The sequence below is a fragment of the Rhodococcus sp. DN22 genome, from assembly GCF_036669995.1.
Taxonomy (GTDB): Bacteria; Actinomycetota; Actinomycetes; order Mycobacteriales; family Mycobacteriaceae; genus Rhodococcus_F; species Rhodococcus_F erythropolis.
In genome coordinates this window covers 1,186,715-1,299,016 of sequence record NZ_CP133326.1, presented here as the reverse complement: position 1 = coordinate 1,299,016, position 112,302 = coordinate 1,186,715, and the positions used below count along the sequence as shown (strand labels likewise).

Below are 112,302 nucleotides of genomic sequence, written 5' to 3'. Positions count from 1 at the left end.
GGACGCCGAACTCGAGCAATTGCTTACCGATATCGGGCCGAGACTGCGCACACTTCGTCGGGATCGCGATTTGACCCTCGAGGCCCTGTCCGACGCCACCGGCATCTCCGTCAGCGCACTGTCGCGACTCGAATCGGGTAAGCGTCGTCCCACCCTCGATCTGCTGTTACCGCTCGCGCGTGCTCACCGGGTCGCGCTGGACCAACTCGTCGGCGCTCCCGCCACGGGCGATCCTCGGGTCCATCTCACCCCGAGCCGACGCAAGAACGGCAGTGCCGTCGTTCCGTTGACGCGCTATCCGGGCCGGGTGCAGGTGTTCAAACAGGTGATCGGTCCACGTCCACCGAAGCTCGTCACCCACGCCGGCTACGAATGGCTCTACGTGCTCGCTGGGGATCTGCGTCTCATTCTGGGTACGAACGAGGTTGTCCTGCACCCCGGTGAAGTCGCGGAGTTCGACACCGCCGAGCCCCATTGGTTCGGGCCCGCCGATGAACAGGTCGTGGAGATCTTGCATCTGTTCGGCCCGCAGGGCGAAAAGGCGCACGTACGCACGAAGGCAAAAACTACTACTGCGCACGAACCGGTACCCGAAAGTTAGATCACTGCATGCGTTTTCAGTCGGTTCGACAGCGTATGAGCGTACTCGAGAAGTAGCGTTCCCAACTCGGCATGACGCGCGGGCCGAAAGCGGGTTTCCACTCCGGTCAGGCTCAGCGCCCAGTCCGGGCGCCCGTTGCGGTCGAACACCGCGGCACCCATCCCCCAGCTTCCCTCGACGATGAGGGCTGGATTGACGGCATAGCCGGTGACACGCGTCGACTCGATTCGCTCGCGGATTGATGCCTCACTGTGGATCTCACCCCATTCCGACTCCAGATTCACTCGGGCGAAATAGTCGTCGACGTCCCGCGTCGGTAGGTGGCTCAAGATGGCAAGCCCCGCCGACGCGACCCCCAACGGGAATCGCTTCCCCTCGTGCAGCACGTGAGATCGCAGCGGAAAACTGCCTTCCTGACTCAAGATGCAGACGGTCTCGTCGCCGCGACGTGCCGAGAGGAATGCACTCTCCCCCGTGACCCGGGCGAGGTCGTCGACGATGTCGCGAGCGCGGTCGGTGATGTCGTACCGATTTCCTGCCGCGGCGCCCAGGAGGTACAACTCCGGGCCGAGAGACCACCTACCGGTTCGTGCGTCACGGTCGACCAGTCCTTCGGCAGCCAAAGACGTGAGCAGTCGGTGCGCGGTGGGCCGAGCGAGGCCGGTGACCTTGCCCAATTCCGTGGTGGAAATGCCCGTTGGCTCAGAGGCGCCGAGGGCTCGCAGAAGTGCCGCCACCCGCGCGACCATGGCCGGTGATGGCTCGTGAGTAGGCATGAGTTCATCCTAGCGTCCATTCAGTGAACGAATTTCCTTCAGATGGTCAGCAGTCGATCAGTTCTGTCTTGATATTCAAGATCCCTTGAACCTGTGAACTGGAGATAGTTCACTGGATAGCGAAGTGAGTGAGTGTCTACTCAATGAACGCTTGGCAGGGAGAAAACATGACAGCAAAGGTGTACGAGTCCGCGGCGGACGCGGTCGCCGACATCGTCGACGGAGCAACGCTGGCCGTCGGCGGATTCGGTTTGTGCGGCATCCCCGACGTATTGATCGACGCGATCGCAGCAACGAGTGCAACCGACCTCGAGGTGTTCTCCAACAACTGCGGCGTCGACGATCATGGTCTCGGAATCTTGCTGAGCGCCGGACGTATCCGACGGGTGACCGCGTCGTACGTCGGTGAGAACAAGGAGTTCGCCCGGCAGTACCTGGCCGGCGAACTCGAAGTGGAACTGACGCCGCAGGGCACGCTCGCCGAGCGTCTGCGCGCCGGCGGAACCGGAATCCCCGCATTCTTCACACCGGCCGGAGTGGGTAGCCCCATCTCCGACGGCGGAATGCCCTGGCGCTACGACGCCGACGGCTCGATCGCTATTGCATCGCCTCCGAAGGAGACTCGCGTCTTCGGAACCAAGCGTTACGTGATGGAAGAGGCGATCAACGCCGACTACGCACTCGTGCACGCTGTTCTCGGTGACACCGACGGCAACCTCGTGTTCGACAAGACCGCGATGAACTTCAACCCGCTCGCCGCGATGGCGGGACGGGTCACCATTGCTCAGGTGGAACGTCTGGTCGAGCCCGGTGAAATCGACCCGGCATCGGTGCACCTGCCCGGAGTCTTCGTGCAGAGAATTGTGCACACCGGCCCTCAGAACAAGCGAATCGAAAAGCGAACCGTCAGCGCTTCGGAAGGAACCTCACGATGACCGCACCAGTGACAGTGACGGGTTGGACGCGCCAGCAGATGGCAGCGCGGGCGGCTGCAGAGATGATCGACGGCGAGTACGTCAATCTCGGAATCGGTCTTCCCACACTGATTCCCGGATACCTGGGCTCGGACGTTCGTGTGGTCCTGCACTCGGAGAACGGAATTCTCGGCACCGGACCGTATCCCACCGAGGACAACGTCGATCCTGACCTCATCAACGCCGGCAAGGAGACCGTGACCGTCAATCCCGGTGCGGCATATTTTGATTCGGCCCTCTCGTTCGGGATGATCCGCGGCGGCCACATCGACACCGCCGTTCTCGGCGGCATGCAGGTGTCGAAGACGGGTGACCTCGCAAACTGGATGGTCCCCGGCAAGATGGTCAAGGGAATGGGCGGCGCAATGGACCTCGTCCACGGTGCCCGGCGTGTCATCGTCGTCATGGAGCACAACGACCGCGACGGCAACCCCAAGATCGTCGACGCATGCACCCTGCCCCTGACCGGCCAGGGCGTGGTGAATCGGATCATCACCAACCTCGCCGTCATCGATGTGAGCGACGAAGGCCCACTCGTCCTGCGTGAACTCGCCCCCGATGTCAGCGTCGAAGACGTTGTCGCCGCGACCGGCACCGAACTGAAAGTTGAACTGGCATGACCGACACGACCACTGTGATTGTTGCGGGAGCTCGTACCCCGATGGGTCGACTCCTCGGATCGTTGAAAGACCTCTCCGGGTCCGACCTCGGCGGCATCGCCATCAAAGGCGCCCTCGACAAGTCCGGAGTCGCCCCCGAACAAGTCGACTACGTCATCATGGGACAGGTCCTCACCGCCGGCGCCGGCCAGATGCCCGCCCGCCAAGCCGCCGTCGCCGCCGGCATCCCCATGAACGTCCCCGCCCTGAGCATCAACAAAGTGTGCCTCTCCGGCATCGACGCCATCGCCCTCGCCGACCAACTCATCCGCGCCGGCGAATTCGACATCGTCGTCGCCGGCGGGCAGGAATCGATGTCCCGCGCACCCCACATGCTCGAAAAAAGCCGCGAAGGCTTCAAATACGGCGACGTCACCCTCCGCGACCACATGGCCTACGACGGCCTCCACGACATCTTCACCGACCAGGCCATGGGCCTGCTCACCGAACAAGTCAACCAACAAGAAACCGCCCACATCACCCGCGCCGAGCAGGACGCCTTCGCCGCCGCCTCACACCAGAACGCGGCCCGCGCCTGGAAAGACGGCTACTTCGACAACGAAGTAGTCCCCGTCTCCATCCCCCAACGCAAGGGCGAGCCGATCGTCTTCGCGCAGGACGAAGGCATCCGCGCCGACACCACCACCGAATCCCTCGGCAAACTGCGTCCCGCGTTCAGCAAGGACGGCACCATCACCGCCGGCTCCGCCTCCCCGATCTCCGACGGCGCCGCCGCCGTGATCGTGATGAGCAAAACCAAAGCCGAAGAACTCGGCCTGACCTGGATCGCGGAAATCGGCGCCCACGGCGTCGTCGCCGGACCCGACTCCACCCTCCAGTCCCAACCCGCCCGCGCCATCGCCAAGGCCTGCGCCAAGGAAGGCATCGACCCCACCGACCTCGACCTCGTCGAAATCAACGAAGCGTTCGCCGCCGTCGGGATCGCCTCCACCCGCGAACTCGGCCTCGACCCCGCCAAGGTCAACGTCAACGGCGGCGCCATCGCCGTCGGACACCCCCTCGGCATGTCCGGTGCCCGCATCGCCCTGCACCTCGCCCTCGAACTGCAACGCCGCGGCGGCGGCATCGGCGCAGCCGCACTCTGCGGCGGCGGCGGACAAGGCGACGCACTCATCATCCGCGTCCCCAAGGCGTAATACTTCCTGCTGACCAGACAGGTCGCCGAGCCCTCATCGTGCTCGGCGACCTGTCTGTTTCATGTCGGAGGCTAGTTCGGATCAAGCGTCGTCGAGCGGTTGCGCAACAATGTCTCGATCTCCGAACGTCGGTATCTCCGATGTCCGCCAAGCGTTCTCAGAGTGCCGACCTTGCCCTCCCTCGCCCACCTGGACACCGTGGTCCTGTCGACATGGAACAGTGCGGCAACCTGTTTGGTTGTCAGCCATTCGTCGACAGATGCTGCGTGCTCTTCTTCTCGGCTCATTGACAGTGATTCGTAGCCGTAGCGCGGATGGATGGGTCCGACAATGAATTGGCAACCCCTGGCGCGCCGTGAAAGACTCGCTGCAAAACTTTACTATTCCTTGGGGAAAATATGTCGAAGTCGGTAACTCTGATCCGTTCCACATCACTCTCATCGGTCGCTGAATACGCCTATGCAGCAACGGCTCCCGCCGAGGCTCGACTGATCTTCCTGGCCGGATCCTGCCCGTTGAACGAGGACGGCTCCACTGCCGCCATCGGCGACTACGCAGGACAGGCAGCCAAGGCCGTCGACAACCTGAGAACAGCTCTCTCGGACGCGGGCGCGTCCATCACCGACGTGATCAACACCCGCGTCCTGGTGGCGTCGAGCAATCAAGCCGACCTCGTTGCTGCGTGGGAGGTAGTCCGCGACGCGTTCGGTGATCACGACGCCCCAAGCACTCTGATGGGTGTGACCGTTCTCGGTTACGACGATCAACTGGTCGAGATCGAGGCAATCGCGGCCGTCGTCGACTGAACTCGAACCGAACCGGGCGTTCCTACCGGGGATCTTCGTGAGCAAGGGCCTGGTAGCCCTTTGCCCCCGCACGATCCACAGCGGCTCGCACAACAGCGAAGATGGCTCCCTGCAGGGCTGCGGCGATCAGGACTTCCTTACTCGACCTGCTCAAATCTTTTGGCTCGGGCGCATTCTTGTCGTCACCGATGCGCTTCCACACCTGTTGGAAGACGGCGCCGGCCAGAATGCCGCCGAGGACGCTCGTCGCCAGTGAGAGTGGCTTGTACATCGCTTTCGATACTGCGCTCATTGCGCGGATCCTCCATGGTTCGATTCGTACCGCCTGAGCGGGCTGACCGACTCTCACTACCCCGCAGGTGAACTGTCGAAACATTGCACCGGCGCGGCGCGAAGTTGACTGTCGCACGTTATGTTCCACGGTTTGCCATTTCGCGGGCCGGGTAGGATCGTCTTAGCGAAAGAAGGTTGTGTAAGTCATGGAAAACTACAGAATCGAACTACCGGACGGTACTACGGTGATGGAAGATTTCGTCTCGGATCGCGCTGCCATCGCATACGCGGTCGATCTGAATCACGGGTGTAGCGAGAAAGTATCGGTATTCCGTATCACCGACGAAGGGGAAACCATCCCGACTCGGATGTGCCCCAAGCCGAATCCTGGTTCGCGGCGTCGCGCGCGAAGCGTCCGATAGAAACCGGTCAAGAAGCGTCGAGGCGAGGGAAGAGCGTTTCTCTTGCGAGCAACAGCAAGGCCGCAGCGACCGGAATCGCCAGCAACGCACCGACAATACCGAGCAACGCTCCGCCCAACAGGACCGCGACTACAGTCACCAACGCCGGGACCGCTACCGTCTTCCCGATGATCTTCGGAACGAGCAGGTAGTCCTCGAGCAGACGTAACGCGATGAAGAATGCAACTGTCGCCAATGCCGTTGGGACAGAGACTGTCAGGGAGACCAGAGCGACGATAACCCCTGCGATCGTGGAACCGACTATCGGGATCAGATCGAGCAGAGCGACCAGCAGCGCCAGGATCAATGGGTACGGCACGTCGAAGATCAACAACCACGCGAAGGTGCACACTGCGGTGATCACGGAGATCAGAACATTGCCGAGGACGTACCCACCCACACCTGCCAGTATCTGATCACCGATGGCGATGGCTCGGGGCCGCCGCGAATGTGGCACCAGCCGATACAGATTCGTGCGGATTCGTGGATAGTCGATCAAGAAGTACGTCGTCAGAACAGCAACGATTCCGGCGTCGGCGACTGCGCTGAACACCGCCCGCCCCGCACCGAGCAAACCCGTCGCGAGCGCAGAACCCGAACCATCCAGTTGTGTGGTGAGGTGCTGCTCGAGGTGATACTTCTCGTCGAGGTCGTTGACGATCGGGTACCGGTCACGAATGTGTGTCAGGAGTTCGGGAGCGTGCGATGCAAACTGACGTCCCTGCTCGACCAGCGGGGTGATCGCAGCAACGAGAAACAGCGCCAACATCACTGCAATTCCGAGGAGTACCACGGTGACTGCGATCCAGCGCCGGAAATGTCTCCGCTCCAGCCAGACGATCATCGGTTCGATGCCCACCGCGAGAAACAGCGCGACCACGATCAGGATCAGCATGCCTCGCGCCGCAAGCAGCACTTCGATCACCGCATAAGTCACGGCAACTCCGGCCGCGGCGCTCAGACCGATGAAGAACGGTGACCGACGGTCGAATCTCGGTCCGGGCTCACCCAGCGGCCGGACAGGCGTCGCCAATGCTGCGGCTTCGCGTTCCGCTTCCGCCATCGGATCTACGGCTTGGACTTCACTTTCGGAGTCCGGTGAACGGTCTGCGGAACTGGGATCCATTCAAGCCACCTCACGATCCGCGCGACTTCCCGGCATGGGAGTGAGTACCCGTGCCGTAGTCGGATCAACCTCGAGGCCTCTCCGCTCCGCTTCGGGTCAGTGCGAGCCCGGTTCCCACAACTCCGATGATCGACACTGCGATGGCGATACTGGGCCAGCCGTCGCTCTGCCAGTAGACGTCGTCGAGAGTGATCAGCAACGCGGCCTCGTCGACGATGAGCCCGAGTGCAATACCCAACGCGATGCCCATCCATGTTCGTGCGCGAGGGCTTCGGTCTACGAGTCCGAAGATCGCCACCCCGGCCAACAGGAGAATTCCCCACAGGTAATGGTGAAGGTGCGTCCCACCGGCACTGATGTCGCCGACGTCCCTGGTGTCGATCTGGATCAACCAGGTCACCAGACGTGCTCCACCGAACGTCAGTGTGAAGGCCACCCACGCCAACACCAAACCGCGGCGTGACTCGTCAACTTGATTCCATCTGCGAGGAAACCTGAATCTCTCCACAGGTTTCTCTTCCGCATGATCTCGAGAAAGCATCCTTCATGTTTACCCGACGCAGCTCAGAGCGATACTTTCGGGTAGAGACACCGAAAATCAATTGGAGAACGAAAAAGCGGTACTCGATCTCCGAAGAGATCAGGTACCGCCTTCTCAGCTACTCGCGCAGTATCGATCAATACCAGACTTTTCGTCCGCCCACTGCACGCCCGGTAGCACCGAGGATGGACAAAACTGCACCTACGACGACCAAAATGATGCCGACGGTGGTCAGAATGCTCAACCCCGTGAAAAAGCCGATCAACGCCAGAATAATGCCGAGAACAATCATGTGAGAACCTCATCCGGTATGCGTATAGAAATGATCTACTCAACTGACGCTACTACAAAAACTTCACAATCAAGAAATCCGATAATCGACATCATCAATACGAAACTCGTATTACTACCCAATAATGTCGGCGTTAAAACATTGGCCTTTCTTTTTCTTATCCCTCACGGTTCGATGCCTTCGATCTTGGCCTCGACGGCCGGCGTGATGTGGCTCAACACGCAGCGCCAACGACCGTCTCGCCGGGCGAACACGTCGGTGGTCCACTCCTCGGCGTCGTACTGCCTTCCGTCGTAGTGCGCAGTATTGGTGATCCGCGTGGTGAAAAGCGCAACGTCACCGAAGAAACGCACGCGAGCGCGCCCGACGCGATCCATCGCCGAATGAGTCAGGTCGCCAGAGGCCACGAAACCCAGAAACTCCGCCTTGGTGGATACCCCGGATTCCGAGACGATCACCCAGTCGTCGGCCATGAAGTCGCCGATCCGTTCGGCGTCGTTCGAGCACATCGCGACGTTCCGCTCGTCTGCAGTTGCAGTCAGCACCGCTGTTTCCTGATCCGACATGGCCTCTCCCTCTACCGTCGTCACCCTCGGCGGGTGATGCCTCGACGGCAGGGTTCCCGCAAGGTGGACGTCGAACCGACGAACTACGAGAGGGCAGAGATGACAGACACCAGTCGCACCGAGCTTGCAGCTCAGGCGTACATCTACGGATTTCCCCTCGTTTTCAATCTCGACCAGGTCCATCGGTACGTTCACGACGGTGTCGGAGCGAACCCCGCCGCACCTTTCAACACCTTCAGTCACGCCCGCACACTCGCCGGCCCGGCAGATACTTTTGTCACGATCAACAACGACACCGTGTATTCCATGGCGCAGATCGACCTTTCTGTCGGCCCCGTTGCGCTGCACGTCCCCGATACCGATGGCCGTTACTACGTCCTCCAGTTCGTCGACGCCTGGACAAACAATTTCGCTTACGTCGGGCACCGTGCCACCGGCACCAAGAGCGGAGACTTCCTTCTCGTCCCACCCACCTGGACCGGAACCCCGACCACCCAGACCACAGTGATCAGATTTCCCACGACCGTTGCATCGATCGTCGGTCGGTGGGCGTGCGGCGGCGACGACGACCTCCCCGCCGTGCACGCCTTGCAGGACGCCACCACCCTGACCGTCGTCGACTCCGCCCGGGCTCCGGCCGGTCTACCGGTCCCCGACTCCGAGGTCAGCCAGGACCTCCTCTTCCTCGAGAAACTCCGCATCTGGTCGCAGGCCTTTCCGCCGGCCCCGCGCGATCGAGAACTCCAGGATTCGTTCTCACCGATCGGAGTCACCGAGCACGGGGCCTCTCCCTATGTATCGCTGTCTGCCGACGACGCTGCGGCGCTCGCAGACGGGTTGACCGCCGGAGAGAAGAATCTGCACGAAGCACTCACGCACGGCTCCAGCCCCGAGGCCAACGGCTGGAAGCTGACTTTCCACGCCTTCGACTACAACCTCGAGTACTTCGAGGTCGGCGCAATCGACGATCCACAATTCAAGATCGCCGATCCCAGGTTGCGAATCATCGAACGAGCGGCGGCGGCCAAGGGCGGGCTGTGGGGCAACCACCCCTACGAAGCGGCGTACATCATGACCTACGTCGACGATCAGGGAACGCAATTGAACGGAAACCGCACCTACACGATCAGACTCGACCCCACTCCGCCGGTGAGCGCCTTCTGGTCGCTGACGATGTACTCGGTGCCGGACTTCTTCCTCGTGGCGAACCCCATCGACCGATACTCGATCGGCGACCGCACTCCCGGCATCGTCCACGACGCCGACGGTGCGTTGACGATCACAATCAGTCACGAGGAGCCGAAAGATGCCACGGCGAAGGCGAACTGGCTCCCCTGCCCGCGCGGAGACTTCCGACCGGTCCTGAGAATGTACGAACCTTCGCCCGCCGTACTCGATCAGTCCTACGTCGTCCCCGCTATCACTCGCTCGCGAGAATGACGGCTCACGTCTGACGGCCTGCCCCAGGCCAGGCCGTCAGACGGACACAGAATCAGGCGTGCGTGCCGCCGTCGACACGGATCTCCGTGCCGGTGATGAAGGCACCATCGTCGGATGCCAGCATCGCGATAACTCCCGCAACACTTTCCGGCCCGGCCATGGGAGCACCACCGGACTCCAGATCAGTGCTCAGAATTGGCGACAGCTTGCCGAAGAGCGACCAGTCGGTGTCTTCCGGCAGGTACGACGCCGTGGTGTCGGTGATCCCGCTCTTCACACTGCCCGGAGCTACCGCGACGGCGCGCAGACCCTGCTTGCCGTATTCGAGAGCCAGTGCGTGAGTGAAGGACTGGATTCCTCCCTTACTCGCCGCATATGCGGCCATGTACGGGTGCGCAAAGGCTGCGGAGGTGGAGCTGAAATTCACCACCACTGCGTTGCCGGTGGACAGGAGAGCTGGCAGTGCCTGACGAGTGACGAGGAAGGTGCCGGTCAAGTTCACGGAGATCACCTGATTCCACAAGTCCAGTGAGGTCTCGTGGGTGTGCCCGCCTCGCAATATCCCGGCGGCGTTGACCAGTACGTCCAATCCCCCGAGAGCCGAAATTGCCTGACCCACAACCGTGATGACGGAACTCTCGTCACCGATATCGACGACGACGGTGTCGAGACGACCCTCCGTCGAGGCATGTTCAGCCGACTTCCGGGTGTCTGCCAGACCCTTCTCGGAGATGTCGGCAGCGACCACGCGGCCACCTTCGGCGAGCAACCGCAGCGCGGTGGCCTGCCCGATTCCAGATCCTGCGCCGGTGACGAGAATACGACGACCTTCGAAACGATTCATTGCTGTGTACCTTTCACGAAAACGAGTTGGCTGGTAATCCAGGCTCGGCGGCGCCGACACTCACAACTCACCCGCGAGAAACTTCAGGTACGGGAAATACGCAGCACTGCAACAGGTGTGGCACTGCGAAATCTCAGCGAGGTAATGCTCGCCGAAGTGGCGAATGTCAGACGGATCCGGCCGGTGCGGCCAAGGCTCTTTCGATCCAGACAAGACCAGAGGGGCGGCGGTCGATCGCCTTACGCCCCCGGCGGAATGTCGCTACGCCGAATCGGGCCGTGCGCAGTGCACGGCCGGAATCGAGAGTACAGCGGCGTATGGACATCACAGGCACCGTAGCAGCGCGAGTACAAGTCGCTCAAACGCGTTGTCCGCGACGCAGGTTTGATTCAGGTAATCAGATGTCACTTCTGGACAACTTTGCCGACTTAGGCAGCACTAACCTGATGGCATCTCGAAAACCCGATCCAGGAGCACAGTCCATGACACATACAGACGCCACGAGCACAACAACTCCCCGGGCGAGCGTCCTACGAACCGCTGACCACAATCGCGGACTCAACGACGTTCTCGCCGTCGTCGAAGCAATGGAGCGACCGAGCGACCACCTGCTGCGGATCACGGCTCATTTGACGGAGTCGACCGACGATCCGACCTGGTCACGCCCGAACGTCACCGTACGTATGAATCTCGGGCCCAATTTCGACGACGCTTCGCGTGTGTACACGGTGCGTTCCTACGATTCTGTAGCCGGATCGATCGTCATCGACGTGGTCCTGCACGGACAGACCAGCCCGATGATGAGGTGGGCAGCGGCGTTGGCCATCGGTGACACCTTCGGTCTCACCGGTCCGCGACCACACTTCTTGGTCCCCGACGTTCCCGGTCGACGGATCGCACTTTTTCTGGACGGCACCGCAATACCTGCGCTGTACTCGATCATCGAGCAGCTACCTACCGACGTGGTCGGAATCGGCTGGGTCACAACAGATGACGAGGTCGCTTTCGCCGAACTGCCCGCCCTCCCCGGCCTGGAGCTTCACCGCGTGAGCGCAGATCTCGCCGAGCCCGACGGCCCACTGGCGGTACGAGCACGCGAGCTCGCCGATCCCGCGAGCTACGTCGTGTGGGGAGCCGGTGAACGCAACGAGATGCGCGCAATCCGTAAGCACTTTCGGTCGACCGTCGGACTCGACAAAGACGACGTCGCGATATTCGGTTACTGGAAGCGCGGCATCAGCAACACCGAAATCGACCTCCGTCGGCGCGAGAACTACGAGCGAATCCTCGCCGGCGGTGGAACCCTGACCGACATCGACGACCTGGCCATCGAGATCTGATCGCGTACACCGGCCGACCTGACCGGCCGTGCACTGCGGTGATAAGTTCCTCTGTGCCAGCGGACCTCCACACAGGGGGTCAGGGAATCCGGTGTGAATCCGGAACTGACGCGCAGCGGTGAGGGTGACCGCCCGGGCTTACGCCACTGGATGAAAATCTGGGAAGGCGCTCGGGTGGGGCGATCTCGAGTCCGAATACCGGCTGGCAGCAGGGGTCAACAGGCGCCTGTTCACACGGTAACGGGCTCCGCGAACGAGCCCCTGCGAGAACGAGATTCCATGCGCCTGTCCAGACTTCGCCTACCCGCCGCTGCCGTCGCGGCCTTGTTGAGCACGTCGTTGGTTGCCTGCTCCTCCGACGACAGTGCTGCCCGACAATCCAACTCTTCCGAACAATCGCGCGTGACAGTCCAGAACTGTGGCCGAGACGTCACGGTGGAGCGACCGATCGAACGGGCGATCGCGGTAAATCAGCCTGCGGCCGAAATGCTGTTCGCACTGGGAGTGCAGGACCGGATGGCCGGCTACGCCATGAGCGACGACGACGTACTCCCCGAGTTACGTGAGGCACGCGGTCAGGTTCAAGCTTTCGACACCGAGTTCCCGTCCTTCGAGAGTGTCCTCGAACGCGAACCGGACATGGTCTACACGACCTTCAATTACACGTTCACCTCGGAAGGCATCGCCGACCGGACCAAGTTCACCGACCTCGGGGTCGCGACGTACCAGTCGCCCAGCGAGTGCACCGGTCAGGATGCCGAGCAGAGCAAGGCCCTCACACTCGACGACTTGTACGCCGAAATCGGCGACGTGGCAACACTGTTCGACGTCAAGGACAAAGGTGTCGAGCTGACCGAGAGTTTGAAGGATCGCGCGGCCACCGCCACGGCGTCGCTGGGAGCCGAAAACGTGACGCTGGCGTGGTGGTACGCAGCCACGAAGACTCCGTACTTCGCCGGGTGCTGCGGTGCACCGGGAATCATGACCGACGCGGTGGGCGCGAAGAACGCCTTCGACGACAACAAACAGTACTGGCCCGAAATCGGTTGGGAGAGTGTGCTCGATCGAGACCCGACCGTGCTGGTGCTCGCAGATCTCGACCGCGGCGGAGACGGCGACAGTGCCGCAGACAAGATCGCGTTCCTCGAATCGGACCCGGTCGCCAGCAAGCTCACCGCAGTGAAGAACAAGCGTTACATCATCCTCGAGGGAACGACGATGGATCCCTCGATCCGCAATGTCGGTGGCATCGAACAGCTCTCCGACGGGCTGCGCCAGTTGGGTGTGGTCTAGATGTCCGCGGAGATCAGTGAACTGGTGCGTCAGTGGGACGACCAGCAGGCGGCATACATCGCCGACCGCGAAAAGCGATTCGACGCGATTCTCGACGTTCTCGAATTGCAGTACGCGCACACCCCGTTCACGGTTGTCGACCTGGCCTGCGGACCGGGCTCACTGAGCGCCCGGATCCTCGAGAAGTTCAAGCACGCGAGCGTTGTGGGGATCGATTACGACCCGATGCTGCTGGAAGTCGCCCGTCAGTCGTCGACTCGTTTCGGTGACCGACTGCAGCTGGTCGACGCAGACCTGCTGAGCACCGATTGGCCGACTTCGGTGACTGCACCGGTGCAGGCGATAGTGTCGACAACTGCGCTGCACTGGTTACAACCGCAACAGCTCGTCGAGGTGTACCGGCAGTGCCGCGAACTGCTGAGTCCTGACGGAGTCCTGCTCAACGGTGATCACTTTCGCTTCGACAGCCGCTCCCCCGTCATCGGTCGATGGGCGAAGGCTCACGACGAGCAGACGCAACGCTCCGCCTTTGCTGCCGGCGCTCCCGAGTGGGACAGCTGGTGGGAGGAGTTGCGGGCAACTCCCGGCATCGGACCACTGACCGACGAGCGTGAGCGCAGATTCGCCGGACGCGACGCTATCGCGCCCACTGCCGTCGACTTCCAGTTGGCGGCGCTCGCGCAAGCAGGTTTTCGAGAGTCGGGAACGGTCTGGCAACTGTTCGACGACTACGTGGTCTACGGCGTGAGATGACGACAAGAGTTCGCCTGCGTGACAACCCGACGACCGTCACCCTGCTGTGGGTGATCGGTGTTGTCACGCTGGCCGGGTCGGCCGCCGTGGCGATCACGTTGGGGCCGGCCGGTCTGTCGGTCGGTGAGGTGGCCTCGATCATCGTCGGCCATCTCGGCGGTACCGCGGCGGACGTCACCCCTATCCGCGACGGCATCGTGTGGGATCTTCGTCTGCCCCGTACTCTGCTCGCCGCGCTCTGCGGTGCGGGCCTCGGGCTGTGCGGGGCGATCATGCAGTCTCTGCTTCGCAATCCACTGGCTGATCCATTTGTCCTCGGTATCTCGTCCGGCGCCTCGACCGGTGCCGTACTGATCGTGATCCTCGGAGTCGGGTCGGGGGTGATCGGCTTGTCGAGCGGCGCCTTCATCGGCGCGGTGATCTCCTTCGCCCTTGTGTTGCTGCTCGCCCATGCGGCCGGCGGCACGCCGGATCGGGTGATCCTGGCCGGAGTCGCCGCGACCCAACTGTTCTCGGCGCTCACCTCGTTCATCGTGATCACCTCGGCCGATCCCGAGCAGACTCGCGGCGTGATGTTCTGGCTCCTGGGCTCACTCGGCGGCGCCGACTGGCTCGACGTCGCGCTCTGCGCTGCGGTGGTCGCCGTCGGCCTCGTGGTCTGTCTGACTCACTCCCGCGCACTCGACGCCTTTGCCTTCGGCGAGGACGCGGCGTCGTCGCTGGGGGTGAACGTGTGGCGAGTGCGCGTGACCCTGTTGTTGGCAACAGCTTTGATGACGGCGGTGATCGTGAGCGTCGCAGGCGCCATCGGCTTTGTGGGCCTCGTCCTCCCGCATGCGGCACGGGCTCTCGTCGGTCCGAGCCATCGGCGACTGCTGCCCGCGTCCGCACTGATCGGCTCGATCTTCCTGGTCTGGGTCGACGCTGTGGCACGTACAGCCATTGCGCCGCAGGAACTCCCGGCCGGTGTGGTAACCGCGTTGGTCGGCGTGCCTGCGTTTGCCGTCATCCTCTGGAGACGAAAGGCCAGGCCATGACACTCGAAGCGGCCGGCGTCAGCTGGCGGGTCGGCGGGGCGCTCATAGTCGACGCCCTCGACGTGTCCCCCACCGTCGGAAGTACGGTGGGGCTTCTCGGCCCCAACGGTTCGGGAAAATCGACACTGCTGAAACTGCTTGCCGGGCAGAACCGTCCGACAATCGGGGAGGTGACTCTGGACCGAACTCCGTTGCCTGACTGGAAACGCCGAGATGTCGCGCGTCGGATTGCCACCGTCGATCAGCACAGCAACACGGAGATCGACCTGACGGTAGCCGAGGTCGTCGAATTGGGACGCACCCCGCACCGCGGATTGTGGGGCGGGCATTCAGGTTCCGACCGCGACGCCGTCCGCGCGGCGATCGAACACACCAACCTCTCCGGGATGCTCGACCGGTCGTGGCACACCCTGTCCGGCGGGGAGCGCCAACGCGTGCAGATCGCGCGCGCCCTCGCTCAGGAACCTCACGAGTTGCTGCTCGACGAACCGACCAATCACCTGGACATCAACCATCAACTCGAATTGCTCGCGCTCGTGCGTCGCCTGCCCACCACCACGATCATGGCATTGCACGATCTGAATCTGGCCGCCATGTTCTGCGATTCGATAGTGATGCTGAACCGTGGCTCCATCGTTGCCCACGGAAGCCCGACCGAGGTCCTCACCGCCGACCTGATAGCCGAGGTCTACCAGGTCGATGCCGAAGTCCGCCTGGACGGTCCCGGCGGAGCACCCACCGTGAGATACCTTCCACCCAGCTCGGATTAGACGCACGCAGATCTGTCATTCACGCGAGAGCATCGCCACTGCTTCGCGTTCGAGGTCGACGTACGGTTCCCCACTGACGTCGATCGCCACCCGGCTGAGCGTTCCACCGGTAAACGCCCATGGTGAGGTACCCGGGTAGTCGTCGGTCACCGGCTCCCCGCTGTCACGGCCTGCATTGAGCCCTTCGCCGCCGCCGATGCTGAACTTGCCTGGCTGAGTGCGGATTCTGCCCTCACCGACTTTCCGATCGCCGTAGTAGAGGCCGAGCACCCCGTGCGCAGTGCCCGGCGGATCCTCACCTTCCTTGTCGAAAGTTGCTGCCAAGATCACATTTTCGCCGATGGGAAGGTCTTCGGTGGCATCGATCTTCTGCTGTTCACTGCCGAGGAAGTTGTACACGTAATGCAGTCGGTTGTCCTTGACGTACAGCGAGTGACCACCGAACCTGCCGCCATGCGAGAACAGCACACCGGCCGCACCCGGTTCGGCCAAGTCGACAACTGCCCCGATCGAGTATGAACGATTACGAAGGTTGACAGCGACGGCTTCCGGTACCTCGGCTCCCCCTGGACGGTAGACGTACCGGTTGCGCGGCGGAGCCAGCTGGGGGCGAGGTGTGGTGAGGAGTTCGACGCCGGACCGATCATCCAGTGGCAGAGCTTGATTGGCGCCGGCCTCGTGGAACCACAACCCCACGAGCTCGGCGAGCCTGCCGGGTTCTTCGCCGGCAAGGTTCCGGAGCTCGGCTCGGTCCACCTCCGTGTGGTAGAGCTCCCAGGTGTCTTCCGAGAAATGACCCCACCCGCTCAGAGTCGGGTGCGTGGTGACGGCCTTCCACCCGTCATGCCAAATCCCTCGTCCTCCGAGCATCGAATAGAACTGGGTGTGCTTGGCGGTGGGGATGTTGCCTGCGTCGAAGCTGTACCGCATGCTCACGCCTTGGATCGGGTGCTGGGTGTATCCCTTCACCGTGTCGGGCAAGTCGACACCGACGCAGTCGAGCAGAGTCGGGACGACGTCGATGGCATGGTGGTACTGATCTCGAATCTCACCTCGGGCGTCGATGCCCTCCGGCCACGAGATGATGCAGGGGTCGCAGGTTCCGCCGTTGAACGAGTACCGCTTCCACATCTTGAAGGGCGTGTTGAACGCCATCGCCCACCCGTTGGGATAGTGGTTGTACGTCTCGGTGCTGCCCAACTCGTCCAGCTTTGCCAGGTTCTCGGCGAGGTCGTCGGGTACCCCGTTCGCGATTTTGTTCTCGTTGACAGAACCGTCGGGTCCGCCCTCACCACTGGCACCGTTGTCGGAAACCACCACGATGATCGTGTTGTCCAGCTGCTCGATTTCTTCGAGGTATTCGAGCAGGCGTCCGATCTGATCGTCGCAGTGCGAGAGGAAGCCCGCGTACACCTCCGCCATCCGTGAGAACAGTCGCTGCTCGTCAGCGGAGAGGGTGTCCCAGGGGCGGGTGAAATCCAGCGGCGGGAACGGTTCGCCGTCAGGTCCGGTGCGGGTGTCAGGAGTGCCTATCGGGTTGAGTGAGGGCAGAGTCGTGTCGTTCGGGACAAGTCCCATGTCCTTCTGCCTCGCCAGAATCTCATCCCGCATGGCTTCGTACCCTGCGTCGAACCTGCCCGCGTAGCGATCGGCCCATTCGCGGGGCGCGTGATGTGGAGCGTGTGCGCACCCGGGTGCGTAGTAGAGAAATACAGGCCGGTCCGGAGCTATCGACTTCACGTCGCCGATGTATTCGAGCGCTCTGTCGGTGATGTCGACGCTGAAGTGATACCCCTCTTCCGGCGTCGACGGCTGTTCGACGGGGTGGTTGTCGTGGACGAGGTCGGGATACCACTGATTGGTCTCGGCACCGAGAAAGCCGTAGAACCGCTCGAATCCGCGACCGACCGGCCAATTCCGTTTCGTGGAAGCAAGATTCATCTCGTCTTCGGCGCAGAGGTGCCATTTCCCGACCATCGCGGTACTGAACCCCTGCTCGACCAGAACCTCGGCGAGCGTGGCACATTCGGGAGGGATGTGACCGTTCCCGCCGGGAAACCCGACCGCGCACTCACTGATGCAAGCCATTCCGTTGGTCGTGTGGTTCCGGCCGGTGAGCAGACACGATCGCGTCGGTGAGCACAGCGCTGTGGTGTGCCACTGCCCGTACCGCAATCCGTTGCCCGCGATGCGGTCGATGTTCGGCGTCTCGATCGGTCCCCCGTAGCAACCCAAGGCGCCGAATCCGACGTCGTCGAGAACGATGTAGAGAATGTTCGGCGTGCCGGCGGCAGCCTTCGGCTGCTCGTACGGGCTCCAGTCGGGAATCGAATCGCGAATATCGAGGTTGACGACGCCTTTGAATGCGTTGGCCATGACCTGGCTCCTTGTAGGTGATCTGAATGCCAGCCTCTACGGCTGCATGGTCAATCGCATACCCCGATTGTGCTCACCGAAGCGCTGTCGCCCGAAATGGGCGATGCCATCTTCGGCAGGAGGTCCGAGTATGAAAGTGCCGGGTCTGTCATCGCCTCACTGGAAGCCAGGGACCACATGAGCAGTCAATTCGTTGAAGCCTCCACCTCCGATAACCCTGACCCGCTTCCGAGCTGGCAGGACGGCACGCCGAAACAGGCCATCAGGCAATTCGTCGAACGCGCGACGACTGAGGGAAGTCCGGACGAAATCGCACCGGAAGACCGGATCGCAGTCTTCGACAACGACGGAACTCTGTGGTGTGAGAAGCCGATGCCGATCCAACTCGACTTCATCTTGCGCCGCCTCGTCGAGATGACCAACCAGGATCCGACTCTTCGCAACCGTCAACCGTGGCAGGCGGCCTTCGAGCAGGACTACGCCTGGTTGAACGATGTGATCTCGAAGCACTATCGCGGCGACGACAGCGCACTGAAGGTGCTCGCGGCCGGTGTCCTGGCGGCATTCGCCGAAGTCACAGTCGACGAATTCGAAACCCACGCCGATACCTACCTGCGCACTGCTTCGCATCCCACTCTCGATCGCAAATATTTGCACTGCAGCTATTCGCCCATGGTGGAGTTGCTCGATTACCTTGCGGCGAAAGGCTTCTCCAACTACATAGTCTCTGGCGGCGGACGTGATTTCATGCGGCCGATCAGTCAGGAGGTCTACGGCATCCACCGAGATCGCGTCATCGGCAGCGGCGTGGCATTGACGTGGAAGGACGACGGCCACAGCGGCACGATCCTTCGTCAGCCCCAAACCGATGTCGTCGACGACGGGCCGGCCAAGCCCGTACAGATATGGAACCGAATCGGCCGACGACCTGTCATCGCGGCCGGAAACAGCAACGGTGACCTACCGATGTTGCAGTTCGCCGAACACCCGAACATTCCGGCACTTCGTCTTCTGGTGCTCCATGACGATCCGGAACGCGAGTTCGACTACGTGGACGGAGCCGAGCAAGCACTCGACGCCTCGCGCGCAAACGGGTGGACAGTGGTGAGCATCAAAAACGACTGGAAGACAGTCTTCGAACCACTCGCCGAATGACAGTATGGACGTGTGACCCTCGATGATGTCGCCGACGAACTCTACGGCCTCGACCCCGGCGAGTTCGTCGAGGCGCGTACAAAGCATGTGAAGGCTGCCCGGGAGGACAACGACCGCACACTGGCCGCGGAGATCGGAAAACTTCGGAAGCCAACCACCGTGGGATGGTTGGTCAATCTCATTTCGCGCAATCTATCCGAAGATCTGGATGCACTTCTCGCGCTTGGCGAATCGCTACGCGACGCCCAACGCCATCTCTCAGGTCAGGACTTGCGACGGCTGACGACACAGAGGCAGCAGGTGGTGCGAAGTCTCGCCCACAAATCCGGTGAGATCGCGGCTTCGCGTGGAAAGAATGCCGGTGAGGATGCGTTACGTGATGTCGCGCAGACCCTCAATGCCGCCCTGTCCGACGAGGAGACTGCCGCGCAGGTCCGACTCGGACGAGTTGTGACCGCTGCCAGTTACAGCGGTTTCGGGCCGGCGGGACTTGCTGTAGTGGAGGAGGATTCCGTACACGATGCCCCTGCGATCCACACCGAAGACAGCGCTCCGGCCAAATCCACTGCTCCGGATCACAAGGCCGAACAAGCCAAGGCGAAAGCAGAATTGACGGAAGCCAGGGCAGACCTCGAGAAAATCCGACGACGGGTCAAGGCCGAGACCGCCCAGTTCGAGGATGCCAGGTCAAAGCTGTCCGACCTCGACCGCCGCATCGAAGAACTCCGCGCCGATCTCGAACACGCAGAACAGGAACGACAGTTCGCCAAGAACACCGAGAAGGCTGCCGGCGTCGCGGTTCGAGAGTCCGAGGATGAGCTTCGCGAAGCCGAGCGCCGGGTCGACGAAGCAGAAGAGGGCCTTGACGAGACGGAATGAGTTGCACGTTCGGAGATCTTGACCTCTACAGCAGTTCCCCCGGATACAGCCACGATCGACATCAGCGGTTACAACATGACGGGCAGCCGTAAGTTTCACAATGTCGCGGAGAACGGGCGGATCGCGTTTGTCGTGGACGACATCGCATCTGTAGATCCATGGCGGGTCAGGTGTGTCGAAATCCGTGGACGGGCAGAGGCTTTGGATGTTACGGGTGCTGGTGCGCATGGTCTCGACGCACCGATCATCCGTATCCACCCCGAACGCATCATCAGCTTCGGCCTCGACGACAAAGAACTGGACGTCCACCAGTTGGTCGTGAACGGACGTGACGTCTGAATGCCCGAATCGAATTGATCAGCCTGCGGCGGCTTCGAGTTCACTCAGTGATTCCTCGAGGTGGCCCAGGAGCCGCTGCAGGTGCGGAACATTGCGGCGGCAGCCGACGAGACCGAACTGCATGGTGTCCGCGTAGCCGATGACAGTGATGTTCATTGCCTGCCCGTCCAACGGAATCGATGCCGGATAACAGCTCTCGAGCTTCGCGCCATTCCAGTATCGCGTCGTCGTCGGGCCGGGGACGTTGGAAATCACCAGATTGAAGACTGGGCGCCCAGTGATCAGTCGGGATGAACCAGGGATCAGCGGCAACCCGAGGCCCGCGACGTTCAATGCACTGAGCGCCGTGATCTGAAGGGGCGTCAGTCCCGACATCAGGGACTTGGCGCTACTCATCGAGTCGTGAACTCTCTGAAGTCTGGCCGCCGGATCCGCCAATTCGGTTGCCAGATCACACAACACCGCACCAACAGCATTGCCGGAAGCCTCACCCTCATCGCCTTTACGAAGTGATACCGGCACCATCGCGATCAACGGTTTGTCCGGCAACTCGTCCAGTTCGATCAAGTAACGCCGCAGCGCGCCCGCGCACATAGCCAACACCGCATCGTTGAGCGTCACGTCTGCAACGCAACTGACCTTGCGCAGGCGCTCGATCGGCCACGACTGCGCGGCGACACGCCTCGCGCCGGTGATCGGGACGTTGAAGATCGATTTCGGAGCAGCGAACGGTAACGGTGCGACGTGGTCCTTCACCGCCGAGGCAGCGGCGTTCACAATCGCTGGGCCCACCCCGACCACATCTTGCACGGTCTCGATCACGGAGCCCATCCGCCTCTGCAGGTCCAGCCCGCGACTGGCTCGAACCCGCCCCGAAGAAGGTCGCTGCGCCCACGGAGGCATCGATTCTCGATCGAGCGGGTCCGACGAGAGGCTGCGGTACCACGCCTGAACAGCAGACACACCATCCATGAGTGCATGGTGCGTCTTCATGTACACGGCAACTCGGCCGTCGGCGAGACCTTCGATCACGTACGCCTCCCACAGCGGCCGGTGCCGATCGAGCAGCGTGCCGTGGAGCATGGAGGTCAGCTCGAGCAACTCGCGGACTCGACCCGGCTTGGGCAGCGCGAGCAACCGGACGTGATACTCGAGATCGACGTCTGCGTCCTCCGTCCAACGCACCGGCGCGAAGTTCGACAAGAACTGCACCGGCTTGCGACGGAAGAGGGGGCGAATCGAGTCGACGTCGGTGAGCGAACGGTAGAGCGACCTGGCGAATTCGCCGTCGTCCCCTTCCGGCGGAACGAAAAGCGACAGGCCACCGACGTGCATGGGATGCTCCCTCGATTCCATCAGAAGGAACATCGAGTCGAGCGGCAGCATCAGCGTCATGGCGATCCGTTCTCTCGGGCAGCTGCCCGGAGTACCGATCAGCCGCTGTTCGACAAAGTTACTCGCCCTGACTTCCCTCGTTGGCGACTCCGACAAAACATTGCCCCCTCGATTCGACAGGAGTCCGATATTCCCGTCGACGAACGCCTTTTCGGGTCGAAGCACCTCACAGCGATTCGTGGGTGAATGACGAGACACAGAGCACTGCAACAAATTTCAATCCTCACAGCCACAAGTAGTAGCGAAGGCGATCGCAGTAATACTTTTGTCGGAATTGTTTCAAATTGTCTGTACATCCAAGTCACACGTGACTACCGTCACTCATCATCACAATCCCGACTGGTCGGTTGTACCCAAAGGAGAAATACATGTCCCGACGTTCGACGTCGCGTGGGCTTTTCGGCGCACTCGCCACCGCAACTGTGTTCGCCACCGTCACAGCGGTGGGAAGCCTGTCAGCAAGCATTGCAGGAGCCGCCCCGGCAGCGGAGATCCCCTTCGGCGGTTGGGATTCATGTCCGATCGACAATCCCGAGACCAGCACCTGTATGGACGTCACGGTTACCGGCGGAAACATGAAGATCGGCAAGCTTTCCGTCGGCATTCCCGCCGGGGCGATGCGCATCGCAGGCGGAGTTGCCTACCGAGAAAATCCAGAGGCTGAATTCGGATTCGACCAAGTCTTCATCCCACCGAACGACAACAGTCGGGGGATCTACGCCGAACCTATCGACATCCCCGGGGGCGCACTCGGAATCGACCTACCATTCAACAATCTCTTCGGACTGAACAAGGCCTCGGCCACCGTCGAGTCGACGTCTGCACTCCCCACCGTGGATGCATTTCAGCTTGGCGTGAAGCTACCCGTCAAATTGAAGATCGCGAACCCTCTCCTCGGCGGCAAATGCTACCTGGGCTCGGACAGCAACCCCGTTCAACTCAACTTGGATGTGACCGAATACGGCGTCCTCGAAGAGGTTCCAGGTTTCCCGGATACTGCCGTCGTTCGAAACACCGGGCACACCGGACAGCCCTTCGCCGTCCCGACAGCTTCCGGATGTGGCCCGTTCGGCGTTCTGAATCCAATCGTCAACTGGCGCGCCGGGCTTCCCTCGTCCACCACGTCCAACTCCCTCACCACGACGAGTGACGTCTACAACATCGGTGCCGACAGCCTCAGGCCACAGCCGGCCGGCTCACCCGAACCTGCTGCCGTCGCCGCCGAACGTAGCGCCAAGTAAGTAGGTCGGACTTCATTCATCGCCGGCTTCGGTGGCGTCGAGTAACGCACCGAGGGCGCGGTGGAGCTCGGCCAGTTCCCGCCCACCGGTTTTCGTCAGCACTTCCGTATTCTTTGCATCCAATTGGCGGACAATGTCTTTAGCGAGTTCTATGACTCGTTTCCCCTCGTCACTGAGATCGAGGCAAACGGCTCTCGCATCGCGACTGTCTCGTTCGCTGACAACAAACCCGCTCTTCTCCAACGCTCGCACGAGCTTGGATATGTAGATTCGCTGCAACCCTGTGTGCGCGGCGAGTTCTCGCTGACTAGGCCTCTCCCCCGCACTCACCAGACCATGGAGAGACGCGAGCACCGAATACTGGGCGTGGGTCAACCCGAGGTGCGCGATCGCTCGGTCAACCCCCGCCCGCCAGCGCAAGCCAAGGTGCCACACCAGCGACCCCGTCGTCCATATTTCTCGATCTTGCATTCAAATAGAATACATGGCTACTATCTAAATTAGGGTACATGGAAACTATTTGAGGAGTCGCAATGCCCACAATTCCCGTGCTCGACTCGACTGTGGCCTACCGCTCGTGCGGAGACGGAACACCCTTCGTACTTATCCACGGGAACCCCACATCCTCCTACCTGTGGCGAAACATCCTCCCGCAGATAGGAAATCTCGGCCAAGCGCTTGCCCCTGACCTCATCGGAATGGGCGCGTCGGGCAAACCGCCAATCGACTACGGTTTTCTCGACACCGCCCGTTACCTCGACGCATGGTTCGACCAGATGGAGCTCGACGACGTCGTACTCGTCGGACACGACTGGGGCGGGGCACTTGCACTGGACTGGGCTGCCCGCCATCCCGAACGCGTTCGAGGTGTTGCCTTCTTCGAAACGATCCTCCGTCCGATGACCTGGGACGAGCACTTCCCGGGAGACGCACGAGCGCGGGTCGAGGCCCTGAGAGCTCCCGGCATCGGCGAGACCAAGGTACTCGACGAAAACTTCTTCCTCGAAATTGCGCTTCACAGAACAGTTCTCGGAGAACTGTCCGAAACCGATGCTGAAACCTATCGCGCCCCTTACCCCTCGCCGGAGAGTCGCCGGCCCCTTCTCGAGTGGCCACGGTCCTTCCCCGTCGAAGGAAGTCCCGGCGACGTGAATGCACGAGTGGCGGCGTACAGCGATTGGCTCGCAGAAAGCAGCGAGGTACCCAAACTCCTTCTCACCTTCAGCGGCCCCGCCGAACTTCTCATGATCGGACCTGACGAAGTCGCGTGGAGCCGATCGAATATCGCAAACCTCGAGGTGAAACAGTGCGGTCCCGCAGGACATCTCGCCCCCGAGGATCAGCCTGCGGCCATCGCGGCGGCGATCACCGAATGGACACAGCGGCAACACTGCTTCAGCCGCGACTGAAGTGGGACCGTCGCCACGTTCTCTGAGCGCCGGTTTCCCCGACCCATGCGGTAGCGATCCAGACGGTGCTCCGAAATATGGGACCGACACCACCTCCGCCGGATTTGTCCGATATAACTAACTGGCGAGTACGCCGGTTGGGACGAGGTCGAGAACGAGGGGGCGTGTGTGGTGAACGAGGACGGGTTGGGGCGAACGTCGGGATCGGGGGCTCCACACCGGGTGGGCGGCTTTCTTTATCACCGCAACGGCGACCGGTGGGAGTGGTCGGACGAAGTCGCACGGATTCACGGATACGAACCCGACCAAGTGGCTCCGACGACGGAATTGATGCTCGCGCACAAGCATCCCGACGACCGAAGACACGTTGCCCAGACACTCCATGCCATCCGCACTTCAGGCGGCCCGTTCAGCAGCCGCCACCGCATTATCGACACCGCAGGGGACACTCACTCGGTAATCGTCGTCGGCGACAGCGTCGTGGACGAGTCGGGTGCTGTGGTCGGCAGCTCAGGCTTCTACATCGACGTCACCGAAACCCTGGACAGCACGGTGAAAGCATCTGTCGACGTGCTGGTCAACGAAATCACTGCTTCTCGCGGGGTGATCGAGCAAGCCAAAGGCATGCTCATGGTGATCTACGGAATCTCTGCCGATCGAGCTTTCGACATCCTCGTGTGGCGTTCGCAGGAGACCAACGTGAAACTCAGGGATGTTGCCGAGCAGTTGATAGTTCGCACGCTGGACGATTTCCGGGTCCCGACACTTCTGCGGACCCGGTTCGATCACTTGCTGTTACAGGGTTGAACTTCTAACCCGGCTGAACCACGAACTGGGAGATGCTTAAGGCGGTTCCCGTGGCTGGCTGCTCAACCTCGAGGAACCTCGCCCGCATTGATTCCGGGACGGTCCGATGCGGCCTATCCCCGTTGTTACCCAACGCGGAGTAAAAGGAAACTACTTGTCGTCAGACTTCTTCTCGGAGGTCTCCTCGACCAGTTCAGGCGCCTGTTCTCGAGTTGCCATTCCGCCGTCGCCGCCCTTGTCCACGGGCCCTGGGTGCCCACCCTTGGGCGACTGGTCGTTGTTGTCTTTCTCGGTCATGCGGTCATCCCCGTCATTTGGTCCTGTCAGTCATACGGCGTGCGGCCTTTCAGGAGCCTCGGCCCGCCTCCCTCTCAATCTAACGCTCTCAGCACTTCCCGCAACCCTCACCGGTTTTGTTTGCATTTCAGCGCTTTCGGGCAGGTGACTGCGAACAGCATTTCCGCGATGAGAGGTCGATCCCAGTGCGCGCAGTGACTTGGCAAGGCAAACGAAAAGTAAGCGTCGATACGGTTCCGGACCCGAAGATCGTCGAACCCAGTGACGCGATCATCAAGGTCACCACGACGAATATCTGCGGATCCGATCTGCACCTGTACGAGACTCTGGGTGCGTTCATGAATGCCGGCGACATTCTCGGTCATGAACCGATGGGCATCGTCGAAGAAGTCGGCTCGGAAGTCACGAATCTCGAGATAGGCGACCGCGTCGTGATCCCGTTCCAGATCTCGTGTGGCAACTGTTTCATGTGTGATTCGAGCCTCTACACACAGTGCGAGACGACTCAGGTCCGCGATCAGGGAACGGGCGCAGCGTTGTTCGGCTTCTCCGAGCTGTACGGCTCGGTGCCAGGCGGGCAGGCCGAGTACCTTCGAGTACCGCAAGCACATTTCACACACATCAAAGTTCCCGAAGGTCCCGCGGATTCGCGATTCGTCTACCTCTCCGACGTGCTTCCCACAGCCTGGCAGTCGGTTGAATACGCCGACATCCCGCCGGGTGGGTCCGTGACCATCCTCGGTCTCGGACCGATCGGTGACATGGCGGCCCGCATCGCTCACCACAAGGGATTTCGAGTAATCGGCGTGGACCGTGTACCCGAACGCCTTGCACGCCTTGCCGAACGCGGGATCGAAACCCTCAATCTCGACGACTACGGCAGCAAGATCGGTGACGCAGTCAGAGATGCGACGAACGGCCGTGGAACCGATTCGGTGATCGATGCTGTCGGAATGGAAGCTCACGGGTCTCCGATCGGAAAGCTCGCGCAGCAGTTCGTCGGACTCCTTCCCGATGCTCTTGCCGCGCCTGCGATGCGTAACGCAGGAATCGATCGACTCGGTGCGGTCTATTCGGCCATCGACATCGTTCGGCGCGGGGGGACGATTTCTCTGATCGGTGTATACGGCGGCATGGTTGATCCACTGCCGCTGATGACTATGTTCGACAAGCAGATTCAGCTCAGGATGGGTCAGGCGAACGTCAAGAAGTGGGTAGACGACATCATGCCTTTGCTCACTGATGACGACCCACTCGGCGTCGACACCTTTTCCACTCATCAGCTGCCGCTCGATCAGGCGCCACACGCCTACGAGATCTTTCAGAAAAAGCAGGAAGGCGCGGTCAAGATCCAACTGAAACCGCACGGGTAATAATCAGCACCGATTCCATCCACGTTCGACAGAAAGAAACTGAAACCGAAATGGCTCGCGAACTCACCGTCTCCGACAGCGTCGTCGTCAATGTCGACGCGCTTTCTCTCTACGAGCTCATCAGCGATCCCACTCGCATGGGCGACTGGAGTCCCGAAAACCTGGGAGCTACCTTGCGGGGAGACCGCGAAAGCGCTTTCCTGGGTATGGAGTTCGACGGGCACAACAAACGTGGGCGCGCGCAGTGGACCACAAGATGCACCGTCACCGCTGCCGACACCGGGAAACTGTTCGAATTCCGTGTTCACAAGATCGGCCTTGCCACGCCACGAATCTCTGCCGCTATTGCAACCTGGCGGTACCGATTTCAGCCCGTCCCCGGTGGAACCCGAGTTACCGAAACGTGGATCGACGACAGACGGGGCTGGCCGGATTTTGCGGCCGACATATTCGACAAAGTTGCCACCGGCGGAAAGACGTTCGCCGACTTTCAGCGCGGCAACATCCGCAAGACGCTGCTGAACATCAAGAGCGCCGTTGAGCAGGAGGTATCCGGCATCGAAGGCAGCACCGGCTGACCGACCGGCACAGCTTGTGGCAGTTTCTGCCACTTTTGGTACAGTGCGGATATGGCAACAGCCCGCCGCACTGCACTACTTCTCCGCGTCTCGCAGAGTTGCGCTGCCGCTTTCGTCGAACGCGGCGACACTTCGACGACCATCGCGGAGCTCGCCGAACGGGCAGAAATCTCCGAGCGCACCTTCTATCGCTGCTTTGCCACCAAGGAAGAGAGCATCTGGCCGATGCTCGACGAGGGAAACCGCAGTCTTGCCACCGCCCTCAGCGCGCAATCCCGCGAATACGGACTCTCAGCGGCAGTGAAGACGGCCTTTATCGCATCGGTCGGCGAGTCCTTCGAGCCGATGACTCGGTCACTGATGCCCATCATCTTCGGCGACGCGGCGCTCCGGAGAGTTTGGGAATCAGCAACTTTCGAGACGATGGAACTGATCCGCCCAGAAGTTGCACGTCTGATCGATCGGCCAGAAGGCTCGCTCGACACGACAGCGGCTTCGGGCCAGGCAACACTGGCGGTAGTGGCCGCACTGCGCGAGATGGCAGACCTCCGGACCCCCGCACCCAAGGCCATCACCCGCGCGCTCGGCGCGTTCTCGAAGCCATATCTCGCAACACCAACAGGTTAGGAACAATCATGACTCAGGATCTCTCCGGAAAAATCGTTCTCGTCACTGGCGGCGCACGCGGCCTGGGCGAAGCGTTTGCGCGCGGCATCGTCGCGGGTAACGGCCGCGTCGTCATCGGCGACCTACTCGACGACGACGGCCGAGCAGTGGCCGAATCTCTCGGCGACGCAGCACGTTACGTTCACCTCGACGTCACCGATCCGACGTCTTGGAAGTCCGCCGCCGAGTACGCGGTATCCGAATTCGGCGCGATCAACGGTTTGGTCAACAATGCCGGAATCTCGGCTTCCGGCCAGACGGTCGCCGAAGAACCGCTCGAGACGTTCCAACGCATCATCCAGATCAACCTGGTGTCCGTACACACCGGTATCCACACGGTGGTGCCGTTCATGAAGGCAGCAGGCGGCGGATCCATCGTGAACATCTCCTCGGCCGCCGGCCTGATGGGCATGGCTCTGACCAGCGGTTACGGCGCAGCCAAGTGGGGCGTGCGTGGGCTGAGCAAGATCGCCGCCGTCGAACTCGGTCGCGACAAGATTCGGGTTAACTCCGTACACCCCGGCATGGTCCTCACCCCCATGACTGCGCCGACGGGCATCAGCCTCGAAGAGGGCGCATTCCCCAACAATCCGTATCGCCGTGTCGGTCGCCCGGAGGAGTTGGTCGGTGCGGTCACCTACCTACTTTCCGACGATGCCTCGTACACAACAGGTTCCGAGATCGCCGTCGACGGTGGTTGGACCGCCGGACCGTCGATCGAATACATCGCCGGCCAGTAAGGCAGGGATCCGTTCCCGCCTGAACCTGCGCATTCCGAACGTCCTCAGGTAGACACCAACGTCTCCCTGATTGCATTCGGAGAACTCAACTTTCGCAGGCGCTGCAGCGCACGATGCAGGTCGAGTGACACCTGGTCGGTCGTACGGGCGAGCGATGTTGCCGTCGCCTCACTGTCGAGGCCGACGATCAACCGCAACACCAGGACATCGCGTTCGACAACCGGGAGCGCTGTTGGAGGCGGGAGCGGCCCACTGCTGAACCGGTCGGATGCCGCCCGAGCAATCGCGACGCTTGTACTCACGTACAGCAGGCGCAGGAAAGGCTGATTCGCCGCCGATCCGTCACAAACTGCCGTGAGAACAGAGATGCATGCAGCATCCGCGGCGGAGTCGGAGACGGCCCGATCAAGCTCGGCGCGGCACCGCAGCACAACCATCGGGCGAAACACTGCGTACAAATCGGTCATGGCTTCATCGCTACCGCTCCGTGCCGCGGCGGCCAACATCTCGAGCGAGCCTTCCTGCAACATGGGCTTACAATCTCTCTCGACCCGAAATTCGTCGTGTAGCCGGGGGATCAGCTGGATCCGAACAGTCCGGCGAAGGGGTTCACTGTCGGCGCGGGTGCCTGATCTTGCCCGCCTTGCCATTGGTTCTGATTGCCCCAGTCGTTGCCCTGATTCCAGTTACCACCCTGGTTCCAGCCGCCGTTTCCACCACGGTCCCAATCGTGCGAGTGATCGCCCCCCTGATCTCCGTACCAACTGTTATCGGCCTGTGTTACATCATGATTCACAGTATCTGCCGAGGCCGGTGCGGCGAGCACGGCAATGGGTACGGTCAATACCGCACCCGTCACCGCGAGCTTGGTCCAGAAGTACTTCCTACGTTGTTCCGGTGCGGATAGTCGTGTCATGATCGATCCCTTCTCCGAAGATTTCTCCAGACTCTCTCTGGCTGTCCCGAACGGGGCACACACCAGTGAAGTCCTGCATCCTGGCCGTCCACTGGCACAACCCTGGCAGATTCCTGGCAGGGCTGATTTCAAACCGAACGCCTTGCACTACATAATGTTCCGACGCTGCCTCGTGGTTGTTCGCGCCCCAGTTCCGACCGTTCCGTTCCAGGCGGCAAGGGGTCGCTCGGGCGTAAAGTCGAGAGGGTTCGGCTCAGTCGTCCAGAGCGGAAGGACACCCAGAAAATGCGGAGCGATGGAGATACGTGGGACATCGTCAGCAGCGTCGGACTCACCGCGCTTGCAGTGGCGACCTTCCGCGCATTGGAAAGCGCCCGCTCGGACGCGATCATCGAAGACAAGTTCGCATCGTGGTTCGTAGAAGCTGCAGCGGAGCCGCATTTCACAGCTCTTCTGAAAGATCCGGCACTCCTCGACGACACACCCTTCGGCGGTTTCATGGGATTGCGAACCAGGTTCTTCGACGAATTCTTCTTGTCGTCAACCGAATCCGGAGTAAAGCAGGCGGTAATCGTTGCGGCGGGGTTGGATTCGCGTGCGTACCGGCTGGATTGGAACTCAGAATCCACAGTGTTCGAAGTAGATCAACCAAAGGTACTGGAGTTCAAAGCCGAAGTGCTCGCGGCGCGCGACGCCCAGCCGAAAACTGATCGACGCACTGTGCCTACGGATCTGCGCAACGACTGGCCGGCTGCGCTCGCGGAGGCCGGTTTCGATCCGAAGGAACCTACTGCATGGTCCGCAGAAGGCCTGCTCGCTTATCTCCCCGGCCCGGCCCACGACGCCCTGTTCGAGCGGATCGACGAACTCTCGGCCACTGGTAGTCGGTTGGCAGTGAACGACTTTCCGGCCGGCACGGACCCGAAGAAGCTGGCGACCATCAGATCCAAGTACTTTGCCGAGAACCCGTTCGGAGACCTGGACATTTCGCAACTGTTCTACAGCGACAAACGATCCGATCCCGGCCGGTGGCTCACTGAACACAATTGGACCGTCCGACGCTTCAGCTCGGTGGGGTTGGCAGATCTGTACGATCGCCGGATTCCTGATCTCCCCGAAGAGATCGCCGCACTGTCGACGCAGCCTTCTTTCCTGGCCGCGACCAAGAACTAACTCGGGCAGTCCTCACGAAAGTTACTCGGGTGCAGCATTTCTCCGTTTTGTCCAGCTTCACTATGCGTGTCACCACGACAAGTAGTTGACGGCACTCGAGGATGAACCGATTCAGTACTTCAGGCTGAGTACGTCTACACCTCAGACGGACGCGCGCCGAAGAGAACGCTGATGAAATGAGTCCATGAAACTCGAACACACACGCAGGAAGAGTCGCCCGCTCACGCTGGTGGCACTTGCCTCCGCAGCGGTATTCGCCCTCGCCGCATGTACTTCCGGGCCGGATTCTGCACAAACCTCGGACAACAGCACAAAGGTCTCCGCCACCGAGACACCCACGACAGTCACGATCCCCGACAGCCCCGTCGGCAAGCAGATCAGCTGGCTTCTCAGTGCGTTCAACACGAGCGCGCCATTGCCCCAGGAAGAAATCGCCGAGCACTTCGGACCCACCGCACCAGTTGTCCTGACGCCTCCGGACTTCGACTCCATCCGAGCCGGACAGCCCTGGACAACAGTGAATTACAAGGGAGGCGATACCGACGGCACCGTTTCCATCACCAGTACCACCGGCGGCGCGTTCGACATAAACGTCGTCGTCGACGGCAGCGGGTTGGTCCTTGGAATGGCGATAACACCGACCAAAGACGATCATGTGCCTGCCGCATCGTGGAAAGAGCTCGAGGCAGCTGTCAAAGCACTTCCCGCGCCGACGAACTTGACCGTCACCGAGGTCACCGGCGGAAAGAACGCCGAAGTCTTCGGTGTCGGCGACACCTCACCACAGCCCACAGGGTCAACGATCAAGCTGTACGTTCTCGGCGCGGTCGCGACGGCTGTCCAGAACGGGACACTCTCGTGGGATCAGAAGCTCACCATCACCGACGACCTCAAGTCGATGCCCGGCGGGACAATGCAGGACCTGCCGTCGGGAACCGAAGTCACGGTCCGGGAGACCGCCGGCAAGATGATCTCGATCAGCGACAACACCGCCACCGACATGCTGATCGCTGCTGTCGGGCGCGAGCAGGTCGAGGCCGAATTCGCCCCGATGGGCATGGCGGATCCTTCGCTCAACATTCCACTGAAGCCGACCCGCGCACTGTTCCAACTCGGCTGGGGCAACGATGGCGCACAACGTATCGCCTGGCGCGACGGAACCCCGGACGAGCGTCGAGCAATACTGGCGGCACTACCTGGCGGCCTGGTGGACATCCCGGCGTCAGCATTCACCACCCCCGCATGGCCTTTCGACATCGACTGGTTCGCCTCGCCCGCCGACCTGCGTGCCGCGTTGGTCTCGTTGCAAGAGATGGCGAAGACCGAGAGCGGTGCACCGGTTCGAGACATACTGGCCGAAGATCCGGCGCTCGGTGACGAGTCCGCGAAATGGTTCACCTACGGCGGATTCAAGGGCGGCAGCTCCATCGGGGTCCTTGCGGGTGCCTACTACGTTGAACACGACGATCGCGCCTGGGTCGTCACCATGCAAACTCACGGTGACGACGCTGCACTAGTTGCCGATCCGGCTCTGTACTTCGATCCGGTCGACGACGCGATGCTCCTGATCCAGAAGGATGCGACCAGCTAGAACGATAGAAGGTTGAGATTTCGCGACAGTCTCCGACTGGGTTGACAGATGAGGTCCGGATACAGAGAAGCCGCTGTGCTTCCAGTGTCATCCGGATGCACAGCGGCTTCGCCAAGTCTTAGCCCGTGGGGGGCTCGGTCTCGTCCGACGAGAATCCGTCGAAGAATGCGATGACCTTCTGAAGAAGTGTCGCGATGTCGAAATCTTCCAAGCTACCCATTGCGTTCGTCCTTTCGTTTAACACTGGAGGATGAAACGTGCATCTTGCAATTTCCAATGTAAAGCATGAAAAGCATTATTTCTCGACCACGCGGCACTTCGGTTGTAAATACCTCACTCAGCAAGATATGAGCAAATCACCGCAAATAACAGCTCCCACCCGCAATATTTCCACTTTCCACAACCCACTAAATTCCCCAATTCGCAAGTGGGTAAATCTTGAGAAAAATTTCCGGACGCGTCGATCACGAAAGATCCTCCTGGTGAAACTCTCAATCCAAGACCACAAGGCAGAGGAAGCTTCGACACGGATGACACGCAGTTTTTCCCGGTTCCAAGAAGCGCCATCCACATACATGGTGGACATTCGGCGGCGATAACGAACCGGTAGCAACACAATCCCAGGCACTTTCTCCCGCCTTCTGACTTTCACCCATGACCACTGGATATTCTCGCAGATGAAACGCAATACCAGTTCGAAATTTTCATATCTTCAGTGGATACTGTGCACGCGGTTAACTGATCAAATGTCTGTTGACTCACCGAGTCCCCACACTTCGCCAGAACTTCACATCCGAATGCTGGACGTTAGTTTAGATGGGTTCGCATTTCTCGAAATCTTCCCGATAAAGGCGGCCCCACGGATAAACCGCGACTGCACCGCCGCAGGCCGCCAGGTCACGATCCGCGCCTCGACGAAGGGCGCGCAGGCACCCTCGCACGAGGGTGAAATCGGGGGTGAAACATGCCTGGAGGTCTCGTCTTGTCGAGCCCGACACAGTACGTTTTCCCAGGCACGCCAGTCCCCAGATTCATACGGTGTGCAAGGGCTCGTTGACGCTTCCGAGATGTTGGCAAGACCGACCACAGGCCCCGTTCTCCCGACGAGAACGGGGCTTCCTCGGGTCGGTTTCCGCCTTCGACCGACCGGGTAGACGCGAGCATGGGCGCCGCCACCTGCTCGACCGGATCCACCGCTGGCCGCTACGAATCGACGACCCCGACCGTCGGCGTCGAAGAAGAATTCATCCTCGTCGACCCGACATCCTGGCTGCCGTCCACCGACAATGCCGCGGTTGCGGAAACCGCGTCGACACTCGGTTTGGATCTTCAGCTCGAGTTGTCCCGCTGCCAAGTCGAGACCAACTCTCCCGTGTGCCAGAGCATCGACGAACTCCGAACCCACTTGATCGACATGCGTCGGCTCGCGGCGAAAGCGGCCGAGTTGAACGGCTGCAGGCTGTTGGCCGTCGGCGCACCGCTTTCGGGGCCTTCGCGTTTCGAGATCAGCGACTCCCCTCGCTACCGCCAGATGGGCGAACACTTCGGCGCCCTCGCCGCCGAACAAAGTATCTGCGGTTGCCACATCCATGTGGGCGTCGCTGATCAAGTAGAGGCCGTGCAGGTCTGCAATCACGTGCGCATCTGGTTGCCTGCCCTGCTGGCACTGAGCGCCAACTCCCGTATCCACCAAGGAGTCGACACCGACTTCGCGAGTTGGCGGGCGATCCAATGGTCCCGGTGGCCCGTCGCCGGGCCGCCGCCGTACTTCGAGACCGCCGGGGACTTCGAGACCGCGGTCGCGAAGATGGTGGATTGCGGCGTGATGCTCGACAAGCGGATGGCCTACTGGGATATCCGGCCTTCCTGCCACCTACCGACCGTCGAGATCCGGGTCTGCGACGTTCAGCCGACGGTCGACGACACCGTATTGCTTGCAGCACTTGTGCGCGCGCTGGTCGCCACTGCACTGCGCGCCGTCGAACGAGGAGTCGTCGCTCCGCGCACTTCCCTCGAGAACCTCCGCCTCGCAACCTGGGTGTCCGCGAAGGAGGGCGTCCTGGGCGCGTCGATCGATCCGGTTACCACACAAAGAATTTCGGCCGCGGAACAGTTGCACCGACTCCTGATCCATGTCCGTGACTCCCTCGACGAGACAGGCGAGTACACGAGCGTGGAATCAGCACTGCGCGACAAATGCGTGACCGGCGGCGGCAGCGACTGGCAACAGCGAACGCTTCGCCAGGTCTGCCTGCGGAAACTGATCGCACGTGCGGTTGAGCGCACCGTCCCGACTGGCACGGATACGCATGACGGGTCGACCCCTGATCAGTAGTAATGCCTCCGACCACCGATAGCGTGCCCGGCCGCGCCCAGCGCGTACAGGATGATTCCGATCACCAACAAGACGACACCGATCGTCCAGAGGATCGGAATGTTCACCACGAAACCGATAATCAGCAGGATTACGCCGAGGATGATCATCACAAGCTCCTTCAGTGCGTTCACTCGGGCGGATACGCCCGCCTCGAGCCGCATACATCAGGGATACCCGTCGGCTGAGCGTTTCATACCCACTCTGACCGGGTATTTCGCTGGGCACCATAATATTTGAAGAATCGAGCCCGCCATGATGAGAATTGTGACTCTGATCGTTCTGATCTGGCTGATAGTCGGGGCCGTCGCGGCCGGCCAACGCGGCTACTACAGCAGTTCGCCGACCAACTGCGCCGGCGTCGGGACCATCGCGCTCACGGTCATCGCCGGCCCGTTGAACTACTTCGGCGTCAACCCCAAAGTCACGGATTGCACGCTCCCCCAGCCCACCGAGTGAGCTGCCGGAAATCCGCGCTAAACCGACTAGTCGTTACCCTGGAGGTGAGTCGACACACATCGAAGTGAGGGGCCACCATGACCACTGCACCAGATCGCACCCGAATCGAGTTCCCGGACATCAGCTCGCGTGCGTGGGAACACCCAGCCGATCGGGCCGCATTGGTGACGCTCCGGACGCTTCGGGGGTTCGACACTGTTCTGCGGACGCTGTCCGGACTGCTCCAAGAACGTCAGCACCGCCTCATGTACCTCGCCACGTCAGTGCGAGTCGACGAACGCCAGTTCAGTGACCTGAACGATCTGCGCCGTGACTGCGTCGAGATCCTGCAGGCCGACGAGACACCAGAGCTGTTCGTACTCCAGACCCCGATGGTCAACGCCTTCACCATCGGCATGGACAAGCCGTTCATGGTGGTCACTACTGGTCTGCTGGACGTGATGAACTACGAGGAGCAACGGTTCATCATCGGCCACGAACTAGGCCACGCACTGTCCGGCCATGCCGTGTATCGCACCATCTTGATGCATTTGATGCGACTGGCCGGAACCATCGGATGGCTGCCGGTCGGCGGATGGGCACTGCGCGCGATCATCGCCGCCCTGATGGAATGGCAACGCAAGTCCGAACTGTCCGGCGATCGTGCAGGACTACTGTGCGGCCAGGACGTACACACAGCGATTCGCGTGCAGATGAAATTGGCCGGCGGATCCCGAGTCAGTGAAATCGACATCGACGCGTTTCTTGCCCAGGCCGCCGAGTACGACGCCAGCGGCGACCTCCGCGACGGTGTACTCAAGCTCCTCAACATCGAACTGCTCTCTCACCCGTTCTCGGTGCTTCGCGCCGCCGAACTCAAAAAGTGGGTGGACAGCGGAGACTACGCCGCGATTCTGCGCGGAAACTACCCCCGCCGCGGAGATGACGACGGAGCGAAGATCAGCGACGAGTTCAAGAATGCAGCCAAGACCTACAAGCAGAACTTCGACGAGTCGGAAGACCCCTTGGTCCGGATGGTGCGCGACATCGGTAGCGGATTGGGCGGTGCCGTGGGCGCCGTCGGGAACGGCGTCGGCGACGTAGCGACGGACATCAAGGAACGATTCACTCACTGGCGCAAGAGTTCCGACAGGTCGAAGGGCACTGACGACGCCGATTAAGCAGAATCGGGACCTGCCACCGAAGGCAGTCGGCGGCAGGTCCCGGGTTCTTGGCGTGAAGGTGATGCAGGCTTCCCTCTGCACCACCCTCACGTTCACAGACAGTACCAGCAGTCGAACAAACGTGCGAACTGAAAGCGGTCGTGTCGAATCACCAGTTGTCGGGTACGCGGCATAGGACCACTACAGAAGGGAGCCGACATGCATGCTGGGCGGCTGAAGAAGGTCGGTTCGAGTGACGGCCCGTTTGCCTCCGTGTACTTCGAAGACGTCCGCAACCGGGAAGATGCACGCGAGCGCTTCGAACTCGAATGGCGCTCGATGCGCAATCAACTCACGAAACAGGGAGCATCGGAATCGCTGATCGCGCGACTGGACGAGGTGAAGGACAACCATCACGGCATCTCAGGTCGCGCCGGACGCGCGATCGTCGCCACATCCGAGGCAGTGCTGATCGACGATATTCTGCTCGAACCTGCCGGCTCCACCATCGCGACCTTGGGCGAACTGCCCTACTTGATTCCACTGATCGCACACGGATACGACACCGAACCGTTCCTCATCGCAAAGGTCGACCACACCGGCGCGGACCTGTGCGTGCGCGATGCTCGCGGGCGTGACGTGTACGGCGAAACGGTAGACGGCGACGGCTTCCCGGTCCACAAGGCACACGTGGGCGGCCAGGAGCGGTACACCGACAGCCAAAGCCTCGTGGAGGAGAACATCCGAAAGAACCTGACACAGGCCGTGGAGCGCGCGGCGGCGCTCGCCCGCGAACACAAGGTCGCACTGGTGGTCGTGATCGGAGAAGTACAGTCCCGCAAAGCTTTTGCGCAGCTCCTACCGTCGACTCTACGGGTGGTGGACGTCGAAAAGGGTTCGCGTTCAGTCGGTTCGACACCCGCCGAGGTGTCGAAGTCGATTCGTGAACTGATCGACACGCAGCGACTGCGCAGAATGGATGCGGAAACCGAACGCTACGTCGCAGAGCAGGGCCGGGACTCCGGCCTCTCCATCGACGGGACCGCACGCGTCCTCGACGCCCTCGAACAGGGCAAGGTCGAGACACTGCTGCTCACCGATCCCGACGACAAGGAAGTCACCAGTGGAAAGCTGATCGGGCCCGCCGATCGCGTACTCCCCTACATCGCAATCGGGACCGGCACCGAGCTGGTACAGATCGACGAACGCCTCGTTCTCGCCGACGGATACGGCGCGATACTTCGGCACCCCTGAACACCGGCCCGATGATCAGATTCGGGGGGCGAGCACGTTCAGCGAGAAGCGTGCTTGCCCACCGAGTCCGGGAAACCATCGGCAATCGCTGCGACGAGTTCCAGATATGCCCGTGCAGTGCGCTTGTTCAACAATTTCAAGTCGATCGGACCACCCTCACCGAGGTGATCGTCATAGGGCAACGTCTTGACCGCTCGCACTCCACGCTGAGCGAAAACGTCCTCGAGTTGGTCGAGGTCGAGCGAAGACGAACCCGGCCGCGTCGCATTGATCGCCACGACCGACCTGCTCACCAGATCTGCGTATCCGTGCTTGGTCAGCCAACTGAGCGTTGCTGCAGCACTACGGGCACCGTCCTGCGCCGTCGGGCTGACGACTACCAAAGCGTCTGCTTCGTCGAGAATTCCGTACATGGCCGAGTGCATGATTCCGGTGCCACAGTCGGTGATGACGATGTTGTAATGCACCTCGAGAATTCGCAGAGTATCGAGGTAGTCCTGCTCGTTGAAAGACTCCGAAGTTTCCGGATCTGCCTCACTCGCAAGGATTTCGAGTCGGCTGTCGCCTTGCGAGGTGTAGTAGCGAACATCGCTGTACGTACGAATGTCACCGTCGGCCAACAGATCACGAACGGTCAGGTGATGTTCACGTCGTTCACGATCAGCCAGAGTTCCCAGGTCAGGATTGGCGTCGATGGCTACGATTCGATCGCCACGGATCGACGCGAACGTCGAACCGACGGTCTTGGCCGCCGTGGTTTTTCCCACACCACCCTTGAGTGAGATGAAAGCAATCTTGTACACGCCGCGCACTGTTCGGTTGGCACGGCGCACCAGAGCTTGATGTTCGAGTTCGGCGGCCGACTGCCCAGTGTTGATCCGACCCCCGGTTAGTTTGAACAGCACACTGCCCAAACCGCGTTCGGGTGGACGCTTCGCCCGCTTGATGATGTCCAGATCGTCGACGGACGTCATAGCCCTGGGCGTCGAGGTCCGAAAATCGGTCGGCTCTTCACGACGTTGCTGGCGCATCCGCTGACTGGGCAACGGTTTTGCCGCGGGTTCGTCGAATTGCGGCGTGAAGGTGACGGTTCGAATCGACGTTGCGTAACCGTCGTCGGACGCGTCGAAAAGGCCGTCGCCCTGAGTCGTTCCGGAGTTGTTCCCCAGGACTCCGTTATTCGAACCGTTGTTATCGCTGCGCACCGTTTTCCTAGGTCGAGTTCGGAATCATTTCGGACATAGCCTCTCGGACGCTATCACTCTGGCGGGCTTGCCGTTCTCTGCTCAATACCGTCACGGCACAACAGACCGTTACACCCGCACTTCGATGACTTTGGTCCCCACGCCTGTGCCGATCTCAGCAAATACGAACGTCGTAACGATATGCGGCACAGATATCTTCATCTGCCGCTGAAAACAGCCTTCCGCAATGTCAGGGCAAATCCCTTGGTAACAAACGAGAAAAGGGAGGGTGATCACCTGGGCGATCGCCCTCCCTTCATGGACAAGTGTTCAGCTGCTGCAGAATTCCGCGCTCTCGAACGAAGTGCCCCCCAGCTCTACGGATCACTCGTACCATTCGACCGTCATCACGGGCAGAGCACACTCTTCACGTATGCAGCACTCGGCTTGACGGTGCCGTCCGACCTCACTGCGCCGAAATACGACTCTCGATCCGTCGTCGCTCCGTAAGGTGCGTAGTCGTTGAGACGGTAAAAGATGAGCGGCCCCAACCAAGGCTTGGATTGCTTGTCTGCCATCGCTGCCTGATAGATCTCGAGTTGACGCGCTTCGCTGTCGCTGTCCGGAGTCCCACTTGTAGGCGCCCCGAACTCGGTAATCCAAATCTTTTTTGCAGAATCTCCGTTGGCAGTCATGATTCCGCGAAGGCTCGGCCGAACGATCCCGCCGCCCGCGAACGACTCGACACTCATCTGAGACCACGAGTTCCAATCATGTTCATCTGTAGGCAGCGCCGGATACGAGTACGGATGATGACCGACAGCGTTGAACGATGACCGTGCACCATTCGTATACAGGGATTGCAAGAATGTGAGTGGCGCGACCTGACTGCCGTCGACGGCGTCAAACCGACTCGGCCGGGCTCGACTACTAGTCCTCGTAGTAGCTGCCTGTATCCTTTCGCGTATGACGCCGGGTCCGAAAGATGTCGCGCAGCTGCGCGGCGCTTTCGTGGGCGGTACCTCCGGCGCGGTTTCCGTCGCAGCCCACGCGCTCGGTGGCGGCGGCATGGCCCCGTCCGAGAGCGCGGTGGTGTTGTTGATCCTCGCGTGCGCGAGCGTCGGCGCGGTGGTCACGTCCATCGACACTCGCCGATCCCCTGCCCTCTTGCTCGCCCTTATGCTCGCTGCGGGTCAGGCCATCGGTCACGCGACATTGACCATCGCTTCGGATCATCAACACGGCCTGCTCCTGTCGCTTCCGATGCTCGCAGCGCACATCGCTGCCGTCGGAGTGTGCGCAGTTCTGATCCGCGGCGCAGAACACGGGTACGTCGTGGCGGCATCGACGGTGGCGGCAATCGTCGCCGTCCTATTGCGCCCGTGGGCACCTGAACCCTCGCCGTTCACTGCGCGTACTCGATACCGCGCCAAAGTTGTTCTGCGTCAACTTCTCACCTCAGGCCTGGGCACTCGCGGCCCACCGGCATTCGTGTAACTCACCTTCCCTTTCCTCTCACGCACGTGAATACGTGCGCCACTTTGCTGTGCGCCTTTATTAACCGCGGGCGGTTAATAAAGGCGCACGGCGGGATCGAGTACACGCATGTCCGCACCCGAATTGGAGCGCGCACAGACACGCGCTTCCAACGACAGCTCTCCCCCGAAGAAGCAGGTCGGCGGCGCCAGACCGCTGATTCTGCGCCTGCACTTCTATGCCGGAATCCTCATCGGGCCGTTCATCCTCATCGCCGCGCTGAGCGGTGGTCTCTACGCGATGGCGCCCACCATCGAGAAGTTCGTCTACAGCGACTACCTCCAGACCGACACCACCGGACAAATCGCGTCGCTGAACGACCAGATCCGTTCCGCCAAGCAGTACCGCCCTGACCTGACCGTCTCGGCAGTACGTCCGTCTCCTGCGGCCGGAGAAACCACGCGGGTCCTGTTCACCGATCCGTCGTTGGGCGAATCGGAGAGGCTCGCAGTCTTCGTCGATCCAGTGCTTGCACAGCCGGTCGGCGAGCTGGCGGTATACGGAAGCAGTGGTTCGTTGCCACTGCGCACCTGGATCTCTCAGCTGCATCGCCACCTTCATCTCGGTGAACCCGGCCGCCTCTACAGCGAATTGGCCGCGTCGTGGATGTGGGTGGTCGCACTCGGTGGCGTCTACCTGTGGTTCCGTCGATACCGCACCGCTCGGAACGCTCGTCTACTTACGATCGACCGAGCGTCCACCGGACGAAGCCGGACCCTGAACTGGCACGGTGTCGTCGGCATCTGGATAGCAGTTGCGTTGGTGTTTCTCTCGGCGACCGGACTCACGTGGTCGACGTACGCCGGAGAGAACGTCAGCAATCTGAGAACCGCATTGAGCTGGACGACACCCTCGGTCGTGAAAACTCTCGGCGACGCTCCACCACCGGCAACGGGCGGGCACGAGGGTCACGACATGGCCCCCGCCGCCGCCGGCACGCTGACAGACACCAACGTCGGACGTGTCGACACCGTCCTCGGTATCGCCAGGTACAACGGGATCACCGGTCCGGTCGAAGTATCGATACCCGCCAACGCCGAGACGGCGTTCACCGTCGCCCAGACGCGTCAGCCCTGGGTGTACAGCAACAACACCATCGCAATCGACGGAGCGACGCAGAAGGTCACCGACGAGTTGTGGTTCTCGGATTGGCCACTCGCAGCCAAACTTTCGGCTTGGGGAATCCAGCTCCACATGGGCCTGCTGTTCGGCCTTGCCAACCAGATCGCACTCACCGCACTGGCACTCGCTCTGGTCAGCGTGGTCATTCGGGGCTACATCATGTGGTGGCGCCGACGCCCCACCCGTGGCTCTGACTGGGCAGTCGGCCGGGCCCCTGCCCGCGGCGGGATTCGCAACCTCTCCCCGCTCAGCATTGTTGCGCTGGTTGCGGTAACCGCACTGGTGGGCTGGTTCGTTCCGCTACTCGGCATCAGTCTTCTCGCATTCCTGCTGATCGACGTTTGCATTGCGGCGTTCAAACGCCGCGCCACCACCTGACACCTCACGAATCACGGAGACACACATGACTGTTCGAACAAAGATATTCGCAGCTGTTGCACTGACCGCAGCTCTCGCCTTGACCGGCTGTTCTTCGAACTCCGACAAGGAAACCGAAGCCGCACAATCCATCACAGTTCAGGATCAATGGGTCAAGGCAGCACCCGAGGGAATGAGTGCGGCGTTCGCCGAACTCGTCAACTCCAGCGACAAGGACGTACGGGTGGTCTCGGCAACCAGTCCCGCGTCATCGCGACTGGAACTGCACGAGGTCGTGACCGGGGACGGCGGCACGATGACGATGCGCCCCAAGGACGGTGGGTTCCTGGTCCCTGCCAACGGGTCCGCCAGCCTCACCCCGGGCGGTGACCACCTGATGTTCATGGACCTGTCCGCGCCGCTGCTCCCTGGCGCCGAAACCGACCTCACATTGATCTACGACGACGGTTCCAGCACCACGTTCACAGCCCAGATTCGCGACTTCTCCGGCAATCAGGAGAACTACGACCCGAATCACGGTGGCTGAGAACACGAACCCGCCCAGCCGAGCACTCAGCCGACGGCGCCTTCTCGGAGGAGGTGCCGCCGCGCTCGGCGTCGCGGGAATAACTTGGGGCGCAACCACAGTGGTGGAGCGCAGCGAACACGAACAGCAAGCAGGCAAGCTGGTGGAACCGTTCTACGGCGTCCACCAAGCTGGGATCGCCACCACTCCGCAAGCGCACGGCACGTTCATCGGTTTCGACCTCTTGCCTGGAGCCGATCGAGCAGTCGTGGTCGGGATCATGAAGATGTGGTCCGAGGATGCGTCACGGCTGACCGCCGGTAACCCGGCATTGGCGGATACCGAACGGGAACTGGCCGTGGATCCGGCTCGCTTGACGGTGACCGTCGGCTACGGCCCTGGCCTGTTCACCAAGCTGGGATTGCAAGCACGTCAACCGGACTGGTTCGAGCCGTTGCCGAGCTACGAGATCGACCGACTTGACGATCGATGGGGCGGATCGGACCTGTTGCTGCAGATCTGCGGCGACGATCCGGTGACCATTGCTCATGCTGTGCGAGTTCTGACCAAGAACGTCCGATCACTGACGACCATACGGTGGACGCAGAAGGGATTCCGCAACGCGCGCGGCACCACGCCCGAGGGAACCACGATGCGCAATCTCATGGGCCAAGTGGACGGGACGGTCAATCCGGCTCCGGGAACAGTGGATTTCGATTCACTGATCTGGCACGCCGGCGCCGGTCAACCGTGGCTGGCGGGCGGAACCTCGTTGGTACTACGACGCATTCGCATGGAAATGGATACCTGGGACGAACTCGATCGCTCGGGGCGCGAACTCACCATGGGGCGCACGTTGTCCAATGGCGCTCCGCTCAACGGAACCAACGAATTCGACGAAGCGGATTTCACACTCACGGACAAGTTCGGCATTCCGGTGATCCCGCCAGGATCACACATCGCGCGAGCCCACCAGACGCATGAGAAGGAGCAGTTCTTCCGTCGGGCATACAACTACGACGACGCACCCGAGAGCGGGCAGACCTCGAACTCGGGATTGATCTTCGCAGCATTCCAACGGGACATCGCCGAGCAATATCTACCGGTCCAACAGCGATTGAGTGACTTCGACGCACTCAACGAGTGGACGACGCCGATCGGTTCTGCGGTGTATCTCATTCCGCCGGGATGCACCGAGAACGACTATGTGGGAAGCGGATTGCTCGGCTGACAAGCCCGGGTAACGATACTGTGGGGGCGGGATCCGAACGGATCCCGCCCCCAGAGTGCCTTCTACCTGAAGTTGTTGCGTTACTTGGACTTACGAGGTCCCGGCAAAACCGCCCCCGGACGAGCGGTAGTCAACCTCGTGACCCAACCGCTGACGGGCCACTTCTTCAGGCCGACGTTGTGCGGGGTGACCTCTGTTCCGACGTACTTGGCAGCGAGCTCGTCGTCGACGGTTCCGTTGAACCGCCACAGTTGGCTTCCGTCGGCATTGCGGGTGGACACCTCCCATGACTGAGCGCGGAATGCACCACGAATGATGCTGTCGGCAAACACCAGAACGGGGATTCCGATCTCGGCACGAACAGCTGCACCGGCAGACCACTCGGCGCGCGCGAGTTCGTAGATCTCTTCAGGCGTTGCTCCCGGACGAGCGGAGGCCGGCACGTGGAGGACGATGCTCGGCGTCGGGAGTTCCGGCGCGGGATCGGCCGAGTAGCGCAACGCGAGTTCCTCGACGCGGGTCGCACGGGCGTCCTTGTCCGATGTATCGCCCGCGAGGTTGGTCAGGCCCTCGCCCGCGTCGGTGATTCGCAAGGCTTCCACGACGCCGCGGACGACCTCGTCGGTAGTGGCGGCCGAATCCGTGGCGGCAGCGACCGAGCGGAGAAGAACGAAGTGCTCCACCGCCGAACCCGCGTCGTAGATTTCACGGATGCGGGCGATCTTGGCTGCTGTCACAGCAGCATTCGACTCGGCTGGGCCGTCCGCTCCTTCGAGATTCGCAAGTTCACCGAGCGCTTCGAATACCGGCGCGAATACTTGATTTCCCGTGCCGTGCCCGACATGGAACACCTGATCGTTGCGCGGGTCACGCAGGGCAAAGACGTACTGCCCCAGTCTCTTCCCAACCTTTTCGGTGAACGGCTGCGGAGCCGGCTTCCTGACGACCACCTCGGTGGACAGAGTGCGCATCACGGCCAGACGGAGTGCGTCGGGCACGCTGGTGGAACCGGCAGCACCGGAAAAGATTGCCGCCGAAGCAGCGCTGATCGAGGTGAACGTGCGGCCGACTTGCTTCTCGAGAGATGCAGAGACCGTACCGACCGCAGTCACTTTTGCATCGAGGGTGCCGTCACCCTCGACAAGGAACTCCTTGATCAACGGAGCAACGAGCAGGGTGGAGCCGATAGCGCGAGGAACTGTCCAGACAATAGCCATGCCACGAGCCTAGGCGATCACCTCGAGACGCGAGGCGAACGCGACTCAGCCCGCCGCTGCCGGCCCGGCCAGTCCCTGCACAAGAAGGTTCCAGGCCGAGTGCGCAACTTCTTTCCGCGAGCTCTCGGCAGTCCGTTCCATGATCGCGGCGAACATGGCGATCGCCAGGATCACGTCCTCAGCGGTCACGGACTCTCGTATCTTCCCAGTTCGACGCGCCTCGTCGAGGCGCCCTTCGAGGAGATCGGTCAAACGGGCGCCGGCCGAATTCAGTCGCGAGTCGCCGAAGGAGACCGGCTTGATGACCTCCACGAACACGATGGAGGTAGTGATCTGGTCGACCAACAAACGAAAAAGATCGTCGAGAGTCGAATCCGGATCAGCCGCCAGATCTTGCAGCTCGACGATGTTCTCGTCGAACACCGCGAGTGCGAGGCTTTCGCGAGTGGGAAAGTGCCGGTAGAGGCTGCCCTGGCCGACGCCGGCCGTGCGGGCGATCAGGCTGAGCGGAGCAGCAAATCCCTGGGTGGCGAACACCTCGCGAGCTGCTGAGATGAGCGCCGCACGATTGCGCGCCGCATCTCTCGGCCCTCTGTTGAGAGATCCGCTATTGACGCGGCCAGACGATGTCACGCACACTACGATACCAACCGGACAGCATTGTCCGGTTGGTTGCGGCCCGACACCGGTTCACACCCCGACCCGATCGTCGTGAGCGCTCGAACGCGCGCCTGCCCTCCGTGCTGCCTGTCCTTGAGGTACGTCTGCCCGTGAGATACGAAAGGCAATCCCGCACCGGGAGTTGGACTCGATGAAATCGTTCACGACCATCAGAACCAGATCTGCCATCGCGCTCGTCACCTTGATCACCGTCCTTCCCGTGTGCGTCGCTTCTGCTGAGCCCGCCACTGCCCCGGGCTCGATCCACGAGAACCCGGGTGTCGCTTCCAACGCTGCAAGCCGCGCCGAATGCGGCCCGGGCTCGATGCCCGAGACCGGGTTGCAGGGTGATGTTCCGGCCGAGGACCGAAACAGCGGACGCAGCCGAGACGGGTACAGCTGCAACATGTCTCAGATCGGCGGTTACTCGGGTCGCGGCGGCGGGATCACGTCCACCAACTTCGAACACTGCTCGTACGTCGGCAGCTTCTTCCCCGGGAACCTCCTGGGCCCCGCGCAGGGCGTGCAAGTTCTCGACGTGTCGGATCCTGCCAATCCTGCTCTCACCACAACGCTGACCGAACCTGCGATGCTGGCCGGAACGTGGGAGAGTCTCAAGGTCAACACCGCACGAAAGCTGCTGGTGGGCACGGGCGTTCCGCTCTTGACCGGCGTCGGCCTGATGTCGGTCTACGACATCTCCGATTGCGCGCACCCGAAGCTGCTCAACCCCGGACCAGGAACCGATCTGGGGATGCTGCTGCCGATCACCAATCACGAGGGTGGATTTTCACCGGATGGGAACACCTACTGGTCTTCCGGCACCGCTCCCGGCGTGGTGAGCGCCGTCGATCTCACCGATCCCGCCAACCCGCGCGTAGTCTGGCAGGACCTCATCGGGTTGTCGACCCACGGCTTCGGAATAGGTCCTGACGGAAATCGCATGTACCTGTCGAACAATCTCGGCGGAATACATGTTCTCGACATCAGTGAGGTTCAGCGCCGCGTCCCGAATCCTCGGGTGCGCCAACTGTCCCAGCTCTCGTGGACCGACGGTTGGGCCACCCAACACAGCATTCCGGTCACCTACGACGGTTCGCCGTACCTGTTCACCGTCGACGAAGGTGGTTCCGGCGGAGTCAAATTGATCGACGTCTCCAATGACGACGAACCGGCGGTCGTCAATTCGGTGAAGCTCGAGATCAATCTGCCGGAGAATCAAGATGCTGCGCTGGCGTCTGCTGCCGGCGGATCGCTGTTCGCGTACGAATCTCACTACTGTTCGGCCGATCGCCCGGTCGACCCGACGGCGCTGGCATGCGGATGGATCTCGAGCGGGATTCGGGTCTTCGATGTTCGAGATCCCTTCGACGTCCACGAAATTGCGTACTTCAACCCACCCGCTCGGACCGGCGACAATGTCGAACTCGCCAACTCGCCGCACGCTCTCGCCTCGCTCATCGGGGTACCCATTCTCAGCACGCCGGCAATCGCGCAGTCGATCGCGCAAGGCCAGTTCGACCCCGGCCAAGCGCTGAGTTCGCGATCGGGCATGGTCGCTCTCGGCGACATCTCGACCGATTGGTGCTTCTCCCCACCCGAATGGCGCGGCACCACGTTGTGGGCGACGTGCGCCGACAACGGCTTTGTTGCCATGCAACTCGAAAACGGTGTCTACACACCACCCGCTGACCAGAAGACGACCGTGGGATCATGACGGCGCCGCGATCGGTCAAAGCCGTCGCACTCGTGGCTGCGGCACTGATGCTGCTCGTACTCGGCGCAGCATTACGTCCACTGTTCGCACCCGAGAACCACACGCAGACAGCTGTTCTGAGCGAAACCGAAATCGGATTCGTGCATGACATGGCGGCCCACCATCAACAGGCCCTCTTCATTCTCGCGCGTCTGAGCCCCGATGTGGACCCGGCGGTTACGAGACTGGCCCAGCAGATCGACGATGTTCAGAGAACGGAAATCGGTGTCATGCTCGGCTGGCTGCGGTTGGCCGGTGTCCCGCCGAACAGTAGAACGCCGATGGCGTGGATGGAGGCGTCACCGAGCGGCGCTGGCGACTCTCATCATCACCCGGCAACGCCGGAAACAGAGGCCGACGCCATGCCGGGTATGGCTACCACGGAAGAACTCGAGAAACTGAGCGCCGCTCGCGGGCTCGACGCCGAGGTTCTGTTCCTGCAATTGATGGAACGCCACCACCGTGGCGGGATCGCCATGGCACAGGTGGCCGATACCCTGCTCGAGAGCGGGCCGGTGAAACAGTCCGCCCGCGACATGATCAACACGCAGAGTCAGGAATCCGGGCTGATGACACTGATGCTCGGACAACGTGGGGCGCAACCACTGCACTGACCCGCATGTGCACTGACTACCATGGTGTCGACCTGTGAACTACAGAAGGAATCGACACTTCAATGACCCTGCTCGTTCGCGGAATCGAATGGTCGAACCCGACAGCACCGCGGATCCGATGCGTCGACGACACCACTTCCGCTACGACCTTCTACACTCACGACTCGGTTCTGCGATTCTCCGTCGACGAGGCGAAGGGCCGCCGTTGCCTCGGGTGGCGAGATCTCACCGCCGAAGGTCCGGGACACTCGCCGTGTGACCGCGGGGCCACGGTCGTTACCGGGCGGCAGTGCGATCGGTGCCGAAATCGTGAGGGATTCACCACCGTTCATCAGGCACATGTCAGCGGCGCGCACATTCATCCGAACGTGCGCACCTATCTCACGCAACCACAATGGCTCTACATCGACATCTTCGCCGGCGGTCAGATGAAGGTGGGGACGGCGGCCGAGTTCCGCAAGCATCCGCGAGTCGCCGAACAGGGAGCGGTCTGCGCATTGTTCGTAGCGCGGTCGACGGACGGTTACAGCATTCGTTCCCTCGAAGCCCGAGTTTCGGAGCACTTCCGCTTGAGTCAGGCCATACGTACGTCTCGGAAGATCGAAGCGCTGACAGGACCCTTGGATCGCGAGAAACTGCGAAAGTCGTTGCACCACTTCGTATCCTCGATCAAAGACGAGCTGAATGACATCGGATCGGACATCGACGGAATCGAGATCCTGGAGGCTCCCGAAGAATGGACGGCGCCGGCGTGCGCCGACGTTGTCTTCGATGCGGCACCGTTGATCGCGTATCCGCACACTTTCGAGTCCGGGGAACATTCCTTGTACTTGGAGGGCCTTGCCGGTTCGATCGCCTCGCTGCGGATCGACCCCGATCCTGAATCGCCACGCTTCGTCGCGGATGTGTCCGGACTGGTCGGTCGAACCATCACCGTCGGCGAGTTCGAGTCCCCTGGCGTGGCGATTCAGGAATCGTTGTTCTGAAAGTAGGTCAGCAACTTCCCGCGGTCGCTGCGGCGAATCCGCGAGTGACCTCAGCCTGCTCGTCGGCAGACAAGCTCGACCATTCGGGATAAGCCTGGATGGAGGTCAGCATGTCGTTTGCCAATGATTCACGCGTCATGCCCATTTCCTCGCCCGACTCGTCAATTGCCGGCTGGTATGCGTCGAGGTACCGGAGAACGTCGGAGCACGCCTGCGCGTAGGTCCGTGGCAGTGCCGAACTCACATTCGGGTCCGACGGGACCTCAGCCGGGACGCTCGCGTCGACCGACGGTGCCTCGGTAGTCGATTCCGACGATGTCGCTGGAGCCTCGGATGACGTCGTCGGTGACGCAGTGGTGGTCGCCGAAACGGAGGAAGTGAGTGTTCCGACCTCGGTCGGCTTGTCTCCGTCAGAACCGCAGGCAACCAGCGCCACCAGCGAGCAGGCACCGATGAACCCGGTGATCGTTTTCTTCATCCTTCAAGGATGCCAGAGGGCGTCTGGCGCTCGAACGGACCGGCATCGTCGACCGGCGAGAATCGTCCGGGCAGCCTGTCGAATCCGACTGCCTCGTCGGCCCGCCTACAGGATTGGACCATATGCCCCGTCTGCGAACCCATGCTACGGTGACTTAACTGCAAAGTAACTATGGGTGGGATTGTCCGGTCTGCCGCGTTCATCCGGAACGCTCTGATCGGAAATAGTTCGTCTTTAAGGGGCTGGAACGAGTGGGACTTTTTCGTCGACGAGGCTCCCGGGAGGAAGACGACGATCGCGGGCAAAACCTCGATCGCAGCGACCCCGGGTATGCCGCCTGGTTCGCGAACGTCTCCGACGCGGGCGGTCAGCCGGTTCCGTACAAGCGGCCGCTTACCGCGCCGGTGTATCCGCAACTTCAGACGCCGGTGCCGGACTTCGAGACGGATACGAGATGGCCGCTCAGCGCACCCCCCGGGGACGGCTGGCTGCCCGCAGACCGCATCGACGAATTCGAGTCGTCGAATGGCCGCTCATCTGCACCGAACGGAACGAGCCCACAAATCTCACAATCTGAACAGTTGCCGCCCAGCCCACTCCCGACACCGCAACCAACGATTCCACCTCGAAATGTACCGATGACTTCATCACCGAAGCATCACCTGGAGTCGCCCCGCGCGACTCTGCCCTACCAAGGAGAAGCAATGAGCAACATCGACAAGATCCTCGGCGAACTGATGCGCATCGACGGTGCCAGCGGTGCAGCCGTAGTCGACGCCGACAGCGGGATGGTTCTCGGTATGAGCGGCAACCCGTCATTCAGCCTCGAGTACGCCGGCGCCGGCAACTCCGAGGTTGTGCGAGCAAAGCTCCGCACGATGAGTAACTTGGGAATTACCGACACCCTCGAAGACATTCTGATCACCCTGAGTAACCAGTACCACCTCATTCGCGTCCTCGAGACGCCCGGACTGTCAACGCTGTTCGTGTACCTGGTTTTGGACCGCGCGCGTGCGAACCTGGCACTGGCCCGCCACAAGCTGGGCGAACAGACACCCAAGATCGAGATCTGACGCTTCCACTCCCTTCCCGACAATGCCCGGTCCTCGCCAACGGCGAGGACCGGGCATTGTTCGTTCCGCACCGTCGATTGGTGAACGCCGCGCCGGCACCGATACTGAGACAGTGACTATCGCGGATACTCCTTGCGTGTGGTTGACCACCCTTCGAAGCGACGGCTCGCCGCACACGACTCCGGTCTGGTTCTTACTGCGTCAGAACACATTCTGGATACCGAGCGCCGAGCAGAATCGGAAGGTCCGGAACCTGCTGGACGATCCTCGGGTCTCGTTGGCAGTCGACGGATCCTCTCACGACCCGTGGGTCGCACAGGGGTTCGGGACAATTCATCACAACGTCGGCGAGTTCGGCTATCTCCTGAAACTTTTCGGCGAGAAGTACGACGGCTGGGATGCCGCAGACGAAACTCGTGAAGGTCCGCGAGTTCTCGTGTCGGTTCCGGTGACGCGATGGCTACTTCGACCGGACTGACAGACAGTGCCGGTTCAGCCCGAAATGTCGTGAATGACATACTTGTAGTTCATCTCTCGCAGAAATGGACTCTCACACATGGCACGCACGGCACATCACAGGCGCGGCATCACCGGCGTCACCATCGGCATTGCTGCCGTGATCGTGCTGGGAGGTTGCGCCAGTTCCAACGCCGACGCACCCGAAACATCTTCTCTCGGTTCGGGAATCGGATCCGGCGTCACGACGACGGTTACGGCCGGAACTTCGGCTCCCTCGTCCGCCGCAATTGAACTGCTGGCACAGATCCCCATCAAGGGACGCGCACCCAAGACCGGATACGACCGTGCACTGTTCGGTACCGCCTGGACCGATGACGTCACCGTCGAGTTCGGCCACAACGGCTGCGATACAAGAATTATCTGCACGCAGTTTTGACATATCTCAAAACCTTGCTGGTAGGCCCCCATTGTTCGATGTCGACGGTGTGAGTTATGTGAGTGACGATGGTCAGTTCGTGTGACGGTCGACCGGTTCGACCGCACGGATAGGGACGATGGCATGTTCAATCACGCACGTGGCCGGTTGATTGGGTTCGGTGGATGTGTAGCACACCTGGTCTGATGTCGGGATTTCCCGACAATCATCCTCATCAGTTTTGTTGATAAGAGTGCAGATCCTCTGCACTGCATATGATTTAGGAGTTTCACGTTGCATAGTCGCTTGGTGCGTTCCCGTTCCCTCCTGGTTGCCGTCACTGCCTTGGTCGGGTTGTCGATTTCCGGTTGCAGTACGACGTTGGCGGATGTGATCCCAGCAGGATCGTTGTCTGTGGATAGCCCTGGTCAGCACGATGTTGATGTGGCTTCTTCCGTTGCGCTGTTGGAGACGCTTCCGGTGAAGGGGCGTGCTCCGAAAACTGGTTACAGCAGAGATCAGTTCGGTCAGGCATGGTCTGATGATGTCGATGTGGAGTTCGGGCATGACGGGTGCGATACGCGCAATAATCTGTTGGCTTCGCGGCTGACTGACGTGGTCTTCAAAGAAGGAAAGAAGCAATGTGTTGTTCTCTCTGGCACGTTGGCTGATCCTTACACTGGAAAGACGATCAATTTTGTTCGGGGACAGGATACTTCGACTGCAGTTCAGATTGACCATGTGGTCGCGTTGAGCGATTCGTGGCAGAAGGGTGCGCAACAATTGAGTCTTCAGGAGCGCACGAATCTGGCGAACGATCCCCGAAATCTGATCCCGGTGGATGGACCGACGAACGCGAAGAAGTCTGATTCCGATGCCGCATCCTGGCTTCCCCCGAACAAGGCGTACCGATGCACCTACGTCTCGAAGCAGATCACGGTGAAGTCGGTCTACCGCCTGTGGGTGACTCAAGCAGAGAAGGATGCGATGTCTGCCGTATTGTCCGCGTGTTGATTCACAGTTCCGCGTAGATTCCGATGCTTGCTGGGGTGTGTTCTTATGTGCCGATTGCTTCGATTCGTCGTGCTGGAGAAACGCTTTGAACCATCCTTTTGAGTGAGGCGCGGGCGGCGGTGAGCTCGTCCTGGAGTTCTTCGGTTCGTGTTGTCATGGTGTCGGCGCGTCTGCGTTCGGAGTCGAGGTCCGAGCGCAGCTCGGCTGCTATCTGTTCGAGCTCGTGGATACGGGCGAGCAGTGTGTCGTGCGGCAGGTGTTCGAGTTGGTTGCCGAGTAGTAGTTGCACTTTGGTCTCGAGCTTGGTTCGGTCCGTTCGTAGCGCCCGAACTTCCTCACGCGCCATCAACAGTTCGGCGTGAAGACTGTCCGCCGTAGCGGACGTGCGTCCGGCGCTGCTTCTGGTGGCGGTGTGGGAGTGCTCTTCTGTGGCGCGTTCGACGGCGGTTCGAATTGCTGCGGTGTTGTAGATGAACCATGGAGAAACGCCTGCGCGACGCGCTATTTCGCTGATGTTGATGCGTTCGCCAGCGGATGAGAGGTCGGCGATGACTGTCAGCGTTCTGCGTTGTTTGTCAGCGCTGTCACGTCGACGGGAGGCGATGAGCCGTTGGGTTCGTATGTCACGGTCATCGGCAGTCATCGTTGTTCGTCCTCGTTCGTGTGGGTGGTTACGGACTCGAGCGGTATGAAGGCAGCTGCGGTCCTCGCTTTCCTCAGTTCGCGGGAGGCGTTGTCGATGACCGCGCGTTGGTCTGCGGGCAGGTCGGCAAGCATTGCGTCCATCGACGAGATGACGTCCGTGAACGCGTGAATTTGGGCGTCGAAGTTGGTGATCACCCACGACGCGGAGTCGGTGGCGATTGCAGTTTCTTTGTCTGTGCGCAGCTCTGCGAGATGCTGCTCGATTGCGGGCCGGTAGGACGGGTCCGGTCGGTAGAAGGAGCATCCTGCGCACTGGAATCGGATCGGGCAGTGTTGGCCGCCGGCTTTGATGTTCGAGGGTTCGGTGCAGTTTCCGAAGGGCACGGCCACCGACTGTCGCTCGTACTCCGTTACCGACGTGAATCCCGCCGGTCGTCCGTGCCTGTCGATCGCGAACTTCGAAATCTCCTCGGTGGCTTGGCGTTTACGTTTGAGTGTGACGGAGAAGTATCCCATGGTCGTGTCGACGCTGCGGTGATCCATCAATTCGCGTAGGACGTCCACCGGTGTGCCGTTGTCAGCGTGCCGCTGAGCGTAGGAGTGCCGCAATCCGTAAGGAGTGATCATTGATCTGTCGTAGAGAGCTGGGTTTCCGTCATCGTCGAGTCTTTCGTCGACAAGTTCCGGGATTGCATCGATCCAGATGGCGAAGGCCCGGGACCCGAACTGCGCACCGCTCAAGTGCCCGCGGCGAATGTTGTTGCGGGTTCCCGGCGTGGGAAAGAGCCAGTCGCACAGTGTGTCCGGAACAGACAGCGATTGAAGGTGGTCGAGCCATTGGTCGATCACGGTTGCCGTTGCAGTGCTGATCGGCAATCTACGCCCCATTCTGCGACGTTTACGGTTGTCGTAGACGAGTGTGGGCTTGCCGTCGACCCAGTCCAGGCATGAGCGTTTGAGCCCGACGATCTCACTCGGGCGTCGACCGGTGTCCCGGATGATCTGGTAGACCGTCTGATACATCATGGCGTAGTCGTCAGGGTTCCAGCCCGGCGCGGAGTACGTGGAGTGCCTACCCAGCAGCTCGAGGTGTTGATCGAGTTGTGCGATGACATGTTCGGGGATCGTGCGTCCGAAGTCGTCCTCGCTGGTCTCGACCTGGGCAATTGTGTGCGAACGCAGATCGAGTGCGAAGGAGCCGGGGATGTCATCCATTGCGCCCGTGCGGCGTGAGAACTCGAGAAGTCGGCGCCACCACCCGAGCAATGATCGTCGATGGGTGAAGGAATGGGGCTTGCCCTCTCGATCGGCGCTGGTGCGGAAACCCTCGACGACAGCGCTCATGTCACCGTGGTCGAGTAGTTCGGGGTGATCGCCGTTCGTGCGCAGCGAGAGTTGCCGTGAAGCGATTTCGGCGGCATGAACGGTGTGCCGCAGTGTCGTCACGGGTGGGCGTACCTCGCGGCCGAATTGTTTGGTGATCTCTCGAAGCCATCGCTGTCTGATCTCTCGGAAGTCCACAACGCCACCGGCCGCACTGTATCGCCGGTCCGGAGCAGCTTGCAGGCCCACGACGGCAGGTTTCCACACGTCGGCCATGGTGGGATCAGTACCGGAGTACACGACGTGCGCCCGCTGCAGATGTGTGACCAACGACCGGAACACACCACCGGCTGCAGCTCCGAGTGCCTTCTCGAACTGGCGATTTCCGGCGACATCGAGCAGTGAGCGACAATCCGGTGGGAGGTGGGAAACTATGCTGCGGATCCGCATCGGAACCAAGATGATCTGATCACGGTCACGCTGCTGCACTCCGTAAATAATCTCCGCCGCAACAGTGCCGTTCACCTCACTGAGTTCGAAATCGACTTTCGAAAAGGCTTTTTCGTCTCTTCGTGGAACCGAATCGGGGTCGAATGTCCGGTCGAAGAATGAAGGTGAGGTCCCGTTGAGCTTGCGGTGGCGTTCGCACCGCCTGCAACGGCGGTCGAAGATTTCCACGACCGTCATGCATCGGTCGACTCGGCACAGATAGACCGCTGTCATTTCGTTGTCGACGTCTCCGGTGAATACCTGTCGGCGTGAATCCCATTCCGCGACTCGCCATTGCGGGTCGATTCGTTCGATCAACCACGCTTTCCAGGTCTGTTCGTTTCCAGTCGAGAGGGCTCTTGACTCGACGGGTAGAGCGGTGATGCTCATATGCCCACTCTTTCCACTGCCGCCCTCAGGTCCTCCGCGTCGGGGTGTTGATAGATCGCGGTCGATGCTCGGCTCACATGACCGAGCAACGACTGAACCACGTCGATACCGGTGCCGTTGCGCGTCCAGATTGTGGCTGCCGTATGCCGGAACATGTGGGGCCGCAATCGGAAACCGGCACGGTTGCCGATCCTTTCCACAATCTGTTTTGCGTTCGAATACGACATCGGCGAACCGGCGTGATGCCCGAGAAGGTTGACGAACACGAAGTCCGAGGTCATTGCGGTGGGCACGCTGTCTCGTTCGAGAAGGTACTCGCGATACTGAGTGACCACCTCGTCGCTGACCGGTACGACTCGGGATTGTCCTTTAGCGCGGGCACCGTTCGAATTGCCTTCACGCCGAACAACATGAACATGAGGTCCACGTTCCTGGCATCCCAGATGAACCGAGGTCGGAAGGAAATGCAGGTCGCTACGGCGCGAACCCAATGCCTCTCCGATTCGGAGTCCGGAACGAACCAGCAACAGCACCAGAAAACGGTCTCGTTCGGTGTTCGCGGAGTTCAGAGCATGCGAAAACTGTTCTTCAGTAATAATTTCCGGAGGCTTTACGACTTCCGGCGCTTTGAGGGTTCTGGCACGAATCAGCCGATGCTGACCGGATTCACCTTCGTGGAAATCGCGGGGTGCGTAGGCCAGGTACTTGGGCTGGGACAGCCCAGAAACAACATCTGCGGAGACCAATCCACGCATTCCGCAGAACCTGAGGAATTCGACGACAGCGGTCATCACTGCGTTGACCGATCTGCCGGAGCGCAGCCGGTAGTGGACGGTTGGGGTGTGTTCGACGGCGAATTTGAAACGAGTGAGTTCACCTACACGAATCTCGTGCCAATCCAGTCCGCGACCGGCAGTCCAGTTCAAGAACCAACAGACCCGAGGAACGTATGCGCGGATTGTTTGAGGTGACCTTCCGGCGCCTTGCATGAACAGCACCCACTCGGAAGCCTCCGCGACCGGGCGCATGGATTCTTCGTCCACGATCACCCAACCCGACTGCCCCGTCGTCGGTGAAATGACCTTCTCTACAGCACACGACATCGCCACTCCTATGGCTGTCCCACCTGTGATATAGACGCTATTAGATAACCATGAGGGACAGGGCGACCGACACGCCGTGCCTACCGTGCCTTCATCCTGATGCGGCGCTAGAGATAACCCGAAACGACATCCTGCGGCGCGACCTCACCGACCTGACATTCAAAGACGGCTCCAAAAGCTGCTCGGTCCAAACCGGTACGCTCCGTGACCCGTACACGAACAAGACCATCGCCTTCACCCGCGGCCAGGACACGTCTTCTGCAGTCCAGATCGACCACGTGTTATCAGCAGCTTTGTCAAGGAGTCTTCCTCTTTCTGCTGGTCACTATGTCGATGACATGCCGCTCACTGCTGTGGTGGCCTTGTGATGCGCCAGCGCGTGACCGGGGTCGCGGCGGTAGCTGCGGCGTTCGTTGTCACTGTGTCTGGTTGCTCGGTCCTTCCCGCTGATGGTGGGTCGGTATTCGCCGCTCCGGTGTCGGGAACTTCTGCGCCTGGTGTGCAGGTCGATGAGGCACTGTCGGCGCTGGATCAGCTTGCGGTGAAGGGGCGTGCGCCGAAGACGGGGTATGCGCGCAGCGAGTTCGGGGTCGCGTGGACTGATACGAACACCGTTATGTGGGGCGGGAACTCGCTGAGTACTCGCGAGGACATATTGTCCCGTGACCTTGTGGACGTCACGTGCAAGGTCCGCTCGGGTGTGGTCTCGCCGCCGTGTGTGGTGCAGTCGGGAGTTCTTCACGATCCGTATACCGGGACGACGGTGAATTTCGTTCGTGGGGAGACGACTTCGCCGCTCGTCCCGATCGAGCATGTCGTCGCTCTTGGTGATTCGTGGCAGAAGGGCGCGCAGCAGTTGTCGGCCGCCGAGCGGATCGATCTGGCGAATGATCCGCTCAATCTCATCGCTACCACGCAGGCTCCGAACTCGGCGAAGAGTGATTCGGATGCCGCATCGTGGCTGCCGCCGAACAAGGCGTTCCGTTGTGCTTATGTGGCCCGTCAGGTCGCGGTCAAACTCCGGTATCGACTGTGGGTGACCCAGGCGGAGAAAGACGCGATCGCCACCGTCCTGTCGACGTGTCCCGGACAGGCGCTTCCCGCCGATGCCGAGGCAGCGGGTCGTGTTTCGTGAACGAGCGGCGAAATCGCTTACCCGCAGGGCGCTAGCCGGAGTCGGTGAATCGTCGCCGCAGCGCGAGGTTCTCGCCGTGGGCGACCGCGAGCGCCGTGCGCAGCTCGCCGACCTCTTCGGCGTGCCGCCGTTTGAGTTCCTTGAGCTGCGAGGACAGTGCTCTGACTGCGGACGGTGCAGACTGCTGTCCGGGTTCGGTCATCTGTTCCGGAGTTGTTCGGCGGTGCGACCGCCTGGTGCGGAGGTCGTTGATCTTCGTGCGCAGGTCGGGCTGGTTGTAGAGGAAGTCGGTGGAGACCTTGGCGCGGCGAGCGACGGCCGCGAAGGTGACCGGCTCGCCTGCATTGCTGAGTGCCAGCAGCGCCGCGTCCGCGCGGGCTCTGGTCTCGGTGTGGCGCGCTCGCGCTGCGGCGGTGAGGTGTTCGGGCACGGGCTGGTTCTCCTTGCTCTAGATGGTGGTTCCGGGGCCGCGAACGGCCTTGTCGGTGGCGGAGACGTCGTTGATCGAGAGCAGGATCCGGTTGAGCGAGTCGACCTCGATTTGGCGGCCGTGCAGCCAGATGTTCGTCTCGTCCATCGGGGCGCCGTACTTCGCGGTGAACACTGCTTGCCGGTGTTCGATCAGGGTTTCCGTGTCGGTGAGTTGGGTCCGCAACTGCGGGGCGTGAGTGGAGTCGGTGACGAATTTCGAGCAGGACAGGCAGGCGTTTCCCTTATCGCACAATTGTTTCGGTGGGAGCGTGCACCAGCCGTTGGGGAGGATGCGGTCGGCTCGCTTGTCGAGCTGGATCAGGTCGTAGAGGTCGGAGCTGTCGATCGAGGCGGTGCGGCCGTCGCGGGTGACTTTCTTGTATCGGAGGAATTCCTCCTCCATGGTCTGAGCGGAGGTCACGGCGTAGTGCAAGGTCATGTCCGGAGAGATGTGTCCGAAGTAGCGCATCACGACGTGCAGCGGCACTCCGGCGTTGATGAGGTTGGTCGCGGCGGTGTGCCGGAAGCGGTGTGTCTTGGAGACCGCGACCTGACGTCCGACGGAGTCTCTGATGTTGAGCAGGCTGGTGAGTCTGCTGAACCGCAGATGCATTGTCGGAAGCGGGTAAGGCTTGTCGCCCAGTCGGTTTCGGGTCGTGCGAAGGAACAGGTATTTTGGCGTGACGTCAGGGTTTCCGAAGTGTGCCATCATTTCTCGGGCGTGCTTTTGTTGGGCTCGGATGATCGTGACGATCTCCTCGTCCACGGGGATCGTGGGTGCGAGGTTCGATTCGATCTTGGTCTGTTGATACCGCATCCGGGCGACGAATCCCGCGCTGTCAGGATCACTGTCTGTGCGCGTGCGCAGGATCGGTTCGAGTGGGTCGAAGTCCATCATCAGCACCTCGTTGGCGCGACGTCCGGTGCGCAGCAGAAGCATCATGATGTGGAAGGCTTGCAGGTCGCCGAGTCCGCCCTCGTTCACGGGCTGTGCGAGCAGGCCGCTGCCTTCGGCGATCTGCGCCATGACATCGTCTTCGAGGACCATGCCGTCTGCCTTGACGTTGGCCAGGCGGGGCTTGTCCTCGGGGCGGAAGAGCACGCAGTGCTCGGGTCGCAGAGTGGCCCAGGCGCTGATGCCGAGTTCGGTGGCGGCTTCGTCCCGGTGGTCATACATGAACTGGTAGAACTGTTCGATCGCGGTCATGATCTGGCGGCGTGGGTTCGTCGCCAGCGGCTTGCCCGCGCGCGCCCCGGACTCGATGCGGTGTGCGAGGAGCAGGTCGCAGAAGCCGCGGATGAAGCCCCGCAGGCGGTGTGGATCGGTTGTCAGGCACGGGCCCTGATCGGCGGTGGTGTCGATGTAGCGTTGCAGCCATTTCAGAGCGTCCAGGCGCGATTTGATCGTGCTCCACGAGTACCTTTCCGTGGTCAGGCCCGCCGAGAGCCAGTACTTCGCTCCCTCGCGCAACCACATGCTGGTCAGGTTGGTGAAGTGCATGGTCGTGCGACCTTGCGGTTCGTGGTCGCGTTGGGGCACCCTCGGGTCGAGGCTGGGGTTCCAGACGTTCAGCTCCCACCACGGGCCGCGGTGATAGGCGTATCCGAGCACGGCGGCCATGTGCCCGAGGCGGTAGGTGCCGCCTTTGAACGCAGACTCGCCGATCTTCTCACCGCGCATCTGAGCCTTCCGTGCGGATCTCACCCACTCGTCCGGCGAACGGTGCAGCAGCGATTGCGCCGACCGGCACTCGTCGTCGTGATGCATCGCGGCGCGCAGCAGGGTGAAGACGGCATTCGTCTCGATGACGCGGACGAAGTGACCCAGCTCGATACGCCGATGAATGATCCAGGCGATTTCCCAGGTCATCGGCTCCGGCAAACCGCGGAAGTTCAGGTAGCAGGAGGTCCAGCCCCCACCGACGTTTACTTCGCGGATCGCCGGTCGGTAGTGCGCCGGCATCGTCTTCTTGTCGAAGTGATCGCTGCGGCATTCTTCGGGCAGAGAGTCCCAGAGCCTGCGGGCGATGGTGAGGTCGAACATGTCCGCTAGTGCCAAGCCCGGATCGATCTGGTGCAGTCTCTTGGGGCTGCGCGACCAGGACGTGATTGCGGGATCTGTTGCTGGGCTAAGCATTCGGATACTCCCATCCGGCGACGTATTCGCGCCAGTTCGCTACCGAGGCCAGCTCGGCGTCCTCGGTGACGTGGCCGTAGATGTTCATCGTGGTCTGCACGCTCGCGTGGCCGAGGCGGCGACTGACGGTGTGGACGGGGCTCCCTGCCAGCAACAGCGCAGTGGCGTGGGTGTGCCGAAACCAGTGCGGTGTCATCAGGTTCGGGAAGTCGTTGTCGCGGTGCTTCATCGAGCGCAGGTGCGCATAGACCGACTCGGTGCGCAGCGGCGCGAACAGCGGGTTCCGCATCACGTTGCAGAAGATGTAGCTGCTGTCCCAATCATCGAGGGCCACATCGGCGCCTCGATCGCACAGCCACCACACGTAGTCGGCGTAGAGCCGATCGAGCCGCGACCCGATGTGGACCTCGCGCTCCCCGGACTTGGCGGACAGGCCGTGCGGGTGCACCCTGCTCACGATCGCGACCCGGGCGCTCTTGCCACCGATCCCGGTGATCCAGTCGCGGTGCTGCAACGAGAGGGCTTCACCGATCCGCATGCCCGATTCCGCCAGGACTGCCCACAGGAACCGATATCGCAGGTCACCTCGCCACTCCTCGAGCACCGGGTCGTAGCTGGCCTCGGCATCTTGGAGGGCGTCGATCGTGGTCGGCGTCAGAACCGGGATGGCCTTGCGGGCGGCGCGGATTCGGATAGTTGCGCGCTTCTGCGGCGCTCGCCTGGCCACGTGCTCGAGGAACGAGAGGTAGCGGCCCGATCGGACCTGGGCTTGCTTCCACAGGAACGGCGCAGCGTCTGTTCCGCTGTCGGCCTGGTAGCGGTAGAAACTCATCACCGCGCGCATGCGGAGGTTCACCGTGCTGTCGCTGAGCGTCGGTCGGGGGCGGAGTTCGCGGACCGGCGAGTCCAGCTCGCCGTAGCGCAGGGCAGAGATGAAGTCGCCGAAGTCGTGCAGCTTCACCGCATCCCACGATGTGCCGGTCACTTCCAGGAACGACCACCACTGGGCCAGGCTCTGTGCGTAGGCGCGGGTCGTGTTCGGCCGGAAGTCGATTTGCCGCCCGTACTCGAGGTATGCCTCGACCGGCTCAACGAGACCGAACGATCTGTCGATCACCGTCCAGGTCGTTGCACCGTCGCTGAGAGTGACACGTTGCGCTGTAGCCATCAGCCCGCTCCCGTTCGCCTGAACTCGAAGCTACGCCCGACCCTGCCTGATTCGATGCACCCGAACGGTGCGTGTCGGCGGTGTCATCGGCGTACCTCGCTGCCTGCAGATAACACCGTCGCCCACATATCCCGAATCCGTGGAAGGAAGCCCAGGATGATGTCAACGGCACTACCTACTAGCTACGGATTACATGTTGTCGCACTCTCGGACGCCTGGCAGAAGGGCGCGCAGCAGCTCGACACGCAAACGCGAACCAATCTGGCCAACGACCCTCGAAACCTGCGCGCTGTCGACGGGCCCACCAACCAGAAGAAGTCGGATTCCGACGCGGCGTCGTGGCTGCCACCCAACAAGGCATACCGCTGCCAGTACGTGACTGCTCAAGTGGAAGTAAAAGCGGCATACGGTTTGTGGGTTACCCAAGCCGAACACGACACCATCGCAGACATTCTCGCGACCTGCTGAACTCTTGCGGTGATCAGCGACATTTGATCAGAGGACTCTGATCAGCGACATTTGATCAGAGGACTCTGATCAGCGACCTTTGATCAGATACCGCACAATCGCCATCCCGAGCGCGAGGCCCAACACGGTGGCCAGCGCTGCAACCAGACCGTGGCCGGTCAGTGCGACGAACACACCGGTTATGACTGCGACGACGGCAATGATCCCCGCGTCCACTCTGCTTTGACCACGTTCAGGCATGGCACTCTCTCGTGCTGTCAGGTCCGTCCGCTCCCCTCGTAGCGGACGGACCCAGCGGCAATCTGTCGAAATGCGCGAACTCTGGTGGCCTCACCGGGCTGACTTTGCGGGCGGTCCTGCGAGGCCGGCACGTCCCCCGGAGCCAACTCACATCGGTTCACGAAGTCCGTACCTTCGCAGAATATACCGATTGGTAGGTAATTACTGAGGGCTAAAGTCCCTGGTCATGGACTCATGCGACGAGTGGTCGAAAACTCGAGACGAACGAGCGCATCCGCGAGCCGAGCGTTCAATCGAGATGGCAGAGGGCCGTGGTCACGTCCAGAGGTCCATCTCGACATAGAGTGGAGACGTCTAGGACCCGAAAAGCGATCCGAGATCCAACGATCCGACTGACGACACTCTCTTCCAATCAGCGCAATACGCGGTGGTGAAGCGAGAATCCGTCAAGAGAATGGTGACTGTCGCCGGTTCGAGGGTGCTTTCGAACTCGAGGACATTCAATTCACCGTCGCCGTCGACTTTTGCCCGACCGTATATGCACGGCATATCAGCTGATACGGGTCCAGACGTCGTGTAGGTTCCCGGCAACACCTCCCACGGCACGTCGAACAGCCCATGACCGGGAATCGTTCCCGGCGCTGCTGAGGCCGCAGACGTCCCGATCATTGCCACACCGACAGCTACTGCTGCAGCGGACGCGAGCAAACTAACCTTGCGCATTTTCCCTACCTTGTTCATACCTGAACCGCAGCGGCGAGTTCGAAGGCTTGTTGATGTAAGAACCCGCGGTTCGCGCCGTTCTTCAACTAACGGTAGTAAAAGGGCACGAGTTTTGGTGAGCTACCTTTTGTGGTTCTGGCCCGATTTCCGTGACGGAGACTCCCATTGAGAAAAATAGGGAACGCCGGCGTTGCGGCTCTCGGCATGATTCGAACCTGTCATTCCAGTATTCGATCACACAACCGTATTCGAGCCGAAACGTCGACGCTCCCCTGCCGTTTGGGTGACTCAGCCTCCGAGTGAGCCCATCGGCAGCTTCGAGAAGATGTCCCCGAGGCTTCCGGTTCCACCAGGAGTTTCCGGTTCCGTCGGATCCACCGGCTCGACGACGATGACGCCGGGCACGGTGACGGTCACGGTCTTGTCTGCAGATTCCGAAGAACTGAACTTCTTGGTACCCAAGAACTTTGCGGTGATACGATGCTCGCCCTGGTCGCGGAACGGCCAGACCAGTTCTGCATGGCCATTGGAATCGACTGTGGCGCTACCGATCTTCGTCTCGCCGTCGAAGAACTCGACCGTGCCCTCACCCGGGTTCGGGTCGATACTCGCCGCAATCTTGACGTCTTCGCCCGTCAGTGCCTCCAGTGCGACAGCGACCGTCGTCTCGGTCTGGTTGGTCGCGAATACCTCGGTAGTCGAGAGGGCGCTGCGTCCCTCGCCCGAAGCAACACAATACCCAGCGGCATTGACCCACCGGGACTCACCGAAACTCATGCTCGTGTCTTTGATCTTGATACTCGGGCTCGTCGCCCCGGCGCGCAGGTGCGTCGTCGCGTTTCCCTCGTCGGACCGAGCTTCGAGTTTCAATTCGACTGCCGGCAAACGAAAGTCCGTGTTGGCCTTGACTTGCAGCCCTTCCTTGGGCTTGTTGTCGCTGGCGCTCGGACCGTCGTTGACTGTCTTGTTGCCGGTGCCGGTAATTCGCAGGTACTCACCCGCCGGGTTCGCGTTTCCGTCTGCGCCCACCCGGAGCAGCACCGCAGTCTCGCCGGTCAAGTTCGACGACGAATCACCGACGAGGGAGTACGACACCAGGGTTGCCCCTTGCGGTAGTGCGATGTCGTACTTGATACGACCGGTGTCCGAGTCCGAACTACGCATGGTGCCCGGATGCAGTTTCACTGTGAACTGTTCGCCCGGACGCACGGACGTGGGCGCCGTGACCTCCAGGTTGTCGGAGAACGACGAATCCCAATCGGTGGCGCCGTCGACCCGGCACTTGTGTTCGAAGGAAACTGTTCGCGTCACGGTATCGGAAGCCGCTGCTACCGGAGCGGACACAGCGAGGAGTCCGGCCGCGACAGCTGGTACGACTGCGCAAACAGCCAGAGAACGGGAGTTCATATGTTGCCTTTCAAAAAGACTCGGTCATCGAGTGTTCGGTGAAGTAGGACCGTGATCACTTGCCACCGAGCGAACCTGTGGGCAGCTGCGGCAGAACGGACTCGAGGCTGCCGAGGCCACCCGGAGTGCCCGGATCGGTCGGGTCGGGATCGACCGGGCCTGTTGAATCACCGGTCACCGTGAGCATGTGTGCCGCCGACGTGTACTTCGCCTCGTCGCCGGTAGCTGTGAAGACTGCGGTCACGGACTTGGTACCCGCCTTACCGAAGGTCAGATCCAGGCGGGCAATACCGCGAACCACCGGCCGCGGGTCACCGACGGGCTTGCCGTCGACCATGAACTGTACTGTTCCCGTTGCGTTTTCCGGATCGACGTGAGAAGCAAAAGACACCTTGGTGCCGGTAGCGGCTGTCGTCGGCCCTTCGAGCGTCGTCACGATGTCTGCTCCAGGCTCGGGATCAACAGGTCCGAGGTCTCCGTCGATTTTCGTGGAGGCCAATGCGCCGGCACCGGCGTTGAGGGGACCCGTCTCACCGTCGCGAGGAGAACAGGATGTGGGCGCCCAGATGGTTCCCGCGAGCCAGTGACTTACCTGAGGGAGGAAGGTCAAAAACGACTCCGGCCCGCCGAAAGTACCTGCAGCACCCGAAGTCCGGACATTGGTTTCGACTGCGCCGGACGGCCCGGCCTTTACGGTGATTCTGATCTTCGGAAAGACGATGTTGGTCTCGGCTCCGGACTGAGCGTTGATCGCAAGCCCGCCGTGCGCACCCGACGACGATGACGGACTGTTGCCGATCGCTTCGTTTGCGCCGGACAACCGGAGTATCGGACCGTCCGCTGCGGGAGTGCCGTCTTCGTTGACACGAATCACCGAAGCAGGTTTCCCGGCAACAACATTGCCCGGATCGGTGACCGTCGCCGAAACGAACTCCGCGTTGGTCGGAATCGGCAGATCGATCTTCAGACGCGAAATCTTCTTGACACTTGCGCCGCTCACATCGTTCGGGATCTGGACGCTACCCGGATCCACCTCGATGTCGAAGACTTGACCTGGCGCCACGACCGAAGGAGCCGAAACTCGCACCGTAGCAGGCTTTCCGTCTGACGAAGGACCGGAGAACGCACTCGGAACTGCGCGGCACGTGACCTGAAACGTTGTCGACGTGGTTTCTGCAACGGGCGCCGCGGTCGCCGGAATCACGGCCACAGCGGTTCCACCGGCAAGGAGACCGGTAAGGAGCGCAGCATTCAGTAGGCGTTTTGACATGATGTCCTCTCGGAACAACCTGATTGACGTTTGCCGCCGAACTGTAACGGAGCCAACGCCCGAGTTGACCCGTTTTCAATAAACAAAAACTACACAGTAGGTAAATAATTGGTAAGGGTTACTGGTCGTCACATCTGACCGCCGCCGCGAGCCTTGCCTCTCTCGATCAATCTCGCGGTTCGAGATTCACTGCGGGGAAACATAATTCGACAGGAATTCGCGCCGTAGTGAGAACTCCGTTCATACTCTACCCTTACGGGAGGGTAGAGTATGAGAACCTCGTCAGGACGGAATCTCATGGCAGTAACCATCGCTTCATCCACCAACGACAATTCGGTTCGGGCCGCGCTCCGGTCACCTCGCCGTCTCAAAACGGAAGTTTTGGCCGGACTGGTCGTGGCGTTGGCACTGATTCCCGAGGCGATCTCGTTCTCGATCATCGCCGGCGTCGATCCGCGGGTAGGACTGTTCGCGTCGTTCACGATGGCAGTGACCATCGCCGTCGTCGGCGGACGACCCGCAATGATCTCCGCAGCTACCGGCGCCGTCGCACTGGTCGTCGCTCCACTGACGCGCGAGTACGGAATCGACTACCTGATTGCGACAGTCCTTCTGGCCGGCCTGCTCCAGATCGTGTTGAGCCTCCTCGGCGTCGCCAAGCTGATGCGCTTCATCCCGCGCAGCGTCATGGTGGGATTCGTCAATGCACTGGCCATCTTGATCTTCATTGCCCAACTCCCCCACCTGATCGATGTTCCGTGGCTCGTCTACCCACTTCTGGCCGTCGCCCTCCTGATACTCGTATTCCTGCCGAAACTGACCAGCGCGGTCCCGGCTCCACTGGTGGCGATCGTGTTACTGACCAGCGCCACAGTCATTTTCGCGTTCAACGTCCCCAATGTCGGCGACGAGGGCGAGCTTCCGTCGAGCCTGCCGACGCTACTGTTCCCCGACGTCCCTCTGGACATGCACACACTGTCGATCATTGCTCCGTATGCATTGGCCATGGCGCTCGTCGGCCTCCTCGAATCGTTGATGACGGCCAAGCTCGTCGACGACGTCACGGATACTCACTCGAACAAGACCCGAGAAGGGTGGGGCCAAGGCGTCGCGAACATCGTCACCGGCTTCTTCGGAGGCATGGGAGGGTGCGCGATGATCGGCCAGACCATGATCAACGTCAAGGTCTCCGGCGCTCGCACTCGAATCTCGACCTTCCTGGCGGGCGTGTTCTTGCTGATACTCGTGGTCGGCCTCGGCGATGTCGTGGCGTTGATTCCCATGGCCGCATTGGTAGCCGTCATGATCATGGTCTCGGTCGGCACTTTCGACTGGCACAGCGTCAATCCGAAGACCCTGCGCCGCATGCCGATCGGCGAGACAGTGGTCATGCTGGTCACCGTGGCGGTCACCGTCGCGACCCACAATCTTGCCTACGGCGTGATCGTCGGAGTGATCACCGCGATGGTCATCTTCGCCCGCCGCGTCGCGCATCTCACCGAAGTGATCGACGTCGCGCATCCGGACGAGGACACCCGTGTCTATGCGGTTCGAGGCGAGCTGTTCTTCGCATCCAGCAACGATCTGATCTACCAGTTCGACTATGTCGACGACCCGAAGAACATTGTCATCGATCTGTCCGAGTCTCATGTCTGGGACGCGTCGACCGTGGCGACACTGGACGCGATCACCACCAAGTACGCGGCCAGAGGCAAGAATGTCGAGATCGTGGGGCTCGACGACGCATCGGCCGAGCGCCATCTGCGCCTGTCCGGACGCCTGGGTGACGGTCACTGAGAGTATGGAAGCCCAGCGCGACGAAAGTAGGAGTGATGTCTGAGCCGGAACATGCGGTCCAGGGACAGAACATGCAGATCGGGCAGGTTGCCGAACGCACCGAACTGTCGATCAAGACGATCCGTCATTACGACGAGGTCGGTCTGGTCACTCCATCGGAGCGGACCGCCGGAGGATTCCGCTTGTACACCGAGGCGGACGTCCAACGGCTACTGGTAATCCGACGAATGAAGCCGCTCGGATTCAGTCTCGAAGAAATGAAACAACTCCTCAATTCCCTGGCAGTGCTCGGCGACGAAGCTTCGGACGCGTCAACACGAACCGCCGCAACCGAATTCGTCACCGCCTGCCATACCCGGGCGGAAGAAAGCTGCACACACTTACGTAAGCAACTCGCCTACGCCGAAGAGCTGACGGGATTGCTCGCCGACCACAGTCTGAACGGTGAACGGCATTCGTGATCTGCAAGCTGAACTAAGCTGGGTTGATGGCCCGATACTTCGACGTTCACCCGGAAAACCCGCAGCCGCGCGCGATCAGCCAGATCGTCGAAATGCTGCGCAACGACGCGGTCATCGCCTACCCCACCGACTCCTGCTACGCCCTGGGTGCCCGAATGGACAATCACTCGGGCACCGATCGGATCCGCGAGATCCGTCACCTGCGGTCGGATCACCACTTCACGCTGGTCTGTGCCGACTTCGCGCAGCTCGGGCACTTCGTCCACGTCACCAACTCGGCGTTCCGCGCGGTGAAAGCCGCTACGCCTGGGCAGTACACGTTCATCCTTCCCGCCACGAAGGAAGTTCCGCGTCGACTGGCACACGCCAAGAAGAAGACCGTCGGAGTGCGTATCCCCAGCCACCCGGTAGTGCGGGCGCTCTTGCAAGAGTTGGGTGAACCGATCCTCTCCAGCACCCTTCTCCTGCCCGGCGCCGAGGAGCCGATGACGGACGGCTGGCAGATCAAGGAAGAACTCGACCACCAACTCGACGCCGTCATCGACTCGGGTGACTGCGGCACCGAGCCCACCACGGTGGTCGACTATTCGTCCGGTGCCGCCGAGATCGTGCGCGTCGGCGCGGGAGATCCTTCCCGATTCGAGTAGGCGGCCCCGACGTCAGCTCCGCATTTTCCGAGAGCGGAATGCCGCCGGAGAAGTCCCGAACCGTTCTTTGAAAAGTCGCGAGAAGTGGCTTGCGTCGGAGAAACACCATCGGGTGGCGATCGAGGTGATCGAACTGTTCGTGCGACGCAATTCCTCGCGTGCCCTGGCCAACCGCCGCGCCCGTACCGTCCCGTTGAACGTCTCACCGGATCGGCCGAAAACTCGCTGGACCGTCCGGGCCGAGACCGCGTGGGCGGCGGCAACAGAGGTCAACGACAACGACGGATCACACAGGTGCCCGTCGATCCAGGCATCGATCGACAAGCGCAGCGCGGCGGAACCGACAGCGTCCTCAGTTCCGATGGTCTGGCTCACCGCCCCGTCGAACAGTTCGAGGGTGGCATTTCTGGCCGCTGATACCGCGGGTTCAGGAAGTTCGGCCAACGAATCGGCCAGCATCGACAGATAGGAAACCAACAAACGTACCGACGGTGAGTCCCGTTCCAGCGCGCCGCCGAAAGCCGGCCACGCTCGACCGGAGACTTCCGCCAGGGCCGAGCGAGGAATCAGCAAATTGATCGAACGAATCGACTCCAGCACCTCGAACTCGGCCTGATTGCGCGTATCCCACAGAACTACGTCACCAGCGCCCACGAGAATCGTCTCACCTGCTCGTGTCAGCGCTTCGCGTCCTGACCGGATTGCGATCAGCACGACCCAGTCTTCTGTGGCTTCGGATACCTGAGTTGCGGTTCGCTTTCCTGTGCACGGATCGCAGCTGAGGTCGACGAGACCGAAGTCGTCCAGCGAGCGTCGCTTGACCGATGCGGCGAATCCCTCGCGGAGAATCGATCGGGATACCTGCACATCAAGGGGAATGAATTGCTCCCGCAGACGAGATTCCCACCAGTGGCCTCCCATGCCGACAGGAATGCCGTCGGCAGTCTTCTCTCCAGACCGGGTGGTGACCATAACTAAGGTTATAGCAAATTCACTTCATGGATTGGCGAAACGGCGCGAAAACACCAGACCGTGGCGCGCAGATGCATGACCTAGGCCCCCGAGGGGAGACAGCATGTGTCCAGGAGCAGACGAGAAGACACTGCGCCGCGAAGCACGCTCGAAGGGAATGTCGATGAAGGCGAAGGCCGCAGTGCTGTGGGATCACAACACACCGTGGAGTGTCGAGGAGATCGAGCTCGCAGATCCGAAAGAACGTGAAGTCCTGATCAAAGTGGTTGCCAGCGGCATGTGCCACTCCGACGATCATGCTGTGACCGGTGATCTGGCAGTCCCGCTCCCCGTGATCGGTGGCCACGAAGGCGCGGGCATAGTGGAGAAAGTCGGCCCCGGCGTGCGAGACGTCGAGGTAGGCGATCACGTCGTCCTCTCCTTCATTCCCTCGTGTGGACGCTGCCGTTGGTGCGCAGTCGGACAGAGCAACCTCTGCGACCTCGGCGCCATTCTGATGGCCGGCGCACAGGTCGACGGGACGTACCGCGCGACAGCTCGCGGGCACGACGTCGGAACCTTCTCGCTTCTGGGAACTTTCGGCAACTACACGGTAGTGCCGGAAGCGTCCGTGGTGAAGATCAACAAATGGATTCCCCTCGAGAAGGCCTGCCTCGTCGGCTGCGGAGTCACCACCGGTTGGGGATCTGCCGTCAACACCGGTGAGGTCTCGCCCGGCGACTCCGTGGTCGTCGTCGGAATCGGCGGGATCGGTGGAAGTGCAATCCAGGGGGCGAAGATCGCGGGCGCGAGGCACATCGTGGCAGTCGACATCTCGACGGACAAGAAGGCCATGGCCGAAACTCTCGGAGCGACCCACTTTGCTTCGTCGATCGACGAGGCCATGACGCTGGTCAACGAATTGACCTGGGGCGTCATGGCTGACGTCGCGATCCTGACCGTCGGGGTGGCGAGCGGCGACATGATCCAGCCAATAGTCGAGCTGATCCGCAAGGGTGGCCGCGTAGTCTTGACAGCGGTCTCACCGATGGGCGCCACTGACACACAGTTGCACCTCGCCGAAATGACCCTGTTCCAAAAACAGCTCCGCGGAAGCCTGTTCGGCGAATGCAACCCTCGCGCCGACATCCCCCGTCTACTCAACCTCTACGAAGCCGGGCTCTTGAAGCTCGACGAAATGGTCACCACCGAGTACCGCCTCGAAGACATCAACCAGGGCTACGACGACATGAAGTCGGGAAAGATCATGCGCGGAGTCATCATTCACGAACACTGATCATCGATCAGTCGCACCAGTCACGGCGTGACTGGTGCGACTGTCACGGCGTCACGATGTCGAACCACAGATCGAAGTCCTCCAGCAGCGAGATGAACGTCTCCAGTTCAGACTGATCTCCCACAGCTTTTGCCGTTCCGGCCTTGATGGATTCGGTGAGCGAAGTCGTTCCCAGATACACCTCGTTGAACACGGCACGGGTCAAGGTCAGAGTCAGCGCCGCCGAAGCATCTGCCTTGTCCGTGTCGTAATTCAGCACGCCGTTGCACACTGTGACCAGGACGTTGTCCGCAGTGTCCGACAACACGAATCGCAACGACAGGTCGACGTCGGCGGCCTTCGGGCCATCGAGGCGAACTGCCCAGAAATCCAGCATCTGTTCGAGCGGCATCACTGCGACCACGGCCGGGCCAGTGGGGTTGTTGGACGGCATCGGCGCCAGCGGATGCCGCAATTCCATCGCTCCGACCAGGTAGAAGTTGCGCCACGTACCGTTCTCGGCTTGGTAGCCGAGTTGTTCGTACGTGTCCGCCAACAACTCTCGCGCTTTCTGATTACTCGGATCGGCGAACACCAGATGGTTCACCAACTCCGCGGCCCAGCGGTAGTCTCCGTCGTCGAACGCCTGCTTGCCCTTGGTCAGAAGCGCATCGGGTCCGCCGACGGCTTCGACGTAGCGCTTGCCGTTCTCCACCGGCGGATGAGGATTGAGGTGAGCGGGAACGCCGTCGAACCAACCGAGATAGAAGGTGTAGATCGCTTTGACGTTGTGACTGAGCGAGCCGTAGTACCCGCGGTTGTACCACTGCTTTCCGATGGCGTCGGGTACCTCGATCTGGTCGGCAATCTCTACCGGTGTCAGTCCCTTGTTGGCAAGACGCAACGTCTGATCGTGCAGATACTTGTACAGGTCTGCCTGATCCGACATCAGCTTCAAGATCTTGTCGTTGTCCCACGTGGGCCAATGATGCTGCGCGAAAATGATTTCGACGTCGGGGAAAAGTTCCATAGCCAGACGAACGTAGTGCGACCAGGCCTTGGCGTCGCGAGTTTTGGCGCCGCGCAACGTGTACAGGTTGTGCATTGTGTGCGTGACGTCCTCCGCCGACCCGAGCGCCTTGAAATCGGGTAGATAGAACAACATTTCGGACGGCGCTTCGGTGCCCGGTGCGAGCATGAACGTCACGCGCACACCGTCGATGACTTCTTCGTGTACCGGCTCGGTGATGACGTCGGTCGGCACGGCGAACGTCGACGTGCCGTGCGAGGTGGACAATCCGAGACCACCGGATACCTGCCCCTGTGGACCCGGGCGCAGGAACGATCCGTACATGTACATTCCGCGACGGGTCATCGCCGCGCCGGCGAGCACGTTCTCGGAGATCGCTTCCTCCGTGAAACTGTCTGGTGCATAGACTTTTACGGCACCGGACTCGATCTCTTCGTCGGTGACAAATCCTTTGACTCCGCCGAAATGGTCGCCGTGGGAGTGTGTGAAGATAATTGCCTTGACCGGGACCTTGGGGCGGTGCTGGTAGTACAACTCCAGCGCAAGAGCGGCTGTTTCCGCGGACATCAGGGTGTCACCGATGATCAACCCGGTATCGCCCTCGATGATCGTCGTGTTCGACAAGTCCTGGCCGATCACCTGGTAGAGGCGATCGGCAAGCTTGAAGAGCCCGCCGCCCTTTCCCATCAAAGTGGCTTGGCGCCAGAGACTCGGGTTGACTGTGTCCGGCGCTTCGCCGTCGGCGAACCCGTAGGCGTCGTAGGAGAAGATGAACTGTCCTTTGTCACCCTTGACCAACCCGCCGTCGATGAGCGGCGCTACCAGACCTCGAGAAATCAGTTCGAAGTCGAATGTGTCATCGAACGGAAGATCACGGAGAACCTGGGCATTCGCAAGGCGAGTCGCTTCGGTAGCGGGCTTGGGGTCGAGTTCGGATGGTGTAGTCATCTTCTCTTACGCTCCTCGGGAACTCGCGGTGTCCTGTGTCTGGATACCGGTTCATCCTCGATCGCCACGTAGTCCTCGCGCATCACCCGGAAGGGATGATCACGTGGTTCGTCCAGCGTTCAACAGCGCAGCAACGAACTCACGCACCAACGTCCGCTCGTCGTTCTCGTCCGCACCCGGCACCATGAGCAGTGAGAGGATCACTCGCACGATCCAGCGTGCTCGTGACGCTGTGCCTGCTCCGATTTCACCGAGCATCGCGACGCCCAGTCCGTTGATGACGTCGGATGAATTGGCAAGTTCACCTGCAAGACTCGCATCACCCGGAGTGAACCATGCAGCCAACGTCGGAGTGCTGCGCACCGCGGACACTGCGGTGAGCATCGCCGTTTCGAGACGCTCGCTCGGATCATCGATGGTCGCTACCGATTCCGCGATCGCAGTTCCCAGCCTGCGCGCTTCGCGGTGAACGAATGCAATGTGAAGGGCCTGCCGATTCTCGAAGTACCGATACAGGGTGGCCCGGGAACATCCTGCAGCAGAGGCTATCTCCGCCATACCGACGGCGTTGACACCTTTCTCGACGAACAGTTGCGCCGCACTGTCGAGGATCTTCTCGGCTGCCGCCAAGGCGCGCCCCTCACCGAGCCAGTCGTTGCTCACGGCCGGGTCACCGACATGGGCGCTGTGAGAGGACGGCGCACGTAGTTGCCCGGCGCGTATTGCATCGCGTCGACGTCGATATGGAAATCTGGAATCCGGGAGAGCAACTCTTCCAACGCAACTCGAGCCTGCATCCGAGCTGCCGACGCCCCCAGACAGTGGTGGGCGCCATGACTGAAGGTGAGAATCTTCTGCGGTCGACGCAAGACGTCCAACTCCGCCGCGTCGGGTCCGTACTTTTCGGGATCACGATTGGCCGCACCGTACATCAACAAAACCTTACGTCCTGCCGGAATCACTTTGCCGCCCAAGGCCACATCCCGAGTCGTGGTGCGTGCCAGTCCTTGGACCGGTGAGGTGAGGCGAAGCAACTCGTCGACCGCGTCGGTGATCAACGCGGGATCGTCCAGCAGGATCTGACGCTGGTCGAGGCGTTCGGTCAGCATCGCCACCGAACCACCCAGCATTCCTGTTGTGGTGTCGTTTCCACCGGCCACCATGGTGAAGGCGAAGCCCAGAATCGACAGCAGGCCGGACATGTCGCCGTCTTCACCGAGTCCAGCGGCGAGTAGGTGCGAAATCGTGTCGTCACCCGGTTCGACCTTGCGGCGGTCGATCAGCGACGCGAAGTACATCATCAACTCACCGGTGGCGGCCTGCGCCGTCGTCGCTGCCGCGGCCACACCACCTGCCGAATTGGCAGCGACAATGGCCTCGGTCCAGCCGTCGAACTGGTCACGGTCCGATTCCGGCACACCCAGATAGTGTGCGACAACCATCGACGGCAACGGTTTGAAGAGCTCGACGACGATGTCGCCGCTGCCACGCGCTTTCAGCGCCTCGATACGTTCGACGACAAATTCGCGAACCATCGGCTCGACCGCCGATACCTGACGCGGAGTGAAACCCTTCGACACCATGCGCCGGAACTCCGACTGCACTGGCGGATCCTGCATCACGAACGGCGGATTGTCCTGCATCCCGATCTGCTCGAGCTCACCATAGACGGTGGTCAATCCCTTTGCCGACGAGTACGTCTCGTAATCACGAGCGGCGTTGTAGACGTCTTCGTGACGGGTGAGCACCCAGTAGTCGTCCTGCGGCGAGGCTTCCGGCACCACGTTGTGCACCGGGTCGTTCTCTCGCAATGCGTCGTACATGGCCCAGGGCGAACGCCAGGACTCCCCGGTGGAAGGAACAAACCGTGGCGAATGTGACACAGATGTTGTCATGACTCGACTATGAGACAAATTGATAGATGTGTCAACCTATCTCCATGTTCAATATCGAGTAACTCGCTTCCACGCAGAGCACTATCGTGTGTCGGGTGATCACGGACCCGAAGAACCACCCAAACAGCTCTGACACCGGACGCCGCGCCGTGGTTGCGGTCCTGCTCCCCCGCGAACATCTCCCCTTCATCAGAGACTGGTGCCTGCACCACATCGAGCAAGGCTGGGAGGTTGTTCTCTACGACAACACCGGTTCCGTCGGGTCCACCCGCAAGACAAGCGCATTCAGCCTCAACCGTTGGCACGGCCGCAGCGAGGACAAGAGAGGCAACTCTTACGGCGCCTTCACCCGATCGATGTCGGACAGTGAAGTTCAGGTCGCATTCCGCAAAGAACTGCACGACCTTCCGGTGACGATCGTCGACTGGCAACCGCGCGAGGAGGACGGTCGGATCGTGCACGGACAGGTAGAGGCCTACGTCGATTACGTGAGCCGGTACCGCGACACCGTCGCGTGGGCAGCATTCATCGACGCCGACGAATACCTCGAACACGCACCAGGATTGGACTGGGAGGCTCTACTTGCCGGAGCTACTCAGGCGGATTCACACCGTGTTGTTCTCGACGCTCTGGTCTACGAATCCAGGTGGACGCGCGACGGGCAACTGCGAGACGTCGAGGAATTGAAATGCCTTGGACTGCAAAGCCACGGCTGCAAGAACATCGTGAGGCTGTCGGAGATTCTGCGAGCGGACGTCCACTGGGGATGGAAGACAAGCGAACCGGACAGCCTGGTGCGGCCCGACCGATCCCTCTTCTACTTCCGCCATTACCGCGGTTCGGAGGCGGCACTCGACTTCACTCCGCTGCCGAACTTCGGACCCCAAATCCACGAAGAAGGTGTGGATGTTCCGGCGGCAATTGACGCATCACAGAATTGAATGTGCCTGCAAGACACAGACATTCAGGCACAGATAGACCTCCGGCCCGCGTCCACGAAGGCAATGCCTTCAGGACACGGGCCGAAAGGAGCGTAAAACTTGCAGATCAAGCCTTGGGTGCGGCGGTGCTGCCAGCGTTGCCAATTGCACCAGCGAACGTCGCGATAGCTGCGATGCCGGTGATGATGCCTGCGAGTCCCGCAAGGATCTTTGCGCCGTCAGCAAGGTTGCCTGCGGTGATCGGATCCATACTTCCAGTCTGTGCCATGTCTAGCTCCTCATCATGGTATTTACGCGGTCCGCGCGTACGGTGTGTAACGGCGCTCACAATATACGTAAGACAGCCGAAATTTGAAGCGGTGCCGTTGAGTGGGACGTAACTCACATCTCATCCAGCGGGAACCCACGAGTAACAATGCGCGATTCGGACAACGCTTCGGGAACCGTTGAATGACGAGCAGGAGAACAGCAGTGGGCAAGTTGGATGGAAAAGTGGCGCTGATCACTGGCGCAGGGCAAGGCGTCGGCCAGGGTGTTGCGTTTGCACTTGCCAAGGAAGGTGCTTCCGTCGCGGTGGCGGGCCGCACTGAGTCGAAACTCGTCGTCACATGTAACGAGATCGCCGAACGCGGAGGCCGTGCCGAACCGGTGCTCATGGATATCGCCGACGCGGATTCCATCACCGCTGCCGTGGCACGGACGGTGGAACTGTTCGGCGGCGTCGACATTCTGATCAACAACGCCAGCCTCAACCCGCTCGGCAATGTCCTCGACCTCACTCCGGAGCGCCTTGCCGACGGATTGACTTCCGGTCCCGTCGCGACGCTGCGAACCATGCAAGCCTGCTACCCGTTCATGAAGGAGCGCGGCGGCGGGGCGATCATCAACATGGTCAGTTCCGTGGCCGTCCGTTGGGACGCCGCCGGCTACGGCGGATACGCGGCCGTGAAGGAATCCGTCCGAGCCCTCAGTCGCGCAGCAGCGTGCGAATGGGGCGTCGACGGGATCCGAGTCAACGCGGTTGCTCCTCACGCGTCCTCACCCGGGCTACAGCGTTGGGCAGATGCACGCCCGGAAGAGGCTGCCGCTTTTGTTGCCGGGATTCCGCTACGGAGGATCGGGGACTGCGAAACGGACATCGGCACCGCGGTGGCTTTCCTGGTCGGCCCGGATGCCGCGTATCTGACTGGAGCAACAATTCCGCTCGACGGTGGTCAGTCGCGCTGGGGCTGAGAGCTGGCGTCGTCGAAGGCAAGCACCGCCGACTTGGCTTCGGCGATCGGGCGGCGGAAAACGAAACCGACCAGAACGGATGCCAAAACCAGCGCGGCCAGAACAATGAGCCCGACCATCCACCACATGGTTTTCAGTATGCCCGAACCGATCTCCGCCGGACGCGCGCCACGGCCGTCGGAAAGCGATCACAACCGCGAAAAGTGCTTGACACCAATCAAATTCCGTTTTGCCCGTTTCCCGAGCTTCCCGATAATCCGTGATCGAGGACACAGTTTCGGATACCGAACCGGAACGATCGCGTGACTGGAACCGCGCCTCGGTGCATCCTGTCAGGTATGGAATCCGCTGTTTCGGCCGAACTCGCCGACGGAAGCACCCTCACACACCCGTGGGGCGGGACAAGCAACATCACCGACCTCGGCGGTGATGTTCACTGGATCGACTTCGGCGGTCCCAGCGGAGCGCCGCCCATCGTGCTCGTTCACGGTCTGGGCGGCTCGCACCTGAACTGGGTGCGGGTGGCACCGACGCTGGCGGCGCGCACGCGTGTGTACGCGCTGGACCTCGCCGGATTCGGACTCACCTCTGCCCGTGGGCGGCACACCGGCGTCGACGCCAACGCAGCACTCCTGAATCGCTTTCTCGAGACAGTAGTAGGTGAACCTGCCGTCCTGTTCGGCAATTCGATGGGGGGAATGGTCTCGGCAATCTCGACCCATGCCAATCCCGAATCAGTTGCCGGCCTGGTGCTGGTGGATCCGGCGCTCCCACTGCCCGTCCAACTTCCCGATCTGACCGTCGCCGCCCAATTCGCGCTCTACTCGATGCCGTACGTCGGTGAGCAGGTTCTCGGCTTCGGACGCCGGAAGATGTCCGACCGGCAGTTGGCCGCTCAGATGACCAGATTGTGTTTTGCCGATCCGACGCGAGCAGACCCCGCGGTCCTCGACGCGGGCGCTGCCTTGACTGCGATTCGTCGCGGCGAACCCACTCAGGATGCCGAGTTCCTGCAGGCAGCACGGTCACTGTTGATGACCCTCGCCCGTCCGGCCTCTTATCGAAAGACACTGCGAGAGATCGCGACTCCGACGCTCCTGATACACGGCGATCGCGATCGGCTTGTCCCGGTCGAGGCTGCCCGGGCAGCCGCCGCCGCACATCCACACTGGACCACCATCATTCTCGGCGATACCGGCCACACCCCTCAGTTGGAGATTCCGGACGAGTTTTCACGTCATGCGCTCGCGTGGCTCGATCGCACGGGGCTGATCACGAGCTGACAAGTACCGGCACTACACCCGCGGAACGGCCTCGCCGATCGAGCAAGTGCCCCATCAACTTCGGCGTATCAAGGACGATTCGGCGATCGACTACGTCGGCAGGTCCGGCCCACCGGTAAGCGCGAACGGTCAAATACTCCAAAGCTCTCGAGCCCTGGGAATGTGTCGGGGTACGCGCGTAGCGTGAGATTCGCGCCTTCCTCGGCCAAGCATTTGCGCGACCCGTACTTGTGTATCCGTTTCGGTAAAGGAGAGTTTCAGATGCCCGCACGCACAGCGCTCGACGGAACACCCTGTTGGATCGACCTCACCAGCTCCGATACCGAGGTCGCCAAATCCTTCTACACCAACGTGTTCGGTTGGCAGACTGACACAAACGACGACCCGCAGTACGGCGGCTACGCGATCTTCAGCAAAGACGGGCAGCCCATCGCCGGGCTCGGACCTCAGCAGGAGGGAAACCCGTACGGCAACGTCTGGACCACCTACATCTCCTCGACTGATGCGGCAACGTCGGCGTCCAAGGCCGAAGCCGCGGGCGGAATGATCATGATGCCGTCGATGCAGGTCGGTCCCCAGGGCAGCATGGCGATCGTGGGCGATCCTGCCGGTGCAGTCGTCGGTATCTGGCAGGCAGATCAGCACCACGGCTTCGGTCTGGTCGGCGAGGCCGGAGCCCCGGTGTGGCACGAGACTTTGTCCAAGAACTACGCCGCGGTCCTGCCGTTCTACACCGACGTGTTCGGCTGGACTTACGAGTCCATCGGCGACAGCGACGAGTTCCGGTACTCACAGGCCAAGCAGGGCGACACCGTCGTCGCCGGTTTGATGGATGCCAGCTCGTTCCTCCCGGCAGAGGTGCCGTCGTTCTGGCAGGTTTACTTCGGGGCGGACGACACCGACGCGGCCGTCGCCAAGGTCGTCGAATTCGGCGGCAGCGTCTTGCGCGATCCCGAGGACACGCCCTTCGGCCGTCTCGCATCGGTGGCCGATCCACTCGGTGCCAAGTTCCAGATCTCCACGATCATGGAGTGAATCTCCGCGCAGAGGCCGCACCGGCCCGCGGTCTCTGCGCGCTGATCATCTGGAAAGTCCCGATTTGACCGCACGGATTTGAACACTCGCCCAGAAGGTATGCAGTTTTCTGCGTCCAACGCCTAATCTCATGGGATGCCCGCCCCCGCCCCTCTCCTCGATGTGTACTCGCAGCCGACTCTGTCGACGCTTGCGCCGTCGGTACTCGCTTCTCTCGGAGTGAGCGGCGAAGCGAACCGTCTCGATCTACAGCCCAGCCAGAAGACTGTAATTCTGCTGGTAGACGGGATGGGCGCGAACTTGCTCGCCCGCAACGCCGAACACGCACCATTCCTGAACTCACTGATCGGAACGCCCATACGGGCAGGATTCCCCACGACGACGGCCACCAGCATCGTCTCGTTGGGGACCGGGCTGCCCTCGGGGGCGCACGGAATCACCGGTTACCAGTCTTACGTCGAAGAAGCCGATTCGGTGTTCAACTGGCTGGGTTGGCACAGCGCGGGCAAGAAGGAATCTCAGACCGACTCCATCGTCCCGGAGACCCTGCAGCCGCAGGCCACGACCTTCGATCGTGCCGCGGCCGCCGGCATCACCGTCACTACCGTCGTTCCGTCCAAATTCGACGGCAGCGGCCTCACCCGGGCGGGAATGCGCGGCGCCCAGTTCGCCGGAATCCAGGCATACGGAGACCTCCTCGCTCGCACCGTGGCCGCGTCGAAATCTGCCGACCGTACGTTCACGTACTGCTACATCAGCGAGATCGATGCACTCGGCCACGTCTACGGCCCCGAGTCCGAGCCGTGGATTTTCCAACTGATGCTTGTCGATCGACTGGTCGAGCAACTCGCCGCCGCTCTCGGTCCGGACGTGAGATTGCTGGTGACGGCTGATCACGGAATGGTCGATGTGTCGGACGAGAACAAGATCGACTTCGACAACACTCCGATTCTGTCCAAAGATGTACTCGCTCTTGCCGGTGAACCTAGATGTCGTCACATCCACACCCGAGAAGGCGCTGCACAAGATGTTGCGGACCGCTGGCGCGCCGAACTGGGTGACCGCATGTGGATCGGGACGAGATCCGAGGGCATAGTCGCAGGATTGTTCGGGCCTGCAGTGCATTCCGAGTATCACGGCCGGATCGGTGATGTCATCGCCATTGCGTCCGGGGACGTGGCCGTCGTACGTCGATCTGTCGAATCGGGACTGTCCGGCCTCCGTGGACAGCACGGCGCCCTCACTCCGGACGAACTGCTGGTACCGCTCTTGTCCTCAGGACAGCAGTAGGGCCCGAGCCCGGCGAATCTCGGGAACACCGACGACCTTGCATGCGCCCAACAGGACGACTGCACCGACGGCCGCACCCGCCGACAATGAAATAACAGCAGCAAGCCTGGGCTCGGGAACTCGGTTCTGAACCGCCACCACCAAAGCGAGCGCACAACCACCTGCCAGAATTGCCGCCGCCGAAATCCTTCCGACGGTGGCCTGCACGCGACGGAATCCCAACAGCCCGTATCGCTTTCGAAGCAGGATGTGGCCGAGCGCCGCTCCGCACACGTAGGAGAACGAGCCCGCCGCACAGACGGCCAGGACCAGCGTTTCGTCACTCGCGGACAGTGACGCAAGTAGAACGAGCGCTGTTTTGGCTATCACCATCACCATGGCGATCACCGCGGGAGTTCGGGTGTTGTTGTCGGCGTAGAACACTCGAAGCTGAAGCATGACCATCGCAAAAGGCACCAGCCCGAATGCACTGACCGCAACGGCCGTCCCGATCAACCGGGCACTGCTGCCGTCGACCCGGCCGAAGAAGATCAAGGTGGTCAACGAGGGGCCGAACACCATGAGCGCCACCGTCACCGGAATCAGCGCCACCACCGAATACCGGGCTCCCCGGCCGAGATCGGATACGACGCCGACGTCGTCACCCGCAGCAACCGACCTGGCGATCCGCGGCATCAGCACCGTCAACAACGACACACCGAGAATGCCGTACGCCACTTGAAACAGCAGATCCGCGTGCGTGTACATCGAGTAGACGTGACGGGAGAGAGTGACCTTCATCGTCACCCACACACCGATCTGACCGGCGACGACGTACACAAGTACCCAACCGAGCAACGGCGCCCCGACGCGCACCGGGCGCCAGGTGTGCGGTACGACCCGCACGCGAAGGCGCCACCGAAACCCGTTGCGGTGCAGCGCTCGAGCAACGACGGCGGTTTGCGCCACGATCCCGAGCAGAGTGCCGATACCGATCACCAGGACCTGCGCGGTGGTCATCGACTCGGGAGTCAGAGCCACCGGCCCCGGGATACACAGGAAGACCGCGACCGTCACCAGAAGGACGACGTTGTTGATCACCGGCGCCCAGGCCGGCGCACCGAACACTGATCGAACACTGAGTACTGCCGTCATCATCGCCGTGACGCCGTAGAAGAAGATCTCCGGCAGAAGCAAGTACGCGAAGAGCGTCGTCAACTCTCGTTGAGCCGGATCATCGATCACGGCCGAGACCAGAGGCGGCGCGCACACCACCGCCACTACCGTCACGAGCGCAAGAGCAAGCGCTCCGACGGTGAGAACGCGCTGCGTCTGCTCTCGTTCGAGCGTCCGCCCACGACTTCGCTGCCGTGTCAGATACGGAAGCAGAACGCTGGCGAGAATCCCGCCGAGGAGGAGCTGATAGACCATGTTCGGGAAGCTGTTGGCCGCGTTGTACGCATCACTGACCAGGGCGATGCCGAGGACCGCGGCAAGGGCAAGGGTGCGGACGAAGCCGGTGATCCGGCTGACCGTGCTGGCGAGCGCCACTTGCCCGCCCATCTTCGCCAAGCTGCCGCCCGTCACACCAGTACGTTCGGACTCCCCCGCACTTTCGACCATCTGGCCAGGGTGCCACATCGCGAGGTTCGACGATCTGGACGGAAACGGAAGAGCGCCCCGAACCGTGGGGTTCGAGGCGCTCGTCACGAGAGAAGATCAGGCTGATTCCGCTCCAGCCAACGGCGGCATGACGACAACCTGGCCGGCGAAGGACAGACCCGCACCGAAGGCGAGAAGCAATGCCTTGTCGCCCGGCTTGCACTGGCCGTCGCGCAGCATCTGCTCCATGGCGAGCGGGATCGAGGCCGCGGACGTGTTGCCCGTCTCGGCGATGTCGTTGGAGACGGGGAAGCCCTCGGGCAGCTTCATGCTGCGAGCGATGACCTCGTTGATGCGCTGGTTTGCCTGGTGCGGGACAAAAGCGTCGATGTCCTCGATACCCAGCCCCGACTTCTCCAGGGTACGAGTGGCGACCTTGCCCATCTCGAAGGCAGCCCAGCGGAACACCGCGGTACCGGCCATCTTGATCCACGGCCGAGGTCCGGTCGGGTTCTTGGTGTAGTCGAGCCAGCTCGGCTCCTGAACGATGGCGTCGGACTGGCTGCCGTCCGAACCCCACTCGACCGGGCCGATTCCGACGGTATCGCTCGGGCCGACGACAACTGCGCCTGCGCCGTCACCGAAGATGAAGCGAACGCTGCGATCGGTGGGCTCGGTGGCCTCGCTCATCAACTCGACGCCGACGACGAGTACGTGATCAACCGTGCCGCCGCGAACGAGGTCGCTGGCCACGGCAAGGGCGGTACAGAAACCGGCGCAGCCTGCCGCGACGTCGAATGCAGCCGGACCCTTGATGCCGAGCTCGTGGGCGACGATGGACGCAGCCTGAGGAGTCTGCAGGTCCCACGTCGACGTCGCGATGATCACGGCGCCGATCTGCTCGGGAGCAATGCCGCTGACGTCCAGTGCTTTACGGGCCGCGCTGATCGACATCGCGAGGATGCCTTCACCCTCGCCGGAGAACCGGCGCGACTTGATACCCGATCGCGTCTGGATCCACTCGTCGGTGGAATCGATCAGCTCGCAGATCTCGTCGTTGGTCACGACTCGCTCCGGGCGGTGAACGCCGAGCCCGAGAAGGACGGACTGCCGACCTCCGGCCACACTGGCAATCGGCTTACCCATTGATCGATCTCCTCGTTGGTTTCTGGTGATGACGCGCATTCGACATCACACGTTACGTACAGGACATAAGCCCCTGCCTCTCAGGTCACCGTTCGATCACGGCAACAACATGAGGCTGGCTCACATTACGCTTCGGTCAGGTATGTAGTCCAGATCCACGATCAGGCGCGTAAATGAGCTAGAACTGCCAAAACACGACGATGCCCGCTTTCGGAAGCCGACAGGCCAAGTTTTGCGAAGATATTTCCTATGTGCTTGCTCACAGCAGTGTCGCTCACGACCAGTTTCCTGGCGATTTCCTGATTTCCCAGCCCCTCCGCCATCAGTCCGAGAACCTCGGACTCGCGTGGGGTCAGTGATCTGATCGGATCGTCGGCGCGTCGACGGCTCATCAGTTGGGATACAACCTCTGGATCCATCACGGTTCCGCCGTCGACGACCCGGTTCAATGCGTCGACGAACTCGGCTACCTTGCCGACCCGTTCCTTGAGCAGGTACCCGACCCCGCCGGCGCCTCCTGCCAACAATTCACCGGCGTAGCGATCCTCGACGTACGCGGAAAGGACCAGGACGGGAAAGCCCGGGCGAAGCTTGCGCACCTCGATCGCCGCTCGAAGCCCCTCGTTGGTGAAAGTAGGAGGCATCCGGACGTCGAGCACCGCGGCGTCGGGGGCGGTCTCCTCGAACACCGTGAGGAACTGTGCGGCGTCGGAGACGGCAGACACCTCGAAGCCCTCTCCGCGGAGCAGCAGTGCCAGCCCCTCTCGCAGGAGAGCGTCGTCCTCGGCAATCAGAATCCGCACGGTAGTTCCACCCTCATCGTTGTCGGTCCACCCTCCGGGCTCTCCAATACTGCGGTTCCTTCGAAAGCCTCGACCCGGCGTCGGATACCCGCCACGCCGCCGCCCGGGCGTTCGTTCGCGCCGCCCTGACCATCGTCGATCACGTCGATGAGCATCGTCTCACCCAACGAGTCGTCCGACGTCTCCGTCCGTGCCGTGACGGTGACGCTGCGCGCTCCGCTGTGTTTTGCGACGTTGGTCAAGGCCTCGGCGACGACGAAGTACGCAGCAGCCTCGACGGCAGCCGGGGCACGGCGGAGTTCTTCGATCTCGAGTACGCAGGGCACGGCGGAGCGCCCGGCGAGCGCGGAGATCGCGCCCTCGAGACCCAACTCGTCGAGGATCGGCGGGTAGATGTCGTGCACCAATGTCCGGAGTTCGCTCAACGCCTCGGTGGCCGCATCCTGGGCCCGATGCAGTTGTGGCAGAGCCTGGTCCGGATTGTTCTGCAACGACCGCTCGGCCATCCCCAACATCATCACCACCGCGACCAGACGGTTCTGCGCGCCGTCGTGCAGATCCCGCTCGATGCGCTTGAGTTCGGCCGAATGTGCGTCGAGCGCCGCAGCGCGGCTGGCCGTCAGGGCGGTGACGCGCTTCGAGAGGTCCGAACGCGTGTCCGGCGCAAGCAAAGTCGTGGTCGACCAGCTGATCCACTTCGCCATCGCGGGGACCAACCACCACGCGATCAGGAGGTACAGGATGCCGATCAACGGCATTCCGGCAGCGCCCAACCACGACGTCACGGGGTACGGATTGTTGACGGGTTCACCGGCGGGCATCTGCTGCCAGTACAGCGGGACGGCAATCGAATTGAGTGCACCGAGTGGCAGAGCAATGGTCAGCATCGCCGCGACGAAAGCCCCCAGACCATGAATCGACAGCCAGGCCGCGTCGCGCCTGGTCGACTGATCGGTGAGGAACCGGCGCCAATCCCCGAAGGTCGGATTGCCGGGCATCGGTGGGTATCGCTGCAGAACAGGGCGTCCGGTGTACGCAGCCGTTCTCTTGCGGGCCAGACCCGCCCACCACCGGAGCACCCGCACGTACGACGGCAACAGCAACCAGCCGACGATCAGAATCGAGAGCGACAGCAGAATGAGACCGACCATCAGCAAGAACAGGGAGACCACGGCTGCCGCACCCTCGACGAGCACGTACACCGCAGCCCTGGTTCTCTTCTTCACTGCCCCAGCATGCCGCACCTGATGCCGCGATCCACTACAGCTGGCTACACCATTGATTCGGGACCCTGCTGGATGTCGACGAATGCCGAATCTCCATAGCGTTCATCCCATGAAGAATCGACACTCGGTCCTCGCCCCGCCGGCCCCTGGTGCCACGGCCGCCCGAACATCCGCCGTGCGACTCGAAGGCGTCAGCAAGATCTACGGCAACGGCCGCGGCGCCGTGACCGCCCTCGACAACATCAGCCTCACCTTGCCGCGCAGCACCTTCACCGCCGTGATGGGCCCGTCCGGATCGGGCAAGAGCACTTTCCTGCACTGCGCCGCAGGGCTCGATCGACCGAGCAGCGGATCGGTGTGGCTGGGCGACACCGAGATCTCACAGCTGAAGCCGAAGGCCCGCAGCATCTTCCGTCGCGATCACATCGGTTTCGTCTTCCAGGCCTACAACCTGCTCGGCGCTCTCGACGTCGAGCAGAACGTCACGCTCCCCCTACTCCTCGCCGGACGACGAGCCGACAAGCAGTACCTGACCTTCGTCCTCGAATCCGTCGGACTCGGATCGCACCGCAAGCGCAAACCCTCCGAACTGTCCGGCGGTCAGCAGCAACGCGTCGCCATCGCGCGCGCCCTCGTCACTCACCCCGACGCACTCTTTGCCGACGAGCCGACCGGCGCCCTCGACTCCCGCAGCGCCAAGCAGGTTCTGGAGTTGTTGCGCCGGACAGCCGCCGAGTTCGATCAGACCATCGTCATGGTCACGCACGACCCGGTGGCCGCGTCGTACGCCGATCGTGTGCTGTTCCTCGCCGACGGGAAACTGGTCGGGCACATCGACCGCCCGACGCCGCAGCAGATTGCCGAGCGCATGACACACCTCGGGGACTGGTGATGATGAAAGCGCACACCTTTGCGCACCTGAAAGCGCATCGCTCCGGTTTCGTCGCCGTGTTCGTCTCCGTATTCTGCGCAGCGCTCCTCACCTGCGGTCTGGGTGTGCTGCTGGAATCGGGAGTGCGAGGCGGAGTCTCACCACATCTCTACGCCGGTGCCGACGCCGTCGTGAGTGCACCACAGGCGCTCGAGGTCAAGGAAGACGCCGATCAGCCTTTTGCCGAGCGCGTTCTCCTCGACGGCGATACCGTCCGCAAGCTCGATGCCCTCGATGTCACGGTGATTCCCGACATCTCCGTCCCCGTCAGCACCGCCGAGGGCGTCGTACTCGACGCACATCCTTGGAACACAGCACAACTGGCGCCGTACTCGCTCACCGAGGGGCGCGCTCCGCAGAGCCGAGACGAGGTGGTCTCGACCACGGGCGCCGCTCTCGGCGAGCAAATCACGCTGGCTCACGGCGCGATAGCCGACGAGTACACCGTCGTCGGCACAGCTGATTCGGCTTCGGTGCCGTCACCCGACCGTCCGGCACTCGTCTTCCTCGACGACGCAGAGGCCGAACGGTTGTGGCCGCACCAGAACGCTGTCACCGCAGTCGGATTGATCGCTCCCGCAGGCGTGGATGCTGCCGCTCTCGCCCGCGATGCACTCGCCGGAACCGGCGCGGAGGTCTCGACCGGCACTGCGCGCGGAGGCATCGAATTCCTCGACGCCGGTGCTGCGCGGACCCAGTTGATCGTGCTCTGCGCGTCGTTTGCCGGTCTCGCGTTGATGGTCAGTATGTTCGTAGTTTCCAGCACGCTGTCGCTCTCGATCAACGCCAGACGCCGAGAGTTCGCTCTGCTGCGGGCAATCGGGGCCACCACGCGACAAGTCCACGTCATGATCGGACGTGAAGTGCTGCTCGTTGCTGCTGCGGCGGCAGCTCTCGGCGCGGTGCCCGGATACCTGCTCGCCCGAGTGCTGGGTGCACAGTTTGCCGACGCCGGGGTCATGCCCACCGATTTCGCGCTGGCCTACAGCCCGCTTCCGGCGATCGCGGCATTCCTGATCTGCGTACTCACTGCCCGCGCGGCAGCGGCGATCGCGGCACGACGACCGGCGAAGCTCGACCCCGTCGAAGCGCTTCGCGAATCCGAAAGCGGCCCGGCGAAACTGAGCCGCGGACGCATCGTCACCGGGCTGATCTTCGGCGCCGCCGGCCTCAGCGCGTGCGTGCTCCCCGCTTTCCTGCCCGGCAGCGTGGCAGCCGCTGGAGCCGGTTCGAGCGCACTGTTGTTGATCTTCTCGGTCGCGCTGCTCGGCCCCTTGTTGGTGCGCGGCATCATCAAGGTGATCGGCGGTCCACTGCGCCGTAGTGGGTCGGCGTCCAAAGTTCTCGCTGCCGCCAACGCCGAATCCAATTCGAGACGGCTCTCGTCGGCGGTTGTTCCGTTGGCTCTCGCAATCGCACTGGGCTCGGTGCAGTTCTTCAGCCAGAGCACCGTCGCCGCCGAGGCGACCAACCAGTCGATCAAGGGCGTCACCGCCGACCTGATCGTCGGCGCGCCGGCCGGTATCGCTCCCTCGCTCCTCGACTCGATCGCATCGGTGCCCGGAGTGAGTGCGGCAAACCCGGTGGTCCGCAGTCAAGTCCTGCCGGTACCCAGCGGTGAGGAAGGCGGCTCAGCCGAGAGCGCGATCGCTGCCCAGGGCATCGACGCCGCCGGCGCCGACGCGACCCTCGATCTCGCGGTGACCGAGGGCGACCTGAGCGCTCTGACCGGCGATACCGTTGCCGTGAGCGAAGACGGCGCCTTCACACTCGGAGCCAAGGTAGGTCAGCGCGTCGACCTCTATCTAGGGGACGGCACACTGGTGCATCCGATGGTCGTCGCAAAATATGGTCGCGGCCTCGGATTCGGGGACGTGACCATGCCGATCGAGACTTTGCGTCAGCACTCCACCGACGCTCTGATCGACACCGTTCTAATTGCTGCCGAACCCGGACGGTCGGCCGAAGTCCAGCAGTCGTTGCGTTCGTTCCCCTCGATCGCCGCGATGAACCAGGACCAGTTCGGGGCCGCGGGCGAAGATCAGCGTCGAATGCAGTCGTGGGTCAGCATCCTCGCCGTACTCGTCCTGCTCGGCTATCTCGCAGTCGCCGTCGTGAACACCCTGGTCGCCGCCACTGCCGAGCGTTCCCGCGAGTTCGCGCTCCTTCAACTGGTGGGCTCGCGGACGAGGCAGGTCCGAGCGATGATGCGCATCGAGTCGTTGATGGTGGTGGGAATCGCCGTCGTGGTCGGATCACTGATCGCCCTGCCGCCTCTGATGGGCATCGCCGTAGCGGTGTCCGGGCAGCCGATCCCGGCGATTTCACCGGCGATCTACGGTTCCATCGTCGCCGTGACCGCTGTTCTGGGATTTGTCTCCATCGCGGTCCCGACGCGCGCCGCCCTACGCAAGAACCCGATGGACGGAGTGCGTAACCACTGAGTGGCACTACCGTCGTCATCTATGGATGCGGCGGCCTGGGACAAGAAGTACGAAGAAACCGAGCTCGTCTGGGGCGCTCCTCCCAACGAACTGCTGGTGGAATACGCGACGGCCCTCCCCCACGGCCAGGCACTGGACCTGGCGTGCGGCGAGGGCCGTAACGCGTTGTGGCTCGCGACCCGCGGTTGGGAGGTCACCGGCATCGACTACTCGGCCGTCGCGATCGAGAAAGCCCGCACGATCGCGGCCCGCTCACCCCGATCGGTTCTCGACCGGCTCGACTACCGATGCGGCGACGTCACCGTCGCGGATTACGCCTCCAGGAACGGGCAGGGATACGACTTGGCCCTGCTTCTTTACCTTCATCTACCCGCACCACAACGGACCCTGGTTGTGAACCGTGCCATAAATTCTCTGAAACCTGATGGAATCCTCATGATTTTGGGGCACGACCGAAGCAACATCGACTACGGCGTCGGCGGACCGAAAGATCCCGAAATCCTTTACACACCAGAAGAATTGATGCAGGAATTCCAAGGAAGGCTCGAGTTCGAGATCGCCGGAAATCCGCACAGACACACCGAAACGGGAATCGCGGTCGACGCGCTTGTCATCGGACGCAAATCCGGTGTTGGCAATGCAAAGAACGGCTAGTAACATGTATTAAGTTACCGACGAGTAATAAACTTCGGGCGGTACTAGGAGTGCTGGACCGCACCACCTCACTGGGAGAAGCAGAAGACATGGGCCATTACAAGAGCAACGTTCGGGACCTGGAGTTCAACCTCTTCGAGGTTCTCGGACTGGAGAAGCCACTGAGCGAAGGCGCTTGGGGCGACCTGGATGCCGACACTGTCCGCAACATGCTGGCAGAGGTCGCACGCCTGGCCGAGGGACCGCTTGGCGAATCTTTCGCCGACGCGGACCGCAACCCCCCTGTCTTCGATCCCGAGACGCACACCGTTGCACTTCCGGAATCCTTCAAGAAGTCGTTCAAGGCTCTGTGGGATGCCGAGTGGTACCGCATGGGACTGAGCGAAGAGGTCGGCGGCGTGCCGGTTCCCCGCTCCGTCGTGTGGGCCATCGGTGAGCTGATCCTGGGCGCACAGCCTGCAGCGCACATGTACCAGGCCGGACCCGCTTTCGCGGACGTGCTGTTCAACAACGGCACCGAAGAGCAGAAGAAGTGGGCAGCCACCATCGTCGAACGCGGATGGGGCGCCACGATGGTCCTCACCGAGCCCGACGCCGGCTCCGACGTCGGTGCCGGACGCACCAAGGCGATCAAGCAGGACGACGGCTCCTGGCACATCGAGGGCGTCAAGCGCTTCATCACCTCGGCCGACTCGGACGACCTGTTCGAGAACATCTTCCACCTCGTTCTCGCTCGCCCCGAAGGCGCCGGACCCGGCACCAAGGGCCTGAGCCTGTTCTTCGTCCCGAAGACGCACTTCAACTTCGAGACCGAAGAGTTCGGCGAGCGTAACGGCGTCTTCGTCACCAACGTCGAACACAAGATGGGCCTGAAGGTCTCCGCCACATGTGAGGTCACCTTCGGCGGCCACGGCATCCCCGCACAGGGCTGGCTGGTCGGCGAGGTCCACAACGGCATCGCCCAGATGTTCGACGTCATCGAGCACGCTCGAATGATGGTCGGCACCAAGGCAATCGCCACCCTCTCCACCGGTTACCTCAACGCTCTCGATTACGCCAAGCAGCGTGTTCAGGGTGCTGACCTGACCCAGATGACCAACAAGGCAGCGCCGCGCGTGACCATCACGCACCACCCCGACGTGCGTCGCAGCCTGGCAATGCAGAAGGCATACGCCGAAGGCCTGCGCGCGGTGTACCTCTACACCGCAGCACACCAGGACGAGGTTGTCGCCCAGCTCGTCTCGGGCGCAGACAAGGACACCGCGTTCCGCGTCAACGACCTGCTGCTCCCGATCGTCAAGGGCGTCGGCTCCGAGCGTGCGTACCAGTACCTGACGGACAGCCTGCAGACCCTCGGTGGCTCCGGCTTCCTGCAGGACTACCCGATCGAGCAGTACATCCGCGATTCCAAGATCGACTCGCTGTACGAAGGCACCACGGCCATCCAGGCTCAGGACTTCTTCTTCCGCAAGATCGCTCGTGACCGCGGCGTCGCGCTCGCTCACGTTGCCGGACAGATCAAGACCTTCATCGACAGCGAAGCCGGCAACGGTCGCCTGAAGGCGGAGCGCGCACTGCTCGCCACCGCACTCGAAGACGTCCAGGCCATGGCTGCCACGCTCACCGGCTTCCTCATGGGAGCTCAGGAGCAGCCCACCGAGCTGTACAAGGTCGGCCTCGGCTCCGTCCGCTTCCTGATGTCCGTCGGCGACCTGCTCATCGGCTGGCAGCTCCTCCGCCAGTCCGAGATCGCTCTCGCAGCACTCGACAACGGCGCTTCCGACAAGGACAAGGGCTTCTACGAGGGCAAGGTCGCCATCGCGTCCTTCTTCACCAAGAACGTCCTGCCCGAGCTCACCGCTTCACGCGAGATCATCGCGAACACCGAGAACGACATCATGGAGATCGACGAAGCAGCATTCTGATTCGTTCCTGATTCATGAAAAGTGCCGGTCCCGAGAATGTTTCGGGACCGGCATTTTCATGCTCGGCAGTCAAGGCAATCTGTGGTCATCTGCGCTCGACGGTCGGGCAACTGATCTGTGCGGACAGTACGGACGTCGTCGGTTGTTCGCCGGGCCGTGCCGCCGTTCCTACCAGGGAAAGCGCCACGCGCCTGCGGTCCGGAGAACTGACTATTTCGACGGAATTGTCGACGCCGCCGCCGAAGGACACGAACTGTCCGCTCTGATCCGAGAACATCATCGTCGCCCCGGACTGACCTGGTTCCGGGTTTTCGTTCACGTAGACCTGCAACTGGAAATCACGCCCCGGATATTCGCCGCCGCCGTCGTACTCGTAAAAGGAACTGGTGTGCACCTCGTAGGCCCACTGGCGGTGACCGGCGGGCAGCGAATCCGCCCAGTTGTGCTCGAAACACGTGACGGATCCGGGCAGCGAGACATTGGCTGCGCCGCTCCACCCACCGGACAGGGTGATGGCTCCGTATGGCGCTGCTTCGGACTCGTGCCGATCGGAAGGCAAGGGCGGAACGGTCACGGGTCCGACATTGCGACCGGTGAACTCGAAAAGCCTCTCGCTCGACACGAACGGGGGCGACTCGCGCTCACCGGCACAGGAGACAACTGACAGGGCGGTCATGACCAGTAACGCGCACATACCGCGTCTACGAACCGGCACCTCGACACCCCCTGTCCGTTTCCAACAGAATACATACCGTTCGGTCTCCAAGTTACCGATCGTGTCCGACACATCCCATTCGTGGGACCGCTCACCCGCTACCGATGTGATTGGGTGAGCACGAACGTCCACTGAACCAGCACTCGGTTCTTTCGAAGGCCGAGTAGATCAACAGACAGGTGATCATCGTGGTCGCACCAGAGCACGTACAACTCGATTACGCCCCTGAACTGGCATTGACCGCCACGGACTTGGCGCTCGACGGCCCATGGGGGCCGGTGTTCGGACCCGTCAATCTCGAGATTCGTGCGGGCGGTGTGACCATCCTCGAAGGCTCCGCCGGTTCAGGACGTACGTCCTTACTTCTGACACTCAGCGGACGAATGAAAGCCAGTTCCGGATCACTGTCCGTCTTCGGTCGAACGCGTCCCCGAGAGATCTTCGAGATCGCCGGGGTCGCCGGGTTCGAGGACATCGACGAGCTTGCCGAGTCCGTCACCGTCCGAGATCTGATCACCGAACAAATTCGCTGGGATGCGCCCTGGTACAAGCTCATCGGACGTGCCGGAGACCGCGAACTCGAAGCGGTGTGCGCTCCCGTCTTCGGCGATCATCCCTTACCTGCGCTCGGCCGGTACGTCAGCGATCTCGGGGAACTCGAGGCGACCCTGCTGCGTATCGCCGTCGCGAACACGAAGAAGCCGGCCCTGCTCGTCGTCGACGATCTCGAACAGGTGCGGCGCGACTCCGAACGCGCGTACCTCGTCGAGCGACTCGTCGAGATGGGGAGCTACCAGACCATCATCGCGTCGACCGTCAACCCGCTGCCCGACGGATCACCCATCGATGCCGTCGCCCTGCTCCAAGAAGTCACCAATCCCGACCAAGAAGGGGCGAGGTAACCGCGATGCTCGCTGGAATGTCTCTCGGAACCGAACTCAAGCGGTTCTCCCGCGGCGCGATGCCCAGGATCGCACTCGTCACCATCATCTTGATGCCACTGCTGTACGGCGCAATGTACCTGTGGGCCTTCTGGAATCCGTTCGGTGAGGTCAACAAGGTCCCCGTCGCACTGGTCAACACCGACCGCGGTGCAATGGTGCAGGGTCAAGAGCTCAAGGCGGGCGACGAAGTAAGCCAAGCACTTCTCGATTCCGGTGAGCTCGATCTCCACCTGGTCTCACAGCAGGAAGCCGAACAGGGAGTCTCGGACGGCACGTACTACTTCTCTCTCACTCTGCCCGAGAATTTCAGCGAGGCCGTTGCCTCCCCGACGACCAAGGACCCTCACAAAGCTCAGTTGCAGTTCACCTTCAACGACGTCAACAACTACCTCGGCACCATCATCGGCCAAAACGCCGCCCAGCAGGTCCTCAGTCAAGTCAGCGACAAGATCGGCGCGCAGTCCGTCGAGACGGTCCTGGTCGGATTGACCGACGCGGGTGCAGGTTTGAAGCAGGCCGCCGACGGAGCACTCCAGCTCTCGGCCGGAGTGAACACTGCCAACGCCGGAGCCGGCGAATTGGCGTCGGGTTCGAAAACTCTTGCCGACAACATGGTTACCGCACGTGACGGCGCAGCCACTCTTGCCGGCGGTACAGCGCAACTCTCGACCGGTATCAATACCGCCACGGACGGTGTCCTCGCACTGACCGACGGTTTGGGGCAACTCGATCTCGGAGCCGTCCAACTGGGCGACGGCGCAAGCCAACTCAGTGGTGGCGTCACCCAGGTCGTCGACCAACTGAGCGTCCTCGGGAACACACAAGCAGACGTCGCACAGCTGGTCGGGCAGGCGGTGGCCAGCCTTCGGCTGAACCCGGATCCTGTCAGCCAACAGATCGCCAATGCCCTCGCGCCTGCCCAGGACATGCTGCGCACTCAGGGTTTCGGTGAAGCGACCATGGGCCAACTAGGCGAACTCAAGAGCGGTGCACAACAACTCGCTTACCAACTCGACGATCCGTCGAGCACCTTCCGAGCCGGGCTGAATGCCGCGGCCAACGGCGGCGGTGAACTCCGCAACGGCCTGGTGCAGCTGCGTGACGGCGGTCAGCAAGTCAACGACGGCGCTCAAACCCTCAGCAGTGGACTGGTTCAACTCACCGACGGCAGCGTCCAACTCTCCGATGGTGCAGCCAAACTCGCCGACGGCACCGAGCAACTCCGTGCCGGGTCTGCCGAACTCGCGACCAAACTCACCGAGGGCGCCGGTCAGGTTCCCAGTTGGACCGATCAGCAGCGAACCGCAACCGCTCAAACCCTCTCCAGCCCGGTCGAACTACAGGAGACCTACGAGAACCGGGCAAGCACCTTCGGTACCGGTTTTGCTCCGTTCTTCCTGCCCCTCGCGCTGTTCGTGGGCGGCATCATCACCTGGATGCTGCTCAAGCCGCTCCAGAACCGGCCCATCGCAAACGGACTCGGCGCGCTGCGAGTGGTCCTCGCCTCGTACTGGCCGGCATTGCTCATCGGCATCTGCCAGGTGATCGTGATGTACCTGGTCGTGCACTTCGCCGTCGGCCTGCACCCCACACACGCCCTCGGCACCGTCGGATTCCTGATGCTCATCACTGCCACGTATATGGCGTTGATCCAGGCATTCAACGCCATCTTCGGAGTATCCGTCGGACGCGTCATCACCCTGGCGTTCCTGATGCTGCAACTGGTTTCGGCCGGCGGCATCTATCCCGTCGAAACCACCGCGAAACCGTTCCAGATCATCCACCCCTTCGACCCGATGACCTACGCGGTGAACGGGCTACGACAACTCACCGTCGGCGGTATCGACTCGAGACTGTGGGTCTCGATCGCCGTCCTCGGCGGCCTTCTCGTCGCCTCACTCGGGGCCAGTTCACTTGCTGCACGCCGAAATCGGCAATGGACCATGGACAGGCTGCATCCGCCGATCGAAGTCTAGGTCAGGGTCTCCGGCCAAGGCTCCACGGTCAGCGCAGGCCATTCCTTGCGCCACCGTGCCGCCTTGGCCTCGTAAACCTCTCTCGGTGCCAGCACCGGGTTGGGACGGACGATCATGTCGAAAAGATCGTCGTATCCATGCGGGGCATACACGTCCACAGTGCCGCCCGCAGACTTGGTGATCCCGAAACAGCAAGTTGTGGAAGCGAAGTGGTCGATAGCGTCGCGGCAACTGGTGAACGGAACGCCGGGAATCCCGAAATGCTGCTCGTACCACAGGTGCACGCGGGCTTCGTTGCGTACTTCGACATCGGCATCCACATCGGCGAACAGTTCTGCCGCCGAACGAATCACACGGTCCTCCGCGTCGTAGCTCAGATCGCCGGCGTCGAAATAGAAGAGGTCGTAGTCCTTGATTCCGGCGCCGAGGTCACGGCCGTCGATGTGATTCCAGACGGTTTGGAAGAGCCCACCCGCCGTCAGGTACCACTCCGACAATCCCAGCTTCGGCGCCCGATCCACGATCGTTGCGACCACTGGATTGGCCAGGGCGATCTCGAGAAATCGTTCACGCATGCTCTTCAGCCTCTCATATGACAAGTAAACTTGACATCATGTGACAAGTATTCTTTACTTTTCCTATGACTGGAAAGGCCGGCGACAACAACGTGCGGGAGCACCGACGCCTCGCCGGCCTCACCCAGGCGCAACTGGCCACGGCAGGTCAGGTGAGCAGACAGAGCATCGTCTCCGTCGAACGCGGCGACTACGCACCGAGTGTCTACCTGGCACTTCGCCTGGCACTGGCACTGGGGACCACCGTCGAAGCGCTCTTCCCCTTACCCGAATCGGCACTCACCGGAGAAATTCCAGAGGAGACGGCATGAGCACCATGATGAAGGCAATGCGGTTCGTCGGAGATCTGGACGACGACTTCTACAAGGACGAGCGTCAGCGCGACGTCTGGAACGAAGCCTCGGCGGTGGGATTGCAGAGTGTCTTCTGGGCAGTCTTCGTCAGCTCGGCGATTCTGCCCTGGGTCGCCGGCCGAACAGGGGCGTGGATCTCGCTCGCGCTGCTGATCGTCGCGCTGTTCGGCTCGGTGGTCACGATTGTCTATGCACTCCGGCGCGACGTCGATGTCTACGTGTTGTCCAACTACAACCGTCCCCGGGTCGTGATCAGCATCGCGCTGTACCTCGTCGCGGCAGTCGGCATCATGGCGCGCCTCAAATTCGATTCGTACGAAGAATCGTCCACCTGGGTCGGCGCTCTCGTCGGCGGAATCGTCGGTGGCGGCGTCGCAATCGCGGCAGTCAAGCTTCACCAGCAGCGCGCCAAGCGACGCGAAGCGGCCGAAGAACTTCTCTGAATTCCGGAAGTCTGCCCAGCACAACGGAATCCATAGAGTTGGTAAAATCGTGCCAGGTCAACCGATCGCGAGTAACGTCGAAACGGTGAGCACTCGCCTCGGATACCAGATGCCCAACTTCAGCTACGGCGGTCCGGTCAAGGACCTCTTCCCCACCGTCATAGCGCAGGCCCGCGAAGCCGAAGCCGCAGGCTTCGACACTGCATTCGTGATGGATCACTTCTACCAACTCCCCGGAATCGGAGCGCCGGACGCCCCGATGCTCGAGGCCTACTCCGCGCTCTCCGCGCTGGCGACGGCCACCGAGACCATCCAGTTGTCTGCACTGGTCACGGGAAACACCTACCGCAATCCGCCCATGCTCGCCAAGACCGTCACCACCCTCGACGTGGTGAGCGGCGGTCGGGCCATCCTGGGCATCGGCGCCGGTTGGTTCGAACTCGAACACAATTCGTTCGGATACGAGTTCGGAACGTTCACCGAGCGCTTCCAGAAGCTCGACGAAGCACTGCAGATCATCGCGCCGATGCTCCGCGGTGAGCGCCCCACCTTCGACGGCAAGTGGTACCACGTCGAGGACGCCATCAACGAGCCTCGAGTCCGCGACGACCTGCCGATCCTGCTCGGCGGTGGCGGTGAGAAGAAGACGTTCGGCCTCGCCGCTCGCTTCGCGGATCACCTCAACATCATCTGCGACCCCTCGGAACTGCCGCGCAAGATGGAAGCACTTGCGGCACGCTGCGACGAAGCCGGTCGCGATCCCGCAACCCTCGAGACCAGCTTCCTCACGTTCATGATGATCGACGAGGACGGCGACAAGGCTCGCGCGCATCAGCGAACGTTTCTCGCGGAGCGTGGACTCGACATCACCACGGCGCCGGAAGACGTGGTCGCCAAGGCCACCGAACGCCATTTCGTCGGCAGCCCGGACGACGTCGCCGAGCAGGTTCAGACGCGCATCCTCGACCACGGCATCGACGGCGTCGTGATCAACCTGATCACCAACGGCGAAGAGCCAGGCATCGTCGACCTCGCGGGCCGCACCCTCGGCCCACTCGTCGGCAAGTAGTTCCCTACTCGCACTTCACGATCGGCACCGGGTCGTACTTGACGGTCCGGGTGTTCGAGGAAATCTCGGCGCCACTCGCGTGGTCGGTGATCACGCGGGTGTCGCTGACCGTGAATCCGGGCGCACCGCTCGAAGCCACACAACCAGGCCCCTCCGGCAACGTCACGGTGTTCGGCGAAGTCGGCGACGTACGCGGGCCGGTCGTCGAAGCGACATCGACGGTTTTGGTTCCCCAGATCCGAACGGTGATGTTCGACGACGTCGCAATCGTCTCGATCATCACGCCGGTCTTCGCCGGATTACGGAACTGCAAGTCGATCGCTCCATCGAAGATGGTCGCCTCACGCGCTTCGGGGTACCGCGAGATGTAGTAACTGTGCTCAGTGTGCGCGACGTCGTCCATGCCTGCGAAATACGTCGCGTTGTAGAGCGTCGTCGCGAGCTGGCTGATACCGCCGCCGACAGCCTTGTCCGGGCGACCATTGTTGATGATCCCCGACTCGACGTATCCCTGAGCCGCACCGCGCGGGCCCGTGTACTCGTTGAGCGAGAACGTATCCCCTGGCTTGATCACGGCCCCGTCGATCTCCGACGCGGCCAGGCCGATATTCACACCAGACGCGTATTCGAAACCACCGGTGGTGAATTCGCCGATCACCTCGTTGATGCCGAGGGCATCCGCGGCTTCGGTGGTCAACGCCGGCGGGACCGGTCCGTACACGGCGGGTGTTGCCCGAGACGCCGTGCTGCCCAGCAGAACCGGAAGTTCCTTGACCGTGTCCGGCCAGTTGATCAGATCACCGACAACACCCGGCACAACCGACGGCTTACCACCGGCGAAGGTGAACGACGCGTCCTTGGGTTGTACTTCAGTCGATACCAACTGCGGAGTCAGAATCTTGATCGCAGCATCCGTGTTGTACTGCGGAGTCAGCCCACCCGAGCCGTCAGGGGTGAAGGTCAGAACCTCACCGATCTGGTCGACGCCGAGCGTCGCAACCTTGCCGTCACGGCCGTTGACCACGACATCACCCGAGGCAGCCGGAATGGCAATCTCCTGCAGTGCGCGATCGACACCGGCCTGAGTGACCGTCACCGGCACCTCGTCGACCGGAAGATCGACGACGCCACCGTCAGACCACTCCGCGGCGAACGTTGCGCCCGCCTGCTGCGTTTCGAGAGCCTGGCCGGCGGCAGGTGAAACACCCGTCGCCTTCCCACTCTCGAACACGACTGCGCCTTCGACGGGCGCACGATCGCTGTTCGCCGCAAGTTGCGACATCGAGGCATCCAACGCACCCTGGTCGACCGTCGACACCACGGGCACCTCGCGGGAGCCGAAGAACGACGTGATGCGGGTGATCGGGTTGATCGGCTGAGCGTTCACGCCCGAGAGCGTCGCCGACCAGTCGACGTCCACACCCGCAGACGCTGGAACGATCTCGGAATCGACGCCGCCGGCATGTACCGCTACCGGTTCGACGAGCCTTGGGCCGAGTTCGGCGCGCAGCGTGGCCTCTGCGTCGGCAGGCGTGAGATCACCGATGTCCACCCCGGCGACCTGGGTGCCGCGTGGTGTCTTCCCCGACGACGTGAAGATGTCCACTCCGTAGGCAATCACTGCGACGGCAAAGATGGCGCCGAGTGCTATCGCTGGTTTGACCCACTTACGGGAAGAAGCCGGAGCGGGCGCTTCTGGCTGTTGTTGCGGTGCTGGTGGTGCAACTGCCTCTGGTTCGCGGACAACAGGCTCGTACTGCTGCTGGATGGGTTCGAATTGCTGGGTGTCGTACTGCTGCACGAACTCGGGACGCGGCGGCTTCGGGGGAACCACCACTGCCGGGGGCTCGAACTGCTCTGTCTGCTCGTCGATGGTTTCTGTCGCTGGAGCCGAGTCGACTACTTCCGTCGGCGGTGCGTCCTCCGCTGGGACGACTGGGATGACGGTGGTGACCTCGTTTGCCGATTCGTCGATGGCCGGTTCGACGATTGTGGGCTCGACGATTGTCGGCTCGTCTACTGCTTCGTCGACTGTCGCTTCTGTGGAATCGATTGCTTCTTCGTCGACAGGCCTTGGTGCTTCGGCTGGTTCAGGTTCTACTGATTCAGCCTCGACAACCGCCTCGGTGTCCTCAGGGGTCTTGGGTTCCTCGACCGACTCGGTCTCTTCGACCGCCTGAGGTTCCTCGACCGACTCGAGTTCCTGTTCCGGGAGGGACGAGTCCTCGCTGTTCGTCTTCTCGACGGACGGACCCTCTTCGTCACTCACCTGTTGGCTCCTCGCTGCATCAACCGTCGCTGCGGCGCTCACCGACAACTCAATACAGGATATCCGGACATACGAGAGCCCCGCGCTGCTGCCAGGTCGGGGGTCAGGCAGCAACACGGGGCTGTCATGAATATCGGTAGCTATTCTGCAGCGTTACACGCCTGCGCGAAAAAGTTTGCAAAGAGTTCGGGGATCCGGCCACCCCTCGTGGCCGGATCCCCGATTACGCATCCCCTCGCCACGATCACTGCAGGTGAGCGCAGTTTTCACGCACGTGGGGAGATTGTGGAGCGGTTACCGCTCGATGATCGCCGTGACACCCTGGCCGCCGGCCGCACAGATCGAGATCAGGCCGCGGCCCGAACCCTTCTCCGCGAGCATCTTTGCGAGGGAAGCCACAATACGTCCGCCGGTTGCCGCGAACGGGTGACCTGCAGCCAAGGACGATCCGTTGACATTGAGCTTGCTTCGGTCGATCGATCCCAACGCGCCGTCGAGGCCGAGGCGTTCCTTGCAGTACTCGTCGGACTCGAAGGCCTGCAGGGTTGCCAGAACCACCGAAGCGAAGGCTTCGTGGATCTCGTAGTAATCGAAGTCCTGCAAGGTCAGACCGTTGCGGGCCAGCAAACGCGGAATCGCGTACGTGGGAGCCATGAGCAATCCGTCCTTGCCGTGGACGTAGTCGACGGCAGCGGTTTCGGAATCGACGAGGTGCGCCAGAACCGGAAGATTGCGTTCGGCTGCCCACTCGTCGGTGGAGAGGAGCACTGCAGAAGCGCCGTCGGTGAGCGGCGTCGAGTTGCCTGCCGTCATCGTCGCGTCGCCGAGCTTGGTACCGAAGACGGGCTTGAGCGTCGACAGCTTCTCGACGGTCGAACCGGGACGGAGGTTGTCGTCGCGGGTCAGGCCGAGGAACGGGGTGACGAGGTCGTCGAAGAAACCGCGGTCGTAGGCAGCTGCCATGTTCTTGTGGCTGGCAGCGGCAAGTTCGTCCTGGTCCTCGCGCTTGATGCCGAATTCCTTGGCGGTGATCGCAGCGTGGTCACCCATCGACTTGCCGGTGCGAGGCTCGCCGTTGCGCGGAATTTCGAGGCCGAGCATGCCCGCACGGACGTTGCCGAGCAGCTTGATGCGGTCGCCCGTGGACTTCGCGCGGTTGAGGGAGAGCAGGAACTCGCGCGCCTGATCGTTGACGCCGATCGGGGCGTCGGACGTGGTGTCCGTGCCGCCGCCGATGCCCGAATCGATGCGGCCGGCCGAAATGGCGTCGCCGACGGCGATGATCGACTGCAGTCCCGTGCCACACGCCTGCTGAAGGTCGTACGCCGACGTGTACGGGCTCAGCGCGCTGCCGAGAACGGACTCGCGAATGAGATTGAAATCACGGCTGTGCTTGAGCACCGCACCGCCGACGACCATGCCGAGCTTCTCGCCCTGCAGATTGAATCGGCTCACCAGACCGTCGAGCGTCGCAGTGAACATGTCCTGGTTGGACGCCTGTGCGTACGCCTTGTCCGAGCGTGCGAACGGAATGCGATTTCCGCCGACGATCGCAACCGGACGGCGCTGACCTGCGGACTTCGCAGCGGCTGCGGCCGGTGCGGTGCGCGGTGCGGCGGGCTTTGCGTTTGAACGGGCTTTGCTTGTCACTTGCGTCTCCAAGGATGGTGCGATTACCTGTTGAAGACTATTCTTACTCAGTAGTAAGTTACTTGTCTATCGCCGCATTCTTCCGATTGCCCGGTGAGAGACAACCCGAAACACAACAGAAGGTAGGACCGTGGCAGCCAGCAAGGGAGCTCCCGACCTCTATTCACAGTTCCTCTCGTCCGCCCCCGGCGCATTCATCGCGTCGAAGGCCGGCCTGCCCAGGCCCGAGAACCTGCGTCGCTACAAAGCAGGGGAACCCGCACTCGCCGGACCTGTCCTCATCGGCGGCAAGGGTCGGCTCGCAGAACCACTTCGCGTACTGCTCTCCGACTACCCGGCGGCTCAGGCACACGACAGCAGCTTCGGCGGACTCGTGTTCGACGCCACCGGAATCACTCAGGTCAGCGAGCTCGAGCAGCTGTTCGAGTTCTTCCAGCCCGTGATCCGCAACCTCGCACCGTCGGCTCGCGTCGTCGTTCTCGGCACGACGCCGGAAGAAACGTCGAGCGTCGACGAGCATGTCGCGCAGCGCGCGCTCGAAGGCTTCACCCGCAGCGTCGGCAAGGAGATCAAGCGCGGCTCCACCGCTCAGCTGGTCTACGTCTCCCCCAAGGCGTCCACCGGACTGTCCGGCGTGGAATCGACTCTGCGCTTTCTCCTTTCGGCAAAGTCCGCCTTCGTCGACGGCCAGGTCATCGTCGTCGGCGCTGAAGATTCCGTCGCGCCCGCAAGCTGGGACAAGCCGCTCGAAGGCAAGGTTGCCGTCGTCACCGGCGCAGCCCGCGGTATCGGCGCCACCATCGCCGAGGTCCTGGCCCGCGACGGCGCGCACGTCGTCTGCGCTGACATCCCGGCCGCCGGCGAAGCGCTGTCCGAGACCGCGAACAAGGTCGGCGGCACGTCCCTCGCCCTCGATGTCACGGCAGCCGACGCAGCCGAGGTCCTCGCAGCTCACCTCCTCGAGCGTCACGGCGGAGCGGACATCATCGTCCACAACGCCGGCATCACCCGCGACAAGACCCTCGCCAACATGGACGAGGGCCGCTGGAACATGGTCATGAACGTCAATCTTCTTGCACCGCAGAAGATCACCGAGCACCTCGTCGAGAAGGGCGCCCTCAAGGAAGGCGGCCGCGTCGTCGACGTCTCCTCCATCGCCGGCATCGCGGGCAACCGCGGCCAGACCAACTACGGCACCTCCAAGGCCGGCGTCATCGGCCTCGTACACGCCGAAGCTCCCGTCCTGGCGAAGAAGAACATCACCATCAACGCCGTCGCACCGGGCTTCATCGAGACCGCCATGACCGCAGCCATCCCCTTCGCCACCCGCGAAGCCGGCCGCCGCATGAGCTCGCTCCTGCAGGGCGGCGAGACCGTCGACGTCGCCGAGACCGTCGCATACTTCGCCAGCCCGGCCTCCAATGCCGTTACGGGACAGGTCGTTCGCGTCTGCGGCCAGAGCCTCCTGGGCGCATGATGGCAACAAAGACCGTCGCGCTCACCGAGCAGCCGAAGACCATCGACATCTACTCCCGCGCGGTACTGGGATTGCTGCCGTGGAACAAGTCCAATTCTCGCTCGGTGCCACAGCAGACCCTCACCCTCACCGGACTGAAGGTCGACACCGACAATCTGGCGGCGTACTGCCGCGTGACCGGACTGCGATTCGGCGACACTCTGCCGATCACGTATCCCTTCACCTTGGCCTTCCCGACCGTGATGAAGCTGATGGTGTCGAAGGACTTCCCCTTCGCCGCCGTCGGCTCCGTTCACGCCGAGAACGTCATCGAATCGCTGCGGCCCATCTCCGTCAGCGAACCGCTTGACCTCTCGGTGCATGCCGAGAACCTGCGTGAGCACCGCAAGGGCCTGCTGATCGACGTGATCACCGAAATTCGGGTGGGACGGGAACTGGTCTGGCGACAGACCTCGAGCTTCCTGAACCAGCAGAAGACCTCCCTGTCCGGCCAGCCCGGTCCGGAGCCCAAGGCCGACGAGGTCCCGCCGATGCCGATGAGCACCATCCGCGTCGACCAGACCACGATCAGCAAGTACGCCGCGGTCTCCGGCGACCGCAATCCGATTCACGTCTCGTCTCTGGGCGCCAAGGCTTTCGGTTTCCCGAAGACCATTGCTCACGGAATGTGGAGTGCCGCGGCAGTTCTGCGGACCGTCGAGGGTTCCGTCGCGGACAAGGTCACCTACAGCGTGCGTTTCGGCAAGCCGATTCTGCTGCCGGCGACGCTGAATGCCTACGTCGACCGCACCGACGACGGCTGGGATCTGTCGCTGCGTCACCCGAAGAAGGGTTACCCGCACGTCACGGCGACGCTGCGCTGACCTGAGTTTTGTCGGGTTTCCCACCCACCCCAATTGAGCGAACGTACCTTTCGGCGCCTTGGATGCGCTGAAAGGTACGTTCGCTCAGATTGGTTTGGGGGCTATTCGGACTTCTTCTTGCCCGACAGACCGCGCCACGCGAGGGATTCGAGTAGATCCGCTGCGGCATCCACTTCGATTTCCCCACCCGCGACCCGGTCGGCTACCGCCTCACCGGCGCCGACGAGCGCAATGGCGATGATCCCGTAATCGTGCGCGGCATCAGGATCCTTGGTGCTGGACTCGAGCAGATGCGCAGTCAACTCGATCAACCGATCGCGGCTGGACTGCACGGTTCCCGCAAAAGCCTGCTGCCCGACGGCCTGACGGTAGAGCACCATCCACGACTTGCGGTTTGCGCCCACGAACCCGAGGAAGCCCTCGAGAGCGGCGCGCAATTGTTCACGCGGAGTCAGGTTCGGCGCGCCGGCCGGGGCGAGCGCTTCGAGGAAGCGGAGCCCTTCACGATGAATGCACGCCGCGAACAGCTCTTCCTTCGAGCCGTAGTACAGGTACAGCATCGGCTTCGAGATCTCGGCTTTGGCTGCGATGGTGTCCATCGAAGTTTCGTGAAACCCCCTGTCGGAGAACACGTCCACAGCCGCGTCGAGCATCTGCTGCTCACGCACTGCGCGTGGCAGTCGCTTGGTACCGCCGGCCATGCTTCCTCCAACCACAGGGTAAATGTCGATCTTACTCTACGGTAAGATTGTGCGTCGAATCCCGACTTCGACTCAGCAGGTCACGGCACCTTTGGCAGTGGCAACTGTGACCACGGCCTGATCGACCCGCGCCTGCGGAAGCTCACCGGACGCGACGGCCTGCTCGAGATGGTCGAGCACCCGCGGAACGTCGTCGGTTGTCAGCCACAATGCCTGATCGACTCCAGCCACCAGCGCAGCCTGAACCGCGTCGGCAATATCGTATCGGTCGGTGATCGCCTGCATTCCGCTGAGGTCGTCGGTGAATACCGGGCCGGTGAACGGCGCTGCGCCGTAACCCACTCCGTCGCGAAGCAACGCAACGGCTGCGGGGCTGATGCTGGCAGGGGTACCGGGCTCGGTCAGACCGGGAACCTCGAGGTGACCCATCATGACGCCGACTCCGGTCCCCGACAGTTCACGGAAGGGAATCAGGTCCGATGCGATCAGATCCTGTAGCGGCGGCGTTGTCACCTCGCCCCGGTGCGAGTCACCCGACGCGCTGCCATGTCCGGGAAAGTGCTTGATCACCGGGAAGATTCCGGCATCGCGCATACCCTGCGCGTACGCACCGGCGTAGGCAACCACGGTCTGGGGGTCGTCGGAGTACGAGCGGTCTCCGATCACGGAGTCGTCGGGTTGGCTGCTGACGTCGACGTCGGGGGCGTAGTTGACGGTGATCCCGAGATCCTTCAACCCACGTCCACGCTCGAGTGCCATCTGGTACGTCTGTTCCACTGTCATGGTCTGCGCTGTTTCCCTGGCCGACGGATCGGGCCCGAGGATGTCCGCGACGCGGGAAACTCGTCCACCTTCTTCGTCGATCGTCACCATCAACGGCAACTTCGACGCCGAAGCAACCTGCGGCACTTCGCGATTGGTGAGCATCGACTGATCGGTCCAACTTCCGACGAAGATGCCGCCGATCTCCTCGTTCTGCACTATCGACAACGCGTCGTCGGTCCCGGTGACGCCGACGTTGAGCAGCTGGGCAAGTTTCTGACGCAGGGACAGTGAAGCCAGAAGGTCACTACCGCACGACGCGGCGACGGGCGCGGAGCTGGATGCCGCAGGCGTCGACGTGATCTCGGAGGTGGTGCTGGTCGGGGCGCTCGAAACCGGATCGGCGGTCCCGTTTTCGCCCGAGCATCCCGCAACCAACCCTCCGCACAATGCAATGGTCGTCGCAGCCTTCAGAAACTTGATCCGCATACCTCGACCGTAACGGACCCGGTACCCATACACTCCCTCACGGGCACATCGGGACGGTAGCCTGGAAGAGAACCGATTCCCCCGCTGACGAGGAGGTCGTGATGCCACAAGGTCTGATGCTCATCGCGTACGACGGTTCCGACAACGCCAAGCGTGCAGTCGACTATGCGGGGCGTTTCCTCTCCGCCAATCGTGCTGTTCTCGTCACGGCCTGGGAGCCGATGGTTCGCCAGGCCGCTCGCATGTCCGGCCTGTCCGGGGTGATGCAACCGGAGTGGGTTCCCGACGACGACGTCGAGGACATCGCGTACACCGACGCCAAAGTCACCCTCGCCGAGGGCGTCGCACTGGCCGAGGCCGCAGGCCTGACCGTCGAAGGCAGAAGCGCCGAGTGCCGATCCGCGATCTGGTCTGCAATCTGCGAAACCGCAGACGAATTGGACGTCGACATCATCGTGACCGGCACCCGTGGCACTACGGGTTTGCGGTCGCTACTGCAGAGCAGCGTCGCGGATCATGTTCTGCGTCACAGTCATCGGCCGGTGTTGATCGTCCCTCCAGGGAAGTGACCTTCGCGCATTCCTGATCCGTGGCCGACTAGTGTCGAAACCACCATGGACGGTTTTGTTCTCTCGCGCCCCGATCACAGCGTGGTCACCCGCGGCGTACGACGCAGCTTCGACAGCTCCGACGCGGCCACCCACGCTCTGTCGGCAGGTACGACAAAGCTGATCGTCGGAGCGCTCCCCTTCGACCCCGCTGCCGCAACGGCGTTGTACGAACCTGCCGAGGCGACGATCGCGTCGCGGCCGTGGCAACCGCTCGATCCCCAGGCCCTGCCCACGACCCGGGTTGACCGGGAGATCCCGTCGTCGTCGGAGCATCTTCGTCGAGTGGAAAAGTTGGTCGGACGCCTCCGCAGCGGCGAGATCGACAAGGTTGTCGCGGCTCGCACTGTGGAACTTCGCACGCAGACCCCGATCTCCCCGACCGCGCTCGCCGCTCGCATGGCGGCGCTCAATCCCGTCGCCAACACCTTTGCCGTCGACCTCTCTGCTGCGGGAGCCGAATTCGAGGGCCACAGCCTGGTCGGCGCGACGCCCGAAGTATTGGTCAGTCGACGCGGGCACGTCGTGACATGTCGCCCGTTGGCCGGCACCACCAAGCGATCCGCCCACGCCGATCAAGACCGCGAGGCAGGCGAAAGCCTTCTGCATTCGACGAAGAATCTGGCCGAGCACGCCTTCGTGACGGCGTGGATCCGCGAGGTCCTGCAACCGATGTGCAGTGATCTGTCGGTACCGGCAACTCCCGAACTGACCAATACTCACGAGGTCTGGCACTTGGCCAGCCCGATCCGCGGCACGCTGCGAAACGACACCACTGCGCTCGACCTCGCCATCGCGCTGCATCCGACGCCCGCGCTGTGCGGAACACCCACCGACGCGGCACTGAAAGTCATCCGCGAGACCGAGGAGCCTCGGCGTTTCTACGGCGGCGCCGTGGGATGGTGCGACGAGGCCGGTGACGGCGATTGGGTGGTTGCCATCCGCTGCGCCGAGATCAGTGCAGACGGCCGCAACGCCTGGGCCAGCGCGGGTGGTGGAATTGTCGCCGAATCGGATCCGCAGGACGAACTCGACGAGACATCTACGAAACTGCGCACTCTGTTGACCGCGCTCGGTGCCGAAACCCTCGACTGACCAGCACGTCACGAGGGTAATCGTCCGGATTCTCGAGTGCGGGTGATACCTTGACCCGAGCAGTTCGTACGGGCCGGTAAGTCCGTCCGACCGCGAACGACCGACTAACGACCAATTGGGAGATCCGCGATGACGAAGTTCCTTGTCCCCGGTGTGGCCAGCGCTGTCATCGGTGCCGTTCTGGGTGCCGGCGTCATCTTCGGTGTCACGGCCGCCGCGTCGGACAACACTCGTCCCGAGATCGACCGCAGCGGAAACGCAGATTCTTCCGTGCTGAACCAGGTTGAGTACGGCAGCCGCTGAGAGCGCAGGCCTCGCGAGTTCCCGTTCTTCCGCCGACGCAGCGGTGTCTTCGGTAGACACCGCCCCGTCGGCAGAGCCCCTGTCGAAGCGGTGGCTGTTCGGCGCCTCCGTCGTAGCGTTTCTTCTCACTTTTCTGCAATCGCCGGGTCTGATCACCGCTGACACCAAGTACGACCTGACGCAGAATCCGTTCGGTTTTCTCGAACGCGCGTCGCATCAGTGGAGTAGTCAGGCCCCGCTCGGCCAGGTTCAGAACCAGGCCTACGGATATTTCTTTCCGCACGGGCCGTTCTTCGCGCTCGGCGAGTTGGCGAACGTTCCGCCGTGGATCACCCAGCGCGTCTGGTGGGCGCTACTTCTGATCGCAGGATTCTGGGGCATCATCCGAGTTGCCGAGGCTCTCGGTATCGGCAGCCGTAGTTCGCGCGTCATCGCAGCGGTTGCCTTTGTTCTTTCTCCCCGCGTGCTGACCACGCTCGGTTCGATTTCCTCGGAAACCCTGCCGATGATGCTGGCGCCGTGGGTGTTGTTGCCGGTGATTTTGGCCTTCGGCCCTGTGCGTGGAAAACGAGTCCCTGGACTCCCTAACCGCTCACGGGGGTTGAGGCGGTTAGCCGCACAATCCGCGCTTGCCGTCGCGCTCATGGGTTCGATCAATGCCGTCGCCACTGCCGCGGCCTGCCTGGTGGCGATCATCTGGTGGCTCTCGCACAAACCCAACCGAACATGGCTGACGTTCACCGCGTGGTGGGCGCTGTTCGTCGCTCTCGGCACACTCTGGTGGATCGTGCCGCTGCTTCTGCTCGGCAAGATCAGCCCACCGTTCCTCGACTACATCGAGTCCGCCGGTGTCACCACGCAGTGGGCGTCGCTGGCCGAGATACTTCGCGGCACGGACAGTTGGACCCCGTTCGTCTCCCCCGAACGCATTGCCGGCGCCGTCCTGGTCACCCAGCCCGCAGCAGTTGTCGCCACAGGTCTGGTTGCCGCCGCCGGCCTCGCCGGGCTCTGCATGCGGTCCATGCCTGCTCGCGGCCGGCTGACGCTCATCCTGTTCGTCGGTATCACCGGCCTGGCCGCGGGATACGTTGGTGAACTCAGCTCACCGGTGTCGGAGTCGGTACGCCTGTTCCTCGACTCGGCGGGCGCGCCGCTGCGCAACGTCCACAAGCTCGAGCCGTTGGTCCGTCTGCCGCTGGTGCTCGGACTCGCACACCTGCTGGCCAAAGTGCCACTACCGGGATCGGTTCCACTCGCCCGATGGCGCCGCGCGTTCGCCCATCCCGAGCGCGAACCGATGGTCGCACTGACCAGCCTGATCCTCGTTGCCCTCACCCTCTCCACCGCCTTGGCCTGGACGGGAAAGCTCGCTCCCCGCGGTGCGTATCCGGACGTTCCCTCGTACTGGAACGAAGCAGCGCAGTGGCTCGAGGACAACACCTCCCCCGGATCGGAAGCCGAACGTGCCCTGGTCGTCCCGGGAGCGCCCTTCGGCAGCCAAGTCTGGGGTCTGACGCGTGACGAACCGCTTCAGGCTTTGGCGAGTACGCCGTGGGCGGTGCGTGACTCGGTCCCGCTGACCCCTCCCGGCGCCATCCGAGCGCTCGATTCGGTGCAACGTCTCATCGCCGACGGACGGCCGTCGGACGGCCTCGCGCAGACCTTGCTTGGGCAGGGCATCCACTACCTGGTGATGCGCAACGACCTCGACGGCGAAACGTCGCGATCGGCCAGGCCGATACTCGTGCACCAGGCGGTCGAAGGCTCGCCGGGGATCGAGCGAGTCGCCCACTTCGGTGAAGACGACAGCCCCGAACCGATCGAAGGGCTGGTCGCGGACAGCGATCTGCGTCCCGGTTACCCGGCCATCGAAATCTTCGAGGTCACCCCGCCCGACGGCACCCCGGCGGTCAGTGGCCCGTACTTCGTCGACCTGAACCAGGTTCCGCGTGTACAAGGTGGGCCGGAATCGTCTGTGCGACTTCACGAAAGCGGGCTGGTTCCGGGGACCGGGCCGATGATTCTCACCGCCGACGCCGAAGCTGCGGGACTGCCCGTCGAGTCTGTCACCGTCACCGACACACCGCGCGATCGAGAAACCGATTTCGGTCAGGTCGACAACCACAGTTCCGCCCTGCGCACCCCTGACGACGCTCGTCGTACCTACAATCTGGTGCCCGACTACCCGGTTGCGAACACGCCTCTCGTGGAAGGCCGTTGGAGCGGAGCTTCGATCACCGTTTCCAGCGCCGCCTCAGATGCCACCCAGCTGGGCGGCACTTCACCGTCGAGCAGTCCCGCGTCGACGGTCGACGGCGATCCGGCCACCGGCTGGTTCAGCAACGGCATCGAGCGCGCACTGGGCCAGTGGTTGCAGATCGACTTCGACACACCGATTTCCAGTGGGTTGCTTCATCTGACCACCAGTGCCGCGGCAATCGGAGCTCCCGTCAAATGGCTCGAGGTCTCGACACCGAACGGCAGCACGGCGGTGAAGGTGGAGCGTCCCGGTGAGCCCATCACCGTCTCGATCCCGGGTGGCAACACTCCGTGGGTACGCGTCACAGCGACTCACACCGAAAACGGATCGCCTGGAACACAGTTCGGCATCAGCGAACTCTCCGTCGAAGACTTCTCCGATCGCAGCGCGCCGAAGACCGTACCGATCCGTTTCGACACGGTCCTGCCGAGCACGCCGACGGGCGCATCTGTGAACGCGTGGAACCTGAGCCAGGAGTTCCCCGGCCGCAACGCCTGCGCCGACTCGACGGACCGCGTGCGGTGCAGCAATGCATTCATGGCGATACCCGAAGAGCCGAGCCGCTTCCAGCGCACGCTCACGGTGCCCGAAAACACAGTCGTTGCACCGACACTGACTGTCCGAGCGCGTCAGGGCAACGCCCTCGAAGATCTGCTTTCCGTCCCCGGCCGAATCACGGCTTCGGGTTCGAGCGACATCGGCGACACACGCGGATCTGCCTTCGCTGCCACCGACGGCGACGCACGCACCACGTGGTCGGCGCCGCAGAGCACCACAGAACCGGGCGGCCCGAAACCGACGCTGACTCTCAATCTTCCCGAGCCCACCCTGGTCACCGGCCTGGACATCACCCGGGGACTTGGCACTCTGCCGTCGCTGCCGACCAGTGTCGCGGTGAATCTCGGCAACGGGCCGCAGGTGCGAGAGCTGCCCGAACCCTCGGACGACACGCCTCGAACCAGTCGAGTTACCCTCGCCCCCTTCGTCACCGACAAGATCGTCCTGAGCATCACCGCTTGGGAACCGGTCCTCGATCAGACGGCGCTCGGCTTCGCCCAGGCGCAGCCCACCGGCCTCGCCGAGGTCGGCGTCGTCGGTGCCGACGGAACCCCGATCGCCGGTTCCGGAGTGCAGGGCGCAGAATCATTCGACAACCGCACCGTCACCGTCACCTGTGGCGACGGCCCGACCATTTCGGTTGCCGGACAGCAATTCCCCACCTCGATCACGGCGACGGCGACGCAACTTCGGACCGGCGCACCCGTCGAGGCACGTGTGTGCGGTCTGGACGCTTCGGCGACTTTGCCGGCGGGACAGCCTGAAGTGGTCGTCGAACCAGGCCCCGCATTCTCGGTCGACAATCTCGATCTGACGGCGGTCGGTCCTTCAGCCGCGCAACGGAATACACCGCTCGAATCGACCGCGTGGACGGCGAATCACCGCGAACTCACCGTCACGAGCTCGTCCGCCGATCAGCTGATCGTCAATCCCGAGAGCACCAGCATCGGTTGGATCGCCACGGCGCCGGACGGTTCCGAGCTGACGCCGGTGGTCGTGAACGGTTGGCAGCAGGGCTGGATCGTGCCGGCAGGCACCGCGGGAACCGTCACCATCGACTTCCCCAGCGACCGTTGGTACCGCCTCGGCATCTTCGGCGGGCTCGTGTTGCTGATCCCGCTGCTGTTCGCGGCTCTTGTCCCCACTCGCCGAGAGCCCAAGCCCCGCACACCACCCCGACCGTGGCGCAGCGTCGCGGCAGGATGGGTGGGCGTGCTCGCGGCGGCCACCGTCATCGGCGGCGGAGTGGGAGCGGCGATCGCAGTCGTGTGCTCGATCCTCGGACTTGCCGCGCTGCGAATCTTCGGCCCGGCTCGGACCGCACGCATTCTCGTCGGCACCGCCGGCGTGGCCGCGATGATCGGCATCACGCTGCTCTCGACCGGGCCGTGGCGGGCACCGGGCGGCTATGTGGGCGATTCGTTCGCGATTCAGTTCTCGATGTTGGTGGCCTTGGTCGTGACCGGGTTGGCCGCGTTGCCCTTCGCCGGTTCACCGATGTGGCGGCGCTTCTCCCACCGCGTGACCGCGACGCGCGCCGGTTCCTCCACCAAGGCGTAACTGGCCGAGGCCACAGCGACGCTCAGGACGACCGTGAGGGCCAGGACGTAGAAGAAGCTGCCCGAGAACGGAACTATGCCGAATACGGGGAACACAGCGTTCAGTACGGCCAGGTGCCAGATGAACAGGCCGTAGGACCAGCGTCCGATTGCCAGCGCCAATGGACTGGCCAGGAACCGATGCTGCGATTGATCGCGCAGAACCAGTGGCGCGATCAACGAGAAGCTGATGATCGCACCGAGTGCAATCTTGATCGCGTACTGCCACGGCTCAGGCCGCACCAGACCTTCGGGCCCGGCCAGATCAGTGCACGAGAGAACGAAGGCGATAAAGGCAATCAGGGTCAGGAGTACCCGACGGTGCGCGAGGCGATGCACCCATGTCGACGGGCCCACTGCCAGCTCGGCCAGCACCATGCCGGCGCCGAACCACGGCAGGTAGCCCGGCAACCAGTTGTCGTGGTGGATAGCGTCCGGCGTCGGAATCGGAATGAATGCCCACGTCAAGGCCAAGACCGACACCCCGAGCAGAAGCGGCAGCCGGAACCGGACCGAGTTTCCTCGTAGTCGGACCATCAGATACGCGAAAAGCGGCAGCAGAACATAGAACGCCACCTCGACCGACAGGCTCCACATCTGCGTGAGGCCCTCGGTGAGTGTCAACGG

The 112,302-nt window shown here is 62.1% G+C and carries 110 protein-coding genes, 3 pseudogenes and 1 riboswitch (2 of these 114 only partly in view); of the genes and pseudogenes, 66 read left to right on the top strand and 47 right to left on the bottom strand.

Features of this window, described 5'->3' with window-relative positions; translation table 11 throughout:
* Positions 1-601 carry the 3' portion of an XRE family transcriptional regulator gene (locus RA302_RS05940; protein ID WP_019747537.1) on the top strand. The gene continues 2 nt to the left of window position 1, outside the view, so only the last 601 of its 603 coding nucleotides appear in the window; its start codon straddles the left edge of the window (only 1 of its three bases is visible, at position 1); its stop codon occupies positions 599-601.
* On the opposite strand, the gene RA302_RS05935 is transcribed toward RA302_RS05940, so the two are convergent.
* On the bottom strand, positions 598-1,377 hold the full coding sequence (locus RA302_RS05935; protein WP_166501930.1) for an IclR family transcriptional regulator: 780 nt from the start codon (positions 1,375-1,377) through the stop codon (positions 598-600). The genes RA302_RS05940 and RA302_RS05935 overlap by 4 nt on opposite strands.
* Before the next feature lie 167 nt (positions 1,378-1,544).
* Between RA302_RS05935 and RA302_RS05930 the strand changes: the two genes are divergently transcribed.
* From RA302_RS05930 to RA302_RS05920, 3 genes are read left to right on the top strand one after another with little or no spacing between them, the layout of a single operon-like run.
* On the top strand, positions 1,545-2,312 hold the full coding sequence (locus RA302_RS05930) for a CoA transferase subunit A (protein WP_153211317.1): 768 nt from the start codon (positions 1,545-1,547) through the stop codon (positions 2,310-2,312).
* A complete protein-coding gene (locus RA302_RS05925) occupies positions 2,309-2,971 on the top strand; it encodes a 3-oxoacid CoA-transferase subunit B (protein WP_020906493.1) in 663 nt (220 codons plus the stop codon). Before RA302_RS05930 ends, RA302_RS05925 begins: the two co-directional genes overlap by 4 nt.
* Positions 2,968-4,167: an acetyl-CoA C-acetyltransferase gene (locus RA302_RS05920; protein WP_020906492.1), complete on the top strand. Its 1,200-nt coding sequence runs from the start codon at positions 2,968-2,970 to the stop codon at positions 4,165-4,167. The genes RA302_RS05925 and RA302_RS05920 overlap by 4 nt, the downstream gene beginning before the upstream one ends.
* Before the next feature lie 71 nt (positions 4,168-4,238).
* Here the strand turns inward: RA302_RS05920 and RA302_RS05915 are convergent, their stop codons facing one another.
* Positions 4,239-4,454 (bottom strand): BldC family transcriptional regulator, encoded by a 216-nt coding sequence (locus RA302_RS05915; RefSeq protein WP_019747227.1) that lies wholly within the window; start codon positions 4,452-4,454, stop codon positions 4,239-4,241.
* A 111-nt stretch (positions 4,455-4,565) separates the two neighbouring features.
* Here RA302_RS05915 and RA302_RS05910 point away from each other — a divergent pair, with 111 nt between their 5' ends.
* The gene (locus RA302_RS05910; RefSeq protein WP_019747226.1) at positions 4,566-4,973 is read left to right on the top strand and encodes a Rid family hydrolase; all 408 of its coding nucleotides are present in this window, start codon (positions 4,566-4,568) and stop codon (positions 4,971-4,973) included.
* Positions 4,974-4,995: 22 nt separating this feature from the next.
* Here the strand turns inward: RA302_RS05910 and RA302_RS05905 are convergent, their stop codons facing one another.
* Positions 4,996-5,265: a DUF4235 domain-containing protein gene (locus RA302_RS05905; RefSeq protein ID WP_007734706.1), complete on the bottom strand. Its 270-nt coding sequence runs from the start codon at positions 5,263-5,265 to the stop codon at positions 4,996-4,998.
* Positions 5,266-5,452: 187 nt separating this feature from the next.
* Between RA302_RS05905 and RA302_RS05900 the strand changes: the two genes are divergently transcribed.
* On the top strand, positions 5,453-5,668 hold the full coding sequence (locus RA302_RS05900) for a hypothetical protein (protein WP_019747225.1): 216 nt from the start codon (positions 5,453-5,455) through the stop codon (positions 5,666-5,668).
* Positions 5,669-5,675: 7 nt separating this feature from the next.
* Here the strand turns inward: RA302_RS05900 and RA302_RS05895 are convergent, their stop codons facing one another.
* The 4 genes from RA302_RS05895 to RA302_RS05880 all read right to left on the bottom strand — a co-directional run bounded on the left by RA302_RS05895 (position 5,676) and on the right by RA302_RS05880 (position 8,232).
* Positions 5,676-6,833 carry an AI-2E family transporter gene (locus RA302_RS05895; RefSeq protein WP_029254636.1) on the bottom strand — a complete coding sequence of 386 codons (1,158 nt, stop codon included), beginning with the start codon at positions 6,831-6,833 and terminating at the stop codon, positions 5,676-5,678.
* A gap of 64 nt (positions 6,834-6,897) precedes the next feature.
* On the bottom strand, positions 6,898-7,374 hold the full coding sequence (locus tag RA302_RS05890) for a hypothetical protein (RefSeq protein WP_019747223.1): 477 nt from the start codon (positions 7,372-7,374) through the stop codon (positions 6,898-6,900).
* 136 nt (positions 7,375-7,510) lie between these two features.
* Positions 7,511-7,666 carry a DUF6131 family protein gene (locus RA302_RS05885; protein ID WP_003945564.1) on the bottom strand — a complete coding sequence of 52 codons (156 nt, stop codon included), beginning with the start codon at positions 7,664-7,666 and terminating at the stop codon, positions 7,511-7,513.
* Between the two features lie 164 nt (positions 7,667-7,830).
* Positions 7,831-8,232: a nuclear transport factor 2 family protein gene (locus RA302_RS05880; RefSeq protein ID WP_166501929.1), complete on the bottom strand. Its 402-nt coding sequence runs from the start codon at positions 8,230-8,232 to the stop codon at positions 7,831-7,833.
* Positions 8,233-8,331: 99 nt separating this feature from the next.
* Between RA302_RS05880 and RA302_RS05875 the strand changes: the two genes are divergently transcribed.
* The gene (locus tag RA302_RS05875) at positions 8,332-9,672 is read left to right on the top strand and encodes a DUF1254 domain-containing protein (protein ID WP_238054141.1); all 1,341 of its coding nucleotides are present in this window, start codon (positions 8,332-8,334) and stop codon (positions 9,670-9,672) included.
* A 52-nt stretch (positions 9,673-9,724) separates the two neighbouring features.
* Here the strand turns inward: RA302_RS05875 and RA302_RS05870 are convergent, their stop codons facing one another.
* Positions 9,725-10,516 carry an SDR family oxidoreductase gene (locus tag RA302_RS05870; RefSeq protein WP_029254632.1) on the bottom strand — a complete coding sequence of 264 codons (792 nt, stop codon included), beginning with the start codon at positions 10,514-10,516 and terminating at the stop codon, positions 9,725-9,727.
* A 482-nt stretch (positions 10,517-10,998) separates the two neighbouring features.
* Between RA302_RS05870 and RA302_RS05865 the strand changes: the two genes are divergently transcribed.
* The 5 genes from RA302_RS05865 (at position 10,999) to RA302_RS05845 (ending at position 15,709) form a co-directional block, all read left to right on the top strand.
* Entirely contained in the window at positions 10,999-11,856 is an 858-nt protein-coding gene (locus RA302_RS05865; RefSeq protein ID WP_166501928.1) for an SIP domain-containing protein, read from the top strand.
* 40 nt (positions 11,857-11,896) lie between these two features.
* Positions 11,897-12,078: riboswitch (cobalamin riboswitch) on the top strand.
* Between the two features lie 57 nt (positions 12,079-12,135).
* Entirely contained in the window at positions 12,136-13,149 is a 1,014-nt protein-coding gene (locus RA302_RS05860) for an ABC transporter substrate-binding protein (protein WP_166501927.1), read from the top strand.
* Entirely contained in the window at positions 13,150-13,902 is a 753-nt protein-coding gene (locus RA302_RS05855; protein WP_021343123.1) for a class I SAM-dependent methyltransferase, read from the top strand.
* A complete protein-coding gene (locus RA302_RS05850; RefSeq protein WP_166501926.1) occupies positions 13,899-14,939 on the top strand; it encodes an iron chelate uptake ABC transporter family permease subunit in 1,041 nt (346 codons plus the stop codon). The genes RA302_RS05855 and RA302_RS05850 overlap by 4 nt, the downstream gene beginning before the upstream one ends.
* Complete coding sequence (locus tag RA302_RS05845) at positions 14,936-15,709, top strand: ABC transporter ATP-binding protein (RefSeq protein WP_166501925.1); 774 nt, start codon at positions 14,936-14,938, stop codon at positions 15,707-15,709. Before RA302_RS05850 ends, RA302_RS05845 begins: the two co-directional genes overlap by 4 nt.
* Positions 15,710-15,724: 15 nt before the next feature.
* Here the strand turns inward: RA302_RS05845 and RA302_RS05840 are convergent, their stop codons facing one another.
* Positions 15,725-18,085 carry an arylsulfatase gene (locus RA302_RS05840; protein WP_021333201.1) on the bottom strand — a complete coding sequence of 787 codons (2,361 nt, stop codon included), beginning with the start codon at positions 18,083-18,085 and terminating at the stop codon, positions 15,725-15,727.
* 177 nt (positions 18,086-18,262) lie between these two features.
* On the opposite strand from RA302_RS05840, the gene RA302_RS05835 reads away from it, so the two are divergent.
* Genes RA302_RS05835 through RA302_RS05825 form a run of 3 tightly spaced genes read left to right on the top strand, consistent with a single transcriptional unit; the run spans position 18,263 to position 20,458 of the window.
* Positions 18,263-19,240 (top strand): HAD family hydrolase, encoded by a 978-nt coding sequence (locus RA302_RS05835; RefSeq protein WP_166501924.1) that lies wholly within the window; start codon positions 18,263-18,265, stop codon positions 19,238-19,240.
* A 12-nt stretch (positions 19,241-19,252) separates the two neighbouring features.
* On the top strand, positions 19,253-20,119 hold the full coding sequence (locus RA302_RS05830; protein ID WP_019747212.1) for a hypothetical protein: 867 nt from the start codon (positions 19,253-19,255) through the stop codon (positions 20,117-20,119).
* Between the two features lie 18 nt (positions 20,120-20,137).
* Positions 20,138-20,458: a PPOX class F420-dependent oxidoreductase gene (locus RA302_RS05825; protein ID WP_225320299.1), complete on the top strand. Its 321-nt coding sequence runs from the start codon at positions 20,138-20,140 to the stop codon at positions 20,456-20,458.
* A gap of 18 nt (positions 20,459-20,476) precedes the next feature.
* Here RA302_RS05825 and RA302_RS05820 read toward each other — a convergent pair whose 3' ends face one another.
* Positions 20,477-21,853 carry a wax ester/triacylglycerol synthase family O-acyltransferase gene (locus RA302_RS05820; protein WP_046378056.1) on the bottom strand — a complete coding sequence of 459 codons (1,377 nt, stop codon included), beginning with the start codon at positions 21,851-21,853 and terminating at the stop codon, positions 20,477-20,479.
* 368 nt (positions 21,854-22,221) lie between these two features.
* On the opposite strand from RA302_RS05820, the gene RA302_RS05815 reads away from it, so the two are divergent.
* Positions 22,222-23,094: a hypothetical protein gene (locus RA302_RS05815; RefSeq protein WP_042950976.1), complete on the top strand. Its 873-nt coding sequence runs from the start codon at positions 22,222-22,224 to the stop codon at positions 23,092-23,094.
* A 12-nt stretch (positions 23,095-23,106) separates the two neighbouring features.
* Here the strand turns inward: RA302_RS05815 and RA302_RS05810 are convergent, their stop codons facing one another.
* A complete protein-coding gene (locus RA302_RS05810) occupies positions 23,107-23,565 on the bottom strand; it encodes a MarR family transcriptional regulator (RefSeq protein WP_020906474.1) in 459 nt (152 codons plus the stop codon).
* A 62-nt stretch (positions 23,566-23,627) separates the two neighbouring features.
* On the opposite strand from RA302_RS05810, the gene RA302_RS05805 reads away from it, so the two are divergent.
* Positions 23,628-24,503: a haloalkane dehalogenase gene (locus RA302_RS05805; protein WP_060938310.1), complete on the top strand. Its 876-nt coding sequence runs from the start codon at positions 23,628-23,630 to the stop codon at positions 24,501-24,503.
* A 168-nt stretch (positions 24,504-24,671) separates the two neighbouring features.
* Complete coding sequence (locus tag RA302_RS05800; RefSeq protein WP_019747203.1) at positions 24,672-25,310, top strand: PAS and ANTAR domain-containing protein; 639 nt, start codon at positions 24,672-24,674, stop codon at positions 25,308-25,310.
* A gap of 150 nt (positions 25,311-25,460) precedes the next feature.
* Here the strand turns inward: RA302_RS05800 and RA302_RS05795 are convergent, their stop codons facing one another.
* Positions 25,461-25,607 carry a hypothetical protein gene (locus RA302_RS05795; protein ID WP_019747202.1) on the bottom strand — a complete coding sequence of 49 codons (147 nt, stop codon included), beginning with the start codon at positions 25,605-25,607 and terminating at the stop codon, positions 25,461-25,463.
* A 185-nt stretch (positions 25,608-25,792) separates the two neighbouring features.
* Between RA302_RS05795 and RA302_RS05790 the strand changes: the two genes are divergently transcribed.
* Genes RA302_RS05790 through RA302_RS05775 form a run of 4 tightly spaced genes read left to right on the top strand, consistent with a single transcriptional unit; the run spans position 25,793 to position 28,964 of the window.
* Entirely contained in the window at positions 25,793-26,980 is a 1,188-nt protein-coding gene (locus RA302_RS05790) for a zinc-dependent alcohol dehydrogenase (RefSeq protein ID WP_019747201.1), read from the top strand.
* A gap of 50 nt (positions 26,981-27,030) precedes the next feature.
* Complete coding sequence (locus RA302_RS05785; RefSeq protein WP_019747200.1) at positions 27,031-27,558, top strand: SRPBCC family protein; 528 nt, start codon at positions 27,031-27,033, stop codon at positions 27,556-27,558.
* A gap of 51 nt (positions 27,559-27,609) precedes the next feature.
* The gene (locus RA302_RS05780; protein WP_019747199.1) at positions 27,610-28,185 is read left to right on the top strand and encodes a TetR/AcrR family transcriptional regulator; all 576 of its coding nucleotides are present in this window, start codon (positions 27,610-27,612) and stop codon (positions 28,183-28,185) included.
* 8 nt (positions 28,186-28,193) lie between these two features.
* On the top strand, positions 28,194-28,964 hold the full coding sequence (locus RA302_RS05775; RefSeq protein WP_019747198.1) for a glucose 1-dehydrogenase: 771 nt from the start codon (positions 28,194-28,196) through the stop codon (positions 28,962-28,964).
* A 44-nt stretch (positions 28,965-29,008) separates the two neighbouring features.
* On the opposite strand, the gene RA302_RS05770 is transcribed toward RA302_RS05775, so the two are convergent.
* Together RA302_RS05770 and RA302_RS05765 are read right to left on the bottom strand one after the other, a co-directional pair.
* A complete protein-coding gene (locus tag RA302_RS05770; protein ID WP_019747197.1) occupies positions 29,009-29,494 on the bottom strand; it encodes an RNA polymerase subunit sigma in 486 nt (161 codons plus the stop codon).
* A gap of 47 nt (positions 29,495-29,541) precedes the next feature.
* On the bottom strand, positions 29,542-29,880 hold the full coding sequence (locus RA302_RS05765) for a hypothetical protein (RefSeq protein ID WP_021333190.1): 339 nt from the start codon (positions 29,878-29,880) through the stop codon (positions 29,542-29,544).
* A 285-nt stretch (positions 29,881-30,165) separates the two neighbouring features.
* Here RA302_RS05765 and RA302_RS05760 point away from each other — a divergent pair, with 285 nt between their 5' ends.
* The 3 genes from RA302_RS05760 (at position 30,166) to RA302_RS05750 (ending at position 34,979) form a co-directional block, all read left to right on the top strand.
* Entirely contained in the window at positions 30,166-31,053 is an 888-nt protein-coding gene (locus tag RA302_RS05760) for an SAM-dependent methyltransferase (protein WP_020968642.1), read from the top strand.
* Between the two features lie 184 nt (positions 31,054-31,237).
* Complete coding sequence (locus RA302_RS05755) at positions 31,238-32,644, top strand: serine hydrolase (protein WP_092765025.1); 1,407 nt, start codon at positions 31,238-31,240, stop codon at positions 32,642-32,644.
* A 1,162-nt stretch (positions 32,645-33,806) separates the two neighbouring features.
* Positions 33,807-34,979, top strand: coding sequence for a glutamate--cysteine ligase (locus tag RA302_RS05750; protein ID WP_029254618.1), 1,173 nt, complete (start codon positions 33,807-33,809; stop codon positions 34,977-34,979).
* On the opposite strand, the gene RA302_RS05745 is transcribed toward RA302_RS05750, so the two are convergent.
* Positions 34,973-35,128 carry a DUF6131 family protein gene (locus RA302_RS05745; protein WP_003945912.1) on the bottom strand — a complete coding sequence of 52 codons (156 nt, stop codon included), beginning with the start codon at positions 35,126-35,128 and terminating at the stop codon, positions 34,973-34,975. The two genes, RA302_RS05750 and RA302_RS05745, sit on opposite strands and share 7 nt — an antisense overlap.
* Positions 35,129-35,273: 145 nt before the next feature.
* Here RA302_RS05745 and RA302_RS05740 point away from each other — a divergent pair, with 145 nt between their 5' ends.
* The 3 genes from RA302_RS05740 to RA302_RS05730 all read left to right on the top strand — a co-directional run bounded on the left by RA302_RS05740 (position 35,274) and on the right by RA302_RS05730 (position 37,873).
* Positions 35,274-35,477 carry a hypothetical protein gene (locus RA302_RS05740; RefSeq protein WP_003945456.1) on the top strand — a complete coding sequence of 68 codons (204 nt, stop codon included), beginning with the start codon at positions 35,274-35,276 and terminating at the stop codon, positions 35,475-35,477.
* Positions 35,478-35,554: 77 nt separating this feature from the next.
* Entirely contained in the window at positions 35,555-36,637 is a 1,083-nt protein-coding gene (locus tag RA302_RS05735; RefSeq protein WP_019747189.1) for a M48 family metallopeptidase, read from the top strand.
* A 201-nt stretch (positions 36,638-36,838) separates the two neighbouring features.
* Entirely contained in the window at positions 36,839-37,873 is a 1,035-nt protein-coding gene (locus RA302_RS05730) for a hypothetical protein (RefSeq protein WP_019747188.1), read from the top strand.
* Positions 37,874-37,911: 38 nt separating this feature from the next.
* On the opposite strand, the gene RA302_RS05725 is transcribed toward RA302_RS05730, so the two are convergent.
* Both RA302_RS05725 and RA302_RS05720 read right to left on the bottom strand, forming a co-directional pair.
* Positions 37,912-39,078, bottom strand: a complete 1,167-nt coding sequence (locus RA302_RS05725) for a MinD/ParA family protein (RefSeq protein WP_020906466.1) — start codon at positions 39,076-39,078, stop codon at positions 37,912-37,914.
* Positions 39,079-39,464: 386 nt separating this feature from the next.
* The gene (locus RA302_RS05720; RefSeq protein ID WP_238054140.1) at positions 39,465-39,809 is read right to left on the bottom strand and encodes a hypothetical protein; all 345 of its coding nucleotides are present in this window, start codon (positions 39,807-39,809) and stop codon (positions 39,465-39,467) included.
* Positions 39,810-40,023: 214 nt separating this feature from the next.
* On the opposite strand from RA302_RS05720, the gene RA302_RS05715 reads away from it, so the two are divergent.
* From RA302_RS05715 to RA302_RS05700, 4 genes are all read left to right on the top strand, one after another.
* Entirely contained in the window at positions 40,024-40,554 is a 531-nt protein-coding gene (locus RA302_RS05715; protein WP_020906463.1) for a hypothetical protein, read from the top strand.
* Between the two features lie 108 nt (positions 40,555-40,662).
* Entirely contained in the window at positions 40,663-42,093 is a 1,431-nt protein-coding gene (locus tag RA302_RS05710) for a PepSY domain-containing protein (protein WP_166501922.1), read from the top strand.
* Between the two features lie 25 nt (positions 42,094-42,118).
* On the top strand, positions 42,119-42,619 hold the full coding sequence (locus tag RA302_RS05705; RefSeq protein WP_019747182.1) for a copper chaperone PCu(A)C: 501 nt from the start codon (positions 42,119-42,121) through the stop codon (positions 42,617-42,619).
* Positions 42,612-43,829 carry a Dyp-type peroxidase gene (locus tag RA302_RS05700; protein WP_134998349.1) on the top strand — a complete coding sequence of 406 codons (1,218 nt, stop codon included), beginning with the start codon at positions 42,612-42,614 and terminating at the stop codon, positions 43,827-43,829. The genes RA302_RS05705 and RA302_RS05700 overlap by 8 nt, the downstream gene beginning before the upstream one ends.
* An 80-nt stretch (positions 43,830-43,909) precedes the next feature.
* Here the strand turns inward: RA302_RS05700 and RA302_RS05695 are convergent, their stop codons facing one another.
* Together RA302_RS05695 and RA302_RS05690 are read right to left on the bottom strand one after the other, a co-directional pair.
* Entirely contained in the window at positions 43,910-45,046 is a 1,137-nt protein-coding gene (locus tag RA302_RS05695; protein ID WP_166501921.1) for a GIY-YIG nuclease family protein, read from the bottom strand.
* Positions 45,047-45,091: 45 nt separating this feature from the next.
* Complete coding sequence (locus RA302_RS05690; protein ID WP_225320295.1) at positions 45,092-45,679, bottom strand: TetR/AcrR family transcriptional regulator; 588 nt, start codon at positions 45,677-45,679, stop codon at positions 45,092-45,094.
* Between the two features lie 178 nt (positions 45,680-45,857).
* Between RA302_RS05690 and RA302_RS05685 the strand changes: the two genes are divergently transcribed.
* The 3 genes from RA302_RS05685 (at position 45,858) to RA302_RS05675 (ending at position 49,062) form a co-directional block, all read left to right on the top strand.
* Entirely contained in the window at positions 45,858-47,423 is a 1,566-nt protein-coding gene (locus RA302_RS05685; protein WP_166501920.1) for a hypothetical protein, read from the top strand.
* Entirely contained in the window at positions 47,420-48,076 is a 657-nt protein-coding gene (locus RA302_RS05680) for a DUF305 domain-containing protein (RefSeq protein WP_153213230.1), read from the top strand. Before RA302_RS05685 ends, RA302_RS05680 begins: the two co-directional genes overlap by 4 nt.
* 62 nt (positions 48,077-48,138) lie before the next feature.
* Positions 48,139-49,062, top strand: coding sequence for a DUF2797 domain-containing protein (locus tag RA302_RS05675; RefSeq protein ID WP_166501919.1), 924 nt, complete (start codon positions 48,139-48,141; stop codon positions 49,060-49,062).
* A 7-nt stretch (positions 49,063-49,069) separates the two neighbouring features.
* Here the strand turns inward: RA302_RS05675 and RA302_RS05670 are convergent, their stop codons facing one another.
* Complete coding sequence (locus tag RA302_RS05670) at positions 49,070-49,540, bottom strand: hypothetical protein (RefSeq protein WP_019747175.1); 471 nt, start codon at positions 49,538-49,540, stop codon at positions 49,070-49,072.
* A 704-nt stretch (positions 49,541-50,244) separates the two neighbouring features.
* On the opposite strand from RA302_RS05670, the gene RA302_RS05665 reads away from it, so the two are divergent.
* The 4 genes from RA302_RS05665 (at position 50,245) to RA302_RS05650 (ending at position 52,501) form a co-directional block, all read left to right on the top strand.
* Complete coding sequence (locus RA302_RS05665; protein WP_020906454.1) at positions 50,245-50,613, top strand: hypothetical protein; 369 nt, start codon at positions 50,245-50,247, stop codon at positions 50,611-50,613.
* Positions 50,614-50,725: 112 nt separating this feature from the next.
* On the top strand, positions 50,726-51,091 hold the full coding sequence (locus RA302_RS05660; RefSeq protein WP_046379792.1) for a pyridoxamine 5'-phosphate oxidase family protein: 366 nt from the start codon (positions 50,726-50,728) through the stop codon (positions 51,089-51,091).
* 78 nt (positions 51,092-51,169) lie between these two features.
* Positions 51,170-51,508 (top strand): hypothetical protein, encoded by a 339-nt coding sequence (locus RA302_RS05655; RefSeq protein ID WP_338479680.1) that lies wholly within the window; start codon positions 51,170-51,172, stop codon positions 51,506-51,508.
* 306 nt (positions 51,509-51,814) lie between these two features.
* Complete coding sequence (locus RA302_RS05650; RefSeq protein WP_252194297.1) at positions 51,815-52,501, top strand: HNH endonuclease family protein; 687 nt, start codon at positions 51,815-51,817, stop codon at positions 52,499-52,501.
* Positions 52,502-52,544: 43 nt separating this feature from the next.
* Here the strand turns inward: RA302_RS05650 and RA302_RS05645 are convergent, their stop codons facing one another.
* From RA302_RS05645 to RA302_RS05635, 3 genes are read right to left on the bottom strand one after another with little or no spacing between them, the layout of a single operon-like run.
* On the bottom strand, positions 52,545-53,144 hold the full coding sequence (locus RA302_RS05645) for a DUF6262 family protein (protein WP_047269065.1): 600 nt from the start codon (positions 53,142-53,144) through the stop codon (positions 52,545-52,547).
* Positions 53,141-55,348, bottom strand: coding sequence for a site-specific integrase (locus tag RA302_RS05640; protein ID WP_058037609.1), 2,208 nt, complete (start codon positions 55,346-55,348; stop codon positions 53,141-53,143). Before RA302_RS05640 ends, RA302_RS05645 begins: the two co-directional genes overlap by 4 nt.
* Complete coding sequence (locus tag RA302_RS05635; protein ID WP_047269064.1) at positions 55,345-56,451, bottom strand: tyrosine-type recombinase/integrase; 1,107 nt, start codon at positions 56,449-56,451, stop codon at positions 55,345-55,347. Before RA302_RS05635 ends, RA302_RS05640 begins: the two co-directional genes overlap by 4 nt.
* A 116-nt stretch (positions 56,452-56,567) precedes the next feature.
* Here RA302_RS05635 and RA302_RS05630 point away from each other — a divergent pair.
* Both RA302_RS05630 and RA302_RS05625 read left to right on the top strand, forming a co-directional pair.
* Positions 56,568-56,750, top strand: a pseudogene (locus RA302_RS05630) (HNH endonuclease); the annotation flags it as partial.
* Between the two features lie 68 nt (positions 56,751-56,818).
* Entirely contained in the window at positions 56,819-57,586 is a 768-nt protein-coding gene (locus tag RA302_RS05625; RefSeq protein ID WP_021334716.1) for an HNH endonuclease family protein, read from the top strand.
* Between the two features lie 31 nt (positions 57,587-57,617).
* Here the strand turns inward: RA302_RS05625 and RA302_RS05620 are convergent, their stop codons facing one another.
* From RA302_RS05620 to RA302_RS05610, 3 genes are read right to left on the bottom strand one after another with little or no spacing between them, the layout of a single operon-like run.
* Positions 57,618-58,016 carry a DUF6262 family protein gene (locus tag RA302_RS05620; RefSeq protein ID WP_021334717.1) on the bottom strand — a complete coding sequence of 133 codons (399 nt, stop codon included), beginning with the start codon at positions 58,014-58,016 and terminating at the stop codon, positions 57,618-57,620.
* Between the two features lie 18 nt (positions 58,017-58,034).
* Positions 58,035-60,194, bottom strand: a complete 2,160-nt coding sequence (locus RA302_RS05615) for a site-specific integrase (RefSeq protein WP_080656790.1) — start codon at positions 60,192-60,194, stop codon at positions 58,035-58,037.
* Complete coding sequence (locus tag RA302_RS05610; RefSeq protein WP_021334719.1) at positions 60,187-61,362, bottom strand: tyrosine-type recombinase/integrase; 1,176 nt, start codon at positions 61,360-61,362, stop codon at positions 60,187-60,189. The genes RA302_RS05615 and RA302_RS05610 overlap by 8 nt, the downstream gene beginning before the upstream one ends.
* A gap of 192 nt (positions 61,363-61,554) precedes the next feature.
* Here RA302_RS05610 and RA302_RS05605 point away from each other — a divergent pair.
* Positions 61,555-61,830, top strand: a pseudogene (locus RA302_RS05605) (HNH endonuclease family protein); the annotation flags it as partial.
* Between the two features lie 69 nt (positions 61,831-61,899).
* Here the strand turns inward: RA302_RS05605 and RA302_RS05600 are convergent.
* The 4 genes from RA302_RS05600 to RA302_RS05585 all read right to left on the bottom strand — a co-directional run bounded on the left by RA302_RS05600 (position 61,900) and on the right by RA302_RS05585 (position 65,470).
* Entirely contained in the window at positions 61,900-62,070 is a 171-nt protein-coding gene (locus RA302_RS05600) for a hypothetical protein (RefSeq protein WP_020906453.1), read from the bottom strand.
* A 354-nt stretch (positions 62,071-62,424) separates the two neighbouring features.
* Entirely contained in the window at positions 62,425-62,793 is a 369-nt protein-coding gene (locus RA302_RS05595; RefSeq protein ID WP_029537646.1) for a hypothetical protein, read from the bottom strand.
* A 288-nt stretch (positions 62,794-63,081) separates the two neighbouring features.
* Positions 63,082-64,200, bottom strand: coding sequence for an Ig-like domain-containing protein (locus tag RA302_RS05590; RefSeq protein ID WP_020968625.1), 1,119 nt, complete (start codon positions 64,198-64,200; stop codon positions 63,082-63,084).
* Positions 64,201-64,255: 55 nt separating this feature from the next.
* Positions 64,256-65,470, bottom strand: coding sequence for an Ig-like domain-containing protein (locus tag RA302_RS05585; RefSeq protein WP_020968624.1), 1,215 nt, complete (start codon positions 65,468-65,470; stop codon positions 64,256-64,258).
* Between the two features lie 297 nt (positions 65,471-65,767).
* Here RA302_RS05585 and RA302_RS05580 point away from each other — a divergent pair, with 297 nt between their 5' ends.
* From RA302_RS05580 to RA302_RS05570, 3 genes are read left to right on the top strand one after another with little or no spacing between them, the layout of a single operon-like run.
* Positions 65,768-67,267 (top strand): SulP family inorganic anion transporter, encoded by a 1,500-nt coding sequence (locus RA302_RS05580; protein WP_182262504.1) that lies wholly within the window; start codon positions 65,768-65,770, stop codon positions 67,265-67,267.
* 35 nt (positions 67,268-67,302) lie between these two features.
* On the top strand, positions 67,303-67,728 hold the full coding sequence (locus tag RA302_RS05575) for a MerR family transcriptional regulator (RefSeq protein ID WP_019747166.1): 426 nt from the start codon (positions 67,303-67,305) through the stop codon (positions 67,726-67,728).
* A 26-nt stretch (positions 67,729-67,754) separates the two neighbouring features.
* Positions 67,755-68,375: an L-threonylcarbamoyladenylate synthase gene (locus RA302_RS05570; protein ID WP_166501917.1), complete on the top strand. Its 621-nt coding sequence runs from the start codon at positions 67,755-67,757 to the stop codon at positions 68,373-68,375.
* A 12-nt stretch (positions 68,376-68,387) separates the two neighbouring features.
* Here the strand turns inward: RA302_RS05570 and RA302_RS05565 are convergent, their stop codons facing one another.
* Positions 68,388-69,347: a helix-turn-helix domain-containing protein gene (locus tag RA302_RS05565; RefSeq protein WP_166501916.1), complete on the bottom strand. Its 960-nt coding sequence runs from the start codon at positions 69,345-69,347 to the stop codon at positions 68,388-68,390.
* Positions 69,348-69,510: 163 nt separating this feature from the next.
* On the opposite strand from RA302_RS05565, the gene RA302_RS05560 reads away from it, so the two are divergent.
* Positions 69,511-70,623, top strand: a complete 1,113-nt coding sequence (locus RA302_RS05560) for an NDMA-dependent alcohol dehydrogenase (protein WP_166502921.1) — start codon at positions 69,511-69,513, stop codon at positions 70,621-70,623.
* Positions 70,624-70,666: 43 nt separating this feature from the next.
* Here the strand turns inward: RA302_RS05560 and RA302_RS05555 are convergent, their stop codons facing one another.
* The 3 genes from RA302_RS05555 to RA302_RS05545 all read right to left on the bottom strand — a co-directional run bounded on the left by RA302_RS05555 (position 70,667) and on the right by RA302_RS05545 (position 74,475).
* Positions 70,667-72,580: an alkyl sulfatase dimerization domain-containing protein gene (locus RA302_RS05555; RefSeq protein WP_166501915.1), complete on the bottom strand. Its 1,914-nt coding sequence runs from the start codon at positions 72,578-72,580 to the stop codon at positions 70,667-70,669.
* A 99-nt stretch (positions 72,581-72,679) separates the two neighbouring features.
* Positions 72,680-73,243: a TetR/AcrR family transcriptional regulator gene (locus RA302_RS05550; RefSeq protein WP_019747163.1), complete on the bottom strand. Its 564-nt coding sequence runs from the start codon at positions 73,241-73,243 to the stop codon at positions 72,680-72,682.
* Positions 73,240-74,475 (bottom strand): cytochrome P450, encoded by a 1,236-nt coding sequence (locus RA302_RS05545; protein ID WP_166501914.1) that lies wholly within the window; start codon positions 74,473-74,475, stop codon positions 73,240-73,242. The genes RA302_RS05550 and RA302_RS05545 overlap by 4 nt, the downstream gene beginning before the upstream one ends.
* A gap of 95 nt (positions 74,476-74,570) precedes the next feature.
* Between RA302_RS05545 and RA302_RS05540 the strand changes: the two genes are divergently transcribed.
* Positions 74,571-75,416, top strand: a complete 846-nt coding sequence (locus tag RA302_RS05540) for a glycosyltransferase family 92 protein (protein ID WP_238054139.1) — start codon at positions 74,571-74,573, stop codon at positions 75,414-75,416.
* Positions 75,417-75,522: 106 nt separating this feature from the next.
* Here the strand turns inward: RA302_RS05540 and RA302_RS05535 are convergent, their stop codons facing one another.
* Entirely contained in the window at positions 75,523-75,684 is a 162-nt protein-coding gene (locus RA302_RS05535; protein ID WP_161120888.1) for a hypothetical protein, read from the bottom strand.
* Positions 75,685-75,887: 203 nt separating this feature from the next.
* Between RA302_RS05535 and RA302_RS05530 the strand changes: the two genes are divergently transcribed.
* Positions 75,888-76,649, top strand: a complete 762-nt coding sequence (locus RA302_RS05530; RefSeq protein WP_166501913.1) for an SDR family oxidoreductase — start codon at positions 75,888-75,890, stop codon at positions 76,647-76,649.
* On the opposite strand, the gene RA302_RS05525 is transcribed toward RA302_RS05530, so the two are convergent.
* On the bottom strand, positions 76,631-76,768 hold the full coding sequence (locus tag RA302_RS05525) for a hypothetical protein (RefSeq protein WP_003945592.1): 138 nt from the start codon (positions 76,766-76,768) through the stop codon (positions 76,631-76,633). The genes RA302_RS05530 and RA302_RS05525 overlap by 19 nt on opposite strands.
* A gap of 219 nt (positions 76,769-76,987) precedes the next feature.
* Here RA302_RS05525 and RA302_RS05520 point away from each other — a divergent pair, with 219 nt between their 5' ends.
* The 3 genes from RA302_RS05520 (at position 76,988) to RA302_RS05510 (ending at position 80,257) form a co-directional block, all read left to right on the top strand.
* Positions 76,988-77,932, top strand: a complete 945-nt coding sequence (locus RA302_RS05520; protein WP_020906444.1) for an alpha/beta hydrolase — start codon at positions 76,988-76,990, stop codon at positions 77,930-77,932.
* 261 nt (positions 77,933-78,193) lie between these two features.
* Complete coding sequence (locus RA302_RS05515) at positions 78,194-78,967, top strand: VOC family protein (protein WP_019747156.1); 774 nt, start codon at positions 78,194-78,196, stop codon at positions 78,965-78,967.
* Positions 78,968-79,102: 135 nt separating this feature from the next.
* Positions 79,103-80,257 (top strand): nucleotide pyrophosphatase/phosphodiesterase family protein, encoded by a 1,155-nt coding sequence (locus tag RA302_RS05510; RefSeq protein WP_134998359.1) that lies wholly within the window; start codon positions 79,103-79,105, stop codon positions 80,255-80,257.
* Here RA302_RS05510 and RA302_RS05505 read toward each other — a convergent pair.
* From RA302_RS05505 to RA302_RS05490, 4 genes are all read right to left on the bottom strand, one after another.
* A complete protein-coding gene (locus RA302_RS05505; RefSeq protein WP_225320292.1) occupies positions 80,243-81,859 on the bottom strand; it encodes a lipid II flippase MurJ in 1,617 nt (538 codons plus the stop codon). The genes RA302_RS05510 and RA302_RS05505 overlap by 15 nt on opposite strands.
* Before the next feature lie 96 nt (positions 81,860-81,955).
* A complete protein-coding gene (locus RA302_RS05500; RefSeq protein WP_003945837.1) occupies positions 81,956-82,984 on the bottom strand; it encodes a beta-ketoacyl-ACP synthase III in 1,029 nt (342 codons plus the stop codon).
* A 161-nt stretch (positions 82,985-83,145) separates the two neighbouring features.
* Positions 83,146-83,787, bottom strand: coding sequence for a response regulator transcription factor (locus tag RA302_RS05495; RefSeq protein ID WP_003945784.1), 642 nt, complete (start codon positions 83,785-83,787; stop codon positions 83,146-83,148).
* Positions 83,775-85,013 (bottom strand): sensor histidine kinase, encoded by a 1,239-nt coding sequence (locus RA302_RS05490; protein ID WP_225320291.1) that lies wholly within the window; start codon positions 85,011-85,013, stop codon positions 83,775-83,777. The genes RA302_RS05495 and RA302_RS05490 overlap by 13 nt, the downstream gene beginning before the upstream one ends.
* A gap of 109 nt (positions 85,014-85,122) precedes the next feature.
* Here RA302_RS05490 and RA302_RS05485 point away from each other — a divergent pair, with 109 nt between their 5' ends.
* From RA302_RS05485 to RA302_RS05470, 4 genes are all read left to right on the top strand, one after another.
* Positions 85,123-85,905, top strand: a complete 783-nt coding sequence (locus tag RA302_RS05485) for an ABC transporter ATP-binding protein (protein WP_019747152.1) — start codon at positions 85,123-85,125, stop codon at positions 85,903-85,905.
* Positions 85,905-88,388, top strand: a complete 2,484-nt coding sequence (locus RA302_RS05480; protein WP_166501911.1) for an FtsX-like permease family protein — start codon at positions 85,905-85,907, stop codon at positions 88,386-88,388. Before RA302_RS05485 ends, RA302_RS05480 begins: the two co-directional genes overlap by 1 nt.
* A 21-nt stretch (positions 88,389-88,409) precedes the next feature.
* Positions 88,410-89,042, top strand: coding sequence for a class I SAM-dependent methyltransferase (locus RA302_RS05475; RefSeq protein ID WP_019747150.1), 633 nt, complete (start codon positions 88,410-88,412; stop codon positions 89,040-89,042).
* An 89-nt stretch (positions 89,043-89,131) separates the two neighbouring features.
* On the top strand, positions 89,132-90,967 hold the full coding sequence (locus RA302_RS05470) for an acyl-CoA dehydrogenase (RefSeq protein WP_020906438.1): 1,836 nt from the start codon (positions 89,132-89,134) through the stop codon (positions 90,965-90,967).
* A gap of 85 nt (positions 90,968-91,052) precedes the next feature.
* Here the strand turns inward: RA302_RS05470 and RA302_RS05465 are convergent, their stop codons facing one another.
* Positions 91,053-91,643: a hypothetical protein gene (locus RA302_RS05465; RefSeq protein ID WP_225320290.1), complete on the bottom strand. Its 591-nt coding sequence runs from the start codon at positions 91,641-91,643 to the stop codon at positions 91,053-91,055.
* Positions 91,644-91,861: 218 nt separating this feature from the next.
* On the opposite strand from RA302_RS05465, the gene RA302_RS05460 reads away from it, so the two are divergent.
* Together RA302_RS05460 and RA302_RS05455 are read left to right on the top strand one after the other, a co-directional pair.
* The gene (locus RA302_RS05460; RefSeq protein ID WP_166501909.1) at positions 91,862-92,584 is read left to right on the top strand and encodes an ATP-binding cassette domain-containing protein; all 723 of its coding nucleotides are present in this window, start codon (positions 91,862-91,864) and stop codon (positions 92,582-92,584) included.
* 5 nt (positions 92,585-92,589) lie between these two features.
* A complete protein-coding gene (locus RA302_RS05455; protein WP_029254597.1) occupies positions 92,590-94,602 on the top strand; it encodes a YhgE/Pip domain-containing protein in 2,013 nt (670 codons plus the stop codon).
* On the opposite strand, the gene RA302_RS05450 is transcribed toward RA302_RS05455, so the two are convergent.
* The gene (locus RA302_RS05450; protein WP_029254596.1) at positions 94,599-95,177 is read right to left on the bottom strand and encodes a nucleotidyltransferase family protein; all 579 of its coding nucleotides are present in this window, start codon (positions 95,175-95,177) and stop codon (positions 94,599-94,601) included. The genes RA302_RS05455 and RA302_RS05450 overlap by 4 nt on opposite strands.
* Before the next feature lie 65 nt (positions 95,178-95,242).
* On the opposite strand from RA302_RS05450, the gene RA302_RS05445 reads away from it, so the two are divergent.
* The 3 genes from RA302_RS05445 (at position 95,243) to RA302_RS05435 (ending at position 97,042) form a co-directional block, all read left to right on the top strand.
* Positions 95,243-95,488, top strand: a complete 246-nt coding sequence (locus RA302_RS05445; protein ID WP_020906434.1) for a helix-turn-helix domain-containing protein — start codon at positions 95,243-95,245, stop codon at positions 95,486-95,488.
* Entirely contained in the window at positions 95,485-95,973 is a 489-nt protein-coding gene (locus RA302_RS05440) for a hypothetical protein (protein ID WP_019747143.1), read from the top strand. Before RA302_RS05445 ends, RA302_RS05440 begins: the two co-directional genes overlap by 4 nt.
* A gap of 85 nt (positions 95,974-96,058) precedes the next feature.
* Positions 96,059-97,042 (top strand): LLM class F420-dependent oxidoreductase, encoded by a 984-nt coding sequence (locus tag RA302_RS05435; protein WP_198586316.1) that lies wholly within the window; start codon positions 96,059-96,061, stop codon positions 97,040-97,042.
* A 4-nt stretch (positions 97,043-97,046) separates the two neighbouring features.
* Here RA302_RS05435 and RA302_RS05430 read toward each other — a convergent pair whose 3' ends face one another.
* Positions 97,047-99,311 carry a VanW family protein gene (locus RA302_RS05430; protein WP_166501908.1) on the bottom strand — a complete coding sequence of 755 codons (2,265 nt, stop codon included), beginning with the start codon at positions 99,309-99,311 and terminating at the stop codon, positions 97,047-97,049.
* 294 nt (positions 99,312-99,605) lie between these two features.
* Positions 99,606-100,961 carry an acetyl-CoA C-acetyltransferase gene (locus tag RA302_RS05425; protein WP_019747140.1) on the bottom strand — a complete coding sequence of 452 codons (1,356 nt, stop codon included), beginning with the start codon at positions 100,959-100,961 and terminating at the stop codon, positions 99,606-99,608.
* 130 nt (positions 100,962-101,091) lie between these two features.
* On the opposite strand from RA302_RS05425, the gene RA302_RS05420 reads away from it, so the two are divergent.
* Positions 101,092-102,438, top strand: a complete 1,347-nt coding sequence (locus RA302_RS05420) for a 3-oxoacyl-ACP reductase (protein WP_003945596.1) — start codon at positions 101,092-101,094, stop codon at positions 102,436-102,438.
* Positions 102,438-103,301, top strand: a complete 864-nt coding sequence (locus RA302_RS05415) for a MaoC/PaaZ C-terminal domain-containing protein (RefSeq protein WP_166502919.1) — start codon at positions 102,438-102,440, stop codon at positions 103,299-103,301. Before RA302_RS05420 ends, RA302_RS05415 begins: the two co-directional genes overlap by 1 nt.
* 101 nt (positions 103,302-103,402) lie before the next feature.
* On the opposite strand, the gene RA302_RS05410 is transcribed toward RA302_RS05415, so the two are convergent.
* Positions 103,403-104,002 carry a TetR/AcrR family transcriptional regulator gene (locus RA302_RS05410; protein ID WP_003945885.1) on the bottom strand — a complete coding sequence of 200 codons (600 nt, stop codon included), beginning with the start codon at positions 104,000-104,002 and terminating at the stop codon, positions 103,403-103,405.
* 72 nt (positions 104,003-104,074) lie between these two features.
* The gene (locus RA302_RS05405) at positions 104,075-105,253 is read right to left on the bottom strand and encodes a glycoside hydrolase family 3 N-terminal domain-containing protein (protein ID WP_019747138.1); all 1,179 of its coding nucleotides are present in this window, start codon (positions 105,251-105,253) and stop codon (positions 104,075-104,077) included.
* A gap of 101 nt (positions 105,254-105,354) precedes the next feature.
* Between RA302_RS05405 and RA302_RS05400 the strand changes: the two genes are divergently transcribed.
* From RA302_RS05400 to RA302_RS05385, 4 genes are all read left to right on the top strand, one after another.
* Complete coding sequence (locus tag RA302_RS05400) at positions 105,355-105,822, top strand: universal stress protein (protein WP_003945900.1); 468 nt, start codon at positions 105,355-105,357, stop codon at positions 105,820-105,822.
* A gap of 45 nt (positions 105,823-105,867) precedes the next feature.
* Positions 105,868-106,956 carry an isochorismate synthase gene (locus tag RA302_RS05395; RefSeq protein ID WP_166501906.1) on the top strand — a complete coding sequence of 363 codons (1,089 nt, stop codon included), beginning with the start codon at positions 105,868-105,870 and terminating at the stop codon, positions 106,954-106,956.
* 129 nt (positions 106,957-107,085) lie between these two features.
* A complete protein-coding gene (locus tag RA302_RS05390; RefSeq protein WP_003945488.1) occupies positions 107,086-107,259 on the top strand; it encodes a DUF2613 domain-containing protein in 174 nt (57 codons plus the stop codon).
* A gap of 43 nt (positions 107,260-107,302) precedes the next feature.
* Positions 107,303-111,637 (top strand): alpha-(1->3)-arabinofuranosyltransferase family protein, encoded by a 4,335-nt coding sequence (locus tag RA302_RS05385; RefSeq protein ID WP_308198318.1) that lies wholly within the window; start codon positions 107,303-107,305, stop codon positions 111,635-111,637.
* On the opposite strand, the pseudogene RA302_RS05380 reads toward RA302_RS05385, so the two are convergent.
* Positions 111,595-112,302 (bottom strand): annotated as a pseudogene (locus tag RA302_RS05380) (acyltransferase) (its annotated part continues 408 nt past the right edge of the window); the annotation flags it as partial. The gene RA302_RS05385 and the pseudogene RA302_RS05380 sit on opposite strands and share 43 nt — an antisense overlap.

Excerpts from the sequence above, each read along its gene's own strand:
- RA302_RS05935 (WP_166501930.1), bottom strand. The coding sequence starts at position 1,377 with ATGCCTACTCACGAGCCATCACCGGCCATGGTCGCGCGGGTGGCGGCA.
- RA302_RS05930 (WP_153211317.1), top strand. The coding sequence starts at position 1,545 with ATGACAGCAAAGGTGTACGAGTCCGCGGCGGACGCGGTCGCCGACATC.
- RA302_RS05925 (WP_020906493.1), top strand. The coding sequence starts at position 2,309 with ATGACCGCACCAGTGACAGTGACGGGTTGGACGCGCCAGCAGATGGCA.
- RA302_RS05920 (WP_020906492.1), top strand. The coding sequence starts at position 2,968 with ATGACCGACACGACCACTGTGATTGTTGCGGGAGCTCGTACCCCGATG.
- RA302_RS05915 (WP_019747227.1), bottom strand. The coding sequence starts at position 4,454 with ATGAGCCGAGAAGAAGAGCACGCAGCATCTGTCGACGAATGGCTGACA.
- RA302_RS05910 (WP_019747226.1), top strand. The coding sequence starts at position 4,566 with ATGTCGAAGTCGGTAACTCTGATCCGTTCCACATCACTCTCATCGGTC.
- RA302_RS05905 (WP_007734706.1), bottom strand. The coding sequence starts at position 5,265 with ATGAGCGCAGTATCGAAAGCGATGTACAAGCCACTCTCACTGGCGACG.
- RA302_RS05900 (WP_019747225.1), top strand. The coding sequence starts at position 5,453 with ATGGAAAACTACAGAATCGAACTACCGGACGGTACTACGGTGATGGAA.
- RA302_RS05895 (WP_029254636.1), bottom strand. The coding sequence starts at position 6,833 with ATGGATCCCAGTTCCGCAGACCGTTCACCGGACTCCGAAAGTGAAGTC.
- RA302_RS05890 (WP_019747223.1), bottom strand. The coding sequence starts at position 7,374 with ATGCTTTCTCGAGATCATGCGGAAGAGAAACCTGTGGAGAGATTCAGG.
- RA302_RS05885 (WP_003945564.1), bottom strand. The coding sequence starts at position 7,666 with ATGATTGTTCTCGGCATTATTCTGGCGTTGATCGGCTTTTTCACGGGG.
- RA302_RS05880 (WP_166501929.1), bottom strand. The coding sequence starts at position 8,232 with ATGTCGGATCAGGAAACAGCGGTGCTGACTGCAACTGCAGACGAGCGG.
- RA302_RS05875 (WP_238054141.1), top strand. The coding sequence starts at position 8,332 with ATGACAGACACCAGTCGCACCGAGCTTGCAGCTCAGGCGTACATCTAC.
- RA302_RS05870 (WP_029254632.1), bottom strand. The coding sequence starts at position 10,516 with ATGAATCGTTTCGAAGGTCGTCGTATTCTCGTCACCGGCGCAGGATCT.
- RA302_RS05865 (WP_166501928.1), top strand. The coding sequence starts at position 10,999 with ATGACACATACAGACGCCACGAGCACAACAACTCCCCGGGCGAGCGTC.
- RA302_RS05860 (WP_166501927.1), top strand. The coding sequence starts at position 12,136 with ATGCGCCTGTCCAGACTTCGCCTACCCGCCGCTGCCGTCGCGGCCTTG.
- RA302_RS05855 (WP_021343123.1), top strand. The coding sequence starts at position 13,150 with ATGTCCGCGGAGATCAGTGAACTGGTGCGTCAGTGGGACGACCAGCAG.
- RA302_RS05850 (WP_166501926.1), top strand. The coding sequence starts at position 13,899 with ATGACGACAAGAGTTCGCCTGCGTGACAACCCGACGACCGTCACCCTG.
- RA302_RS05845 (WP_166501925.1), top strand. The coding sequence starts at position 14,936 with ATGACACTCGAAGCGGCCGGCGTCAGCTGGCGGGTCGGCGGGGCGCTC.
- RA302_RS05840 (WP_021333201.1), bottom strand. The coding sequence starts at position 18,085 with ATGGCCAACGCATTCAAAGGCGTCGTCAACCTCGATATTCGCGATTCG.
- RA302_RS05835 (WP_166501924.1), top strand. The coding sequence starts at position 18,263 with ATGAGCAGTCAATTCGTTGAAGCCTCCACCTCCGATAACCCTGACCCG.
- RA302_RS05820 (WP_046378056.1), bottom strand. The coding sequence starts at position 21,853 with ATGACGCTGATGCTGCCGCTCGACTCGATGTTCCTTCTGATGGAATCG.
- RA302_RS05815 (WP_042950976.1), top strand. The coding sequence starts at position 22,222 with ATGTCCCGACGTTCGACGTCGCGTGGGCTTTTCGGCGCACTCGCCACC.
- RA302_RS05810 (WP_020906474.1), bottom strand. The coding sequence starts at position 23,565 with ATGCAAGATCGAGAAATATGGACGACGGGGTCGCTGGTGTGGCACCTT.
- RA302_RS05805 (WP_060938310.1), top strand. The coding sequence starts at position 23,628 with ATGCCCACAATTCCCGTGCTCGACTCGACTGTGGCCTACCGCTCGTGC.
- RA302_RS05795 (WP_019747202.1), bottom strand. The coding sequence starts at position 25,607 with ATGACCGAGAAAGACAACAACGACCAGTCGCCCAAGGGTGGGCACCCA.
- RA302_RS05785 (WP_019747200.1), top strand. The coding sequence starts at position 27,031 with ATGGCTCGCGAACTCACCGTCTCCGACAGCGTCGTCGTCAATGTCGAC.
- RA302_RS05780 (WP_019747199.1), top strand. The coding sequence starts at position 27,610 with ATGGCAACAGCCCGCCGCACTGCACTACTTCTCCGCGTCTCGCAGAGT.
- RA302_RS05775 (WP_019747198.1), top strand. The coding sequence starts at position 28,194 with ATGACTCAGGATCTCTCCGGAAAAATCGTTCTCGTCACTGGCGGCGCA.
- RA302_RS05770 (WP_019747197.1), bottom strand. The coding sequence starts at position 29,494 with ATGTTGCAGGAAGGCTCGCTCGAGATGTTGGCCGCCGCGGCACGGAGC.
- RA302_RS05765 (WP_021333190.1), bottom strand. The coding sequence starts at position 29,880 with ATGACACGACTATCCGCACCGGAACAACGTAGGAAGTACTTCTGGACC.
- RA302_RS05760 (WP_020968642.1), top strand. The coding sequence starts at position 30,166 with ATGCGGAGCGATGGAGATACGTGGGACATCGTCAGCAGCGTCGGACTC.
- RA302_RS05755 (WP_092765025.1), top strand. The coding sequence starts at position 31,238 with ATGAAACTCGAACACACACGCAGGAAGAGTCGCCCGCTCACGCTGGTG.
- RA302_RS05750 (WP_029254618.1), top strand. The coding sequence starts at position 33,807 with ATGGGCGCCGCCACCTGCTCGACCGGATCCACCGCTGGCCGCTACGAA.
- RA302_RS05745 (WP_003945912.1), bottom strand. The coding sequence starts at position 35,128 with ATGATCATCCTCGGCGTAATCCTGCTGATTATCGGTTTCGTGGTGAAC.
- RA302_RS05740 (WP_003945456.1), top strand. The coding sequence starts at position 35,274 with ATGATGAGAATTGTGACTCTGATCGTTCTGATCTGGCTGATAGTCGGG.
- RA302_RS05735 (WP_019747189.1), top strand. The coding sequence starts at position 35,555 with ATGACCACTGCACCAGATCGCACCCGAATCGAGTTCCCGGACATCAGC.
- RA302_RS05730 (WP_019747188.1), top strand. The coding sequence starts at position 36,839 with ATGCATGCTGGGCGGCTGAAGAAGGTCGGTTCGAGTGACGGCCCGTTT.
- RA302_RS05720 (WP_238054140.1), bottom strand. The coding sequence starts at position 39,809 with ATGAGTGTCGAGTCGTTCGCGGGCGGCGGGATCGTTCGGCCGAGCCTT.
- RA302_RS05715 (WP_020906463.1), top strand. The coding sequence starts at position 40,024 with ATGACGCCGGGTCCGAAAGATGTCGCGCAGCTGCGCGGCGCTTTCGTG.
- RA302_RS05710 (WP_166501922.1), top strand. The coding sequence starts at position 40,663 with ATGTCCGCACCCGAATTGGAGCGCGCACAGACACGCGCTTCCAACGAC.
- RA302_RS05705 (WP_019747182.1), top strand. The coding sequence starts at position 42,119 with ATGACTGTTCGAACAAAGATATTCGCAGCTGTTGCACTGACCGCAGCT.
- RA302_RS05695 (WP_166501921.1), bottom strand. The coding sequence starts at position 45,046 with ATGGCTATTGTCTGGACAGTTCCTCGCGCTATCGGCTCCACCCTGCTC.
- RA302_RS05685 (WP_166501920.1), top strand. The coding sequence starts at position 45,858 with ATGAAATCGTTCACGACCATCAGAACCAGATCTGCCATCGCGCTCGTC.
- RA302_RS05680 (WP_153213230.1), top strand. The coding sequence starts at position 47,420 with ATGACGGCGCCGCGATCGGTCAAAGCCGTCGCACTCGTGGCTGCGGCA.
- RA302_RS05675 (WP_166501919.1), top strand. The coding sequence starts at position 48,139 with ATGACCCTGCTCGTTCGCGGAATCGAATGGTCGAACCCGACAGCACCG.
- RA302_RS05670 (WP_019747175.1), bottom strand. The coding sequence starts at position 49,540 with ATGAAGAAAACGATCACCGGGTTCATCGGTGCCTGCTCGCTGGTGGCG.
- RA302_RS05665 (WP_020906454.1), top strand. The coding sequence starts at position 50,245 with ATGAGCAACATCGACAAGATCCTCGGCGAACTGATGCGCATCGACGGT.
- RA302_RS05655 (WP_338479680.1), top strand. The coding sequence starts at position 51,170 with ATGGCACGCACGGCACATCACAGGCGCGGCATCACCGGCGTCACCATC.
- RA302_RS05645 (WP_047269065.1), bottom strand. The coding sequence starts at position 53,144 with ATGACTGCCGATGACCGTGACATACGAACCCAACGGCTCATCGCCTCC.
- RA302_RS05640 (WP_058037609.1), bottom strand. The coding sequence starts at position 55,348 with ATGAGCATCACCGCTCTACCCGTCGAGTCAAGAGCCCTCTCGACTGGA.
- RA302_RS05635 (WP_047269064.1), bottom strand. The coding sequence starts at position 56,451 with ATGTCGTGTGCTGTAGAGAAGGTCATTTCACCGACGACGGGGCAGTCG.
- RA302_RS05625 (WP_021334716.1), top strand. The coding sequence starts at position 56,819 with ATGCGCCAGCGCGTGACCGGGGTCGCGGCGGTAGCTGCGGCGTTCGTT.
- RA302_RS05615 (WP_080656790.1), bottom strand. The coding sequence starts at position 60,194 with ATGCTTAGCCCAGCAACAGATCCCGCAATCACGTCCTGGTCGCGCAGC.
- RA302_RS05610 (WP_021334719.1), bottom strand. The coding sequence starts at position 61,362 with ATGGCTACAGCGCAACGTGTCACTCTCAGCGACGGTGCAACGACCTGG.
- RA302_RS05600 (WP_020906453.1), bottom strand. The coding sequence starts at position 62,070 with ATGCCTGAACGTGGTCAAAGCAGAGTGGACGCGGGGATCATTGCCGTC.
- RA302_RS05595 (WP_029537646.1), bottom strand. The coding sequence starts at position 62,793 with ATGCGCAAGGTTAGTTTGCTCGCGTCCGCTGCAGCAGTAGCTGTCGGT.
- RA302_RS05590 (WP_020968625.1), bottom strand. The coding sequence starts at position 64,200 with ATGAACTCCCGTTCTCTGGCTGTTTGCGCAGTCGTACCAGCTGTCGCG.
- RA302_RS05585 (WP_020968624.1), bottom strand. The coding sequence starts at position 65,470 with ATGTCAAAACGCCTACTGAATGCTGCGCTCCTTACCGGTCTCCTTGCC.
- RA302_RS05580 (WP_182262504.1), top strand. The coding sequence starts at position 65,768 with ATGGCAGTAACCATCGCTTCATCCACCAACGACAATTCGGTTCGGGCC.
- RA302_RS05575 (WP_019747166.1), top strand. The coding sequence starts at position 67,303 with ATGTCTGAGCCGGAACATGCGGTCCAGGGACAGAACATGCAGATCGGG.
- RA302_RS05570 (WP_166501917.1), top strand. The coding sequence starts at position 67,755 with ATGGCCCGATACTTCGACGTTCACCCGGAAAACCCGCAGCCGCGCGCG.
- RA302_RS05565 (WP_166501916.1), bottom strand. The coding sequence starts at position 69,347 with ATGGTCACCACCCGGTCTGGAGAGAAGACTGCCGACGGCATTCCTGTC.
- RA302_RS05560 (WP_166502921.1), top strand. The coding sequence starts at position 69,511 with ATGAAGGCGAAGGCCGCAGTGCTGTGGGATCACAACACACCGTGGAGT.
- RA302_RS05555 (WP_166501915.1), bottom strand. The coding sequence starts at position 72,580 with ATGACTACACCATCCGAACTCGACCCCAAGCCCGCTACCGAAGCGACT.
- RA302_RS05545 (WP_166501914.1), bottom strand. The coding sequence starts at position 74,475 with ATGACAACATCTGTGTCACATTCGCCACGGTTTGTTCCTTCCACCGGG.
- RA302_RS05535 (WP_161120888.1), bottom strand. The coding sequence starts at position 75,684 with ATGGCACAGACTGGAAGTATGGATCCGATCACCGCAGGCAACCTTGCT.
- RA302_RS05525 (WP_003945592.1), bottom strand. The coding sequence starts at position 76,768 with ATGGTCGGGCTCATTGTTCTGGCCGCGCTGGTTTTGGCATCCGTTCTG.
- RA302_RS05520 (WP_020906444.1), top strand. The coding sequence starts at position 76,988 with ATGGAATCCGCTGTTTCGGCCGAACTCGCCGACGGAAGCACCCTCACA.
- RA302_RS05515 (WP_019747156.1), top strand. The coding sequence starts at position 78,194 with ATGCCCGCACGCACAGCGCTCGACGGAACACCCTGTTGGATCGACCTC.
- RA302_RS05510 (WP_134998359.1), top strand. The coding sequence starts at position 79,103 with ATGCCCGCCCCCGCCCCTCTCCTCGATGTGTACTCGCAGCCGACTCTG.
- RA302_RS05505 (WP_225320292.1), bottom strand. The coding sequence starts at position 81,859 with ATGGTCGAAAGTGCGGGGGAGTCCGAACGTACTGGTGTGACGGGCGGC.
- RA302_RS05500 (WP_003945837.1), bottom strand. The coding sequence starts at position 82,984 with ATGGGTAAGCCGATTGCCAGTGTGGCCGGAGGTCGGCAGTCCGTCCTT.
- RA302_RS05485 (WP_019747152.1), top strand. The coding sequence starts at position 85,123 with ATGAAGAATCGACACTCGGTCCTCGCCCCGCCGGCCCCTGGTGCCACG.
- RA302_RS05480 (WP_166501911.1), top strand. The coding sequence starts at position 85,905 with ATGATGAAAGCGCACACCTTTGCGCACCTGAAAGCGCATCGCTCCGGT.
- RA302_RS05475 (WP_019747150.1), top strand. The coding sequence starts at position 88,410 with ATGGATGCGGCGGCCTGGGACAAGAAGTACGAAGAAACCGAGCTCGTC.
- RA302_RS05470 (WP_020906438.1), top strand. The coding sequence starts at position 89,132 with ATGGGCCATTACAAGAGCAACGTTCGGGACCTGGAGTTCAACCTCTTC.
- RA302_RS05465 (WP_225320290.1), bottom strand. The coding sequence starts at position 91,643 with ATGACCGCCCTGTCAGTTGTCTCCTGTGCCGGTGAGCGCGAGTCGCCC.
- RA302_RS05455 (WP_029254597.1), top strand. The coding sequence starts at position 92,590 with ATGCTCGCTGGAATGTCTCTCGGAACCGAACTCAAGCGGTTCTCCCGC.
- RA302_RS05450 (WP_029254596.1), bottom strand. The coding sequence starts at position 95,177 with ATGCGTGAACGATTTCTCGAGATCGCCCTGGCCAATCCAGTGGTCGCA.
- RA302_RS05445 (WP_020906434.1), top strand. The coding sequence starts at position 95,243 with ATGACTGGAAAGGCCGGCGACAACAACGTGCGGGAGCACCGACGCCTC.
- RA302_RS05440 (WP_019747143.1), top strand. The coding sequence starts at position 95,485 with ATGAGCACCATGATGAAGGCAATGCGGTTCGTCGGAGATCTGGACGAC.
- RA302_RS05415 (WP_166502919.1), top strand. The coding sequence starts at position 102,438 with ATGGCAACAAAGACCGTCGCGCTCACCGAGCAGCCGAAGACCATCGAC.
- RA302_RS05410 (WP_003945885.1), bottom strand. The coding sequence starts at position 104,002 with ATGGCCGGCGGTACCAAGCGACTGCCACGCGCAGTGCGTGAGCAGCAG.
- RA302_RS05405 (WP_019747138.1), bottom strand. The coding sequence starts at position 105,253 with ATGCGGATCAAGTTTCTGAAGGCTGCGACGACCATTGCATTGTGCGGA.
- RA302_RS05400 (WP_003945900.1), top strand. The coding sequence starts at position 105,355 with ATGCCACAAGGTCTGATGCTCATCGCGTACGACGGTTCCGACAACGCC.
- RA302_RS05395 (WP_166501906.1), top strand. The coding sequence starts at position 105,868 with ATGGACGGTTTTGTTCTCTCGCGCCCCGATCACAGCGTGGTCACCCGC.
- RA302_RS05390 (WP_003945488.1), top strand. The coding sequence starts at position 107,086 with ATGACGAAGTTCCTTGTCCCCGGTGTGGCCAGCGCTGTCATCGGTGCC.